Origin of the sequence: Flexivirga meconopsidis (genome assembly GCF_026162425.1) — a bacterium.
Taxonomy (GTDB): domain Bacteria; phylum Actinomycetota; class Actinomycetes; order Actinomycetales; family Dermatophilaceae; genus Flexivirga; species Flexivirga meconopsidis.
This window is the reverse complement of record NZ_JAOBQJ010000004.1, coordinates 391366-505785: the sequence shown is the minus strand read 5'-3', so window position 1 is coordinate 505785 and position 114420 is coordinate 391366. Positions and strand designations below refer to the sequence as shown.

The 114420-nt window shown below is 69.0% G+C and carries 105 protein-coding genes and 1 riboswitch (2 of these 106 cut by a window edge); of the genes, 70 read left to right on the top strand and 35 right to left on the bottom strand.

Annotated features, from left to right (window positions below; translation table 11 throughout):
• The 13 genes from N2M23_RS15915 to N2M23_RS15855 form a co-directional block, all read left to right on the top strand.
• On the top strand, positions 1-685 hold the 3' portion of the coding sequence (locus N2M23_RS15915) for an acetamidase/formamidase family protein (RefSeq protein ID WP_265446802.1). 341 nt of this gene lie to the left of the window's left edge; 685 of the gene's 1026 nt are visible here — the last part of the coding sequence; its start codon lies off the left edge, out of view; its stop codon occupies positions 683-685.
• Between the two features lie 22 nt (positions 686-707).
• A complete protein-coding gene (locus N2M23_RS15910; protein WP_265446801.1) occupies positions 708-1175 on the top strand; it encodes an SRPBCC family protein in 468 nt (155 codons plus the stop codon).
• Positions 1176-1196: 21 nt separating this feature from the next.
• Complete coding sequence (locus tag N2M23_RS15905) at positions 1197-2222, top strand: DUF695 domain-containing protein (RefSeq protein ID WP_265446799.1); 1026 nt, start codon at positions 1197-1199, stop codon at positions 2220-2222.
• A 59-nt stretch (positions 2223-2281) separates the two neighbouring features.
• Positions 2282-2881, top strand: a complete 600-nt coding sequence (locus N2M23_RS15900) for an ANTAR domain-containing response regulator (RefSeq protein ID WP_341870607.1) — start codon at positions 2282-2284, stop codon at positions 2879-2881.
• A 187-nt stretch (positions 2882-3068) separates the two neighbouring features.
• Complete coding sequence (locus N2M23_RS15895; RefSeq protein WP_265446796.1) at positions 3069-4307, top strand: branched-chain amino acid ABC transporter substrate-binding protein; 1239 nt, start codon at positions 3069-3071, stop codon at positions 4305-4307.
• Between the two features lie 101 nt (positions 4308-4408).
• Positions 4409-5410 carry a branched-chain amino acid ABC transporter permease gene (locus N2M23_RS15890; RefSeq protein ID WP_265446795.1) on the top strand — a complete coding sequence of 334 codons (1002 nt, stop codon included), beginning with the start codon at positions 4409-4411 and terminating at the stop codon, positions 5408-5410.
• Between the two features lie 42 nt (positions 5411-5452).
• The gene (locus N2M23_RS15885; RefSeq protein WP_425270249.1) at positions 5453-6649 is read left to right on the top strand and encodes a branched-chain amino acid ABC transporter permease; all 1197 of its coding nucleotides are present in this window, start codon (positions 5453-5455) and stop codon (positions 6647-6649) included.
• Positions 6646-7548, top strand: a complete 903-nt coding sequence (locus N2M23_RS15880) for an ABC transporter ATP-binding protein (RefSeq protein ID WP_265446793.1) — start codon at positions 6646-6648, stop codon at positions 7546-7548. The genes N2M23_RS15885 and N2M23_RS15880 overlap by 4 nt, the downstream gene beginning before the upstream one ends.
• Complete coding sequence (locus N2M23_RS15875; protein WP_265446791.1) at positions 7535-8245, top strand: ABC transporter ATP-binding protein; 711 nt, start codon at positions 7535-7537, stop codon at positions 8243-8245. Before N2M23_RS15880 ends, N2M23_RS15875 begins: the two co-directional genes overlap by 14 nt.
• Before the next feature lie 138 nt (positions 8246-8383).
• Complete coding sequence (locus tag N2M23_RS15870) at positions 8384-8971, top strand: GNAT family N-acetyltransferase (protein ID WP_265446790.1); 588 nt, start codon at positions 8384-8386, stop codon at positions 8969-8971.
• Between the two features lie 110 nt (positions 8972-9081).
• Entirely contained in the window at positions 9082-9579 is a 498-nt protein-coding gene (locus N2M23_RS15865) for a pyridoxamine 5'-phosphate oxidase family protein (protein ID WP_265446788.1), read from the top strand.
• Between the two features lie 20 nt (positions 9580-9599).
• Complete coding sequence (locus N2M23_RS15860) at positions 9600-10007, top strand: YciI family protein (protein WP_265446787.1); 408 nt, start codon at positions 9600-9602, stop codon at positions 10005-10007.
• Positions 10004-11170, top strand: a complete 1167-nt coding sequence (locus tag N2M23_RS15855; protein WP_265446785.1) for an RNA polymerase sigma factor — start codon at positions 10004-10006, stop codon at positions 11168-11170. The genes N2M23_RS15860 and N2M23_RS15855 overlap by 4 nt, the downstream gene beginning before the upstream one ends.
• A gap of 47 nt (positions 11171-11217) precedes the next feature.
• On the opposite strand, the gene N2M23_RS15850 is transcribed toward N2M23_RS15855, so the two are convergent.
• Positions 11218-11604: a PaaI family thioesterase gene (locus N2M23_RS15850; protein ID WP_265446995.1), complete on the bottom strand. Its 387-nt coding sequence runs from the start codon at positions 11602-11604 to the stop codon at positions 11218-11220.
• A gap of 88 nt (positions 11605-11692) precedes the next feature.
• Between N2M23_RS15850 and polA the strand changes: the two genes are divergently transcribed.
• The gene (polA, locus tag N2M23_RS15845; RefSeq protein ID WP_265446783.1) at positions 11693-14374 is read left to right on the top strand and encodes a DNA polymerase I; all 2682 of its coding nucleotides are present in this window, start codon (positions 11693-11695) and stop codon (positions 14372-14374) included.
• A gap of 33 nt (positions 14375-14407) precedes the next feature.
• Here polA and N2M23_RS15840 read toward each other — a convergent pair whose 3' ends face one another.
• Together N2M23_RS15840 and N2M23_RS15835 are read right to left on the bottom strand one after the other, a co-directional pair.
• A complete protein-coding gene (locus N2M23_RS15840) occupies positions 14408-14953 on the bottom strand; it encodes a hypothetical protein (protein ID WP_265446781.1) in 546 nt (181 codons plus the stop codon).
• A gap of 79 nt (positions 14954-15032) precedes the next feature.
• Positions 15033-16709: a hypothetical protein gene (locus N2M23_RS15835; protein ID WP_265446779.1), complete on the bottom strand. Its 1677-nt coding sequence runs from the start codon at positions 16707-16709 to the stop codon at positions 15033-15035.
• 78 nt (positions 16710-16787) lie between these two features.
• On the opposite strand from N2M23_RS15835, the gene N2M23_RS15830 reads away from it, so the two are divergent.
• The 6 genes from N2M23_RS15830 (at position 16788) to N2M23_RS15805 (ending at position 26415) form a co-directional block, all read left to right on the top strand.
• Positions 16788-17768 (top strand): nucleotidyltransferase family protein, encoded by a 981-nt coding sequence (locus tag N2M23_RS15830; protein ID WP_265446778.1) that lies wholly within the window; start codon positions 16788-16790, stop codon positions 17766-17768.
• Positions 17769-17832: 64 nt separating this feature from the next.
• Positions 17833-19788, top strand: coding sequence for an acyltransferase family protein (locus N2M23_RS15825; RefSeq protein WP_265446777.1), 1956 nt, complete (start codon positions 17833-17835; stop codon positions 19786-19788).
• A complete protein-coding gene (locus N2M23_RS15820; protein ID WP_265446775.1) occupies positions 19785-21770 on the top strand; it encodes an SGNH/GDSL hydrolase family protein in 1986 nt (661 codons plus the stop codon). The genes N2M23_RS15825 and N2M23_RS15820 overlap by 4 nt, the downstream gene beginning before the upstream one ends.
• A complete protein-coding gene (locus N2M23_RS15815; protein WP_265446773.1) occupies positions 21763-23808 on the top strand; it encodes an acyltransferase family protein in 2046 nt (681 codons plus the stop codon). Before N2M23_RS15820 ends, N2M23_RS15815 begins: the two co-directional genes overlap by 8 nt.
• 66 nt (positions 23809-23874) lie before the next feature.
• A complete protein-coding gene (locus N2M23_RS15810; protein ID WP_265446771.1) occupies positions 23875-24705 on the top strand; it encodes a class I SAM-dependent methyltransferase in 831 nt (276 codons plus the stop codon).
• A gap of 24 nt (positions 24706-24729) precedes the next feature.
• Positions 24730-26415: a hypothetical protein gene (locus tag N2M23_RS15805; RefSeq protein WP_265446769.1), complete on the top strand. Its 1686-nt coding sequence runs from the start codon at positions 24730-24732 to the stop codon at positions 26413-26415.
• 32 nt (positions 26416-26447) lie between these two features.
• Here the strand turns inward: N2M23_RS15805 and N2M23_RS15800 are convergent, their stop codons facing one another.
• A complete protein-coding gene (locus N2M23_RS15800; protein WP_265446768.1) occupies positions 26448-27686 on the bottom strand; it encodes an oligosaccharide flippase family protein in 1239 nt (412 codons plus the stop codon).
• Between the two features lie 125 nt (positions 27687-27811).
• Between N2M23_RS15800 and N2M23_RS15795 the strand changes: the two genes are divergently transcribed.
• The 5 genes from N2M23_RS15795 to N2M23_RS15775 are packed head-to-tail and all read left to right on the top strand — an operon-like array spanning position 27812 to position 36005.
• Entirely contained in the window at positions 27812-32137 is a 4326-nt protein-coding gene (locus tag N2M23_RS15795; RefSeq protein WP_265446766.1) for an alpha-(1->3)-arabinofuranosyltransferase domain-containing protein, read from the top strand.
• 1 nt (position 32138) lies between these two features.
• The gene (locus N2M23_RS15790; protein ID WP_265446994.1) at positions 32139-32960 is read left to right on the top strand and encodes a glycosyltransferase family 2 protein; all 822 of its coding nucleotides are present in this window, start codon (positions 32139-32141) and stop codon (positions 32958-32960) included.
• Positions 32957-34042: a glycosyltransferase family 4 protein gene (locus tag N2M23_RS15785; RefSeq protein ID WP_265446764.1), complete on the top strand. Its 1086-nt coding sequence runs from the start codon at positions 32957-32959 to the stop codon at positions 34040-34042. The genes N2M23_RS15790 and N2M23_RS15785 overlap by 4 nt, the downstream gene beginning before the upstream one ends.
• 50 nt (positions 34043-34092) lie before the next feature.
• The gene (locus N2M23_RS15780; protein ID WP_265446762.1) at positions 34093-35802 is read left to right on the top strand and encodes an MmpA family trehalose lipid delivery protein; all 1710 of its coding nucleotides are present in this window, start codon (positions 34093-34095) and stop codon (positions 35800-35802) included.
• Positions 35803-35849: 47 nt separating this feature from the next.
• Positions 35850-36005 (top strand): hypothetical protein, encoded by a 156-nt coding sequence (locus N2M23_RS15775; protein WP_265446761.1) that lies wholly within the window; start codon positions 35850-35852, stop codon positions 36003-36005.
• Positions 36006-36106: 101 nt separating this feature from the next.
• Here the strand turns inward: N2M23_RS15775 and N2M23_RS15770 are convergent, their stop codons facing one another.
• Complete coding sequence (locus tag N2M23_RS15770; protein ID WP_265446760.1) at positions 36107-37309, bottom strand: glycosyltransferase family 4 protein; 1203 nt, start codon at positions 37307-37309, stop codon at positions 36107-36109.
• A gap of 101 nt (positions 37310-37410) precedes the next feature.
• On the opposite strand from N2M23_RS15770, the gene N2M23_RS15765 reads away from it, so the two are divergent.
• From N2M23_RS15765 to N2M23_RS15755, 3 genes are read left to right on the top strand one after another with little or no spacing between them, the layout of a single operon-like run.
• Positions 37411-38262, top strand: coding sequence for a class I SAM-dependent methyltransferase (locus tag N2M23_RS15765; protein ID WP_265446758.1), 852 nt, complete (start codon positions 37411-37413; stop codon positions 38260-38262).
• The gene (locus N2M23_RS15760; protein ID WP_265446756.1) at positions 38262-38969 is read left to right on the top strand and encodes a class I SAM-dependent methyltransferase; all 708 of its coding nucleotides are present in this window, start codon (positions 38262-38264) and stop codon (positions 38967-38969) included. Before N2M23_RS15765 ends, N2M23_RS15760 begins: the two co-directional genes overlap by 1 nt.
• Positions 38966-42565: an alpha-(1->3)-arabinofuranosyltransferase domain-containing protein gene (locus N2M23_RS15755; RefSeq protein WP_265446754.1), complete on the top strand. Its 3600-nt coding sequence runs from the start codon at positions 38966-38968 to the stop codon at positions 42563-42565. Before N2M23_RS15760 ends, N2M23_RS15755 begins: the two co-directional genes overlap by 4 nt.
• Here the strand turns inward: N2M23_RS15755 and N2M23_RS15750 are convergent.
• Positions 42450-43601 (bottom strand): acyltransferase family protein, encoded by a 1152-nt coding sequence (locus N2M23_RS15750; RefSeq protein WP_265446753.1) that lies wholly within the window; start codon positions 43599-43601, stop codon positions 42450-42452. The genes N2M23_RS15755 and N2M23_RS15750 overlap by 116 nt on opposite strands.
• 86 nt (positions 43602-43687) lie before the next feature.
• Between N2M23_RS15750 and N2M23_RS15745 the strand changes: the two genes are divergently transcribed.
• The 5 genes from N2M23_RS15745 (at position 43688) to N2M23_RS15725 (ending at position 48101) form a co-directional block, all read left to right on the top strand.
• Entirely contained in the window at positions 43688-44773 is a 1086-nt protein-coding gene (locus N2M23_RS15745) for a GHMP family kinase ATP-binding protein (RefSeq protein ID WP_265446751.1), read from the top strand.
• A complete protein-coding gene (locus tag N2M23_RS15740) occupies positions 44773-45402 on the top strand; it encodes a D-sedoheptulose-7-phosphate isomerase (RefSeq protein ID WP_265446749.1) in 630 nt (209 codons plus the stop codon). Before N2M23_RS15745 ends, N2M23_RS15740 begins: the two co-directional genes overlap by 1 nt.
• Positions 45399-45962: a D-glycero-alpha-D-manno-heptose-1,7-bisphosphate 7-phosphatase gene (locus tag N2M23_RS15735; RefSeq protein ID WP_265446747.1), complete on the top strand. Its 564-nt coding sequence runs from the start codon at positions 45399-45401 to the stop codon at positions 45960-45962. The genes N2M23_RS15740 and N2M23_RS15735 overlap by 4 nt, the downstream gene beginning before the upstream one ends.
• A 66-nt stretch (positions 45963-46028) precedes the next feature.
• On the top strand, positions 46029-47105 hold the full coding sequence (gene pgfA, locus N2M23_RS15730) for a cell envelope lipid trafficking protein PgfA (protein ID WP_265446746.1): 1077 nt from the start codon (positions 46029-46031) through the stop codon (positions 47103-47105).
• 6 nt (positions 47106-47111) lie between these two features.
• The gene (locus N2M23_RS15725) at positions 47112-48101 is read left to right on the top strand and encodes a UDP-glucuronic acid decarboxylase family protein (RefSeq protein WP_265446745.1); all 990 of its coding nucleotides are present in this window, start codon (positions 47112-47114) and stop codon (positions 48099-48101) included.
• Here N2M23_RS15725 and N2M23_RS15720 read toward each other — a convergent pair.
• Entirely contained in the window at positions 48082-48897 is an 816-nt protein-coding gene (locus tag N2M23_RS15720) for a class I SAM-dependent methyltransferase (protein WP_265446743.1), read from the bottom strand. The two genes, N2M23_RS15725 and N2M23_RS15720, sit on opposite strands and share 20 nt — an antisense overlap.
• A gap of 137 nt (positions 48898-49034) precedes the next feature.
• Between N2M23_RS15720 and rpsA the strand changes: the two genes are divergently transcribed.
• Complete coding sequence (rpsA, locus tag N2M23_RS15715; protein WP_265446742.1) at positions 49035-50531, top strand: 30S ribosomal protein S1; 1497 nt, start codon at positions 49035-49037, stop codon at positions 50529-50531.
• A gap of 226 nt (positions 50532-50757) precedes the next feature.
• On the opposite strand, the gene N2M23_RS15710 is transcribed toward rpsA, so the two are convergent.
• Positions 50758-51306, bottom strand: a complete 549-nt coding sequence (locus tag N2M23_RS15710) for a hypothetical protein (RefSeq protein WP_265446740.1) — start codon at positions 51304-51306, stop codon at positions 50758-50760.
• Between the two features lie 68 nt (positions 51307-51374).
• Between N2M23_RS15710 and N2M23_RS15705 the strand changes: the two genes are divergently transcribed.
• The 8 genes from N2M23_RS15705 to N2M23_RS15670 all read left to right on the top strand — a co-directional run bounded on the left by N2M23_RS15705 (position 51375) and on the right by N2M23_RS15670 (position 58869).
• Positions 51375-51965 carry a TetR/AcrR family transcriptional regulator gene (locus tag N2M23_RS15705; RefSeq protein ID WP_265446738.1) on the top strand — a complete coding sequence of 197 codons (591 nt, stop codon included), beginning with the start codon at positions 51375-51377 and terminating at the stop codon, positions 51963-51965.
• A 10-nt stretch (positions 51966-51975) separates the two neighbouring features.
• Positions 51976-52611 (top strand): dephospho-CoA kinase, encoded by a 636-nt coding sequence (coaE, locus tag N2M23_RS15700; protein ID WP_265446736.1) that lies wholly within the window; start codon positions 51976-51978, stop codon positions 52609-52611.
• A gap of 68 nt (positions 52612-52679) precedes the next feature.
• Entirely contained in the window at positions 52680-53639 is a 960-nt protein-coding gene (locus N2M23_RS15695; protein ID WP_265446735.1) for a carbohydrate ABC transporter permease, read from the top strand.
• Entirely contained in the window at positions 53632-54531 is a 900-nt protein-coding gene (locus tag N2M23_RS15690; protein WP_265446733.1) for a carbohydrate ABC transporter permease, read from the top strand. The genes N2M23_RS15695 and N2M23_RS15690 overlap by 8 nt, the downstream gene beginning before the upstream one ends.
• A 27-nt stretch (positions 54532-54558) precedes the next feature.
• Complete coding sequence (locus N2M23_RS15685; protein ID WP_265446731.1) at positions 54559-55878, top strand: ABC transporter substrate-binding protein; 1320 nt, start codon at positions 54559-54561, stop codon at positions 55876-55878.
• A gap of 8 nt (positions 55879-55886) precedes the next feature.
• Positions 55887-56963, top strand: coding sequence for an ABC transporter ATP-binding protein (locus N2M23_RS15680; protein ID WP_265446729.1), 1077 nt, complete (start codon positions 55887-55889; stop codon positions 56961-56963).
• A gap of 41 nt (positions 56964-57004) precedes the next feature.
• Positions 57005-57436 (top strand): MarR family winged helix-turn-helix transcriptional regulator, encoded by a 432-nt coding sequence (locus N2M23_RS15675; protein WP_265446727.1) that lies wholly within the window; start codon positions 57005-57007, stop codon positions 57434-57436.
• Positions 57433-58869: an MFS transporter gene (locus N2M23_RS15670; RefSeq protein ID WP_265446726.1), complete on the top strand. Its 1437-nt coding sequence runs from the start codon at positions 57433-57435 to the stop codon at positions 58867-58869. Before N2M23_RS15675 ends, N2M23_RS15670 begins: the two co-directional genes overlap by 4 nt.
• Before the next feature lie 3 nt (positions 58870-58872).
• Here N2M23_RS15670 and N2M23_RS15665 read toward each other — a convergent pair whose 3' ends face one another.
• Positions 58873-59790 (bottom strand): NADP-dependent oxidoreductase, encoded by a 918-nt coding sequence (locus N2M23_RS15665; protein ID WP_265446724.1) that lies wholly within the window; start codon positions 59788-59790, stop codon positions 58873-58875.
• A gap of 124 nt (positions 59791-59914) precedes the next feature.
• Here N2M23_RS15665 and N2M23_RS15660 point away from each other — a divergent pair, with 124 nt between their 5' ends.
• The gene (locus tag N2M23_RS15660; RefSeq protein WP_265446722.1) at positions 59915-60322 is read left to right on the top strand and encodes a winged helix-turn-helix transcriptional regulator; all 408 of its coding nucleotides are present in this window, start codon (positions 59915-59917) and stop codon (positions 60320-60322) included.
• Between the two features lie 8 nt (positions 60323-60330).
• On the top strand, positions 60331-61380 hold the full coding sequence (lplAB, locus tag N2M23_RS15655; RefSeq protein ID WP_265446721.1) for a lipoate-protein ligase LplAB: 1050 nt from the start codon (positions 60331-60333) through the stop codon (positions 61378-61380).
• A 3-nt stretch (positions 61381-61383) separates the two neighbouring features.
• On the opposite strand, the gene N2M23_RS15650 is transcribed toward lplAB, so the two are convergent.
• From N2M23_RS15650 to N2M23_RS15605, 10 genes are all read right to left on the bottom strand, one after another.
• On the bottom strand, positions 61384-61845 hold the full coding sequence (locus tag N2M23_RS15650; RefSeq protein WP_265446720.1) for a MarR family winged helix-turn-helix transcriptional regulator: 462 nt from the start codon (positions 61843-61845) through the stop codon (positions 61384-61386).
• Positions 61846-61855: 10 nt separating this feature from the next.
• Positions 61856-63055, bottom strand: a complete 1200-nt coding sequence (locus N2M23_RS15645) for an MFS transporter (protein ID WP_265446718.1) — start codon at positions 63053-63055, stop codon at positions 61856-61858.
• A gap of 58 nt (positions 63056-63113) precedes the next feature.
• Complete coding sequence (thiC, locus tag N2M23_RS15640; RefSeq protein WP_265446716.1) at positions 63114-64829, bottom strand: phosphomethylpyrimidine synthase ThiC; 1716 nt, start codon at positions 64827-64829, stop codon at positions 63114-63116.
• Complete coding sequence (locus N2M23_RS15635) at positions 64826-65449, bottom strand: thiamine phosphate synthase (protein ID WP_265446715.1); 624 nt, start codon at positions 65447-65449, stop codon at positions 64826-64828. The genes thiC and N2M23_RS15635 overlap by 4 nt, the downstream gene beginning before the upstream one ends.
• Positions 65446-66219 (bottom strand): thiazole synthase, encoded by a 774-nt coding sequence (gene thiG, locus N2M23_RS15630; protein ID WP_265446713.1) that lies wholly within the window; start codon positions 66217-66219, stop codon positions 65446-65448. The genes N2M23_RS15635 and thiG overlap by 4 nt, the downstream gene beginning before the upstream one ends.
• A gap of 1 nt (position 66220) precedes the next feature.
• A complete protein-coding gene (thiS, locus tag N2M23_RS15625; protein WP_265446711.1) occupies positions 66221-66427 on the bottom strand; it encodes a sulfur carrier protein ThiS in 207 nt (68 codons plus the stop codon).
• Positions 66427-67524, bottom strand: a complete 1098-nt coding sequence (thiO, locus tag N2M23_RS15620; protein ID WP_265446709.1) for a glycine oxidase ThiO — start codon at positions 67522-67524, stop codon at positions 66427-66429. Before thiO ends, thiS begins: the two co-directional genes overlap by 1 nt.
• A 36-nt stretch (positions 67525-67560) precedes the next feature.
• A riboswitch (TPP riboswitch) is annotated at positions 67561-67672 on the bottom strand.
• 28 nt (positions 67673-67700) lie between these two features.
• The gene (locus N2M23_RS15615; protein WP_265446707.1) at positions 67701-68999 is read right to left on the bottom strand and encodes a cation:proton antiporter; all 1299 of its coding nucleotides are present in this window, start codon (positions 68997-68999) and stop codon (positions 67701-67703) included.
• Complete coding sequence (locus N2M23_RS15610; RefSeq protein ID WP_265446706.1) at positions 68992-69744, bottom strand: SDR family NAD(P)-dependent oxidoreductase; 753 nt, start codon at positions 69742-69744, stop codon at positions 68992-68994. The genes N2M23_RS15615 and N2M23_RS15610 overlap by 8 nt, the downstream gene beginning before the upstream one ends.
• A gap of 21 nt (positions 69745-69765) precedes the next feature.
• Positions 69766-71022, bottom strand: coding sequence for a threonine/serine exporter family protein (locus N2M23_RS15605; protein ID WP_265446705.1), 1257 nt, complete (start codon positions 71020-71022; stop codon positions 69766-69768).
• Between the two features lie 36 nt (positions 71023-71058).
• On the opposite strand from N2M23_RS15605, the gene iolD reads away from it, so the two are divergent.
• The 7 genes from iolD to N2M23_RS15570 are packed head-to-tail and all read left to right on the top strand — an operon-like array spanning position 71059 to position 79279.
• Positions 71059-72963 carry a 3D-(3,5/4)-trihydroxycyclohexane-1,2-dione acylhydrolase (decyclizing) gene (gene iolD, locus N2M23_RS15600; RefSeq protein ID WP_265446704.1) on the top strand — a complete coding sequence of 635 codons (1905 nt, stop codon included), beginning with the start codon at positions 71059-71061 and terminating at the stop codon, positions 72961-72963.
• Entirely contained in the window at positions 72960-73913 is a 954-nt protein-coding gene (iolC, locus tag N2M23_RS15595) for a 5-dehydro-2-deoxygluconokinase (protein ID WP_265446702.1), read from the top strand. The genes iolD and iolC overlap by 4 nt, the downstream gene beginning before the upstream one ends.
• On the top strand, positions 73910-74827 hold the full coding sequence (gene iolB, locus N2M23_RS15590; RefSeq protein WP_265446701.1) for a 5-deoxy-glucuronate isomerase: 918 nt from the start codon (positions 73910-73912) through the stop codon (positions 74825-74827). The genes iolC and iolB overlap by 4 nt, the downstream gene beginning before the upstream one ends.
• Positions 74817-75716, top strand: coding sequence for a TIM barrel protein (locus N2M23_RS15585; protein ID WP_265446699.1), 900 nt, complete (start codon positions 74817-74819; stop codon positions 75714-75716). The genes iolB and N2M23_RS15585 overlap by 11 nt, the downstream gene beginning before the upstream one ends.
• Positions 75717-75723: 7 nt before the next feature.
• The gene (locus N2M23_RS15580) at positions 75724-76692 is read left to right on the top strand and encodes a Gfo/Idh/MocA family protein (RefSeq protein ID WP_265446697.1); all 969 of its coding nucleotides are present in this window, start codon (positions 75724-75726) and stop codon (positions 76690-76692) included.
• A 58-nt stretch (positions 76693-76750) separates the two neighbouring features.
• Positions 76751-78868: an excinuclease ABC subunit UvrB gene (uvrB, locus tag N2M23_RS15575; protein ID WP_279672283.1), complete on the top strand. Its 2118-nt coding sequence runs from the start codon at positions 76751-76753 to the stop codon at positions 78866-78868.
• 54 nt (positions 78869-78922) lie between these two features.
• Positions 78923-79279: a DUF3817 domain-containing protein gene (locus tag N2M23_RS15570; protein WP_265446696.1), complete on the top strand. Its 357-nt coding sequence runs from the start codon at positions 78923-78925 to the stop codon at positions 79277-79279.
• Here the strand turns inward: N2M23_RS15570 and N2M23_RS15565 are convergent.
• Positions 79267-80220: a pyridoxal-phosphate dependent enzyme gene (locus tag N2M23_RS15565; RefSeq protein ID WP_265446694.1), complete on the bottom strand. Its 954-nt coding sequence runs from the start codon at positions 80218-80220 to the stop codon at positions 79267-79269. The two genes, N2M23_RS15570 and N2M23_RS15565, sit on opposite strands and share 13 nt — an antisense overlap.
• Positions 80213-81202: a D-2-hydroxyacid dehydrogenase gene (locus N2M23_RS15560; protein WP_265446693.1), complete on the bottom strand. Its 990-nt coding sequence runs from the start codon at positions 81200-81202 to the stop codon at positions 80213-80215. Before N2M23_RS15560 ends, N2M23_RS15565 begins: the two co-directional genes overlap by 8 nt.
• Positions 81203-81265: 63 nt before the next feature.
• On the opposite strand from N2M23_RS15560, the gene N2M23_RS15555 reads away from it, so the two are divergent.
• Genes N2M23_RS15555 through N2M23_RS15540 form a run of 4 tightly spaced genes read left to right on the top strand, consistent with a single transcriptional unit; the run spans position 81266 to position 85596 of the window.
• The gene (locus N2M23_RS15555) at positions 81266-82486 is read left to right on the top strand and encodes a M24 family metallopeptidase (RefSeq protein ID WP_265446692.1); all 1221 of its coding nucleotides are present in this window, start codon (positions 81266-81268) and stop codon (positions 82484-82486) included.
• 1 nt (position 82487) lies between these two features.
• Complete coding sequence (locus N2M23_RS15550; protein WP_265446690.1) at positions 82488-83687, top strand: aminotransferase-like domain-containing protein; 1200 nt, start codon at positions 82488-82490, stop codon at positions 83685-83687.
• Complete coding sequence (locus tag N2M23_RS15545) at positions 83684-84928, top strand: M20 family metallopeptidase (protein WP_265446689.1); 1245 nt, start codon at positions 83684-83686, stop codon at positions 84926-84928. Before N2M23_RS15550 ends, N2M23_RS15545 begins: the two co-directional genes overlap by 4 nt.
• Positions 84925-85596 (top strand): GntR family transcriptional regulator, encoded by a 672-nt coding sequence (locus N2M23_RS15540; RefSeq protein WP_265446687.1) that lies wholly within the window; start codon positions 84925-84927, stop codon positions 85594-85596. The genes N2M23_RS15545 and N2M23_RS15540 overlap by 4 nt, the downstream gene beginning before the upstream one ends.
• 152 nt (positions 85597-85748) lie before the next feature.
• Here the strand turns inward: N2M23_RS15540 and N2M23_RS15535 are convergent, their stop codons facing one another.
• On the bottom strand, positions 85749-87227 hold the full coding sequence (locus N2M23_RS15535; protein WP_265446686.1) for an NAD-dependent succinate-semialdehyde dehydrogenase: 1479 nt from the start codon (positions 87225-87227) through the stop codon (positions 85749-85751).
• Between the two features lie 58 nt (positions 87228-87285).
• Here N2M23_RS15535 and N2M23_RS15530 point away from each other — a divergent pair, with 58 nt between their 5' ends.
• Both N2M23_RS15530 and N2M23_RS15525 read left to right on the top strand, forming a co-directional pair.
• Positions 87286-88551 carry an aspartate aminotransferase family protein gene (locus tag N2M23_RS15530; protein WP_265446684.1) on the top strand — a complete coding sequence of 422 codons (1266 nt, stop codon included), beginning with the start codon at positions 87286-87288 and terminating at the stop codon, positions 88549-88551.
• Between the two features lie 33 nt (positions 88552-88584).
• Positions 88585-90033, top strand: coding sequence for an MFS transporter (locus N2M23_RS15525; protein WP_265446683.1), 1449 nt, complete (start codon positions 88585-88587; stop codon positions 90031-90033).
• 35 nt (positions 90034-90068) lie between these two features.
• Here N2M23_RS15525 and N2M23_RS15520 read toward each other — a convergent pair whose 3' ends face one another.
• The 5 genes from N2M23_RS15520 to N2M23_RS15500 are packed head-to-tail and all read right to left on the bottom strand — an operon-like array spanning position 90069 to position 95343.
• A complete protein-coding gene (locus N2M23_RS15520; RefSeq protein ID WP_265446681.1) occupies positions 90069-91124 on the bottom strand; it encodes a tartrate dehydrogenase in 1056 nt (351 codons plus the stop codon).
• Positions 91125-91146: 22 nt separating this feature from the next.
• Positions 91147-92061, bottom strand: a complete 915-nt coding sequence (locus tag N2M23_RS15515; protein WP_265446680.1) for an EamA family transporter — start codon at positions 92059-92061, stop codon at positions 91147-91149.
• A complete protein-coding gene (locus N2M23_RS15510; protein WP_265446679.1) occupies positions 92058-92813 on the bottom strand; it encodes an NlpC/P60 family protein in 756 nt (251 codons plus the stop codon). Before N2M23_RS15510 ends, N2M23_RS15515 begins: the two co-directional genes overlap by 4 nt.
• A gap of 35 nt (positions 92814-92848) precedes the next feature.
• Positions 92849-93526, bottom strand: a complete 678-nt coding sequence (locus tag N2M23_RS15505) for an MBL fold metallo-hydrolase (protein ID WP_265446677.1) — start codon at positions 93524-93526, stop codon at positions 92849-92851.
• Complete coding sequence (locus tag N2M23_RS15500) at positions 93523-95343, bottom strand: glycoside hydrolase family 15 protein (RefSeq protein WP_265446675.1); 1821 nt, start codon at positions 95341-95343, stop codon at positions 93523-93525. The genes N2M23_RS15505 and N2M23_RS15500 overlap by 4 nt, the downstream gene beginning before the upstream one ends.
• On the opposite strand from N2M23_RS15500, the gene uvrA reads away from it, so the two are divergent.
• The 11 genes from uvrA to N2M23_RS15445 all read left to right on the top strand — a co-directional run bounded on the left by uvrA (position 95324) and on the right by N2M23_RS15445 (position 107964).
• Positions 95324-98494 carry an excinuclease ABC subunit UvrA gene (gene uvrA / locus N2M23_RS15495; RefSeq protein ID WP_265446991.1) on the top strand — a complete coding sequence of 1057 codons (3171 nt, stop codon included), beginning with the start codon at positions 95324-95326 and terminating at the stop codon, positions 98492-98494. The two genes, N2M23_RS15500 and uvrA, sit on opposite strands and share 20 nt — an antisense overlap.
• Before the next feature lie 64 nt (positions 98495-98558).
• Positions 98559-99017, top strand: a complete 459-nt coding sequence (locus N2M23_RS15490) for a Rieske (2Fe-2S) protein (protein WP_265446674.1) — start codon at positions 98559-98561, stop codon at positions 99015-99017.
• 95 nt (positions 99018-99112) lie between these two features.
• On the top strand, positions 99113-101194 hold the full coding sequence (gene uvrC / locus N2M23_RS15485; protein ID WP_265446672.1) for an excinuclease ABC subunit UvrC: 2082 nt from the start codon (positions 99113-99115) through the stop codon (positions 101192-101194).
• Positions 101191-102078 (top strand): RNase adapter RapZ, encoded by an 888-nt coding sequence (rapZ, locus tag N2M23_RS15480; RefSeq protein ID WP_265446670.1) that lies wholly within the window; start codon positions 101191-101193, stop codon positions 102076-102078. Before uvrC ends, rapZ begins: the two co-directional genes overlap by 4 nt.
• 6 nt (positions 102079-102084) lie before the next feature.
• A complete protein-coding gene (locus tag N2M23_RS15475) occupies positions 102085-103029 on the top strand; it encodes a gluconeogenesis factor YvcK family protein (protein WP_265446669.1) in 945 nt (314 codons plus the stop codon).
• A 70-nt stretch (positions 103030-103099) separates the two neighbouring features.
• Positions 103100-104080: a DNA-binding protein WhiA gene (gene whiA / locus N2M23_RS15470; protein ID WP_265446667.1), complete on the top strand. Its 981-nt coding sequence runs from the start codon at positions 103100-103102 to the stop codon at positions 104078-104080.
• 142 nt (positions 104081-104222) lie between these two features.
• Positions 104223-105218 (top strand): type I glyceraldehyde-3-phosphate dehydrogenase, encoded by a 996-nt coding sequence (gene gap, locus N2M23_RS15465; RefSeq protein ID WP_265446666.1) that lies wholly within the window; start codon positions 104223-104225, stop codon positions 105216-105218.
• 5 nt (positions 105219-105223) lie between these two features.
• A complete protein-coding gene (locus N2M23_RS15460; protein WP_265446665.1) occupies positions 105224-106426 on the top strand; it encodes a phosphoglycerate kinase in 1203 nt (400 codons plus the stop codon).
• Positions 106426-107238, top strand: coding sequence for a triose-phosphate isomerase (tpiA, locus tag N2M23_RS15455; RefSeq protein ID WP_265446663.1), 813 nt, complete (start codon positions 106426-106428; stop codon positions 107236-107238). Before N2M23_RS15460 ends, tpiA begins: the two co-directional genes overlap by 1 nt.
• 92 nt (positions 107239-107330) lie before the next feature.
• Positions 107331-107573, top strand: coding sequence for a preprotein translocase subunit SecG (gene secG / locus N2M23_RS15450; protein WP_265446660.1), 243 nt, complete (start codon positions 107331-107333; stop codon positions 107571-107573).
• Positions 107574-107613: 40 nt separating this feature from the next.
• Entirely contained in the window at positions 107614-107964 is a 351-nt protein-coding gene (locus N2M23_RS15445) for an RNA polymerase-binding protein RbpA (protein ID WP_265446659.1), read from the top strand.
• Positions 107965-108013: 49 nt separating this feature from the next.
• On the opposite strand, the gene N2M23_RS15440 is transcribed toward N2M23_RS15445, so the two are convergent.
• Genes N2M23_RS15440 through N2M23_RS15430 form a run of 3 tightly spaced genes read right to left on the bottom strand, consistent with a single transcriptional unit; the run spans position 108014 to position 109313 of the window.
• The gene (locus N2M23_RS15440; RefSeq protein WP_265446658.1) at positions 108014-108466 is read right to left on the bottom strand and encodes a VOC family protein; all 453 of its coding nucleotides are present in this window, start codon (positions 108464-108466) and stop codon (positions 108014-108016) included.
• Positions 108466-108954 (bottom strand): SRPBCC family protein, encoded by a 489-nt coding sequence (locus N2M23_RS15435; RefSeq protein ID WP_265446657.1) that lies wholly within the window; start codon positions 108952-108954, stop codon positions 108466-108468. The genes N2M23_RS15440 and N2M23_RS15435 overlap by 1 nt, the downstream gene beginning before the upstream one ends.
• Positions 108951-109313: an ArsR/SmtB family transcription factor gene (locus N2M23_RS15430; protein ID WP_265446656.1), complete on the bottom strand. Its 363-nt coding sequence runs from the start codon at positions 109311-109313 to the stop codon at positions 108951-108953. Before N2M23_RS15430 ends, N2M23_RS15435 begins: the two co-directional genes overlap by 4 nt.
• A 296-nt stretch (positions 109314-109609) precedes the next feature.
• Here N2M23_RS15430 and N2M23_RS15425 point away from each other — a divergent pair, with 296 nt between their 5' ends.
• Together N2M23_RS15425 and N2M23_RS15420 are read left to right on the top strand one after the other, a co-directional pair.
• Positions 109610-110038, top strand: a complete 429-nt coding sequence (locus N2M23_RS15425) for a tRNA ligase subunit PheS family protein (protein WP_265446655.1) — start codon at positions 109610-109612, stop codon at positions 110036-110038.
• On the top strand, positions 110035-110754 hold the full coding sequence (locus N2M23_RS15420) for a tRNA ligase subunit PheS family protein (protein ID WP_265446654.1): 720 nt from the start codon (positions 110035-110037) through the stop codon (positions 110752-110754). Before N2M23_RS15425 ends, N2M23_RS15420 begins: the two co-directional genes overlap by 4 nt.
• A gap of 118 nt (positions 110755-110872) precedes the next feature.
• On the opposite strand, the gene N2M23_RS15415 is transcribed toward N2M23_RS15420, so the two are convergent.
• From N2M23_RS15415 to N2M23_RS15395, 5 genes are all read right to left on the bottom strand, one after another.
• Positions 110873-112423 carry an HNH endonuclease signature motif containing protein gene (locus N2M23_RS15415; RefSeq protein WP_265446653.1) on the bottom strand — a complete coding sequence of 517 codons (1551 nt, stop codon included), beginning with the start codon at positions 112421-112423 and terminating at the stop codon, positions 110873-110875.
• Positions 112424-112692: 269 nt separating this feature from the next.
• Entirely contained in the window at positions 112693-113064 is a 372-nt protein-coding gene (locus N2M23_RS15410; RefSeq protein ID WP_265446651.1) for a VOC family protein, read from the bottom strand.
• Positions 113061-113531 carry a GNAT family N-acetyltransferase gene (locus N2M23_RS15405; protein WP_341870606.1) on the bottom strand — a complete coding sequence of 157 codons (471 nt, stop codon included), beginning with the start codon at positions 113529-113531 and terminating at the stop codon, positions 113061-113063. Before N2M23_RS15405 ends, N2M23_RS15410 begins: the two co-directional genes overlap by 4 nt.
• A complete protein-coding gene (gene pgl, locus N2M23_RS15400; protein ID WP_265446649.1) occupies positions 113509-114246 on the bottom strand; it encodes a 6-phosphogluconolactonase in 738 nt (245 codons plus the stop codon). Before pgl ends, N2M23_RS15405 begins: the two co-directional genes overlap by 23 nt.
• Positions 114243-114420, bottom strand: partial view of a glucose-6-phosphate dehydrogenase assembly protein OpcA gene (locus N2M23_RS15395; protein ID WP_265446647.1) — the 3' end only. Its footprint extends 1013 nt past the window's final position; only the last 178 of its 1191 coding nucleotides appear in the window; its start codon lies off the right edge, out of view; it ends in the stop codon at positions 114243-114245. Before N2M23_RS15395 ends, pgl begins: the two co-directional genes overlap by 4 nt.

Sequence of the window (114420 nt, the reverse complement as noted above, 5' to 3'; positions counted from 1 at the left end):
AACACTCCAGCCGCCGCTGCCGGAGCGCGTCTGGATCTGGGACGTCGACGTCGCCGCGGGCGAGTGCACCTTCCACGCGCTGGACAGCGAGCACACGATGACCCTGCCGATGGACCCGATGCACGGCACCATCGGAGTCGCCCCGGCCAACCTGGAGGTGCGCTCGGCGCTCGTGCCGGACGCGCACGGAGGCAACCTGGACACTCCCGAAATGCGTTCTGGTGCAACGTGTTACCTCGGGGTCAACGTCGAGGGAGCGTTGCTCAGCCTGGGCGACGGGCACGCGCGACAGGGCGAGGGAGAGACCTGCGGCACCGCGATCGAGTGCGCGATGGACACGGTCGTCGCGGTCGAGCTCATCAAGGGCGTGCCGACACCGTGGCCGCGCATCGAAACCGACACCCACGTGATGTCGGCCGGCTCGGCGCGGCCGCTGGAGGACGCGTTCCGGATCGCCCAACTCGACCTGCTGCACTGGGTGAGCGCATCCACCGGAATGAGTGAGCTCGACAGTTACCAGTTGTTGTCGCAGGCGGTCGAGTCGCCGCTGGCCAATGTGTGCGACACCAACTACACGTCGGTCGCCAAGGTCGACAAACGATTCCTGCCCACCCCCGCCGACCTGTATGGCGGCAGCCACGCCCGGCTGCGCGCGACCGCTGCGGCATACCTGGCCGCCCGCTGAGCCGCGCGAGTAGCGTGCGACCATGAGTTCACCCCTGGACGTCAGTGCGTCGGTCCTTGTGCCCGCCGATCCCGAGCGGGCATTCCGCGACGTGATCGTCGCGCCGCTGCCGCAGTTGTTCGCGGGGCGCCACCTCGCCCTCCCGCCGATCAAGCAGGTGCGCGATCAGCAGGGCGTCTGGGGCACCGTCGGGCAAGCCCGCACGATCGTGCTCTCCGACGGCGGCACGATGCGCGAAGAGCTCGTCACGGTCGACTCGCCGACCGCGTTCAGCTACCACATCAGTGACATCACCGGCGCGTTGAAGCCGCTCGCCGGAGGGGTCGACGGCCGCTGGGCATTCACCGCCCGCGGCGCCGAGACGCAGGTCACCTGGTCGTGGCGGGTCTACCCGCGAATGGCGTTGAGCACCGTGGCATTGCCGGTCTTCGGCCGCATGTGGCAGGGGTATGCCGACAAGGCTCTCGCCCAGGTGCGCGCGCTGTTCTAGCCCGGGTGTTGGATGGGGCGCATGGCACTCTTCGGCAAGCGGCGTGACGACCCCGGCGCCGCCATCGACGCGTTCTGGACCTGGTGGACCGGTGGCGGGTCACGGACGATCGCGATGGACACCGCCGGTGCCGAGACCGCCATCGAGCTGAGCAAACGCGTCGCGGCCATCGAGGAAGGCCTGGCGTGGGAGTTGGCGCCGGGGCGCGAGTCCGCGCACCTGTTGGTGGTGACCGCGGCCGGCGATCCGGAGCTGCGGGCCGCCGCACGGCGCTGGCTGCGCCGTGCGCCCGAAGCGGATCTGGTCTGGTCCTACGCCGACTCGAGGCAGCCGGTCGCCGAGCTCGCCGGGCACGGGATCGAGATCGACGAGGTGCAGGTCGCGCTCGACGACGCGCGGGTCGGCGTGCGTCGCCAGGGCAGCCGCGTCGATGTCACCTTCTACCACCCCCGCCTGGCGGATCTGCGTGAGCAGCAACGACTTTCGGTGTCCTTCCTGGCGCTCGACGCCGCCCTCGGCGAGGAGGCGACCGAGACCTGGATCGGTGAGCTCGCGACCGCCACCGAGCCGCCGCTCGACGGGTTCGGCCTGGCCGGGCTGCGTGCCGTAGTGCGCGACCTGCGCGAGGAGTTCACCGGTGAGGGCGGCCAGCCGCAGTGGCTGGTGCTGCAGGGCACCGGTCCGAAGGGGCCGGTGTCCGCGGTCGCGCAGGTGCCGCTGGCAGCTGCCTGGGCTCCGCAACTGGACAGTCACATCGTGGTCGCTGCGCCATACGGCGAGAAGGACGACAACGACCTGCCGAGCAACGGGTCATTGGCCGCGCTGCGCAACCTGCAGGACCACATCACCGAGCGGCTCGAGGGCCAGGGCCGGGTGGTGGCGCGCGAGTGCAGCGGCGGCACCTGCCTGCTGCACGTGTATGCCGACAGCGCCACGCCGGCGGTGGAGCAGGTGCGGGCCGCGGTCGCCGGCTGGCCGGACGGCAAGGTCAAGGTGTCGGTGGAAGCCGACCCCGGCTGGGCCGGTGTCTCGCATCTGCGTGGCTGACGCAGCAACTGTCCGCGGCCGTAGCATTGGCGAAACATCGCTGTGATTGGCTGGCAGGCGTGAACAACGAAACGGGCCCGCTCCGCGTGATCGTCGCGGAGGACGAGGCGATCATCCGTCTCGACATCGCCGAGATGCTGCGTGACGCCGGCTACGAGGTGGTCGCCGAGGTCGGGGACGGACGCCAGGCGGTCGACCAGGCCGCGCAGCTGCACCCCGACCTGGTCGTGATGGACGTGAAGATGCCGGTGCTCGACGGGATCAGCGCCGCCGACGAGATCGGCGCGGCCGGCATCGCACCCGTGGTGATGCTGACCGCGTTCTCCGACAAGGAGCTCGTCGAGCGTGCCTCCGATGCGGGCGTGATGGCCTATGTGCTCAAGCCGTTCACCATCGAGGACCTGCGACCGGCGATCACGGTCGCCCGGTCGCGCTGGTCGGAGCGAAAGGCGCTGGAGCAGGAGGTCGCCGACCTCGGTGACCGGCTCGCGACCCGCAAGAGCCTCGACCGGGCGAAGGGCATCCTGATGAAACAGCTCGGGTTGGACGAGCCGGGCGCATTCCGGTGGATCCAGAAGACCGCCATGGACCGGCGCCTCGGGATGCGCGAGGTAGCCGACGCCGTGATCACCGGCGCCGCCGAGAACCCACCGGACTGACCGGTCGTCCAGCCCGTCGGATATGGTAATAGCACCAAGCATTTGGCCATAACTAGACGACCGTTTCATCACAAACCGGCGTCGAAAGCTCGTAAGTTGCGAGCTATCTGCGCGATTTCACTCTAATCTTCGGTTCCACGCGCGAACGCACTCGGCGAACGCGTGCCCTGTCTCAGGAGGAACCTTCGTGCGTGCAACGCAGAAACTCGCCATCCCGGCGATTGTGGCAATGATGGCCGTGGCCGGATGCGCCAACAGCAGCTCCGGTGGCGGAGGGGGCAGTGGTTCGGGTGGGGCCCTCGGCGGCGACCTGAAGAACCTGCCGGTGCAGAGCAAGATCGACGTGCCGAGCGACGCGGTGAAGCCCGCCGGTGACGGCAAGGCCAAGTGCGACCCGAACACCACGATCGGGTATGTCGGCGCGATGACCGGCGACAACGCGCAGCTCGGCATCAACATCTACAACGGCGTGCAACTCGCGGTGAACGAACACAACAAGGCGAACCCGGGCTGTCAGGTGAAGTTCACCAAGTTCGACACCGAGGGTGACCCGACCAAGGCGACCGGGCCGGCGACGAAGGCGACCTCCGACAAGAACATCATCGGCGTCATCGGCCTGCCGTTCTCGGGTGAGTCCAAGGCGACCGGCAAGATCTTCGAGAACGCCGGCCTGGCGCACATCACCCCGTCCGCCACCGACCCAGCGCTGGCGGACAACGGCTGGACGACGTTCTTCCGTGGCCTCGGTAACGACAACGTGCAGGGCCCGGCGGTATCCAAGCTGGCCGACAAGCTCGGTGCCAAGAAGGTCTACGTCGTGCAGGACGACTCGACCTACGGCATCGGCCTGGCGAACACCGCCACCAAGGGCCTCGGGGACAAGCTGGCCGGCACCGACAAGGTCACCACCAAGCAGAAGGACTTCTCCGCGACCGTCCAGAAGGTGCTGGACTCCAAGGCCGATGCGGTCTTTTATGCCGGTTACTACGCCGAGGGCGCGCCGCTGGACCAGCAGCTTTCCGATGGTGGATTCAAGGGTGTCTTCATCGGCCCGGACGGTGTGAAGGACCCGGAGTTCGTCAAGCAGGCGGGCGACGCCAGCAAGAACGCCTACTTCACCTGCCCCTGCATCCCCGGTGACCTGATCCCGGAGTTCGCCACGGCATACAAGGGCGTCTCGAACGGTCAGGCGCCGGGCACCTATTCGGTCGAGGGGTATGACGCGATGACGATCATGTTGGCCGGCATCGACAAGGGCAACACCACCCGCGCCAAGCTGAAGGACTTCATCAAGAGCTACGACGCGGCGGGCCTGTCCAAGAAGTACAAGTGGGACTCCAAGGGTGAGCTGTCCGCCCTGCCGGTCTACGGCTACAAGGTGGACGGTGGCGTCATCAAGTCCGTGGGCGTGATCAGCGAGGGCTGACCCCACCGTCGTACGTCGGCGGCCCGCCACAGCTTCAGGTGGGCCGCCGCCGTACGCGGGTGCGACCTGCCCGGACACATCACCTGCGGAGGAACTCCTCGATGCTGCACGAACTTGCCACCGCCAGTAGCGAAAGCTGGATCAGCTTCAACTGGGACTCGCTGTTCTCGAATTTTCTGCCGGCGACCCGCGACGGCATCACGTATGGCGGGATCTACGCCCTGGTCGCGGTCGGCTACACCTTGGTGTACGGCGTCCTCAACCTGATCAACTTCGCGCACTCCGAGGTGTTCATCTCGGGCGCGTACGCCGTGGTCTTCACCCTCACCGGGCTGGGCTTCGACGGCAACTCCCCGAACCTCGGCACAATCCCGCTGATCGGCGATCTGCTGGTCGCGCTGCTGGCCGGTGCGGTCACGTCGGCGGTCGTCGCGGTGCTGGTGGAGCGCATCGCCTACCGCCCGTTACGCGCCAGGGGCGCCCCGCGGCTGGCGTTCTTGATCACCGCCATCGGGGTCTCGTTCGCCATCCAGTACCTGATCTTCCTCTGGCGCGGATCGGTTGCCGAGCCGTCGGTGCGCATGGTGCCGGTCAAGGCGATCTTCCAGATCGGGGACACGCTGATCTTCCTCAACCAGATCATCATCGTCGTCGCGGCGCTCGCGATGATGATCGCGGTCGACCAGTTCGTCCGGCGGACGCGAACCGGGCGTGGGATTCGCGCGGTCGCCCAGGATCCCGACACCGCGACCCTGATGGGCGTCAGCACCGAGCGGATCATCGTGCTCACCTTCGCCATCGGCGGTCTGCTGGCCGGTGCGGCCGGCTTGTTCTACATCATGCAAGTGCCGTCCGGTGCCATCTACAACGGCGGCTTCGTGCTCGGCATCAAGGCGTTCGCGGCCGCGGTGCTCGGCGGCATCGGCAACATCCGCGGTGCCCTGCTCGGTGGCTTCCTGCTCGGCCTGATCGGCAACTACGGGCAGTACCTGCTCGGCGATGCGCAGTGGAACGACGTGGTCTGCTTCGTCGTACTGCTGCTGGTGCTCATGGTGCGGCCGGAAGGCATTCTCGGATCGAGTCTGGCGAAGGTGCGTGCGTGATATGCGGCATGAGCGACGAGCGGGCGAGGGAAGAGGCGCGGCATGAGCATGGGTAAGGATCCGCTCGGCGGAGTGCACGCCGAGCAGCAGGAGGACAACGCGCAGGCGGCGGAGGATCAACCGCGTTCTGGTGGTGTGCTCGGCGGCGTACGCCGGTGGTGGGCCGGCTTGGAACGGTGGCAGCAGTGGATCCTGCTCGCCGTATTTCTTGTGCTGGTGCTGTTGCTGCCGGTCATCAACCCGCCGATCATCAGCACGCCGGACACCGATTTCTCGATTGCCTGCTTCAACATGGCCCGGTTCGCGCTGGCCGCGCTCGGCCTCAACGTGGTGGTCGGGCAGGCGGGGCTGCTCGACCTGGGATACGTCGGGTTCTTCGCGATCGGCTGTTATGTCGCGGCGCTGTGGACCAGCCCGGACAGCAGCTACGTGCACATCCCGTATCTCTTCACGCTGCCGCTCGCGATGGTCGTCACCGCGTTCTTCGGGATCTTGCTGGGTGTGCCGACGCTGCGATTGCGCGGCGACTACCTGGCGATCGTGACGCTCGGCTTCGGCGAGATCATCCGGCTGCTTGCCAACATCGTGCCGGCGCTGAAGGGCAACACCGGCTTCCAGAACATCGGTATGCCGCCGGGCACCCGCGACGGCAAGCCATTGTTCGAGAACGGCACCGCGTGGTACATGCTGACGGTCCTGATCATCGTCGCGGTGATGCTGCTGCTGGGTAACCTCGAGCGTTCTCGTGTCGGGCGCGCGTGGATCGCCATACGAGAGGACGAGGACGCGGCCGAGACCATGGGCGTGCCGACGTTCAAGTACAAGCTGTGGGCGTTCGCGATCGGTGCGGCGATCGGTGGTCTGTCCGGTGCGTTGTTCGCCGGCCAGGTCGGCTTCATCAACAACCAACGGTTCGACGTGCCGACATCGATGCTCTTCCTGGCTGCTGTGGTGCTGGGCGGTTCGGGCAACAAGTTCGGCGCGATCATCGGCGGGGCGATCGTGTCCTACGTGCCTGACCGGTTCACCGGCATCGCCGACTACAAGTACCTGATCTTCGGAGTGGTGCTGGTCGTGCTGATGATCTTCCGGCCGCAGGGCCTGCTGCCGGCCCGCAACCACCTGCTCGCCGCCATCCGAAGACTGCGCGACTGGGTGGGCAGCGCGCCCTCCGGCACACCGAGCACGGCCGCGACCGGGGCAACGTCGGTCAGCCTGGGTAAGGAGAAGGACCGATGAGCCAGGTGCCTGAGCCGGAGGAGACCCCGACCGGCCCGGACGGCGTGCCGATCACCCAGGAGGAGATCGCCGACATCGTCGCGCCGGATCGCGAGATCGCGGTCAGCGAGGGCGAGCCGCTGGTCCAATTGGACGAGTTGACAGTGCAATTCGGTGGTTTGACCGCACTGGATCACGTGACGTTCGACATCAACCGCGGTGAGATCCTCGGCCTGATCGGACCCAACGGTGCCGGCAAGACGACCTGCTTCAACGCGATGACCGGTGTCTACAAGCCGTCCTCGGGGGACGTCACGATGGAAGGGGTGTCCCTGCTCGGCAAGAAGCGACACGCGATCACCCGCGCCGGCATCGCGCGCACCTTCCAGAACATCCGGCTGTTCGGTGAGATGACCGCCTTGGAGAACGTCGTCGTCGGCCTGGACGCCCGGCACGGCACGAGCGTCCCGGGCGCGATCTTCCGGCTGCCGCGTCACGTGCGCGAGGAGCGCGAGTCGATCGACCGCGGTATGGCGCTGCTGGAGTTCGTCGGCATCGCCGACCAGGCGATGTCGCCGTCGCGCAGCCTGCCCTACGGCTACCAGCGCAGGCTGGAGATCGCGCGGGCGCTCGCGACCGAGCCGAAGCTGCTCTGCCTGGACGAGCCGGCGGCCGGCTTCAACCCGGCCGAGAAGCAGGAGCTGATGCAGCTCATCCGGCAGATCCGCGACGACGGTTACACGGTGCTGCTCATCGAGCACGACATGAAGCTCGTGATGGGCGTGACCGACCGCATCGTGGTGCTGGAGTTCGGGCGCAAGATCGCCGACGGCGCACCGCAGCAGATTCAGCAGGATCCGGCCGTGATTGCGGCATACCTGGGCGTTGAGGAAGACGAGGACGACGATGGCGTTGCTTGAGCTGGACGACGTGAGCGTCCACTACGGGCGGATCCAGGCCATCCACGACATGTCGATCCACGTGGAAGAGGGTGAGATCGTCTCGCTGATCGGGGCCAACGGTGCCGGCAAGACCACCACGATGCGGGCCGTCGCCGGCCTGCTCGGGCTGTCGGGCGGGTCGATCACCTTCGACGGGGACGACATCTCCCGCACCAAGGCGCACCTGCGGGTGGTGCGCGGCATCTCGCTGACTCCGGAAGGGCGCGGCATCTTCCCGTCGATGACCGTCCTGGAGAACCTCGACATGGGCGCCTACGCCCGCAAGGACAAGTCGAGCATGTCGGCCGACTTCGACCGGGTCTTCGACCTGTTCCCGCGCCTGAAGGAGCGGCAGAAGCAGAGCGGCGGCACGATGTCCGGCGGCGAGCAGCAGATGCTTGCCATCGGCCGGGCGCTGATGGCGCACCCGAAGCTGCTGCTGCTCGACGAGCCGTCGATGGGGTTGGCCCCGCAGTTCATCCGGCAGATCTTCCGGATTATCAAGGAGGTCAACCAGCAGGGCACCACGGTGCTGCTGGTGGAGCAGAACGCCAACCAGGCGCTCAAGCTCGCCAACCGGGCCTACATCCTCGAGACCGGCCGGATCACCCGGGAAGGCAGCGGCGCCGAACTCGCCGCCGACGACGCGGTGAAGGCGGCCTACCTCGGCGGCTGAGCGGCGCAGGTTACCGATGAGTCGGGGTGTGACAACTGACTGTTCCAACCCTGTGTCGGGCACCCGGGTGGGAGGCGTACGCTGCCGTCTGCAGTCGTGCATTCAACTACTCATCGGTGTCTGCCACGGAGGACGTCAATGGCCAGATCGGCCGTGCAGGTCGCGCGGGTCAGCCCGGGCGACGAGGAGCGGTTCGCCGCTTTGTGGGTGGAGTCTCGAGCCGCCCAGGGTTTGTCGGCCGACCACGCCGAACGCACCATTCGCGAGGGCCGCCTGCGGGTCTCGTGTCAGCGCGAGGACGTGCGCATCTACCTCGCCACGATCGACGAGGAGCCGGTCGGCTTCACCGTCGTCATGCACGGCCCGGTCAGTGCGCTCAACGACGACATCGCGGTCTGGATCGACCTGCTCTGGGTGAAGCCGGGGCGGCGCCAGCGCGGGGTCGCCAAGGCGTTGCTGGCGATGGTTGCGTCATACGCCGAGCACCTGGGTGCCTCCGACATCGTCTCCTGCGTGCCGGCGACCAGCCGCGACGCCAACCGGTTCTTCGCCCGGCTCGGTTTTGCGTCGGTGGTCACTGAGCGCACCACGACCGCCGCCGCGCTGCGTCGCCGGTTGGCAGGCAGCCATCACCCGCCCTCGGTGTCCGAGGCAGTACGCCGCCGGCGGTCGCTGCGCGCCCGCTCCCGCACCCGGGTCGCGATGGCGTCCTCGTCGGCGGAGTAGCCGCCGCAAACTTTTCTCGCGGGGATGTCGAGAAGCTCCGGACCGCTCCGTCCCAGGGGTACGAGCCGCCCACCACGGCGGCCCGACACCTCTGGAACAGGAGCAAGACGATGGACCAACAAGACGTCACCGAGGTCCTGAACCGTCCGGGCAGCGCGGAACTACTGGCCCGCGACATTGCGCGCCTGGCGTATGTCGCGGCCGACGGCACCCCGCGGTGCATCCCGATCGCGTTCGCCTGGAACGGCTCGACGTTGGTGCTGTGCACCAGCACCAACGCGCCCAAGCTGCCCTCGCTGCGGCGCAACCCGCAGGTCGCGCTGACGATCGACACCGAGGTGCACCCACCGAAGATCCTGCTGATCCGAGGCACCGTCGAACTCGACCTCGTGGAGGGCATCCCCGAGGAGTATCTGCAGATCAACGGCAGTTACCGGATGAGCGACGAACAGCGGGTGGAGTGGGAGGCCGAGGTGCGCTCGCTCTACCCGGCGATGGTGCGGATCGTTGTGACCCCGACCTGGGCGAAGCTGATCGACTTCGAGCACACCTTGCCCAGCGCCGTCGAGGAACTGGTCCGGGCACGCGCCGCGCGGCAAGATGCCTGAGGCAGGAAGGGAAACCCACCATGGCCAAGTATCTGATGCTCAAGCACTATCGCGGCGCACCGGCCGCGCCGAACGACGTGCCGATGGACCAGTGGACACCGGACGAACTCGCCGCGCACCTGAAGTACATGGACGACTTCGCCGAGCGACTGGAGCAGTCCGGGGAGTTCGTCAGTGGTCAGGCGCTGTCGCCGCAGGGTGTGTGGGTGCGGGCCGGTGGCGAGGGGGAGCCGCCCGTGGTCGACGGGCCGTTCGCCGAGACCAAGGACCTGATCGCCGGGTGGATGATCATCGACGTCGACAGCTACGACCGCGCGGTCGAACTGGCCGGTGAGTTGTCGGACGCCCCCGGCGCCGGCGGCAAGCCGATCCGGGAATGGCTGGAACTGCGACCGTTCCTCGACGACTCGGCCGATCTGACCGAGTGAACGAGACGCAGCTGCGGAACCTGGTGCCCGCGGTCATCGGGGTGCTCGTCCGGCGCGGAGCGGACTTCGCGTCGGCCGAGGATGCCGTGCAGGAGGCGCTGCTCAAGGCGCTCGAGTCCTGGCCGGGCGACCCGCCGCGCGACCCGATGGGCTGGCTCGTCACCGTCGCGTGGCGCAAGTTCCTCGACGCGCGGCGGGCCGAATCATCGCGCACAGCAAGAGAATTCGCGGTCGACTCCGCGGCCGTGACCGGCCCGGCATACGGCATGGACGACTCGTTGTGGCTCTACTTCCTCTGCGCTCATCCGTCGCTGTCGCCCGGGTCGGCGGTCGCGCTGACGCTGCGCGCCGTCGGTGGTCTGACGACCCGCCAGATCGCTCGCGCGCACCTGGTGCCGGAGGCGACGATGGCGCAACGGATCAGCCGGGCGAAGCGCACGGTCGCGGACGTGCCGCTCGACCGGCCTGGGTCGCTCGAGACCGTGCTGCGGGTGCTCTACCTGGTGTTCAACGAGGGGTACGGCGGCGACATCGAGCTCGCGGTCGAGGCGATCCGGCTGACCCGGCAGCTGGCGTCGCTGTCGGACGACCCGGAGGTGGCCGGGTTGCTCGCGCTGATGCTGCTGCACCACTCGCGACGCGCATCGCGCACGGACGTCTCCGGCAGGCTGGTGCCGCTGGCCGAGCAGGACCGGACGCGCTGGGACACCGCCCTGATCGCCGAGGGCGTCGGGGTGCTGCGTGCTGCGCTCGAGCGGGACCGGTTGGGCCAATATCAGGCGCAGGCGGCCATCGCAGCCTTGCACGCGGACGCGGCGAGTGCTGCCGAGACGGACTGGGTGCAGATCGTCGAGTGGTACGACGAGTTGCTCGCCATCGCCGATTCCCCTGTGGTGCGGCTCAACCGGGCCGTCGCCCTGGGGGAGGCCGAGGGGCCGCTCGTCGGGCTGGCCGAGCTCGACCGGCTCGACGCGAGGCTGCCTCGCCATACGGCGGCGCGGGCGCACCTGGTCGAAGCCGCCGGCGACCTGGCCTCGGCCGCACGGTGGTACGCCGAGGCAGCCGACCTCGCGACGAGCGTGCCGGAGCGCGATCATCTGATCCGGCAGGCCGCGCGGCTGCGGCAGGAATCGGCCGGGCGCGCAACTCGTAAGCAGGAGTGACGCCAGCGTCACGGTCGCTTACGGGATGCGGGCGCCCACGAGCGGGATTACTGGGCCTTGGGTGCGGTGTCGCGCAGCAGACAGGTGATGCGCGAGGTGCAGAGACGGTTGCCGTCCTCGTCGGTGATCACCACGTCGTACGACGCGAGCGTCCGCCCGAGCGAGAGCGCGGTGGCGGTGCCGGTCACCAGGCCGGAGCGGGCACCGCGGTGATGCGTGGCGTTGATGTCGAGCCCGACCGCGATGCGGCCCTCGCCGGCGTGCAGCGCAGCGCCCACCGACCCGAGGGTCTCGGCGAGCACCACACTCGCGCCGCCGTGCAGCAGTCCGTAGGGCTGATTGTTGCCCTCGACCGGCATGGTCGCCACGATCCGCTGCGGGGTCGCTTCGACGAACTGGATGCCCATCTTCTCGCCGAGCGTGCCGGCATTCATCTCGTTGAAGAACGTCACCAGGTCGGTGCCGACGGCGGGGGTGGGGGATGTGGCTGCGTTGTCGGTCATGGCCCATAGGGTGGCACGCGTGAAACGCCTGCTGCTGCTCGACGGTCATTCCCTGGCTTACCGCGCCTTCTACGCCCTGCCGGTCGAGAACTTCTCGACCACCACCGGTCAGCCCACCAACGCGGTCTACGGCTTCACCTCGATGCTGATCAACGTGCTGCGCGACGAGGACCCGACGCACGTCGCGGTGTGCTTCGACGTCTCCCGGCAGACCTTCCGCGCGGAGGAGTACGCCGAATACAAGGCCGGCCGCGCCAAGACGCCCGACGAGTTCAAGGGCCAGGTCTCGCTGGTGCACGAGATCCTCGACGCGCTGAAGATCCGCTACGTCGAACTCGCCGGCTGGGAGGCCGACGACCTGATCGCGACCCTGTCCACGCAGGCGGAGGAGCAGGGCTTCGACGAGGTGCTGGTGGTCAGCGGCGACCGCGACGCGATGCAGCTGGTCACCGACAAGGTGACGGTGCTCTATCCGGCCAAGGGCGTCTCCGACCTCTGGCGGATGACGCCGGCCAAGGTCGAGGAGCGCTACCTGGTGCCGCCGGCCAGCTATCCCGACCTCGCCGCGCTCGTCGGTGAGAAGTCCGACAACCTGCCCGGCGTGCCGGGCGTCGGCGCCAAGACCGCCGCCAAGTGGATCAACCTGTATGGCGACCTGCCCGGCATCGTGGATCACGTCGGCGAGATCAAGGGCAAGGTCGGCGACGCGCTGCGCGAACACCTGGACGGTGTGCTGCGCAACCGGCGGCTCAACCAGCTGGTGCGCGATGTCGAGCTGCCGGTGACCGTCGACGATCTGCAACGGCAGGTGTGGGACCGCGACCAGGTGCACCAGGTCTTCGACGGCCTGGAGTTCCGGGTGCTGCGCGAGCGGTTGTTCGCCACTCTCGAGGCGGCCGGTGACGAGGCCGAGGGCAGCATCGAGGTCGACGGCCAGGTGCTCGCCCCGGACGACGTCGCCGAGTGGGTCGAGCAGGAGCTGTCGACCGAGGAGCGGGCCGGGGTGCACGTGCTCGGCCAGTGGGCACGCGGCACCGGCGACGTGCGCGCCCTCGCGATCGCCGTGGGCGGCGAGGAGGACGGCCGGGCGGCATACATCGACCTGGAGACGCTGCCGAGCGAGGGCGAGCAGGCGGTCCGCGAGTGGCTGGCCGACCCGACCCGCAGCAAGGTGCTGCACGACGCCAAGGGGCCGATGCAGGCCCTGCACGCCGCTGGGTTGCCGCTCGCCGGGCTGGTCAGCGACACCGCGCTGGCGGCCTACCTGGTGCGGCCCGATCAGCGTGCCTACGACCTGTCCGATCTGGTGATGCGGCACCTGCGCCGGGAGTTGCGGCCCGAGCAGGACGACCCGGCACAGGGCATGCTCGACCTCGACGGCCACGACTCCGCGGCGCAGGAGGCGATGGTGCAGGCCCGGGCGGTGCTCGACCTGGCCACCGCGCTCGACGAGGAGCTGGAGCGCACCGAGGGCACCAAGCTGCTGGCCGACATCGAGCTTCCGCTCATCGACGTGCTCGCGGCGATGGAGCGCTTCGGCATCTACGCAGACCCGGACGTGCTCGACGGTCTCGAACGCGACTACGCCGACTCGCTCGACAAGGCCGCCGAGGATGCTTACGAGGCGATCGACGGGGAGCGCATCAATCTGGGTTCGCCCAAGCAGCTGCAGGTGGTGCTCTTCGAGACGTTGCAGATGCCGAAGACCAAGAAGACCAAGACCGGCTACACCACCGACGCCGACGCACTCACCGAGCTCTACGCAAAGACCGAGCACCCCTTCCTGGAAGCCCTTCTGCGACACCGGGATTCGTCCCGGTTGCGGGTGACCGTCGAGGGTCTGATCAAGTCGATCGCCGACGACGCGCGCATCCACACCACCTACCAGCAGACGATCGCCGCGACCGGCCGTCTGTCGTCGACCGACCCCAACCTGCAGAACATCCCGATCCGCACCGAGGCCGGGCGCCGCATCCGCGAGGCGTTCGTCGTGGGCAACGGATACGACGCGCTGATGTCGGCCGACTACAGCCAGATCGAGATGCGCATCATGGCCCACCTGTCCGGTGACGAGGGGCTGATCGAGGCGTTCCGCACCGGCGAGGACCTGCACCGCTTCGTCGGGTCGCGGGTCTTCGCCGTCGAGCCCGAGGACGTCACCGCTGAGATGCGCGCCAAGGTCAAGGCGATGTCCTACGGCCTGGCCTACGGGCTGTCGGCATACGGGTTGTCGCGGCAGCTGGCCATCACCACCGGCGAGGCGAGCACGTTGATGGAGGAGTACTTCGCCCGGTTCGGCGGGGTGCGTGACTACCTGCGCGAGGTCGTCGACGAGGCGCGGCGCACCGGCTACACCGAGACCATGCTCGGCCGGCGGCGCTACCTGCCCGACCTGACCTCGGACAACCGGCAACGCCGGCAGATGGCCGAGCGGATGGCGCTCAACGCGCCCATCCAGGGCAGCGCCGCCGACGTGATCAAGCTGGCCATGCTGCGGGTCGATCAGGCCCTGCGTGCGGAGAAGCTTGCCTCACGGATGTTGCTGCAGGTGCACGACGAACTCGTGCTCGAGGTCGCACCCGGGGAGCGGGAAGAGCTCGAGAAGCTGGTCCGTCGTGAGATGGGCGCCGCCGTCGAGCTCGACGTGCCGCTCGACGTCAGCGTCGGGGTGGGCAACTCCTGGCACGCCGCCGCGCACTGACCTGCATCGACGTGCCGCGGGGTGCGCCGCGCGTCAGTAGCGCTTGCCGTCGGAGTCGCGTAGCTGGGCTCGGGTGGTGGCCTGCTCGTGGTCGGCTGCCGTGGCATCCGTAGCGGACCCCTCGTCGCCGCGGTCGTAGCGGGGTCGGTCGTCATCCTGATCGCGGTCACCGGTGGCGCGGGAGTCCGAACGCTCGCCGTCCCGGTCGCGATCGCCCTCGTCGTGTCGGTCATCGTGCCGGTCGACGTCGGTGCGCACCGCCCGGGTTTCCTGGCGCCGGTCGGCGCCGAACAGCAGGCCGCCGACGATCGCGGTCAGCAGCGCGAGCACGATGCAGGCGATCGCACGGTACTTGTAGACGTCGGTGATCTTGCCGCAGGCGCCCTCGGCGAACCCGCCGGTCATCGGGCTGGAGGCCGAGCCACAGCCGAAGACCGACCCGGACTGGGTGCGCACCGAGGTGACCGGGACGAAGTAGAAGTAGACGGCGGCAACCACGAACCCGAGCGCGATGAGCACGCAGATCTTGGTGCCGGTGCGCAGTGACAGGACGGTGCGGGTCTCGAACTCCTCGGCCATGGTCGGCATGTTACTCACCAGTGGGCTTCGCCGGGGTAACTTGCGCGGGGCGCGGCGCCGGCTGCTCGCCGGTGCCCGGTCAGGGGCGCAGCTGATCGGGCACGCGCACCCAGGCGCGGACCGCCGGACCACCCTTATCGGCGGGCACCAGGTCGACGACCTGGGTGCCGGCGGGCGGCGCCGGCCAACTGCCGTCGGGCCTGGCTTCGACGAGGCTTACCTGCGCGTACGAGTCCGGCGGCAGCGGGTCGGCGGCGTCCACGTGGTAGGCGTCGGTGTCCTCTGGGGTTTTTCGGGCCAGCATGTAGTAGGCGTGATAACCGCGTCGGTCCAACTGGAATCCGACCGCCGAGTTCATGGTGAGCGCCGTGAGCCCGGTGCCGCCGACCTTGACCCCCGAGCCGGGTGCCACGTGCTGGGACAGGTACGGGATCAGCCGGTCGGTCGCGGTGCGCGCCCGGTCCATCGCCGTCCAGTTCGGGGCCGTGGCACCGACGGAGGCGAACACCGCGAACAGCGCCGCGACTGCCCCCGCCGCGCGCCAGCCCCCGGGCCCGAGCCGGAACGTCCGCACGTGGGCCGGCGCCAGCTCCCAACCTCGTATGACGAGAGCCGCGATCAGGAAGACCCCGATCGCGAAGACCGGCATCGTCCAGTAGGTCACCGGGAACCCGGCCATGTAGGTCAGGCCCCAGGTCTCGGCCGCGACCGCAACAAGCGCGACACCGCAGGCGGTGCTGCCGGCGGTCCGCGGCAGCTTGCGCCCGGCGAACCCGCCGAGTGCCGCCAGCACGAGCACGACCGCTCCGAACGACGCGGCGAGCCCGCCGCGCGTCGCGGCATACCCGTCGGTGAACCGGCCGAAGCCGAGACTGCCGAGCTGACCCAGCGGGTAGGCGAACGCGCGCGACCAGGGCGTCCCGGTCGCCTTCGACTCGCTGCGATAGCGCCACAGCTGGGTCAGGTTGTTGGGGGAGTAGAGCACCAACTCGAGCAGCGACGGCAGCCACACCAGCACCAGCACCCCGCCGGCGATCGCCCACGAGCGCAGCAGCTTGCGGCGTTGCTCCGGGGACCGGTCCGGATCGTCGCGTCGGCGCAGCAGCCGGACCAGACCGACCAGCGCGAGCACCACGGTCAGCCCGACCACGAACGGGGTGAACGCCAGGTTGGCCTGCGCGACATACGAAGCGCTCACGACATACACCCAGAGCATCGCGAGGTAGCCGTCGAGGACGGCCCAGGCGCTGACCAGCACCAGCAACGCCGGCAGCGCCGCGACGTAGGTGTTGAGCGGCCGGACCAGCACCTCCGGCCCGAGCACCCACTGCAGCACGACGACCGCCGCGGTGATCGGGATGGCGGTGCGCAGCCCGCGCAGCCGCCAGGCGATCAGCACGGTGCCGGCGATCGCGAGGGCGTTGACGACGAGCACGGCGGTGAGGATGCCGAGGTTGTGGAAACCGAAGAGCAACGCGACCGGAGCGGCCAGGTAGAACTCGAGCGGACCCGGGTGGTGGCTGTCGACCTTGCCGGGCTGCAGACCGGAGGTTGAGTTCTGGCCCATCACCGGCGGATTGGTGCTGAACACCATCCGGATCCGGTCGGCGATCACGGCGTCGTCACCCTCCGGGGACCAGCCGTGCGCGACGGTGCGCAGGTAGGCCAGCACCAGCGGGATGAGCGCAATCAGCACCAGGTAGGTGACGGGGGAGCGGGCGATGGTCCGCAGCCGTCGCGCGACCGACACGGGCATGCTGCTCCTCCAGAGATCTCGGTCGCGGATGTCCCGCGCACGTTACCCGTTGGTACGGCGAATGCGCATAATGCCTGCATGAACGTGTCGGCCGTGGTGCTGGCCGGCGGCGTCGGCTCCCGGATGCGGCCACTGACCGACAACCGGCCAAAACCGTTGCTGCCGTTGGGTCGTGAGCCGCTGATCGGCTACCAGTTGCGCCGGCTCGCGGCGGTCGGGGTGCGGCGGGTCGTCATCGCCACCGGCTACCGGGCCGCCGACTTCCCGGCGGCGCTGGGCGACGGCAGCGACTACGGCGTGGCCCTGTCGTATGTCGCCGAGGACACGCCGCTCGGCACCGGTGGCGCGGCTGCCGCGGCGGCCCGGGAGCTGCCGGAGGCCGACCGGCTGATCGTGCTCAACGGCGACCTGTTGTCCAGCCACGACCTGCGCGCCCAGCTGGGCGCCGCCGACGGCCGCGCACTGTGCCTGCACGTGCGGCAGGTGCCGGATGTCGCGGCATACGGCTCGGTGCGGCTGGCGGTGGACGGCCGGGTGCTGGAATTTGCCGAGAAGACCGGCAGCGGTCCCGGCACCATCAACGCGGGCAGTTACGTGATCGACGCGGCGCTGCTGCGGGGACTCCCGGCGCGCCCGGCCTCGCTCGAACGTGATGTCTTCCCACGCCTGGTCGATAGCGGTATGCCGGTGCTCGGGCACGTCGCCGACGGCTACTTCCGGGACGTCGGCGACCCGTTCGCCTATCGCGACGCGAGCGCGGACGCGGTAACCGGCGCGCTGCCCGACGCACCGGCGGGCGACCCGCAGAGGTATGTCGCAGCCTCCGCAGACGTGGCACCTTCGGCGCAGATCGCCGACGGCAGCAGCGTGCACGCCGATGCCGTCGTGGCGCGGGACGCGCAACTACGGGGCACGGTGGTGCTGCCCGGAGCGCGCGTCGGCGCCGGCGTGGGGCTCGACCGGTGCGTGGTCGCGCCCGGCACGCGGGTGCCGGACGGCATACAGCTGGCGGACACGGTGGTCACAGATTCGCTACCCGCCGGTACGCCCACGCTGTGACCGCCGTCTCACGTGACTATGCTGACGCGACGCACCGACCTGACCCCGACGTAATAACGAGCAGATGAGCCCACGACCCACCGGCGGCGGTTACCGCCCGGCGCTCGACGGCCTGCGTGCCGTCTCGGTGCTGACGATCATGCTGTTCCACGTGCCCTACGACTGGGTAACCGGCGGCTACTGGTCGGTGAACGTCTTCTTCGTGGTGTCCGGCTACCTGATCACCGGGCTGCTGCTGAAGGAGCTGGACCGGTGGGGTTCGATCGATCTGGTCGGCTTCTACGCGCGGCGGGCCAAGCGCCTGCTGCCGGCGCTGCTGCTGATGCTCGTCGTGGTGTCACTCGCGGTGCCGCGCATCTTCGGCGACCAGACGCCGGCCACGATCAAGGGTGACGGTCTCGCCGCGCTGTTCTACGTCGCCAACTGGCGGATGATCCTCACCGGCCAGTCCTATTTTGAGCAGTTCGGCACCGCGGTCGAGTCACCGTTCAAGCACGCCTGGACGCTGGGCATCGAGGAGCAGTACTACCTGATCTTCCCGATCCTGATGATCGTGTTGTTCAAGGCCTTCGGGCGGGGCGGGCGCGGCAAGATCCTGGCGGTGATGATCGCGCTCGCCGGGCTGTCGGCCCTGGTGATGGCGCTGGTCTATGTGCCGGGCGGCGACCCGTCGCGGGTCTACTACGGCACCGACACCCGGATGCAGGACATCCTGGTCGGCGCCGCGCTCGCGGTCGCGTTGTCGATGGTGCCGCGCCAGCGGCTCGCCGCTTTCACCGCGAAGCGGCGCACCGAGATCGTCGTGCTCGGGTGGGTTGTCGCTGCGCTGACGCTCTTCTGGTTCTTCTTCATCCCGGCGAGCGGCTGGGTGTTCTACGGCGGCTATCTGCTCTTCGACTCGATGTTCGCGCTGCTGATCCTGTCGGTCGAGTTGCTGCCGGCCAGCTCGGTGGCGCGCGTCATCTCGTGGCGGCCGCTGGCCTGGATCGGGATGCTGTCCTACGGGCTGTACCTATGGCACTTCCCGCTCTTCGTGGTGATGACGCCCGAGCACCTGAACATCTCGGGCGTGCCGTTGCAGATCGCCCGGTTCGCAGCCACCTTCCTGCTGGCGACCGCTTCCTATTATCTGGTCGAGAACCCGATCCGCAAGGGTGCGCTACGGCGGCTCGGGAAGCGGATCAGCGCCGTCGTCCCGCTCGCTGCGGTCGCCGCGACCGCAGCCGTTATCGCGCTCTCGGTCAACGGTCTGCGTCTCGCGCCTGCCGCGCAGGCCGGATCCAACACCGTCGTGTCCGGGGAAGGCGACGGCAAATACTCACTGCTCATCGTCGGGGACTCGGTCGGCTTCAGCCTCGGCTACAACTTCCCCAAGCAGGTTTACCCGGACGTGAAACCCACCGCGACAGTCGATTTCGGCTGCGGCACCGCCGAGCAGAACGTCATCGTCAGCGGCAAACGGCAGCCGTCGGAGAAGGGCTGCGACAACGTCTTCATGCACTGGTCCGACGGGGTCGGCAGCACCAAACCGAAGGTCGTCGTGTGGACCCTCGGTCCGTGGGAGGTGTTCGACCACTACGTGGGCGACAAGAACCTCGCCGTCGGCAGCCCGGCCTACGCCGACTACCTGCTCGGCCGGATGGAAGAAGGCCTGCAGACCATGCAGAAGGCCGCGGGCGCGCAGAAACTACCGGTCGTCATACCCAAGGTGCCGTGCCTGGGCCAGCCGAAGTACGTCGTCAACGGCGTCAACATGGCGACCGACCGCAACGACCCGCAGCGTGCCGCGGCCGTCAACGACATCCTGGAGAAGTTCGCGGCCAAGCACCCGGACCAGGTGCACCTTGCCGACACGAGCCAACTCGTCTGTCCCACCGGCAAATTCACCGAGAAGGTGAATGGCGTGAAGCTGCGGGACGACGGGGTGCACTACACCCAGGCGGGCGCCGTCGCGTTCTGGAAATGGTTGATGCCGCAGATCGCCAAGTGGGTGCCCGGCACACCCGCAGGCAAACCGTGAGCACGCCGGGCGAGCGCCGGTCGACTGCGCCGGCGCCGCACCTGCCGGCCCTCGACGGGATCCGCGGCGTGCTGGTGATCTTCCTGTTGACCTACCACTTCGGCATCGACCGGCTGCAGGGGGCGTGGCTGACGCTCAACGTGTTCTTCGTGCTGTCGGGCTTCCTCATCGTCCGGCTGCTCGTCGCCGAACGGGTCACGACCGGCAAGCTGCGCTTCGGCGCGTTCTACGCCCGCCGGGCCCGACGACTCTTCCCGGCTCTCGGTGCGCTGCTGCTCACCGTGCTGGTCTGGGGATTCCTCTTCGCCTCCGACGCCCAGCGCGGGCCGCTGCGCTGGGACGTGCTGGCGACCATGGGCTACTTCATGAACTGGCGGCTGATCTCACAGAGCAACCAGTACTTCGTGCAGTTCACCGAGCCGTCGATGTTGCAGCACACCTGGTCGCTGTCGGTCGAGGAGCAGTTCTACCTCGTGGCACCGCTGCTCGTGCTCGGGCTGACCGCCTGGCTGCGCTCGCGGCGTGCGCTGGTCGCGGTGTTCGTCGGGCTCGCCGTGGTGTCGGCGCTCTGGATGGCGTATGTCGGTGTCGGATCCGAGGTGGCGCGCTCGCACACCTACTACGGCACCGACACCCGCGCCCAGTCGCTGCTGCTCGGCGCCGCGCTCGGCGCCTGGCTGGCGCCACGGGCCGCCGGTGACCGCACGCCGATGCCGCGCTTCGGCAAGCAGACCGTGCAGTACGTCGGCTGGACCGCTCTCGCGATCAGCGTCATCGGCTTCGTGGTCGCCGACCCGCAAACCAATCTGATGACCCGCGGCGGCATGTTCGCCCTGTCGATCGCGATGGTCGCCTGGGTGTGGGCTGCCGCCGACGACCGGATCGGCCCCCTGCAGCGGGCGCTCGCGGTCCCGCCGCTCGCGGCGCTCGGCCGGATCTCCTACGGCTGCTATCTATGGCACTGGCCGATCGGGCTCTGGCTCGCGCAGGCGATGCCCGATGATGGGGCCGCGGTCCGGGTGGTGCTCGGCTTCGCGCTGACCATCGGCATCGCGGTGCTGTCCTACCAGCGGCTGGAGCTGCCGGTCCGGCGGGAGGGGCTGCGTGCGATCGCCGGCAAGCTGCTCACCGCGCGCTCGATCGCGGCCGGCTGCATCGTCGCGCTCGCGCTTGGCGCGGTCGGGGTGGGCGCCAAGGCATCGGCCGGGGTGCCCGCGACCGATGCACCCACGCGGATCGTGCCGCTGGTCGCGGGTCAGGCGTCATACCAGAAGCCGGAGAGAGCGGTTTCGGTTGCGGTGTATGGCGATTCGGTCGCGGACCGGTTGGCCGGCGACTATCCGGAGGCGAACTTCCCTCGGCTGCGGGTGGTGGACGCGGCGGTGTCGGGGTGCGACCTGCTCGATGAGCCCTACTACAACCCGGCGACCGAGCGAATGACCGGCAACCTCGCCGACTGCCGGCGGGCCAAGGACGCCTGGCCGCAGCAACTACGCAAGGACCGGCCCGAGTTGCTGCTGATCTTCCCCTCCACCCTGCTGACCCTGCCGCACCGCATCGACGGGCAGACCCGCAGCCTGGGCCAGCCGCGGTATGCGGCAGCGGTCGAGCAGCGGCTCGATGAGGTGCGCGCCGGGGCGCAGCGGACCGGCACGAAGGTCGCGGTCGTGACAATGGCGTGCCTGGACGAGTCGACCGCGTCGCCGGAGTTTGTCGGCGCGTTCCGCAAGAACGCGCCGGCTGCCCTGTCCGAGCTGCGAAAACCGGTGCACATCAACGCGATCCTGCGGCGATGGGCAGATCGCAACGCCGCGCCGGTCATCGATCTGGGCCGCGCTGTCTGCCCGGCCGGTGCTCCGGCCCGCCCCGGGGGCGTCACCCTCTTCGCCGACGGTGTGCACTTCGACCCGGCCGGCGCGGCGGTCATCTGGGGCTGGCTGGCGCCACAACTCGTGCGGTTGACGGGCTCGCGCGATGGCTGACCCGAAACCCCGGCGGCGGGCGATCCACGAGCGGGCCGGTGACCATTACCTGCCCGCGATCGACGGCTTCCGCGGCATCGGCGTCCTCGTCGTGCTGCTCTACCACGCCGGCTGGAGCGTGCTGACCGGAGCGTTCCTGGCGATCGACATGTTCTTCGCGGTGAGCGGCTACCTGATCACCTCACTGCTGCTGCGGCAACGGGACCGGTGGGGCACGATTCCGTTGCTGACCTTCTGGTCGGGGCGCGCGCGGCGACTGCTGCCGGCGATGACCGCGGTGGTGCTGCTCGCCGCGTTCTACGCCAAGTTCCTCGCCGACGCCACGACGCTCGAGCGGTTCCGCTGGGACATGATCTCGGCGCTCACCTTCTGGTCCAACTGGCGGTTCATCGAGGACAAGCAGTCCTACTTCGAGACCGGCAGCACGGTCTCGCCACTGCTGCACACCTGGTCGCTGTCGATCGAGGAGCAGTTCTATCTCGTCTGGCCGTTGCTGCTGCTCGGCTGGCTCGCGCTGCGCAAGGGCCGACTGCGCGGGCTGCCGACCGCGCTGCTCATCGGCGCCGTGGTGTCGGCGGTCGCGATGGCGCTGCAATATCAGCCCTACGGTGACCCGTCGGCGGTCTACTACAACACCTTCACCCGCGCCCAGGCGCTGCTGCTCGGCTGTGCGCTCGCGGTGCTGCTGGCGCAACAGAGCCGCCGCAGACGCGACGCCGCCCGGCGTCCGGTGACCGTGCTGATGGGCGTGCGGTTGCACCGCGACACCCTCTCGGCGATCGCCGGATGGGCGGGGCTGGCGTGGCTGTTCGTCATACCGCTGTTCGTCGACGACCGCAGCCAATGGGTCTTCCGCGGCGGCTTCTTCGTGTCCGCACTGTTCGCCGTCGGTGTCTGCTGGCACCTGGCCACGGTCCGCCACGGACTGCTCAGCCGGCTGCTCGCGTGGGCGCCGCTCGCGGCGATCGGGCGGCGCATCTACGGGCTCTACATCTGGCACTGGCCGCTGTTCCTGATTCTCAACGAACAACGCACCGGCCTGTCCGGCCTCGCGCTCCTGGTGCTGCGGATGGCCGTCGTCTTCGTGGTCGCCTACAGCTTCGACTGGGCGGTCGAGCGGCCGATCCGGCACGGGGCGCTGCGCCGGCTGATGCCACACGGCGGGGTGATCGCCGCCGGCCTCGCGCTCGCCGTCGGCATCACCGGCGCGTTCGTCTCCACCGCCAACGCACGCGACCCGATCTTCGGCACGGCGCTGCCGGGCAACATCACCACGGTCACCGGGCCGATGCGCTCCGGGCAGGACCGGATCGCACTGTTCGGTGACTCGGTCGCGTTCACCCTCTGGAAGTACTTCCCGCAGCGGGACCACCCGGACGTCAGCCTCGGTTCCAGCACCCAGCTCGGCTGCGGCATCGCGATCCCGCAGGAGTTGCAGGTCGCGCAGTTCCGCACCCAGCCGACGTCGCAGTGCGCCGACTGGGAGCAGCGGTGGGCGGCGCTGGTCGAGCAGACCCGGCCCCGCCTGTCGGTCGTGGTGTCGGGCTCGGCCGAGCTGTTCGACCGCTGGGACGGTGGACGCCTGCTGCGGGTGGGCACGCCCGAGTGGCGCACCGCGCTCACCCGGGCCTACGGCGAGGCGGTCGACGTGGCGGGCGCCCACGGGCGCTACCCGGTCGCACTCGCGGGCATCCCTTGCTACGACCGGCGCGGCGCCACCGGTGCCGCGGCGTTGCCCGGCGTCGACCCGCGGATGGACGCGGCGTCCGCCGACGTCCAGAACGACCCACGGCGTCAGCAAGCGGTCAACGACATACTCGCCGAGGTCGCGCGCACCCACCCCAGGACGACCGTGCTCGACCTGCGCAGCTGGCTGTGCCCCGGCGGCAGCTACCAGGCGCGGATCGACGGCTCGGTGCTGCGCCCCGACGGCGTGCACTTCGACAAGGCCGGCGGCGCCGCCTGGTGGCGCCATTTCGCGCCCCAGCTGCGGAAGCTCTACGGACCCGCGGTGCCGGTCAGCTCGATCTCCCAGTGAGGCATTCCGCGACGCGACCTGACCGGTGAGTAACTTCCTGTGTGATCGCCGTTACTCTGTGCGCCCATGCAGACCTCGCGCTTCTTCGACGCCCTCGGCACGGTCTTCCCAGGAGACCCGCAGGACACCGACCCGACCGACCCGCGCTGGGCGCGGATCGCGGACGAGGTCACCGGGTTCACCAGCCCCAACGAGCTGGCGGTGCTCAACCTCGCCGCCTCGCTGCTGCCCGACGACGAGGCATACCTGGAGGTCGGCACCTTCAAGGGCCGGTCGCTGGTCGGCGCCACGCAGGACAACGCCGACAAGAGCTTCTACGCGATGGAGAACTTCCTCGAATTCGGTATGGCGGGGCAGGAGGCGCGAGCCGAGCTCGAGGCCAACCTGCGCACCCGCGCCGGCGGGGCGAAAGTGCAGCTGCTGGAAGGTGATTGCTTCAAGCTGATGGCACAGCAGGGGATGGTCGACAAGCCGGTCGGCGTCTACTTCTACGACGGCGAGCACACCGTGCTGGCGCACTACCTGGCGCTCGCGGTCGCCGAGCCGTTGCTCGCCGACGAGGCGCTGGTGCTGGTCGACGACGCCACCTGGCCGGTCGTGCAGCGGGCCCACCGGATGTTCCTGCGCAGGCACCCCGGCTGGCAGATCGCGGCCACCTGGGACGCCGCGCACGCCGACGACCCGCGGTGGGCCAACGGGCTGCACGCGCTGGTCTTTCGTCGTACCGGGGGCAAGCGGGGCCTCAGCAAGGCCGACGAGGCGCTGCGGGTCTACCAGACCACTCTGCAAAAGCATCTCAACAGCGCGGCCTGGGCGGTCGGCAGCCGTTTCCCGGGCGTGGCGGGGAAGGTCGCCGGCGTCGTGATGGGCCGATCGCGCGCGATCAATGGAGACTGATTTCATGGCTGACCCGGGGGATGTGTGAGCACGAGGATCGAGGGCGCTGCCGCACGTAAGCTGCGGCTGACACGCGCGGCATGTGTGGCTGCGGTGCTGGCGCCCATGTTGATCGCCTATGTCCGGCTGGTCGCCGGAGGCTGGACCCCGCAGGGGGACGAGGGCCTGCTGGCCGCCAAGGTGCACGACGTCTTCACCGCGCACCCGCCGACGATGGGCATGCGCTCCACGACCGGCGTCAACGACCCGTCGCTCGCCGCCCATCAACCAGGACCGATGCAGTTCTACCTGATGGCGCCCTTCAACGTGCTGGTCGGGCAGAACCCGGCCGGCATCCTGCTCGGCACCCTCGCGATCGTGGCGGCCTCGGCGCTCGCCTGCCTGTGGGTGGCACACCGCATCGGCGGGACCCCGTTGCTGGTGATCGTCACCGGCACGATCGTCTGCACGCAGGCGCTGCTCGGCATCGACGGCATCGTGCGCCCGCTCAACCCCTACCCGGCAGCCTTCCCGGTCCTGTTGATGCTGCTCAGTGCGTGGGGCCTGCTGGCGAGGCGGCGCATCCCCGCGTGGCTGTATGTCGTGGCCGCTTCGTTCGTCGCCCAGGCCAATCTGGCCAACGTGGTGCTGGTGGCCGCAATCAGCCTGGTGTTACTGGTGATCGGTGCGGTGCGGTTGCGCTCGGGCATCGAGTCCAGTCGCTTCCGCGGCAGCGTGATCGGTGGGGCCGTCGCAACCGGTGTCCTGGTGCTGGTGTGGTTGCCCAGCCTGGTCGAGCTGTGGCAGCACGACCCGAACAACCTGGAACAACTAGCGTCATACGCCACGAGCGGCGGCGGGGCGCACATCGGCAAGCTCGACATCAGCGGGGCGGTGCTCAGCGGGCTGATGCCGATCCCCGGGGTCTACGCATTCGCGCGGGCGGTGGCGATGCCGTCGCCGACCACGGCATCGCTGGCGCTGGGTGCGGTGTTCGCGCTCGCCGTCGTCGCGGTGTTGGTGCGCGAGGTGCTCCCGGTCGTCGCCGACCTGCGCGCGAAGCGGCCCGCCAGGCTCAGCCTGGTGGGCTGCGGCTGCGCCCTCTGGGTGTTTGCGGCCGCGGCGTTCTTCTTCTCGACGTGGAACATCAGGGACGGTTTCGTGCCCACCTATTGGTTCGTCGCGCTGCTCGCCATCGTCGCGTTCGGCTGGTCGGTGCTGTTGCTGGCGGCCTGGCCGCACCTGCTGGCGCTGCTGCACCGCGTCGGGTGGCTACGCGCCGATGACCTGCCCGCGGCGCTCGCGGCTGCGCTTGTCGCGGCGAGCGTGCTCGTCGGGTCGATCGGGCTCGGTTCGTACAAGTGGGACGACTCCGACCACGCGCGGGACGTCGGCGCCATGGTGGTGGGCTACCTGCGCGGGCACGTCCCGGCCGGCACACCGGTGCGAGTCGACGGCGCGGGGTTCCTGCCGTTCGCCAGCCTCACCCAGTCGATGGCCTACCAACTGCCCGCAGCCGGCTTCCCGACCTATGCGCTTACCGCATGGCCCAAGCCCGAGGACACCGACTTCCGGCAGCGTGACCGGGCGCCGAAGTCGGCGGTCCGGATCGTGCTGATCGACACCGTCGACGGCAAATCGGCGGGCAAGCCACCGCCCGGCGGCATCAGGTTGGGGCAGGTGAAGTTTCACGGCGCCCCGGACACGGTGACGACGGTCTGGGTCGCCTGACCGTCGCGGTGCTGCCCGTGCGGATCGACCGGTCAGGCCCGGTCGGCGACGGCGACCGCCGACTCCTCGGTCAACTCGATCCGGGTGCGGTGCTGCAAGGTGACCCGCAGCAACCCGCCGAGCGCGATCACCAGCGCCCCGATCAGGCAGACGATCGCGATCTGCGCGGGGGAGTCGTGCCACCACAGCGCCAGGGCCACGCACTCGGCCACGATGACGGCCCAGGTGAGCGCACCGAGCGCGCCGGTGTTCGTGCTCATCTCGCTGAACAGCCAGACCTGCGCGACCGCCCACGCGATGCCGAGCAACACGCAGAGCAGGGCGAGCCCGCCGAACTCGCGGTAATCGGCGCCGCCGGCGATGGTGATCCACCCGGTGGGTGAGATCGCGACGACGCCGAGCCCGACGACGCCGATGCCGAACACCACCGCGCTCGCCCGCAGCAGGGCCCGCGTCGCCCCGTGCCGTTGCATCCGCGGCACGACCAGCAGCGCCACGAACTGGGTGCCCCAGCAGACCGCCCGGCCGAACGTCGAGGCGAGCGCGTATCCGCCGGAATCGTGCGGGCTGAGGAAGTGCCGGGCGAAGAGCACGTCGACGTTCGTCAGGGCGATGTATGCCGCGAGCGTGCTGTTCGACCGGATCATCTCGGCGGCCAGGTCGTGCCCGGTGCGGGGGAGTGAGCGCAGGTCGACGCGGCACAGCCACGCGCCGAAGAGCGCCGACACGACCCCGGCGGTCAGCATCGCGGCAAACACCTGGGTGACGCCGAAACCGCTTGCCGCACAGACGATTGCGGCCGCTACACGGGTGATCGCGGTGACCAGGTAGAGCGCGGAGAGCGCGCGCAGCCGGTGCCGCCCCAGCAGCATCCCCTGGAAACAGCCGGTCACCATCATCGGCACGAGCATCGCCCCGAGCAGCACCGGCGCCACCGGCGACGGCAGATGGAACAGCCGACTCAGCAGCGGTGAGATCGCGGCGGTGACCACGAAGCAGCCAGCGCCGACGAGCAGTGCCGGCCCGATCCCGGAGGTCGCGGCGGACGCTGCCCCAGCCCGCCCGTCGTGTCCGGACAGTCGGCGTGCGACCACCACCTGGAAGACACCGGCCGGGATCGAGAGCAACACGCCATACGTCGACAAGGCCGTGTAACCGCCGAACTCGGCCGGCCCGAGCGGGCGGGAGAGCAGCATGACGACCAGGTAGCCGAGCACGTTGGACATGCCCATCGCGACACCGAGCAGGACGCCGAGTGCCGTCTTGGGCACGGCAGGTCTGCGGCGGGGGCGATCGGACACGAGTGGACGGGGCCTGACGTTCGACGGGTTGGGCTCTCGTTGGGTGAGCCATGACGTGACTCAGGTTACTCAGCAGTTATATTGATCGTCACTTTGTGGCTCAGCCCACCGCCCGCCCGCCGCCGACCATCGTTTGGGAGCCGAACGTTTTGCGCTTCACGGCCTACCGCCTGACGGTTGCCGGGTTGACCGTCCTGTTGGCCCTGATCGTCGGTCTCAACGGACTCGGTTCGTTCCACACCGACATCAAGCCGGAGGTCTATCTGGCGCCGGGGCGGATGATCGGCCAGTACCTCGCGGCGTGGACGTCGTCGCCATACCTCGGCTCGCCCAACTTCAACGTCGGTCTGGTGCCGGTGCTGCTGGTGACGGCGGCGTTGCGCGGCATCGGGCTGTCCCCGGAGTGGACCTTCAAGATCTTCCACTTCGCGCTGTGGCTGGCGACCGCGTGGGGTACGGCGCGCTTCACCCGCCGCCTGGTGCCGAAGGCGGGCAAGTGGGGCGGGCTGGCCGCGGGCGTGCTCATCCTGGCCAACCCCTACACGATCCAGGCCGGCACCACACTGGCGATCGCGCTGCCGATGGCGCTGCTGCCGTGGAATCTGCTCGCTTTCGTGCGGGCCGTGCAGCGGCCGGCGACCGGCCGTTGGTGGAGCCCGGCCAACTGGACCTGGCCGGCGGTCTTCGGGCTGACCTTCTTCGCGATGAGCGGGATGAACGTCGCGATCGTGCCGCTCTTCGGGCTGCTCGCGCTGCTGCCGCTCTGCGTGGCCGCGGTGCGGGTATGGCGCACCCCGTGGCGGCATCTGCTGGCGGTGCTCGGCCGCTGCGCGCTCTTCGTGGTCGGGGTCTCGATCTACTGGCTGGTGCCGGGCGCGGGCGCGATCTCGACCGGCAATCAGATCGTCGGTGAGTCCGAGACGCTCACCGGCATCGCGAAGGTTTCGTCATACCCCGAAGTGCTGCGCGGGCTCGGCCTGTGGTCGCTCTACGGGCAGGACAACCACGGCGCGTGGGTGCCGCAGGACGCGGTCTACCTGACCAGTCCGGTGGTGATGGTGCTGACCATTCTCTGGCCGGCGCTGGCGCTGCTGTCGATGCACTGGCTGCGCGGTGCGGCCCGGATCTTCGCCGCGCTCAGCGTTGCCCTCGCGGCGGTGCTGATGGTCGGGGTGTTCCCGTCCTCGCAGCACCCGGCCTCGCCGTTCGGCTACGTCTACAAGTGGTTCCTCGAGCTGCCGGCGATGGGCGCCTTCCGCACGACGAACAAGGTGGGTGCGGTGCTCGCGCTCGGCTTCGCGGTCGCGATCGCCGCCGGCGTGGTCGCGGTCGCGCCCCGGCTGCTACGCCGTGACGGGGTGGGCCCGATCGCCGGAGCGCTGGTCGCGCTGCTGCTGTTCGCCTGGACCCTGCCCGCGCTCACCAATCGGCTCTACACCTCGCCGATGGACATTCCGGCGTACTGGAAGAACGCCGCCGCCTCGATCGACAAGGGCGACCCGAACGCCGCCGTGCTCTTCCTGCCCGGCCAGACCCGACCCACCTACCGGTGGACCGTCGACCGCCCGGACGACGTGGCGAACTCGTTGTTCAGCCGGCAGGTGGTGATCCCCGAGACGACCCCCAACGCGTCCGCGCCCGGTGGCAACTTCCTGCAGTCGCTGGACGGCTCGGTGCAGAACGCCGTGGTGCCGCCCGGCACGATGTCGACCTACGCGCGATACCTCGGCGCCGACACCGTGCTGATGCGCCACGACACCGTCTGGGAGGACTCCGGTGGTCTGCGCCCGGCGCAGCTGGCCGGCCTGACCGACCAGGACAAGGGCCTGACCGGGGTGCGCAACTTCGGTTATGAGGGCGAGTTCGTCTTCGCGAACAACACCGACGCGATTGCCGCCGGTGAGCAACTCTTGCCGCCGCTCCAGCAGTATGCCGTCAACGACCCGCGCACCTCGCTGCGCGTCGAGCCCACCGACAACTCCCTCGTCGTCGCCGGCGACGGCTGGTCGGTGCCGGCCATGGTCGCCGGCGGACTGCTCAAGGACACCCCGTCGTTCCGCTACGCCCAGGACCTGTCGCCGGGGCAGCTGGCCACCTCACTCGGTCGGGACCACACCCTCGTGCTCACCGACACCAACGCCAGGCGCAACGCGATCACCAATCGCCTCGCCAACAACCAGGGTCCGCTGCTGTCTGCCGACCAGCCGCTCGGTCTGACCCGAACGCTCGGGGACAACCCGGCCGACCAGACCGTGCTGCAGCGCAGCGGGGCACTGGTGAGCGCCACCGCGCAAGGCGGAGCCTTCTTCGACCTGCCGTATGCCGTGCCGGAGAACGCCCTTGACGGTGACCCGGCCACCGCGTGGCTCTTCGGCGACTTCGAGCGCGCCGCCGGCAATCGACTGACGATCACCCAGCCCTCGGCGCAGAAGCTGGACACCATCCGCATCCAGCAGGCCGACATCGGCACCTCCAAGATCGACAAGGTGACCGTGCGAGCAGGTGGCAAGGCCGTCACCAAGCGCCTGCCCGACCTCGGATACGCCTCCTTCGACCTCGGTGGCGTGTCAGCCAAAACCGTTACGGTTACCGTTGATTCGACCCGCGGCAGCGGCTACAACCTGGTCGGGATCAGCGACATCCAGATGCCCGGGCAACTCGCCCAGCGGGCCGCCCGCACCCCGCTGACCTACGACGCGCTCTACGCGAAGCTGACCCCGGCCCAGCGCGCGGAGTTCGACCGCACGCCGATGCAGGTGCTGCTGACCCGGCAACAGGGCAGTTCCTCGACCAGCGACGACGCCGAGACCGCGCTCCGACGCGTGATCAGCCTGCCCGACGACCGCACCTTCGAGGCCAAGGCCGCGGTCCGTGTCAGCGGGTCGTACGACGCGGTCTACGACCAGCTCGCCGGCTACCCCTCGACGCTGAGCGCGCGGTCCTCCGGGTTCTACTTCAGCAACCCGGACGTGCGGGCCTCCGCCGCTGCCGACGCCGACGGCGCGACCGCCTGGCAGCCGGGCAGCAACCTCGCCGATGCCTGGTGGCAGATCGGCGGCCCGGAGCGCGAGATCAGCTCGGTGCGGATCACCCAGCGGCCCGCCAACGGCGACCCGAACGGCACGGACAACGCCTACGCCCGCCGCGTGACGATCTCGGTCGACGGCAAGAACGTCGCCACCGGCACGCTCGACCGCGACGGCACGACCGACATCGCGATGCCCGAGGTCGACGGCAAGCCGCTGCGCGGCAGCACGGTGCGGATGACCATCGACAGCACCGATGGCAAGCAGGACGGCATCCCGCCGAAGTTCCCCACGATCGACACCGGTCTGACGATGCGCCCGGCGAAGTCTGCGGGCCCGATCGACCAGGCCGGCGCGGACGACCCGCGGTGCGTGCAGGTGGCGACCGTAGACGGCAATCCGCTGCGGATGCGCCCCGCCGCACAGTTGCAGGGCGAGAGCACCCAGGGTGGGGAATGGGTCGGCTGCGGCGATGTCGAGCTGTCCAAGGGCCAGCACAGAATCGAGCCGGTCGACGGCTTCACCCTCGACTCTCTCGGCCTCGGCGATGGATCCGGCGGAACCGCAACCACACCGAAGCAACCCGCGACGACCATCGAGGACGACTCGTCCACGCGCAAGAAACTCACCGTGACCACCAGCGGGCCGGCGACGGTCGTGCTCGGTCAGAGTCTCGCCGACGGCTGGCGAGCGACCGCCAACGGCAAGGACCTCGGGCCGGCGCAGTTGGTCGACGGCTACTCGGCGGGCTGGGCGCTGCCGAAGGCCGGCACGTACACCATCGACATCCGCTACACCCCGCAGCTGGTCGCCAATGTTGCGCTCGGCGTGAGCATCGTGGTCGTGCTGGGCGCGGTTGCGCTCGCGGTGTTCCCGTTCTTCCGGCGCAAGTGGGGTGGCGCGGACCCTGCGCCCGACCCGGAGCCGGACGAGCTGGAACCGGCCGGCGATCTCGCCGAGGACGACGACGTGCGCGCCGAGGACGGAGACATGCCCGCCGAGGCGACCGGCCGGGCCGGGGTGCTCCGCCGGCTGCGACGGCTGCCGCGCCCGGCGGTCGAGGTCGCGCTGGTGCTGCTCGGCGGCTTCTTCGTCGGCTGGGCGGGGCTGGTCGCCGGTGTCGCCGTCGTGGTGCTGCTCCGGCGGCGGCCGGTGCCGTCCTGGTGGTTGCAGGTCGCCGGCGCGGTGCTGCTGCTGGCGGCGATGGCGGTCTACCTGATCGCGCTCGGCGACCTGCGCGGCCAGATCAGCGCCGACGGCGTGACCAAGAGCCTCCTGCCGCACTACCTGGCCGGCGCCGGACTGGTGATCGGCTTGTCCGGCGCGCTGCGCGAGCGCGCGACCCCGCACGTCATACCGGACGGCGTTGACCAGGAGGATGACGACCGTGAGTGACATGCCGCTGGTGACGGTCGTCGTGCCCACCCGCAACAACGAACGCACCATCGCCGAGTGTCTGAGCTCGGTGCGCGCCCAGACCTACCCACAGCTCGAGCTCATCGTCGTGGACAACCACAGCACCGACGAAACGCCTTCAATAGCAAGCAAGTTCGCCGATGAGACGGTGACCGGTGGTCCGGAGCGTTCGGCCCAGCGCAATCTCGGCATCGAGCTCGCCGACGGGGTGTGGGTGCTCTGGCTGGACAGCGACATGGTGCTCCCGCCGCGCAGCGTCGAGATCGCCGTCGACACCGCGCTGCGGACCGGGGCCACGGGCGTCGCGCTGCCGGAACGCACTATCGGCAGCGGGTTCTGGACCGCGTGCCGGGCGCTGGAACGCGAGTGCTACCTCGACCAGCCCTGGCTGCACAACCCGCGGCTGGTACGCCGCGACTACCTGCTCGGCGACGGCGGCTTCCACCTGGCGATGTCCGGCCCCGAGGACGCCGACCTGCGGCTGCGGATGCGCTCGGAGGGCCGGCGGATCGAGCTGGCGCCGATCATCGTCGATCATGACGAGGGCAAGCTCACCGTCGGCGACGTGCTGAGCAAGCGCTACTACTACGGCCGCAGCATCCCCGCGTTCGCCGGTCAGCACGACGGAGCCGTCGGCAAGCAGGGCCGGGCGGTGCTGAAGGCGTATGCAGCCAACTGGCGGCGTCTTGCCGCCGATCCGGCACACGCCGGCGGCATGGTGGTGCTGCGCAGCCTCGAAGTCGTTGGCTACGCGCTCGGCGCCCGGCGCGGTCGCCGGGACCGGGCGAAGGCGGCCCGATGAACTCCCGCCGGCTGCTCTGGGTCTCGCTGCCCGATCAGCGTCCGCGCCGCGAGCTCTACTGGATGAGCCGGATGCCCGGCACATCGGTCACCGCGCTGGCCGCGCAGGAGCCGGTCGGTGACATCACCTGGGTGCCGAGCACCTATCGGCGCCCGGTGAAGCGTTTCATCGAGGCCGGCGCGCTCGCCTGGGTCAACGGGCTCGACGAGCAGGAGCCTGCGGCATACGACTGGGTGACGACGCTCGAAATCTGCTCACTGGTCACGGGGCAGGCGAGCAAGTGGCGTCGGGGCCGGCGGCCGCTGCAGGCGGTGATCACCTGGGAGAACCTGCCCGACCAGCCGCTCTACAAGGTGCCGCCCTACAACCGTGCGGTCACGGCGTCGCGCGGCGCCGACCTCTTCCTGTGCATGGTCGACGCGGCACGAGAACACCTGCTGGACAACGGTTTTCCCGATCACAAGATTCGTGTGGTCAAGCCCGGCGTCGACACCTCGATCTTCGCGCCGGCCGATCACCCGCCGGGGACCCCGACGGTGGCGTTCGTGTCGCCGCTCGCTCCGAACAAGGGCATCGACCGGGTGCTGGACGCCATGAAGCTGGTGCGCCGGCAGCTGCCCGAGGCACGGCTGGTCGTGGCCGGCAACGGCCCGTTGCGCGATCGGGTCGCCGCGGCCGCCGCCGACCCGACCGCGGGCGTCAGCCTGGCCGGACAACTCGACGCGCACGGCGTGGCCGACCTGCTGCGCAACGCCGCCGTGTTCTGCACCGCACCCCGGCCGACCTGGAAGTGGACCGAACAGCTGGGCCTGGCCTACCTGGAGGCCCAGGCCTGCGGGTTGCCGGTGGTCACCACGCGGTGCGGCACCAACGACGAGGCGGTGCACCCGCCGAACCTGCTCCTGGACGATTCGGTCGAGGCACTCGCCGACGGGTTGCTGGCCTTCCTCACCGACGCCGACCGCCGGCTCCAGGCCGGCGTCGCGAACCGCAACCGAATGGTGGCCGACCACGACCTGGCCACCCAGTGCGCGCGCATGGGTGAGGCGTTCGCCGACATCGAGACCCACACCGCGCGATGATGAGGCCGGCCCGGGCAGGAGTGCGCCTCGGCCGGCGATCGATCGGCGCCTTGACGGGCCTGGCGTGCGGGCTGCTCGCGCTCGGTCCGGGGCTGCGTCCCGGCTACCTGCTGTTCTACGACCTGGTGTTCGTGCCGAAGCTGCCACTCGGTGACCGCACGCTCGGTGTCGACGGCTCGGTGCCGCGCGCCGTACCCAACGACTTCGTCGCGGCGCTGCTCTCGCAGCTGATGCCCGGGTGGCTGGCCCAAAAGCTCCTGTTGATGGCGGTTTTCGTCGTTGTGGGCGCTGGCGTCGGGGCACTGTCCAGGACCCGTCTCGGTGCCGCGTCGGGTGCGCTGGTCGCGGCCTGGAACCCGTATGTCGCCGAGCGGCTGGCGATCGGGCACTGGGGTTACCTGCTCGGCTATGCCTGCCTGCCATTCCTGGCCGCCGCGGCGGCGGCCTGCCGGGACGGGAGGCCGCGGGCGCGGACCCGGCTCGGCGTCTGGCTGCTGCTGTCGGCGTGCACCGGCTCGACCGGGGCGGTGCTCGGGCTGATCGTCGTGCTCTGCGTCCTCGCAGTGCCGGGCCCGGCCCAGCCGGCGCGGCGACGGCTGCGCGATCTCGGCTGGGCACTGCTGATCTTCCTGCTGGCGGGCGCGACCTGGTGGTACGCCTACCTGGTGCTCGCCCCGTCCCAGGACAGCAGCAGCATCGGGGTCGAGGCGTTCATGTCCCGCGCGGACACCCCGTGGGGCGTCGTCGGCTCCCTGCTGACCGGCGGCGGCATCTGGAACTCCGGGGTGTGGTTTGCCGGCCGCGACTCAGTGGTCACCTCCGGACTGGCATTGCTGGTGGTGGTCACCTGCGTCGTGCTCGCCGTCCGGGACCGAGTATGGCGGCTCGGTCCCGCCCTCACCGGCCTCGCAATCGCCGGGCTGGCCGGGCTGCTGCTCGCCGCGGCCAGTGCCGTCCCCGGACTGCGCGACGTGATGACAGCCGCGGTGACCAGCCTGCCGGGCGGCGGGCTGCTGCGGGACGCGCAGAAGTTCGTCGGGCTGTGGGTCGTCCTGGTCGCGGTGCTGGCCGGGCGCCTGGTCGAGCGGGTCCGCGAGATCGGCGAGCGAGCCGGCAGCGGCCGTGCGATGGCGCTCGGCGTGGCGGCGATCGTCGCGCTCTGGCCGCTGATCACCCTGACCGGGCTGGCGTGGGGCGCCGGGGGCAAGTGGCGCGCGGTGAGCTATCCCGCGTCATACATCTCCATGCAGGAACGCATCGACGCCCTGCCGCCGGGCGATGTCGCGGTGTTCCCGTGGAATCTCTACCGGCGCTATCCGTGGGACCACGACCTGGTCGTGCTCGACCCGTGGCAACGGCTGCTCGACCGCCGGGTGCTGGTCAACGACAGCCTGCCGCTCGCGGGCGGTCGCGACGTGCCGGGGGAGGACCCCGATGCTGCCGCGGTGAGCCGAGCCCTGGCCGAGCGGGGCGACGTGCCGCAGGTGTTGCGCGCGGGCGGCGTCCGCTACGTGCTGGTGCAGACCGATCAGCCGGCCCGGGCCGGGATGCCGGACCTGAACGGAGTCCGGCAGATCGCCGACGACGGCAGCCTGCGGCTCTACGACCTCGGCACGGTGCGCCCGGGAGCGCAGGACGCGCGCGGCCTCGACCGTTACGCCGGGTGGCTGCTGGCCGCCGCCGCCGTCGTGATCGTTGCGGCCCGCGCCATCCTTGATAGTCTGGGTGTGTCTGGTTCCAGAAGACTGACTCGCGGGTAACTTCCCGCTATATTGGGTCCTAACGTCAGACGAGAGAGGTCAGGTCGATGGGCGAGGGAAACAAGAAGGTCGCGTTCAACGTCGGTGGCGCGATTGTCGGTGCGCTGCTCGCGGCAGTGGCGATCTTCGGTCTGATCGCCCAGCAGGGTTCGATCACCCAGCCGCAGAAGTTCTCGCAGAACATCGACTACAACCAGCAGTGATCGACTGACGATCAGCTTCACGCCACGCGAAGGCGGCCGCCCGAAGAGGCGGCCGCCTTTCGTCATACCGCCCCGCGACCTAGCCGGCGGGGCGGAAGGTGTCAGGCCGCGCCGCGGCTGCCCTCCCGGTGGTCGGCGGCGATCTCGTGGACCGACCGGAGCCGGCGCGGGCGTCCGGCCGGCTGCTCCGGGCGCGGGGCGTGACCGAGCACCGAGTGCAAGGTTGCCGCGAGTGCCCGGCCGCTGCGCTCCCAGTCGAAGCTGAGCGCGTGCCGTCGAGCCGCCTGACCGAGCGCGGTGCGCAGCGGTGCGTCCCGCAACAACACACCCACCTGCTCGGCCATCTCGCGCGGATCGTGCGCGAGCAGACCGGTCTCGCCGTGCAGGATCGACTCGGTGGGGCCACCGGCGTGCGCGAATGCGACGGCCGGCGTCTCGTGCAGACCTGCCTCGACGATCGTCAGGCCCCAGCCCTCCTTGTGCGACGGCATGAGCAGCAGCCAGGACCGGCCGAGCAGCCGATGCTTGGTGTCGTCGTCGACGAAGCCGTGGAAGTCGATCTGCTCGGCGACGCCGCGCTGCTGTGCATAACGCACGAGCGACTCGTGCCAGTAACCGGCACCGACGACGTCGAGCCGCAACTCGGGATGCTCGGGCAGCAGCGCAGCGACGATGTCGATCGCGATCTCGACCTGCTTGTGCGGCACCAGCCGGCCGAGGACGGTTAGCACCGGGGTCTGGCTGCGGTCGTGCATCGGTGACTCGTCGAGTTCGGCGGGCCGGTCGTTGCCGGAGTAGACGATGTCGATCCGGTCGGCGTCGACGCCCAACTCCACCAGGTCGTCGCGGCTGGCCTGGGACACGGTGACGTAGCGGGAGTTGCGGTAGACCAGCGGCGCGACCCGGGACTCCAGGAACCAGCCGAACCTCGCCAGGCGTGGTCCGAAGATCACGCTCCACTGGTCGCGGTGCACGTGGTGGGTGATGTTGACGACCGGGAGCCGGGCCAGCAGCGGCGCCCAGAACGGCACGCCGTTCTGCACGTCGAGCACGATGTCGAAGTCACGCCGGTGCCGGGCGGCATACAGCAGACCGAGTGGGTAGCAGGTGAAGCGGCCACCGCGCCGGACGATGTCGACGCGACCGTGCCGGTCGGCTGCGCGCGCGCCGGGGAAGCGGGCGGTGAAGATGGTGACCTGGTCCCCGAGCTCGGTCAGCACTTCGGCGGTGCGCTCGGTGAAGGTCTCGGCGCCGCCGGCTTCGGGGTTGTCTCGATCGCGCCACGATAGGTAGAGCACCCGCATCGGGTGCTCCTGGCCTGGGCGGTCAGCACACAAGGTCTTAATCTCCTCCGGTCGGCGGTTAGAGTATCGCCGATTCCTACTGGAAGGTAACCCAGGTCACAATGAGTGTCGCGAGGTGCGAGATCTGCGGCGGTATGACGACGCCGGTCCCGCTGCGTGGCGGCGGCACGCTGGCCGGGTGCTCGATCTGCGGTCACCTGGTCCGGGACCTCGTGACGGCACCGGCCGACCACCGGGATCACGCCTACGGTGGCGAACCGACCCTGGACCGGTGGCGGCTTGCGCTCACCTACCGGCTGCTGCGCTCGGACCCGCCGCCCCGGTCGGTCTTCGAGATCGGCTACGGCACCGGCAGCATGTTGCGCCGGTTTCTGGACGCGGGCGCCACCGTCGCGGGGGCCGACCCCGACCAGCTCGAGCTTGCGGTCGACCCGGAGGTGCGCCGCCGCGGCGATCTGCACCCGGCCGGCGTCGAACAGGTCGACACCGGCCGCGTGTCGGCGGAGCTGGTCTACGGCATCCACGTGCTGGAACACGTCACCGATCCGCTGCGCACCCTGCAGGTGGCCGCCGACCTGCTCGAGCCCGGCGGCACGGCGCAGTTCCTCACCCCGGCCGGAGACAGTGACGGGCTCCGGCTCTACGGGCAGGCGTGGTGGATGCTCGAGGACCCGACACACGTGCGCTTCTTCACCGCCGAGAGCCTGCGCCGAGCCGCGACCTCCGTAGGGTTGGTCGATGTGCGCGTCACCCGTCCGGCCCTCGACAGCCTGACCACCGACGTCGGCAGCCTGACCCGGATGCTGCGGCCCCGCCCGCGACCGCACGGCGTGCTCGGCGAACGACCCGTCCTTCTCGCCGGTATGACGAGCGCCCCGATCGTGCTGGCCGCCCGCGCCGCCCGGCCCGCGCTGCGCCCGACCCTGCACCTGACCGCCCGGAAGCCCGCCTGATGGATCGTGGCATCGGACGCTCGGTGCGGCTCTTTCGCGCCTTCACCCTCGAGCAGACGCAGCCTGAGGTGTTCTACCAAGCGCTGGCCCGGGACTCCCGCGAGTTGCTCGGCGAGTGGACCGACCTCACGGGCGCGACGATGCTCGACGTCGGTGCCGGACCCGCCGAGTTCGCACACGAATTCCGTTCCGCCGGAGTGCGTTACGTGCCGATCGACCACGACCGCACCGTGTCGTCGGTGCGCGACGGGGGAGTCGTCGGCACCGCCGAGGCGCTGCCGTTCGCGGACGCGAGCGTCGACCTGGTGTTCAGCTCCAACCTCTGGGAGCACGTCCGCCGCCCAGAGCACGCGGCCGACGAGATGGTGCGCGTGGTGCGGCCCGGCGGGCTGGTGTTCTTGTCCTACACCAACTGGCTCTCGCCCTGGGGCGGCCACGAGACGTCGCCGTGGCACTGGCTCGGCGGACAGCGCGCCGCCCGACGCTACGAGCGGCGGCACGGCCACCCGCCGAAGAACACCATCGACCGCACCCTCTTCCGGGTCAGCATCGCGCAGGGTCTGCGCTGGGCCGCCGGGCAGCCGGACGTCGAGGTGCTGGTCGCCCGACCGCGCTACCTGCCGGACGCGGCCCGGCACATCCTGCGCGTGCCCGGCCTGCGGGAGATCGTCACCTGGAACCTGCTGCTGATCCTGCGCCGCCGATGACGGACGAACGCACCGTCATACACCGGGTGCAGTGGGTGCAGTGGGGGCTCGCGGCGATCGCGATCGGTCTGCTGCCGTGGCTCGTCTCGCCCGGGCGCACCGAACCCGACACCAAGATCGACCTGACGATCTCGCCGTGGCGCTACCTCGGGCGCGCGCTGGACGCCTGGAACACCCACGCCGGCCTCGGCGAATTGCAGAACCAGGCGTACGGCTACCTGTTCCCGATGGGCCCGGTGTTCGGGATCGCCCGATCGCTTGCGATACCGGCCTGGGCGACCCAGCGCATCTGGTGGACGCTGCTGCTGGTCGTCGCGTTTGCCGGGACCGGCCGGCTGATCCGGCGCCTCGGCGTGGCCGGGCCGCTGCCGGCGCTGGTGGCGGCCGCGGCATACGCGCTGTCACCGCGGATGCTCACTGTGCTGCCGGTCATCTCGGTGGAGGCGTGGCCGATGGCGGTCGCGCCGTGGCTGGTGCTGGCGGTGCTGCCGCTGACCGAGCGCGACCTGCCGCGCGCGGTGCTGATCCGTCAGGCGGCGCTCGCCGGAGCGCTGACCGCAGCGCTCGGCGGCGTCAACGCAACCGCCTCGGGGATCGTGCTCGCGCTGCCGTTCGCCTACCTGGTCACCGACCCGGTCGGCCGGCGGCGGCTGCTCTGGTGGCTGCCCGCGGTGCTGCTCGGAGCACTCTGGTGGCTGCTTCCGCTGCTGGTGCTCGGCCGCTACGCCTACCCCTTCCTGGACTACATCGAGACCGCGTCGATCACCACCGCGGTCACCTCGGTGCCCAACGTGCTGCGCGGCGCCAACGACTGGATCGCCTACATCCTGGACAGCGCGGATCACCCTGTCTGGCAAGGCGGTTGGGTGCTGGCTCAGTCGATCACCGCGATCCTCGCGACCTGTGTGCTCGCCGGCATCGGCGGCTGGGGGCTGCTGCGCCAGCGGGGTCACCTGGCCCGGTGGACGCTCGGCTGCCTGGTCGGCGCGACGCTCTTCATGGCGCTCGGGCACGGCGGCTCGGTCGGCAGCCCGCTGTCGGCGGACATGCGCGGTCTGCTCGACGGTGCGCTGGCGCCCCTGCGCAACGTGCACAAGGCCGACCCGATGCTGCGACTCCCGCTCGCGATCGGCTTCGCGGCGGTCCTGCAACGGGTCACCGTCTCCCGGCGGATGCGCGACCGCTTCCTGCCGGCCGCGCTCGCGCTGCTCGTCGCGGTCGCCGCCACCCCGATCTGGCAGGGCCGGGTCGGGTCGATCGACGCCTACGCCGCTGTGCCGCGGCAATGGACCCAGGTGGCGCACGAAATCGACGCAGCGGCAGCCGAATCCGGCGGCTCGACGATGCTCCTGCCCAACTCGCGCACCTCCACTTACACCTGGGGTGCGACCACCGACGAGCCGCTGTCCGCGCTCGCCACCTCCCCGGTGGTCACCCGCGCGGCGGCGCCCCTCGGCATACCGGCGTCGACCCGGATCCTCGACACCGTCGACCGGCTCGCGGCGTCCGGCGTGCCGCAACCGAGCCTTGCCGACGGTCTCGCCCGGCTCGGGATCAGCCGCCTCGTGCTGCGCCGCGATCTGGCGACCAGTGTGCAGGCGCTGCCGTGGCAACAGGTGGAAAAGACGCTGCGCAGCTCGCCCGGCATCCGGGTCTCGGCAACCTACGGCTCCGGCACCTCCGCCCTCACCGTGTATGACGTGACGCCCGCAACCGGCGCCCGCGCGACGTCGTACGCCGCCGAGCCGCTGCGTGTGGCCGGTGGCCCCGAGGCGAGCTTCGCACTTGCCGCGACCGGTCTGCTCGCACCCGACGAGTGGTTGCAACTCGACTCCGCCGACGAGCGGCCGGACGTCGTCACCGACACGATGCGGTGGCGGGCCTACAACAACGGGGTGCCGACCGCGCGCGCCTACAGCCCGACGCTCACCCGGGGCGATCACCGGCCCGACCGGATCGGCGCCCGTGACCTGCCGCCGGCGACCGACCCGTCGGTGCAGCCCGCGCGCGTATGGACCGGCTGGAGCGGGGTGCACGAATCCTCTTCGGGCGCAGACCCGTTCGCGCGCGCCTACGTCGGGCCGCAGGCCGGCGCCTACGCCGCGGTCGACGGGGATCCGCAGACCGCATGGCTGACCGGCGACCACGAGACGACGGCCGTCATCGGCGGTGACCTCGGCCGCCGGCGGGTGTCCCAGGTGCAGATCTCGTTGGCCGGGCCCGCGCAAGGTGCGGTGTTGCCGCGCGAGGTGCAGGTGCAGGTCGGTGACCGCACCCGGTCGGTGCCGGTGAACGGCCGCGACGAGGTCACCGTGCCGGTCGATGCCGCGGACGGCGGCGCGTTGGAGGTCAGGCTGATCGCACCGTCCGGTGTCGACGATCCGGTGATGGGGATCCGGGAACTGCACATCCCCGGTGTCGACCTCGGCTCGGTGATCGACATCCCGCAGCCGGTCGACCCCAGTCGTCAGGCCCTGCTGCTCACCCATGACACCGAGGACGGCGCGACGTTGTCCCGACGGGTCGACCTGTCGGCGCCGGGCGACCTGCCGAGCACCGTGTGGCTGCGCCCAGCGGCCGGCGCGACGCTGTCGGGGGAGTGCGGCGCGGCCGGGACGATCACCGTCCAGCAGGGCGGCAAGACCGTCCGCATCCCGTTGCAGGCGGGCGCAACCCGCGAGCAAGTGCAACAACGGCAACTGATCCCGGCGCGTGCCTGCGGACCGGCCACACTTCCCGCTGCGGGACAGACCACGCTCACCGTCAAGGGTGCGAAGGGCCTGCAGCCCGAGCTGGCGCTGCTCGGTCACGCGCCGCCCGCAGTCGAGGCCGGTGCACGGAAAGTCACTGCGGCCACTGGGGATTCGGGCCGTCGCACGGTCACCGTCAGCGCCGGCCCGGAGAGCGTGGTCGCGCTCAATGAAGGCTTCAACGCCGGCTGGGAGGCCATCGACAGCTCCGGGCGTGCCCTCCAACCAGTGCAGGTCGACGGCTGGCGACAGGGCTTCCGGCTGCCGGCGGGCGCGGCCGAGCAGGTGCGGCTCACCTTCACCCCGACCACTCCGCAGCGCGCCGGACTGCTGGTCGGCGGGGTGGCCGCCATCGCGCTGCTCGGAACCTACCTCGCGGCCGCCTGGCTTTGCCGCCGGCGCGGGCGGGTGACCGGTGCTGGTGCTGGTCTCGATACGGCCTCCGCTAGCGCTCCGGCCTACTCGACCAGCGCTGCTCCCGGCTGCTCGACCAGCACTGCACCGGGCCGCTGGACCAGAATCATCGGTGGCGCGGTCGCAGTGCTACTCGGCGGGCTGGTCGCCGGCCCGGCCGGGCTGCTCGCGGGGCTCGCCGCGGCAGCCGTGCCGCATCGGTGGCTGCGTCATACGGCCTTGGGAGCGTTGGTGCTGGCGGGACTGTCGCTCGCCTTCTTCGGGGTGGTGGACGCCAAATCGGCCGGCGCGATCGCCGGTCAGCTGCTCGGCACGGTCACGCTCGGCGCGCTGGCTCGCGGTCTGGTCGAGCACGGGACGTCGAACGGTGCGCCCAGCGCAGGATCGGCAACTCGACCAACGCCGCAGACGCCCACGCGATCAGCACGCTGAAGATCAGCGTCGCAAACACCACCGCGGCGAACGAGCCGGTGAAGATCGGTTGGTCACCGATGACGTAGATCAACTGGATCACCGGCAGATGCCAGAGGAACACGCCGTAGGAGATGTCACCGGCGAACCGGGTCGCCGGTGACGCCGCGACCGCCCGCCAGCGGTCGTCCGACGGTCCACGGGCCGCGCCCAGCACCAGCAAACCGCCGATCGCCGCGTAGAGCGCTTCCTTGGCGAGTGCCTGCGGCACCGAGGGTGCGCGCAGATCCCAGGGACCGGCGACCCCGGTTGCCGCGAACAGCAGCAGCACGGCCGCCGCGCTCCACCAGGTGCCGATCCCGACCGCCTGCAACCGCGCAAGATCCCCGGTTTCCAGCGCGACCGCGACCGCGGCACCGGCCGCGAACCAGGCGGCATGGCCGACGACGCTCATCCCGAGGGCGCCCGCGTGCGCGGTCGGGTTCGCCGCGGTCCACGCCGCCGTGATGCCCTGGGCTGCTACGCCGGCCAGCGCGATCGCCGCCAGCCAGGTGTAGGCGCCGCGCTTGGACCGCCGCACCGAGCGGCCGAGCGCGCCGCCCAGCCACGGCACCAGCACGTAGAAGGCGACCTCGGTGGTCAGGCTCCAGGTCTGGCTGAAGCCCTGGTAGGTGTTGCCGGTGTAGGCCTGCAGCAGGAAGGCGTTCTGCAGCACCTTCGCCGCGCCGCCGATGCCGCCGGTCGCCGGCCAGATCGTCGCGATCAGCAGCACCCCCACGAACGCCAGCCAGTATGCCGGGGCGATGCGCGCCACCCGGCGCACGGCGTACACCCCGACCTCCGGGCGAGGCCCGCCGGTCGCGGCGGCGCGCAGCCACGGCCGGAGCAGCAGGAAGGCACTGATCGCGAAGAAGATCGCGACACCCGCGTCGCCGCGCGCGAGGACGGCGCCGACGACGTCGAGGTTCGAGGTCCCGGTCCAGAACGCGACGTGCGCGGTCAGCACCAGGAGCGCGGCAAGGGCGCGCAACCCGTCGATCAGCCGGTACCGATGCACGACGCCTACTCTGCAGTAGATTTGTATGACGAGCGCCACGTTCGGCGCCGCACCCGACGTTATCCGCTACGAGGACGGCCACCCACATGACCGCGACCGACGACCGGTTGCTGCCGGACCGCGACGCAGTCGACCGCAGCCGCCCGGTGCTGCGCGCCCGCGCCCCGTTGCGCATCTCGTTCGCCGGCGGCGGCACCGACGTCACGCCGTTCCCGCAACGCGAGGGCGGTGCGGTGCTGTCCGCGACCATCTCCAGCTTCGCGTTCAGCACGCTGCGCCCCCGCGCCGACGGCGTGATCACCGTGCAGTCGCTGGATTACGGCGTCTCGATCGGTTTCGGCGTCGACGAGCCGGTCGAGTTCAACGGCAAGCTCGACCTACCCAAGGCGGCGATCGACCGGATTCGCGGCATCGACGGCGCACGACCCTCCGGCGGGTTCGACCTGTTCCTGCACACCCAGGCACCGCCCGGCTCCGGCCTCGGCTCGTCCAGTGCGGTGATGGTGTCGGTGATCGGGCTGGTCGCCCAGCACTGCGGACTCGACCTCACCCCGTATGACGTCGCCGAGCTCGCCTACCGGCTGGAGCGGGAGGACCTCGGCATCCCCGGCGGCTCGCAGGACCAGTACGCCGCGGCCTTCGGCGGCTTCAACTACATCGAGTTCAAACCCGACGAGGTCATCGTCAACCCGCTGCGGGTGCGCGACGACACCGTCCACGAGCTCGAGCACAACATGCTGCTGGCGTTCACCGGCAACACCAGGGTCAGCGACCACATCATCGAAGACCAGCGCAGCCGCTACGAGGGCGGCAACAGCGACGCACTTGAGGGGCTGCGCGCACAGAAGGTGCTCGCCGAGCGGATGAAGGTCGCGCTCGTGCGCGGCGAGGTCGACCGGTTCGGCCAGCTGCTCGGCGAGGCGTGGGCGCAGAAACGCAAGATGTCCGACCGGATCAGCACCCCGCTGATCGACGAGGCAGTCACCACCGCGCTCGATGCCGGCGCACTCGGGGGCAAGGTCACTGGCGCGGGCGGCGGCGGCCACCTGATCTTCGTCTGCGAGTTCGAGCGCCGGCATCTGGTGGCACAGGAGTTGCTGCGTCTCGGGCTGACGCTGTCGGAGATCACCTTCAGCCAGCACGGAGTGACCACCTGGAGAGGACAGCACTGATGCCGACCGGACACGCGCTGCACGACGTCGGCCCGGAGCGGCGGGGGCCGGCGATCGCCATACAGCATCAGCAGGGACTGGCCTCCTGGGCGAAGCTGGTCGAGGAGCTGACCGACGACCGGCTCGTCGCGCGGGTCGACGCGGCCGGCACCGCACTGCTGGACTCGCTCGTCGAGGGGCACACGCTGCTGGTCGCCGGCAACGGCGGCAGCGCCGCGATCGCCAGCCACGTCGCCGCCGAGTTCATCGGCAAGTGCATCCACGACCGGGCGCCCCTGCCCGCGGTCAACCTCGCCGAGTCGCTCAGCTCGATCACCGCGGTCGGCAACGACTACGGCTACGAGGAGACGTTCGCCCGTGGGGTGTCGGCGCTCGGCCGGCCCGGCGACGTGCTGCTCGCGATGAGCACCAGCGGCCGCAGCCCGAACATCCTGCGCGCGCTCCAGGTCGCCCGCGACACCGGACTGCGCACGATCGCGCTCACCGGTGCCCGCGGGACCGACCTGGAAGGCGCCGCCGACCATGTGCTGGTCGTCCCGAGCGACGACACACCCCGCATTCAGGAGGTGCACATGCTGTGGACCCACACCTGGTGCGAGGCCGTGGACGTCGTATGCCGGGACGCATGACCGACGCCGAACTGCTCGGCGAGGCGGCGACGCCCATCGAGCGGCCGGCCGCCGGCGCACCCTTCGACATCGTCTTCCTGGACCGCGACGGCACGCTCAACGTGCACCGGCCCGGCTACATCGCCGACCCGGCCGAGCTGGTGCTGCTGCCGGGCGCGGCCGGCGCGGTGCGGCGCTGCAACGAGGCGGGGTGCGTCGTCGTGCTGGTCACCAACCAGCGCGGTATGGCGACGGGGGAGCTGTCACGGGAGCAGTTGCTCGCCGTCCACCGCCGGCTGGTCGAGGAACTGGCTGCCGCCGGTGCGCACCTGGATGCGATCCAGGTCTGCCCGCACCAGGCGGACAGTTGCGACTGCCGCAAGCCGCGGCCCGGCCTGCTGCTGCGCGCGCTGGACCGGGCCGGGTGGGCGGACCCGGCGCGTTGCGTGCTGGTGGGGGACCAGCCCAGCGATCTGCAGGCCGCGGCGGCGGCGGGCGTGCCGTCATACCGGGTGGGGCGGGAGCGGTCGGTGCTGGAGGTCGTGACCGAACTGGTTTCCGGCACGCATGCTTCGGTGTGACACAAGTCGCACGGTTCCTGCTACTGTCCGGTAAGTTCCAGTTCACACTCCGGAGGGTTCGGCACAGTGCGGAAGTCCGCGATAGTCATCGGGTTCGGTGCGTTCTTCCTGACCATGGCGTTACTGCTGAAGTTCTACGCCTACGACAAGCTCGCCGTGATCCCGATGGATCAGAACACCGGCCAGGTTGCGGTCGACAAGAACGCCTATCTTTTCGACGCCGGCACGCTGAAGTTCCAGCGCACCACGCTGACCACGCAGATCACCGCCGTGGTCGACAAGAAGGCCAGCGAGGATTACGGGAAGAACGCGGTCATCTTCAACAAGAACCAGTTCTCCACGATCCCGCAGACCAAGACTCCGCAGCAGGCGGTCACCGAGCACTTCGCGGTCGACCGGCACACCGCCAAGACACTCAACTGCTGCAACGACTCGCAGAACGGCAAGCCGGTCAACCACGAGGGATACACGGTCAAGTTCCCGTTCAGCGTGGACAAGAACTCGACCTACCCCTACTGGGACGCGTCGATCCAGAAGCCGATGGACATGAAGTACGCCGGCACGGACAAGATCAAGGGCCTGACCGTCTACCGGTTCGAGGGCTCGGTGCCGCGGCAGACCCTGGTCTCCACGCCGAAGAAGGAAGCTCCGGGCTTCCTGTTCGGCGGGGCGCAGGACAGCCCCGGGGTGAACGCCGACTGGACCTACGCGGTGGACCGGACCATCTGGGTGGAGCCGCAGACCGGCGCCTTCATCAAGGTCGGTGAGGCGCAGAAGCAGTGGCTGACCGATCCGAAGTCCAACAAGTCGGTGCAGGTGCTGACCACCAATTCGATCTTCGACGACGCCACCGTGCAGAAGAACGTCGACGACTACAAAACCAAGGCGATGCAGCTCAAGGCGCTGAAGCTGGCGCCGTGGATCCTCGGCATCCTGGGCATCCTGCTGCTGATCGGCGGCGTGATTCTGGCAGCCCTGGTCGGACGCAACCGGGCGCAGGGCCGGCACGGTGCCGACGACGACTACGCCGGGGAGTACGACGACGGTGAGTATGACGACACCGTCGCCTACGACCCCGACGAGACACAGGGCGGGGACACCGGCCTCCGGTCGTCGCGTCGCGCCGCCCGCGACGACGGTTAGGCGCGCATGCGGGTCGTGGTGACCGGCGGTGCGGGCTTCCTCGGCTCGCACCTGTCGCAGACCCTCGTCGCCCGGGGCGATGAGGTCGTCGCGGTCGACAACTTCTGCACCGGCAACCCGGCGAACGTCGCGCAGTTGCACGACTCCGGTCGCTTCACCCTGCTGGAGCAGGACCTGACCGCTGGTCTGCGCATCGACGGTCCGGTCGACCTGGTGCTGCACTTCGCCAGCCCGGCGTCGCCGGTGGACTACCTTCGGATGCCGATCGAGACCCTGCAGGTGGGTTCGGTGGGCACCGGACATGCGCTGGAGCTCGCCCGGGAGAAGGGTGCCCGCTTCGTGCTCGCCTCGACGTCCGAGGTCTACGGGGACCCGCAGGTGCATCCGCAGCGCGAGGACTACTGGGGGCACGTCAACCCGGTCGGCCCGCGCGGGGTGTACGACGAGGCCAAGCGGTACGCCGAGGCGCTGACCCTGGCCTACCGCGGCAGCCGCGGCGTCGACACCGGCATCGTGCGGATCTTCAACACGTTCGGGCCGCGGATGCGACCCAACGACGGTCGCGCCATTCCCAATTTCGTGCGGCAGGCGCTGGCCGGTGAGCCGGTGACCGTCGCCGGCGACGGCTTGCAGACCCGCTCGATCTGCTACGTCGACGACCTGGTCGCCGGCATCCTCGCGATGGCGGCGACCGACCATCCGGGCCCGGTCAACATCGGCAACCCGCACGAGATCGCGATGATCGATCTCGCGGGATGGATTGTGAAGCTTGCCGATTCGGGGTCGCCGGTCACCCACATCGAGCGCCCGGTCGACGACCCGACGGTGCGGCGCCCCGACACCACCCTGGCCCGGGAGCTGCTCGGCTGGGAGCCGGAGGTCGACATCGAGGATGGCCTGCAGCGCACGATCGACTGGTTCCGTGCGCACGGTGTCGCGGAGCCGGTGCTCTCGCCCGAAGCGACCACCGAGATCCTCACCCGTCACGAGCGCTGAGCGGTTTGACCGCGACGAAGATCGCGGTGCCGGGAATGATCCGGCCACGGGTGGGTGACCAGCCGCCCCACTCGGCGGTGTTGGCCTCGGGCCATTCCGGCTCGACCAGGTCGACCAACAGCAGCCCGGCGTCGGCGATCTCGCGCACCCGGTCGCCGAGCGTGCGGTGGTGCTCGACATAGGTGGCACGGCCGGTGTCGTCCTGCTCGACGTACGGCGTGCGGTCGAAGTAGGAGCGGTCGGCGACCAGCCCGGCCGGTCCCGGGACGTCCGGGAAGGCCCATCGGATCGGGTGGGTGGTGGAGAAGACGAGCCGCCCACCCGGGCGCAGCACCCGCGCGGCCTGCGCCATCACGGCCGCGCTGTCGGCGACGAACGGGATCGCGCCGTATGCGGTGAAGACCAGGTCGAAGGACGCGTCCGCGAAGGGCAGTGCCATGGCGTCGCACTGGGCCAGCGGCAGCGGACGGCGGGCGCCCCGGTCGATGGCGGCGGCCTGCCGCAGCATCCCGGCGGACAGATCGGTCGCCACCACGCGGGCACCCTGCCCCTGTGCGTACCGGCCGCCCTGCGCGGCGCCGCCGCCGATCTCCAGCACGTCGCGGCCGGCGAGCGGCTCGAGCAGGCGAAGCTGCGCCTCGGTCAGTCCCTCCGGTCCCCACACCAGGTCGGAATCACCGAGGAACTCGCCGTGTTCGGCGTAGTAGGGGACGGCCTCGTCGTCCCACCAGCTGCGGTTGGCCGACCGGGTCTCGTCCCGTCCGGCGCCGCGGCGACCGACCCCGAAGCTGTCCATGCGTGCGTCATACCTCCTGATCGGCCTGACTTTGACCGGGCTGTGGACGGGTCGGTAGGGTAGAGCAGCGCACGCTTGTGCGCATTTTGCCTGACCAACTGTCCATTCCAACTAGCCCACCTAAGGTTTCCTACTACATGACTGCCACCACCACCTCGCCGATCGCTGTCAACGACATCGGGTCGGAGGAGGAGCTGCTCGCCGCCATCGACGCGACGATCAAGCACTTCAATGACGGAGACATCGTCGAGGGTGTCATCGTCAAGGTCGACCGGGACGAGGTCCTGCTCGACATCGGCTACAAGACCGAGGGCGTCATCCCCTCGCGTGAGCTGTCCATCAAGCACGACGTCGACCCCAATGAGGTCGTCGCCGTCGGCGACGACGTCGAGGCCCTGGTTCTCCAGAAGGAGGACAAGGAAGGCCGGCTGATCCTGTCCAAGAAGCGCGCGCAGTACGAGCGCGCCTGGGGCACCATCGAGCAGATCAAGGAAGACGACGGCGTCGTCACCGGCACCGTCATCGAGGTCGTCAAGGGTGGCCTCATCCTCGACATCGGCCTGCGCGGCTTCCTGCCCGCGTCGCTGGTCGAGATGCGCCGGGTTCGTGACCTCCAGCCGTACGTCGGCAAGGAGATCGAGGCCAAGATCATCGAGCTGGACAAGAACCGCAACAACGTGGTGCTCTCGCGCCGCGCCTGGCTGGAGCAGACCCAGAGCGAGGTCCGCACGACCTTCCTCAAGGAGCTGCAGAAGGGCCAGGTCCGCACCGGTGTCGTCAGCAGCATCGTCAACTTCGGTGCGTTCGTCGACCTTGGTGGCGTCGACGGTCTGGTGCACGTCTCGGAGCTGTCCTGGAAGCACATCGACCACCCGAGCGAGGTTGTCGAGGTCGGCGACGAGGTCACCGTCGAGGTGCTGGACGTCGACATGGACCGCGAGCGTGTCTCGCTGTCGCTGAAGGCGACCCAGGAAGACCCGTGGCAGCACTTCGCCCGCACCCACGCCATCGGCCAGGTCGTGCCGGGCAAGGTCACCAAGCTGGTGCCGTTCGGTGCGTTTGTCCGCGTCGAGGACGGCATCGAGGGTCTGGTCCACATCTCCGAGCTGGCCGAGCGCCACGTGGAGCTGCCGGAGCAGGTCGTGCAGGTGGGCCAGGAGATCTTCGTCAAGGTCATCGACATCGACCTCGAGCGTCGTCGCATCTCGCTGAGCCTCAAGCAGGCCAACGACGCCGCCGCCGGTCAGGTCGAGTTCGACCCGACCCTCTACGGCATGGCCGCGGAGTACGACGAGCAGGGCAACTACAAGTACCCCGAGGGCTTCGACCCGGAGTCGGGCGAGTGGCTCGAGGGCTTCGAGGCGCAGCGCGAGAAGTGGGAGAAGCAGTACGCCGACGCGCACGCCCGCTACGAGGCGCACCAGGCGCAGATCGAGCAGGCCCGCAAGGACGACGCCGAGGCCGTGGCCAACGCAGCGTCCGGTGCGACGTCCTACTCCTCGGAGAGCAGCGACTCCGGCTCGGGCAGCTCCAGCAGCAGCTCGTCGTCGCCGGCCCCGCAGGCTCCGGCCGAGGGCACGCTGGCTTCGGACGAGGCGCTTGCCGCGCTGCGTGAGAAGCTGACCGGCGCCTGATCGGGACAGTTTGACGCGAAAGCCCCTGGAAGCCATCGGCTTCCAGGGGCTTTCGCGTTGCTGCTGGGGGTCGGGAGGCGCGGGGCGCGGCGGGGCCACGAGGCGCGGGGCCGGGCCCGGGCCCGCGCTCGGTGGTCTCGTAAGCGACCGTGACGTCAGCCGCACTTCCGCTTACGAGATGCGCGGCGGCGTGCAGAAGTCGAAACGGTTGCGGGTTGTGCGCGCGTCACGTCCCGCGCGGAGCCGCCTTCGGCCGGACGGTGTAGCTCCACGAGATGATGCCGTCGATCACGAGCACGAGCGTCCACAGCCGGGCGGTGTTGAGCAGCACCTCGGTGCGACTCGCGTCGCCGATCGCCACGATCGCCAGGCCGAGCAGGCCGCAGCCGACGGCCCAGGCGCGCAGGTGCGCGAACCACGCGGAGCGTTCGGCGGCGGCGTGGGCTGCGCCGTACTTGGGCTTGGGCGTCGGCGGTGGGCCGCCGGCAAACCGGTGGGCGAACCGCTCGTCGGCCCAGCGCAGCATCCGGTGACCGAAGCCGACGGAGACCCCGAGGTAGACCGCCGCCAACGCGTGCGGCGTGCTCGCGACGCCGCCACCCCGCAGGTCGAGCACGGTCGCGACGAGCAGCACCAGATCAACGGTCGGCGCGAGGGCGAGCAGCACGCCGGACAACCGCTTGCGGCGCAACAGGTAGCGGGCGCTGAGACCGGCGAGCAGGAAGACCCAGAACCCGATCTCGCACGCGATGATGACCCCGATCAGCATCGGCACGTTCCCTTCGTTGGCAATACGGATGTGCTATATCCCTAAAGTAGCACGTGTGTGATAAAAAAAGTCTCATGCCGAAAGTCGTGGATCACGAGGAGCGCCGTGCCGAGGTCGCCGACGCGGTGTGGCGGGTGATCCGTCGCGACGGCTATGGCGCGCTCTCGGTGCGCACCGTCGCCGCCGAGACCGGCCGCTCGGTAGGTGCGGTGCGGCATTACTTCGACAGTCAGGACGCGCTGGTCGCCTTCGCGATGCAGACGCTCGCCGATCGAGTCGCCGAGCGCGTGCAACGGCTCGGCGCGGAGGCCACGGACCTGCTCGGCCTGGAGCGGCTGCTGCAGACCGTGCTGCCGCTGGACCCGGCCCGTCGCGCGGAGTCGGAGGTATGGCTGGCATTGACGATGGCCGCCCGCACCGACGAGCGTCTCGGTGCCGTATGGCGGGACGTGCACACCCGGCTGCGGGGACTGATGGAGTCGTGCGTGCTGATGGTGCAGCAGGTCTACGGCGTCGACCTGGACGTGGCGACCGAGACGACCCGGCTGCACGCGCTCACCGACGGGCTGGCGTTGCACGGCACGTTCGAGCCTCGGTTGCGACCGCGGCAGATCCGGGCCGCATTGGCGGCACACCTGCAGGATCTCGCCGGGGTTGCCGACTAGAGTCACCGGCGTGCTCTTCGTGGGACTCACCGGCGGCATCGGCTCCGGCAAATCGACCGTGTCGTCCAGACTGACCGAGCTCGGCGCGGTTGTCATTGACGCCGACCGGCTCGCGCGCGAGGTGGTGGAGCCCGGCGCGCCCGGACTCGCCCAGATCGCAAAGCGATTCGGCGATGAAGTGCTGCAGGCGGACGGGACGCTCGACCGACCCGCTCTGGGTGCGATCGTCTTCGCCGACCCCGAGGCTCGTCGTGACCTGGAGCGGATCACCCACCCGCGGATCGCCGAGCTCACCGCGCAGGCCCGCGCGGCGGCACCCCGTGAGGCGATCGTCGTGCACGACATGCCGCTGCTGGTCGAGACCGGCCTCGCCGCCAACTACGACCTGGTGCTGATCGTCGATGCGTCCGAGCAGGTGCGGCTCGATCGGCTGGTGCGCGATCGCGGCATGGCTGTTGAGGATGCGCGTGCTCGCATCGCCGCGCAGGCGACCGACGAGCAGCGCCGCGCGGTGGCCGACGTGGTGCTGGACAACAACGGCACTCGTGAGCAGTTGCTCGCTCAGGTGGATGCCGTATGGCGTGAGCGGCTTGCGCCATACAACGCCGAACTCGTGGCCAAAGCAGGGGAAGCATCCGGAAGTTAACCCCACGTCAGCTGGCGGACCACTATCGTTCAGCGGGTGCCCACCCGCGACCGTGAAACTTTCCCCTCGTGACCGCGACGCCGCAATCCTCGTCAGTGGCACCGCGGTCCGGCCCTCCGGAGCCGGTCGGCGCACCGCCAAAGCGCAGCGGTAGGCCGTACGGCGAGTGGCTGCTGGCGGCGCTCTTGCTGCTGCCCAACCTCGCTCTGCTGGTGATCTTCACCTACCGGCCGTTGGCCGACAACATCCGGTTGTCGTTCACCGACTGGAACATCTCGGCGCCGGTCGCGCACTACATCGGGTTCGACAACTACAAGACCTGGTGGCACGACCCGAACGCGCACGAGGTGCTGAAGAACACCCTCATTTTCACCGTCGCGACGGTGGGCATTTCGATGGCGCTCGGCCTCGCGCTGGCGATCCTGCTCGACCAGCAGCTGCGCGGACGAAACCTGGTGCGCTCGGCGATCTTCGCGCCGTTCGTCATCTCCGGAGCCGCCGTCGGCATCGCCTTCCAGTTCGTGTTCGACCCCAACTTCGGGATGATCCGCGACCTGTTCGACCGGGTCGGCATCACCGTGCCGGACTTCTATCAGCGGCCCGGGTGGGCGCTGTTCATGGTGACCGCGACCTACATCTGGAAGAACCTCGGCTACACGTTCGTGATCTACCTCGCGGCCCTGCAGGGACGGCGTGCCGACCTCGACGAGGCGGCCGAGATCGACGGCGCCTCCGCCTGGCGCCGGTTCACCAAAGTCCTTCTGCCGCAACTACGCCCGACGACGTTCTTCCTGTCGATCACCGTCCTGCTCAACTCCGTCCAGGTCTTCGACATCATCAACGTGATGACTCGCGGTGGCCCGCAGGGCTACGGCACGACGACCCTGGTCTACCAGGTCTATCGGGAGACGTTCGTCAATAGCCGGGCCGGGTATGGCGCGACGATCGCCACGATCATGTTCCTGATCCTGCTGGTGATCACGGTCGTCCAGGTGCGAGTGATGGATCGGGGGATGCGCCGTGACTGATAACGCCATAACCGGGTTCGACCCGAATGAGAAGCCGGCCGGAGCGCATCAGGCCGAGGCCGCGAGCTTCGGCGGAGTCGGCATGAAGATCGCCGGATATGCCGGCATGGTCGCGATCTTCCTGCTGGTGGCCCTGCCGCTCTTCTGGATCGTGGTCACCTCGTTCAAGGAGAAGCCGGACATCTACACCCAGCCGGCGCAGTGGTGGCCGGCGAACCCGACGACCGAGGGCTACAAGTCGGCCACCACCGAGATCGACTTCTGGGCCTTCTTCCGCAACTCGGTGATCATCACGGTGCTGCTGTCGATCGCCAAGATCGTGCTCGGGGTGATTTCGGCATACGCGTTGTCGCTGTTGCGTTTTCCCGGTCGCAACCTGGTCTTCCTCGTGGTGATCGCGGCGCTGATGGTGCCCAACCAGATCACCGTGATCTCCAACTATGCGCTGGTCAGCCAGCTCGGCTGGCGCAACACCTATCAGGGCATCATCATCCCGCTCGCCGGCGTGGCCTTCGGCACCTTCCTGATGCGCAACCAATTCCTCTCGGTCCCTGGCGAGATCATCGAGGCCGCCCGGTTGGACGGCGCCGGACCGCTCAAGCTGCTCTGGCGCGTCGTGCTGCCGATGTCGTGGCCGACGCTGATCGCCTTCTCGATCATCACCGTCGTCAACGAGTGGAACGAATACCTCTGGCCGTTCCTCATGTCCGACGACAGCCGGGTCGGCACCTTGCCGATCGGCCTGACCCAGCTGCAGAACAACGACGGCATCACCAACTGGGGACCAGTGATGGCGGCGACCGTGCTGGCGATGCTGCCGGTGCTGATTGTCTTCCTCGCCTTGCAACGACACATGATCAAGGGCCTCACCGCCGGTGCGGTGAAGGGCTGAAAACCGGTAATTCTAAGGAGAACTCGAATGTCCGACCTCACTCGCCGCGGCTTCCTGGGAGTTGCCGGTGGTGCGGCCCTTGCGACCGGTCTGGCCGCCTGCGCCGGCACCGGATCCGAGGGTGGCAGCTCCGGCAGTGCCAAGGCCGGTGGCTCGTCCAACACGATCGACTTCTGGAGCAACCACCCGGGTAAGTCCAAAGAGGCCGAGCAGAAGATCATCGCCGACTTCGAAAAGGCCAACCCCGGTCTGAAGGTGAAGCTCACCGACGCGGGCAAGGACTACGAGGAGGTCGCGCAGAAGTTCAACGCGGCACTGGCCGGCGGCAGCCTGCCGGACGTCGTGGTCGCCTCGGACGTCACCTGGTTCAACTTCGCGCTGAACAACCGATTTGCCGACGTCGGAGCGCTTTTCGAGCAAAACGGCTTGTCGACGAGCGACTACGTGGACGGGCTGTACGCCGACTACCTCTACGAGAACAAGCACTACGCGATTCCCTACGCCCGTTCGACGGTCGTCTTCTACTACAACAAGGACGTCTTCAAGAAGGCCGGCCTGCCCGACCGTTCGCCGGAGTCCTGGGACGAGTTCACCCAGTGGGCGCCCAAGCTGCAGAGCGCGATCGGTGGCGGCAAGAGTGCGCTGATCCTGGACGACGGCGCGAACTACCTGGACTGGACCTTCCAGGCGATCGCCTGGTCGTATGGCGGGGGCTACTCCAAGGAGTGGACCCCGACCTTCACCGATGCCGGCACGCTCAAGGCCGGTCAGGTGCTGCAGGACTGGGCGAAGAAGAAGTACGTCAAGACCTCGGCCGACTCGGCCAGCGACTTCAGCGCCGGACTCGGCGCGGTGCTGCTCGAATCCACCGGCAACCTGGGCGGATTCAAGGATGTGAAGTTCGACCTCGGTGTCGGCTTCGTGCCTGCGCCCAACGGGGTCAAGTGCTGCCCGACCGGTGGCGCCGGTGTCGCCATCCCCTCGGGCATCTCTGCCGAGCGCCAGAAGAACGCGGCGAAATTCGTGGAGTTCCTGACCAACGCCAAGAACACCGCGACCTTCACTCAGGCAACCGGCTACATGCCGGTGCGCAAGTCCGCGCTGCAGGAGCCTTCGGAGGCCGCCTACCTGAAGCAGAACCCGAACTTCAAGGTCGCCGTCGACCAGCTGCCGAAGACCCGTCCGCAGGATTACGCCCGGGTGTTCGTCCCGGGAGGTGGTGCCGACATCGGTCAGGCGCTGGACAAGATCGTCGCGGGTTCGGACGTCAAGTCGACCTTCAGCGACCTCGGCGGCACGATCACCGCGGCATACAACAGCCAGGTGAAGCCGAAGCTGAAGTCCTAGAGGTAGCAATGGCATCGGTCTATTTCGACGGGGCGACCCGGGTGCACAAGGGGAACAGCCGTCCCTCGGTGGCGGGTGTCACGCTGGACATCGAGGACGGCGAATTCCTGGTGCTGGTGGGGCCGTCCGGTTGCGGCAAGTCCACGACGCTGCGGATGCTCGCCGGCCTGGAGCCGGTCGATGGCGGCCGCGTGCTGATCGACGGACATGATCAGAAGGGCGTCCGGCCGCGGGACCGGGATGTGGCGATGGTCTTCCAGAGCTACGCGCTCTACCCCAACATGACCGCCGAGGAGAACATGGCGTTCGCCCTGCGCAACGCCGGAGTGAGCAAGGCGGAGGCGCACGAGCGGGTGCTCGAGGCGGCGAAGATCCTGGAGCTGGAGCCGCTGCTCGGGCGCAAGCCGGGCCAGTTGTCCGGCGGTCAGCGGCAGCGGGTCGCCATGGGGCGCGCCATCGTGCGCAACCCCAAGGTGTTCTGCATGGACGAGCCGTTGTCCAATCTCGACGCCAAACTACGGGTCTCGACTCGCGCCCAGATCGCAGCACTGCAAAGGCGATTGGGTGTCACAACCGTTTACGTCACACACGACCAGGTCGAAGCGATGACGATGGGTCACCGGGTTGCCGTCCTCAAGGAGGGCGTCCTGCAACAGGTGGACACCCCGGAGGCGCTCTACGACCGGCCGGTGAACACCTTCGTGGCCGGCTTCATCGGGTCGCCGGCGATCAACCTGCTCGACGCCACGGTGCGCGACGGCAGGGCCGAGTTGCTCGGCACGAGCGTGCCGGTGGAGCGCGACCTCGTCGGTGACGCCGACCGGGTGACACTGGGCATCCGGCCGGAGTCGTGGACGATCGGCTCGGAGCTGGACAAGGACGGCATACCGCTGCGGGTGGAGCTGGTGGAGTCACTCGGTGCGGAGGTGTTCGTCTACGGGCGTCACGACGGTGATCCGGACGGCCCGCGGATCACCGTGCGGCTGGCGAAGAGTCAGCGACCGGACACCGGTGACCTGATCCGCATCACGCCGGTGGCGGGGGAGTTGCACGTCTTCGACGCCGAAACCGGCGACCGGAGGTAGCCCCGTCATACCCATTTTAGTTGTATGCGTACAATGATTGTATGCGTACAACTAAAAGCGCGCCGGTTGCCGTCTGGCTCGGGTTGATGGCGCTCGTGATGGACCACAAGAATCTCGCGCAGGCGCTGTTGCAGGACGAGATGGGTATGCCGTGGAGCCGTTTCCGGCTGCTGCGGCGGATCGAGGACCACTCGCGCACCCAGCGCGAACTGGCGCAGATGATGCATGTCGACGCGCCGGCGGTCTCGGTGATCGTCGGTGACCTGGTCGAGCGTGGTTACGCCGAACGTGCGGCGAGCGAAACCGACGGCCGGGTCCGCCTGGTGCACATCACCGATGCCGGCCGCGCGCTGTTGGAACGGTTGCGTGACCTCCCCGGGGTGGTGCCGGCACCGATCGCGGCGCTGTCCGCCGCGGAGCGACGCGAGCTGGCTCGGATGATCGACAAGATGCGCGCGGCGGTCGATCAGTGAGCGCCCCCTCTGCGGGCGAGGGGCTCACCCGGCGCCGTCGCCTCGGCATCCTGGCAATCTGCTGTCTCAGCCTCTTCATCGTCGGCGTCGACACGACGGCGGTGAATCTCGCGCTGCCGTCGATCGGGCGTGACCTCGGCGCGACCTCCAGTCAGCTGCAGTGGGTTATCGACGCCTACACCCTGGTGCTCGCCAGTCTGCTGATGCTCTCGGGGTCCACCGCGGACCGGCTCGGACGGCGGAAGGTGTTCCAGGTCGGTCTGCTGATCTTCGGCGTCGGTTCGTTGCTGTGTTCACTGGCTCAGGACCCGGCTGTGCTGATCGGGTCCCGCATGCTGCAGGCAGTCGGCGGGTCGATGCTCAACCCGGTGGCAATGTCGATCATTACCAACACTTTTCGTGACCCGCGGGAGCGTGCACAGGCCATCGGCATGTGGGGTGGTGTCGTCGGCCTCAGTATGGCGCTCGGTCCGGTCATCGGCGGTGCACTCGTCGACGCGGTCGGGTGGCGGGCGATCTTCTGGCTCAACCTGCCGGTGGTGGTCGCCGCGATCGCGCTGACGACGCTCTTCGTGCCGGAGTCGCGGGCCGATCGGGTGCGTCGACTCGACCCGGTGGGGCAGCTGCTGGTGATCGTGGCCCTCGCGACCGTGACCTACGCGATCATCGAGGGCCGGGCGCTGGGGTGGACGTCGGTGACGGTGCTGGGCTGCTTCGCGGTCGCGTCCGTCGCCGGAGCCGTGCTTGCGTCATACGAAATGCGACGCAAGGAGCCGCTGCTCGACCCGCGGTTCTTCCGGAGCGTGCCCTTCAGCGGTGCGGTGCTCAGCGCGGTGATCGGGATGTGCGCGTTCGCGGGCTTCCTCTTCTTGAACACCCTCTATTTGCAGGATGTTCGGGGCATGTCGCCGCTGCAGGCCGGTCTGATGACACTGCCGATGGCGGTTGCGATGGCGATCTTTTCGCCGGTGTCGGGTCAGCTCGTCGGCTCTCGCGGTCCGAGGGTGCCGATGGCGCTGGCCGGTGCCGGGGTCGGCGCGAGTGGGTTGCTCCTGCTCCGGACCAACGACGGCACCTCGCTGTGGTTTCTCGGGGTTGCCTACGTGCTGTTCGGCATCGGCATCGGCTTCATCAACGCGCCGATCACCAACGCCGCGGTCTCGGGCATGCCCAGGTCTCAGGCCGGTGTCGCCGCCGGCATCGCCTCGACCAGCCGTCAGGTCGGCACCTCGCTCGGGGTTGCCGTACTCCCGGCGATAGCGTTGGGCAGCCTGCAGGGCGACCTCGCCTCCGGTCTCGCCGAGGCGTCGCACGGTGCCTGGGTGGTGGTCGTGGCGTGCGGGGTTGCGCTGGTGGCAATTGCCTTCGCGGTCACCAGCGCTCCCGCTCTGCGCACGCGCGACCGGGTGGCTGCCGAGCTCGGCGCCGCCTGACGTTTACGGCAGCAGCACAAGCTTGCCGAACGTGTGGCCTTTCTCCAGTTCGTCGTATGCCGCACGCACTTGGTCAAGCGGGTAACGGCCGGATATCGGCGCCTCGAGTCGTCCGTCGACGATGCGGCCGGCGAGCTCTCGCAGCACCTCGGTGGACGCGCCTTCGGCATTGCCTTCGGTCTTCGCGCCGATGCGTGCGGCCTCGGCGAAGGCGATCACACTGTTGACCCGGTGTGGGCTGACGCCGAGATCAACTGCCAGCCGGACGTATTCGGGACCGTGGAGATCGATCACCGCGTCCACGCCGTTCGGTGCGGCACGGCGCACCCGCTGCGCCAGGTCCGGTCCGTACGCGATCTGCTCGACGCCATGTCGGGCGAGCCAGTCGCGGTGCCGGTCCGACGCGACGGCCAGCACGTGCACCTTCGTCGTGGCGAGCAGTTGGACGGTGAGCGTCCCGACGCCTCCGGCTGCGGCGCTGACCAGCACCGTCTCCCCGGGCTGCGGATCGATCGCGTGGCTCGCCGCCCACGCCGTCGACCCGGCCACGAACAGCGACCCGGCCACCTCCCAGGAAAGCGCCGGTGGTTTGCGCACCAGTTGGCCGGCGGGCACCACGACCTCCTCGGCGTGGCTGGCTCGCGCGTCGGTCCAGCCGAACACCTCGTCACCGGCGTTCCACTCGGTGACCGCCGCGCCGACCTCCAGGACCACGCCGGCCAGATCGCTGCCCTCACCGGATGGGAACGTCGCCGGAAACTGGTCGTGCAGTGCGCCACTGCGGATCTTGGCCTCACCCGGGTTGATGCCCGCGGCGCGGACTGCGACGGCGACATCGTGGTCGCCGAGGGCGGGGCGCTCCACGTCGACGATCTCGAGCACGGAGCTGTCGCCATACTCGTTGAACCGAACTGCCTTCATCCTGTTGCTCCTTCGGGGGAGAGGTCGATGTGTCGGCAGTAGCCTGACCGAGGTACTCTCTATCGGGAAGTAGGTACCCAGAAGTGCGTACCGCACCTTGGATGAGGCAGAAGGTGGAGTGACCGTGGCGACTGCGACCGCAGCACGACGACGAGCCCAGGCGAAGACGGAGTACAACGCGTTCCTGCAAGTCTGTCCCAGCCGACAGGTGCTGGCGAGGCTCAGCGACAAGTGGGTCACGCTCGTGCTCTGTGCGGTAGCCGAGCGCCCGATGCGCTATGGCGAAATCACCCGCGCCGTGGCCGGCGTCAGCCAAAAGATGCTCACCCAGACGCTGCGTGGGCTCGAGCGGGACGGGCTGCTGTCGCGCGAGGTGACCCCGACCGTGCCCGTGACGGTGACCTACTCGATGACACCCTTGGGGGAGTCCCTGCACACCGTCGTGGAGGGCATCAAGGACTGGGCGGAGACACACATGGATCAGATCAACGATGCCCGCGAGGCGTATGACTCCCGCGTCGGGACCGAGTAGGAGTAGGCATGCGTGGTGAGTACAAGGTGCCCGGGGGCAAGTTGGTCGCGGTCGACGTGGAAGTCGAATCGCGCCGATTGGCAAGGGTTTCGGTGTCCGGTGACTTCTTCCTCGAGCCGGACGATGCGCTGGAGGACATCGATGCCGCGTTGACCGGCATGCCGGCTGATGCCTCGGTCGATCAGCTGTCTGCCGCCATTACCGGGGCGCTTGACCCCGGAGTGCAGCTCATCGGCTTCAACGCCGATGCGGTCGGCGTCGCGGTGCGGCGGGCGCTCGGCAAGGCGACCGGCTGGTCCGACCATGTCTTCGACGTCATACCGGCGACAGTTCTGCCGCCGGTGGAGCACGTCGCCCTCGACGAGGTCATCGCCCATGAGGTCGCCGCCGGCACGAGGCGACCGACTCTTCGCTTCTGGGACTGGGACGCACCGCTTGTGGTCATCGGGTCGTTCCAGAGCTATCGCAACGAGATCGACGCCGATGGCGCCGCGAAGTACGGAATCGACGTGGTGCGAAGGATTTCTGGCGGCGGCGCGATGTTCATGGAGCCGGGCAACACGATCACCTACTCGCTCGTGGTGCCGTCCTCGATGGTCGAGGGGCTGAGCTTCGAGCGGTCCTACGCTTTTCTTGACGAGTGGGTCATGACGGCTCTTGCCGAGGTGGGGATCAATGCCCATTACGTGCCGTTGAACGACATCGCGTCGGACAAGGGGAAGATCGGCGGCGCCGCGCAGAAGCGGTTTGCCGATGGTGCCGTGCTGCACCACGTGACGATGGCCTACGACATCGACGCCGACAAGATGCTCGAGGTGCTGCGCATCGGCCGGGAGAAGATGTCGGACAAGGGCACCAAGAGCGCCAACAAGCGGGTTGACCCGATGCGTTCGCAGACCGGCATGGCACGGGACGCGATCATCGACAGCTTCAGAAGATCGTTCCTCGCGCACTATGCGAGTGCCGAGTCGTCATACACCGAAGGCGAACTCGCCAGTGCTCGCGCCCTCGTCGAGGAGAAGTTTGGCACGCGGGAGTGGACCCACCGGGTGCCGTGAGGATCACTCGATCCGGCGCATCCAGGTCGCCAGGTCCTTCTGCTGCCGGTCCGAGAGATGGGTCAGGAATGTCGCCTCGATCGCGGCCGAGTAGGACGGCAGCAACCGGTCGATGAGATCGCGCCCCTCCGCGGTGAGTTCCGCATAGGTCTCGCGGCCGTCGTCGGCGGACTTGCTGCGTCGTAACAGCCCCTTGCGCTCCAGCCGGGTGGCCCGATGCGACAGGTGGCTGGGTGACATCAGGACGTGTCCCGCCAGATCTGACATCCGGGCGCGGTCGTCGATCTCCGCAAGGCCGATCAAAACGCCGAATTCACCTGTGCTGACCGGCTCTTCGTGCAACAGCGAGCTGAGGTGATCGTCCATGAGTCGCGAAACGCGCAGGAACTCGCGCCAGGCATCGCGCGCGTTGCCCTGCAGACCGATGGCCACCATCCGGATCGTGCGCTCCTTCGCGTCGACCATTGCTGCCGCCTCAGAGCAGGCGACGACGTCCGGAGAGCATACCCAGGCCCAGCGTGCCCACTCCGACAAGCACCAGGAACCAGGGCGCGAGCCGCCAGTCGCCGGTCCACTGGTGCAGCAGGCCCATGATCACCGGGCCGAGCGCCGCCACTCCGTATCCGACGCACTGTGCCATCCCGGCGAGGTCGCCGGCCGAGTGCCCGTCCCTGGTGCGCAGTCCGAAGAAGGCGAACCCCAACGGCATACCGGCGCCCAGGCCAAGGCCGGTGACCAGGACCGCGACGACGAGTGACGGGCCGGACAGCAGGACGATGCCGATGGCGCCGGCGATCTGCACGGCACCGATGCCCGCGGCGACGACCACCTGATGTGCGGCACGGGAGGCGAGCGGTGGCACCGTCATCGCTGGGAGCAGGCCGATGAGGGTGAAGACGCTGAGGACGGTAGCGGCCGACGACGTGGTCATGCCCTTGCTGACCAAGATCGGCACCAACCAGGCGACCGCCGAGTAGAAGAGCAAGGACTGCATGCCGAAGAACAGCGAAACCTGCCAGCCGAGTGCACTCCGCCAGCTGCGGCCGGTCGGCTGGTCGTCGCGTGTCGGCTGGTGGTGCTCCCGTTCGAACGGAGCCCACGCGAGCATGGCGATCAGCGCGACGATCCCGATGCCGGCCAGGCCGACGTGCCATCCCCAAAGGTGGGTCAGTGGCAGCGCGGTCCAGGATCCGAGCGCGCCGCCGACGGTCATCATGGAGGTGTAGACCGCGGTCATCGTGCCGATGGACCCGGGGAAGTCTCGCCGAATCACCATGGGCAGCAAGACATTCGGCAGGCATAGACCGGCCGCGAGCAGCACCGTGCCGAGGTACAGCGCCCACACCGCGGGGAAAGTGCGCAGGGCTACGCCAATGACGGAGGTCGCGAATCCCGCGACCACCGCCACCTCGATGCCCCACTTGCGCCCGAGGGTCGTCGAAAACGGCGAGCACACCATGAAGACGACCATGGTGACGGTTGTCAGCGCGCCGATGGCCGTCGGTGACAGGCCGTAGGCCTGCCCGATGCGGTCGCCCAGCGGTCCGACCGCGGTGATCGGCGAACGGGCAGCGAGGCCGGCGACGACGACCGCGGCTATCAGGACCGGGATGCGCCACGGGTGCGCCCGGCCGATGCGAAGGGGTGGGGTGTTCCGCTCGACAGCAGTGGTCATCGACAGCCTCTCGTTTGTTGACGGTGTCAACCATAGAGGGGGTATTTGTCAGTGTCAATTAAGTCTGGGATGCCTCCCTCGGGTCGACGTAGACCGAGGAGCCGAGCTCGACGAAGGTGCGGGACATCTGCGCCATACCCTGCTCACGTGCGTGCTGATCGCGAATGTCTTGGCTGATCCGCATCGAGCAGAACTTCGGGCCGCACATCGAGCAGAAGTGCGCGGTCTTCGCCGCCTCGGCGGGCAGCGACTCGTCGTGGAACGCGCGCGCGGTGTCCGGGTCGAGCGAGAGGTTGAACTGATCCTCCCAGCGAAATTCGAAACGCGCCTTCGACAGGGCGTCGTCCCAGTCCCGGGCACTCGGGTGTCCCTTGGCGACATCGGCCGCGTGTGCGGACAGCTTGTAGGTGATCACGCCGGTCTTCACGTCGTCCCGGTTGGGCAGCCCGAGATGCTCCTTCGGCGTGACGTAACAGAGCATTGCGGTGCCATGTGCGGCAATCGTGGCCGCTCCGATCGCGGACGTGATGTGGTCGTATCCCGGTGCGATGTCCGTGGTGAGCGGGCCGAGCGTGTAGAACGGTGCGCCGTGGCACCAATCCTGCTGCAACTCAACGTTTTCCGGCACCAGGTTGAGCGGGACGTGACCTGGTCCTTCGACCATCACCTGCACGTCGTGCGCCCAGGCGCGCTCGGTGAGCTCGGCGAGGGTTCGCAGTTCGCTCAGCTGTGCCTCGTCGTTGGCGTCCGCGGTGCATCCCGGTCGCAGGCCGTCGCCGAGGCTGAAGGCGACGTCATACTGCGCGAAGATGTCGCAGAGTTCGTCGAAATGGGTGTAGAGGAAGTTCTCCCGGTGCCCCGCGAGACACCAGCCGGCAAGGATCGACCCGCCCCGGGAGACGATGCCGGTGACCCGCTCGGCGGTCAACGGCACGTAACGCAGCAGCACGCCGGCGTGGATCGTCATGTAGTCCACTCCTTGCTCGCACTGCTCGATGACGGTGTCGCGGAAGATCTCCCAGGTCAACGCCTCGGCGCGGCCGTCGACCTTCTCCAACGCCTGGTAGATCGGCACGGTCCCGATCGGCACGGGGGAGTTGCGGATGATCCACTCGCGGGTGGTGTGGATGTCGTCCCCGGTGGACAGGTCCATCACGGTGTCGGCGCCCCATTTCGTTGCCCACGTGAGCTTTTCGACCTCCTCGGCGATTGAGCTCGTGACCGCGGAGTTGCCGATGTTCGCGTTCACCTTCACCAGGAAGGCGCGGCCGATGATCATCGGCTCGCTCTCGGGGTGGTTGACGTTCGCCGGGATGATCGCCCGGCCCGCGGCCACCTCGCTGCGGACGAGTTCGACATCGCAACCCTCCCGGGCTGCGACGAACCGCATCTCCGGGGTGATCTCCCCGCGGCGCGCGTAGTGCAGTTGGGTGACGGTGCCACCCTCGATCGCACGGCGCGGCGGGCGGAGGGCGCCTTGCCACTCCTCACTCGCGCCGCCGCGACGCAGGGCCGCGCGTCCGTCGTCGGCGAGCGAACGGCCGCGCGCAGCATACGTTTCGGTGTCACCGCGTTGAGCGATCCATTGCTCGCGCAGTCCGGGCAATCCCAGCCGAGGGTCACTGCCCGGGCCGGAGGTGTCGTAGAGGCGGAACGGCGGATTCACCTCACCGGTCGACGGTGTTGGGTCGAGCGTGACCTCGGTGAACGGCACCCGCAAGCCGGGTTCGACCTCGTGGTGGACCTTGCGTCGCGCGGACTGGGACGTGCTCATGCGATCTCCTCGTTCTGTGGTTTCTGGGCGAAAGCTGTTGCCGCATAGGCGTATTCAGCCGCAAGCGTGCTTGGATCCGCGGCACGCATCAGTGGACCCATTACGGCCATGCCATGCGCGCCCGATGCCGCAAGGGTCGGTGCATCGGCCGGCAGCACGCCCCCGATGGCGACCACCGGGGGCGCGCATCCGGTCCGGACGAGTGCTTCGATGCCGCGGGGGCCGAGAGCCGGGCCGTATCCCGGCTTGGACTTCGATCCGGCGTACGGGCCGGCGAGCACATAGTCGACCCCTTCGACAGCTGCTCGGCGCAGTTCCCCGGGACCGTGGACGGACCGGCCGACGATCTCCGGCCGAGGGGCCGGCAGGGGCATCGACGCACTGAGATGGCAGCCGCGGACCCCAGCCGAAGGCGAGCGAGCCAACACCGTTGCGCGATCGCCGATCCGGTCCAGCACGGCGCCCAGCAGGTCCTGGTAGGCGGGTTCGGGCAAGTCTCGCTCACGAAGCAGGATGTGCCGGATGCCGCCGTGCGCGCAGGCAGCGAGCACATCGACCAACGGTCGGCCGCCGGTCTGCGTCCGGTCGGTCACGAGCAACAGGGTCGGCACCGACGTCATGTGCCGACCAGCCCGGTCGTCGGTGAGGATGCCCTGGCGAGTGTGCTTTTCGGGATCCGGCCGGCCAGCAGCGCGGCGTGGCCGGCGGCCACCGCGTCCCGCATGGCGGCCGCCATGAGAGCCGGTTGCTCGGCGCGAGTCACCGCGGTCGCAAGGAGCACCGCCGAGCAGCCCAGCTCCATCGCGAGCGCCGCGTCCGACGCAGTGCCCAAGCCGGCGTCGAGCACGACCGGGACATCGATCTCGTCGCAGATCAACTCGATTGCGTGCGGATTGCGGATGCCCAGCCCGGACCCGATCGGCGAGCCCAGTGGCATGACCGCCGCACAGCCGAGATCCTGCAAGCGGCGCGCAACCACGAGGTCGTCGGTGGTGTAGGGAAGCACCCGGAACCCGTCGTCGACGAGTTGCTCGGCGGCATCGATGAGCTCGAGCACGTCCGGCAACAGGGTGCGGTCGTCGGCGACCACCTCGAGCTTCACCCAGTCGGTCTGCAGCGCCTCCCTGGCCAGCTGCGCGGTCAACACCGCCTCGCGGGCAGTGCGGCAGCCGGCGGTGTTCGGCAGGACCTCCACTCCAGATTCTTGTATGGCGGGAAGTAGTCCGCTGGTGGCGCTAGCGCCGGCACGACGCATGGACACGGTGACCACGCCGGTGCCGCTCTGCTCGATGCACTCGGACAGGACGGCTGCGGACGATACGCCGCCCGACCCGAGAAGCAGTCGACTCGTGAGGCTGCGACCCGCGAGTTCCCAGGTTTGCCAGCCCATCTCAGCCTCCTTGAGCGGGTCGGACGATCTCGACCTCGGCCCCGGGTTGCACCGCGGTCTTGGCCCATGCGCTGGAAGGCACCACCGCGCCGTCGAGGGCGACCGCGAACCATGCGCCGTCGAAGCCCTCCTGCTCCAACATCGTGCTGACCGTGGTGTCGGGTCGCAGCGGTCGGGCGTCGCCATTGAGGCGAAAGGTGTCGGCCATCATGAATCTCCTTCGGTGAGTGCTGCCCTGACGCTGTCGGCGACCACGTCCGAGGTCAGCGGGGCGAGCAGGAAGCCGTGCCGGTAGTGGCCGGTGGCGAGGGTGAGACCAGGCATCGGCGATATGCCGATGGCGGGGAGGTTGTCCGAACTTGCCGGTCGCAGTCCTACACGGTGTTCGGTGATGCGCGCGTCGCGTAGCTCGGGCACGAGAGTCGTTGCGGCACTGAGTAGTTCGAGCGCTGCTCGGACGGTGGGCGCGAGGTCCGCGCCGACGTCGACACTGGTGGCCCCGACCGTCAGGTGGGTGTCATCGTGCGGCACCAGGTAGACCGGCACCCGATCGACCACCGCCCGCACCGTGCTCGTCACAGCCGGAGCGGCGAGCTCCAGGTCGAGCAGCTCACCCTTGACCGGACGGAGTCCGGACATGGGTGCGCCTGCGCGTTCCGCTACTGGGTCATCGAGCGCGTGCGGGCTGCGCCATCCGGCGCACAGGACGACGTGATCGGCGTCGACTGATAGGTCCGGAAGCGTGATGCCGGTCGCCCGGCCGTCCTGCATGCGCACACGGCCCTGCGCGCGGATCGTCCGTACGCCGGCGGAGGCGATCGCCGACCGCAGAGCGTCGAGGACCAGGCTACGGTCGACGCAGAAGTCGTCGGGCAGCCACGCGGCGCCGCGCACGGTCCGGGCAAGAGCCGGCTCCTTGCGGAGCAACTCGCGACGTTCGAGGCGCTGCGCGCCAACACCCGCGTCGGCCAGCAGTTTCAACCGACGATCGAGCCGCACCTGCTCGTCCTGGTCGGTCGCGACCAGCAGGGTCCCGGTCGGTCGCAGTCCGACTGGCCGGCCGCTCGCCTGCGCCAGCTCGGCGGCGAACTCGGGCCACTGGGCCTGGGAGCGGGACGTCACCTGCCACAACTCGGTCTCGCCGTAGTCGAGTTCGGCGGCGGCGGAGATCATGCCCGCCGCGACGGGTGAGCTTGCGCCGGGCAGCGGCAGATCGACGAGGACGACCTCAGTGCCGCGTCGGGCCAGCCCCCACGCGACCGACAGGCCGATGACTCCGCCACCGAGGACGGCGACACGGCTCACCGTGGAACAGCTGAGATCCGAAGGTACGGAAGGGGATTGATCGCCATAGCTTCTCCTTGCGCCGGCATTACCCGGATCAAGTTGGTGACGGTCGGGGCTGCGTCAGCCCCCTCTCAGCCCGGTGCACCGGACTCCCGCGAAGGACGTGGCGACGGTAACACACCGTCCGCCGTGCGTCAGGTGACGGCCGCACCTCGCATCCTGTCCAGCCGTCCGACGATCGGGCTTGCGGCGACTCCGTGCACGACGACCGACAATGCGATCGTGAACGCCGCGATCGACCAGAGGCGGTCGCTGCCGGGGAAGTCGTGGTGTGCCGTCGCATAGGCCAGGTAGTAGATCGTGCCGATGCCGCGCACCCCGAAGAACGCAACGGCGAACCGCTCGCGAGGACCGAGGCGCCCGGGGCCGGAGAAGTCTCGGGTCTTGCGTTGCCACAACGAGATCCACGCCACCACGGGCCGTATGACGAAGACCAGCAGCACGCCGATAGCGGCGCCGGCAAGGGTCAGGTCGCCGAGCAGGCCGTTGGTCAACGACGCGCCGATCAGCAGCAGCATGATGAGGGTGAACAGCCGCTCGAGGCGCTCGATCACGCCGTGCATGGCCTCGTGGTACTCGTGGGTCGGATCCGCCGACCGCATGGTCACCGCACACACGAAGACCGACAGGAACGCCCAGCCTTGCGCGATCTCGCCGGCGCCGTAGGAGATGAAGGGAGCGGCGACCACCAGCAGCGGGTCGCCCAGCCGCGAGACGCGCAGGTTCTTCGGCGCGCGGAATGCGATGCGCGCCAACGCCATACCGACGATCCAGCCCACGACGACGCCGATCACGGTCCGGGCGATGAGGTCCCAGGCGACCCACTGCGGCGCCCACGACCAGATCGAACCGCCGCCCAGCACCGCGATCGCGGCATAGAGGAAGGGGAAGGCGGCGCCGTCATTGAGGCCCGCCTCGGAGGTGAGCGCGAAGCGGACCTCGTCCTCCTCGTCGAGTTCGTCCGGGTGCAGGTCGGTCGTGGGTCCTTCCACCTGCACATCGGCGGCGAGCACCGGATCGGTCGGGGCGAGGGCGGCGGCGAGCAACAACGCGGTCGCCGGCGCGAGCCCGGCCACCCACCAGCCGAGCCACGCGGTGGCCGCGATGGTCAAGGGCATGGCAAGGAAGATCAGCCGCCAGGTCGTCGACCACCCTCGCCAGGTGGACCTCGCCCACGTGAGTGGGCGGTCCAGTGCGAGGCCCACGCCGGTGAGCGCGATCAGCACGGTGATCTCGGAGATGTGCTGAGTGATCTCGGGGTGGTCGAGCGGAGAGAGCGACAGTCCGTCCGGGAAAGGCAACAGGCCGATCAGGCAGCCGAAGGCGACCAGCACCAGCGGGGCCGAGATTGCCCGCCCCGCCACGAGATTGGGCAGCACGACACCGAGCAGCAAGCCGATGCCGAGGAGCAGGAAGGTCAGCCCCTCAACCACGGCCGAGCAGTGTGCCGCCGTTGACCTGGACGATCTGTCCGGTCGTCCATCCGGCGTCCGGCGAGGCGAGGTAGGCCACGGCCTCCGCGACCTCGTCCGGCGTGCCGGCCCGGCCCATCGGGATGGTCCCTACCCGGGACGCGGCCAGGTCCGGGTCGGCGGCGAGCCGCTCCGCCCAGAACTCGGTGTCCGGGACGAATCCCGGCGCCACCGCGTTGGCCGTAATACCTTCGGGGGCCAGCGAATTCGCCAGGTCGAGCACCCAGGCGTTCACCGCGGCCTTGGCCGCGCCGTAGGACCCCGATCCGCGCAGGGCGGCGATCGAGCTCATCGCCACGATCCGCCCGCCGGGCCGCGTGAAGTGCGGCAGCAGGGCGTGGGTGAGCAGCACCGCGGACAGGACGTTGCCGTCGAAGTCGGCGCGCCAGGCATCGGCAATCGCAGAGAGGTCACCAGCTGCGCCTACCCCGTAGTTGCCTCCGGCATTCGCCACCAGGACGTCGATCTGCGGACCACCCGCCAGGTCGTCGGCGAGCTGCTGCACTGCTGCGGGGTCGGTCAGGTCGCAGCTCCGGGTGCTGACCGTGGCCAACTCGTCGACCGCCCGCAGCTCGTCGGCTGCGGATTGCAGGACTTCCGCGCGCCGGCCGACGAGCACGAGTTCGGGTTCTTCCACGAGCAGGCGGTGGGCGACTGCGCGACCGATGCCGGTGCCGCCGCCGGTGATGATGATGCGTCGCGTCATACGTCCCAATCTATAGACGTGTCAATGACGGTCGACATCGGCGACATCCACCGGCTCGGGAAGCTCCGGCGGTGCCGGATCGAGTTTGCGGTCGAGGGCGCGCCCGGCCGCGCTCCCGATCAGGGTGCCGGCGGCAACTGCCACTACCGCGCTGACCGCGGTGGATACGGCCGCCAGACCGTCGTGACCGGCGGCGAGTTCGGCGGTGCTGAGCAGGCCGAGGCTGCCCGGCACCAGCAGCCAGAACGCAGGCAGGAAGACCACCAGCCGCAGTGGGCGTCCGCTGAAGCGGTGCACGAGTGCGGCGCCGAGCGATGCGACGATCGCGCCGGCCAGTCCGCCGAGCGTGACCCCACCGAGCCACTGGACCGTCGACTGCACCGCGAAAGTCAGGGCGAGGACCGCGAAGATCCACGGGATCGCGCTGCGTGACGCGGCGACGTTGAGCACGATCCCGAGGCCCACCAGCGCGACTCCGAGGTATGGCGCAAGCGGCCCCAGCTCCTGCGCACGCACGTTGGTCAACGCATCCAGGCTGTCGCCGCTGACCGACACCGCGGCGAACAGGCCGACCGCGAAGAGCATGAGTTGCACCATCCCGGAGACCAGCCGGGAGGTCCCGGCGACGGCGGCTCCGGACGCGATCTCGGACATGCCGGTCACGATGACCGATCCGGGCAGCAGCACCGCGACCGCGCTGACCATGGTGCGCAGGGTGCCGTCGAGGTGCCACATCCGGTCGGCCTGCAACACCAGCAGCCCGACCGCGAACGACGCGAGTAGAGGCAACAAGGTGCCGATCAAGGTGCTCCGGCGGCTCAACCAGACCAGCGCGACCACGAGCAGCGATGCCAACGCCGCCACCGCGAGGGCTCGCCAGGTGGGCTGCAGGATGCAGCAGATGCCGACGCCGATCAGCACCACGGCCAGGTCGCACAGGAAGGGCCGGCGGGTGGACGGCATCGCCTCGATGTCGTCGAGTTCGCGGAGTGCGTCGGCGGCGCGCATCCGGCGACTCATCAGTCGGTCGACGACGTCCTGGACGCGGGACATCTGCTCGAAGCGCAGCGAGCCGTGCACCGTCTGCAACCCCATGTCGTGCTGGGCGTTGACGCTGACGAAGACCGCGGTCGGCGTGGCCGCAACCCGGACGTCCGGCGTGCCGAGGCGGTGGCCGAGCGTGACGAGTTGCGCTTCGACGTCGGGGACCGGTGCCGAGCCGGCGAGGAGTGCCGCGCCGATTCGCAGCAACACCTCACGGGTCGGGTCCAGCGTCATACGCACATGATGACGGAGGTATGACCACAATGAGACATGGCAACCGGTGACGAGACGGTGCGGTTGACCGTCGCGCAGGCGCTCGTGCGATTTCTCGCCGTGCAGTTCTCCGAGCGGGATGGCACGCGGCATCGGCTGATCCCGGCGATGTTCGGGATCTTCGGACACGGCAACGTCGCCGGTGTGGGGCAGGCTCTGCTCGAAGCCGACCTGCGGGCAACCGCGCCGGACCGCAACGAAATGCCCTACCTCCTCGCTCGTAACGAGCAAGGGGCGGTGCACGCTGCTGCCGGTTTCGCCAAGACGACCAACCGGTTGCAGACCCTGGCCGTCACCGCGTCGATCGGGCCGGGCTCGACGAACATGGTCACCGGTGCCGCGCTGGCCACCACCAACCGTCTCCCGGTGCTGCTGCTGCCCTCCGACGGCTTCGCGTCGCGTCGGGCGGACCCGGTGCTGCAACAGCTGGAAGACCCTCGCACCGGGGACATTTCGGTCAACGACGCGTTCAAGCCGGTGTCCCGGTTCTGGGACCGGATCAACCGCCCGGAGCAGCTGATCCCGGCTCTGCTCGCTGCAATGCGCGTGCTCACCGACCCGGCCGAGACCGGCGCCGTCACCATCTGCCTGCCACAGGACGTCCAGGCTGAGGCGCACGACTGGCCGGTCGCCATCTTCGCCGAACGCACCTGGCACGTCGCACGACCAGTGCCGGAACCGATCGCGCTCGACCGCGCCGTGCGGGCGATCCGCGCATCGCGTCGTCCGCTGCTCGTCACCGGCGGAGGCACGGTGTATGCCGGGGCGTCCGAAGCGCTCCGCGAATTCGCCACCGCCACAGGCATTCCCGTGGCCGACACTCAGGCTGGGAAGGGGGCGATCAACTGGGACCACCCCTGCGCGGTCGGCGGTGTCGGCGCGACGGGGAGCCGCGCGGCCAACGACCTCGCGGCCCGGGCCGATCTGGTCATCGGGGTGGGCACCCGCTACAGCGACTTCACCACCGCCAGCCGCACGGCCTTCGCCGACCCAGCCGTCCGCTTCGTCAACCTCAACGTGCTGGCATTCGACGCGGCGAAGAACTGCGCCGCGTCCGTTGTTGCGGACGCCCGGGAAGGGCTGAGGGCGCTACGGGCCGCCCTCGAGGGCTTCTGCGTCGACGACGCCTACCGCGACGAGGTCCGGCAGCGCAACGGCGCATGGCAAGAAGTCGTCGATCGCTGTTACTCGCTCGGTCAGACGCCGCTGCCCGCCCAGACCGAGGTGTTCGGGGCGCTCAACGACCTGCTCGAGCCGACCGACGTGATCGTCAATGCGGCCGGCTCGATGCCGGGTGACCTGCAGTGCCTGTGGCGTGCGTCGACGCCTGAGCAGTACCACCTCGAATATGCCTACTCCTGTATGGGATACGAGATCCCGGCAGCGATGGGAGTGCGCATGGCCAAGGGTGACACCGGCCAGGTAGTGGCCGTCGTCGGGGACGGGTCGTACCAGATGCTGCCGATGGAGCTGGGCACGATCGTCACCGAGCAGTTGAAGGTGATCGTCGTGCTGTTGCAGAACCACGGGTTCGCGTCGATCGGTGCACTGAGCGAGTCCGTCGGCAGCCACCGGTTCGGGACGCGCTACCGGATGCGCAGCCGGCAGACCGGCCGCCTCGACGGGCCGGACGTGCCGTTCGACCTCGCCGCGAACGCGGCAAGCTGGGGAGTGACAACGTTGCGGTGCAACGGGATCGACGAATTCCGGGCCAACTACGCAAAGGCAGTCGAGATCGACGGGCCGGTCGTGCTCTACATCGAGACCGAGCTCAACGGACCGCATCCGCCGAGTAGCGGCTGGTGGGACGTGCCGGTCGCCGAGGTCAGTGAGCTCGACAGCACGCGATCGGCCCGTGCCGACTACGAGTCCGCACAGTCCAAGCAGCGGTTCCACCTGTGATCGACGTGCTGACGATCGGCCGGGTCGGCGTGGACATCTACCCGCGGCAGATCGGCACCAGACTGGAGGACGTCGACGTCTTCGGGAAGTTCCTCGGCGGCAGCCCCACCAACGTCGCGGTCGCGGCCGCCCGGCTGGGCAAGCGCGCCGCGGTAATCACGCGCACCGGCGATGACCCCTTCGGCCGCTTCGTGCACCGGGCGCTGCGTGACTTCGGGGTCGACGACGCGTGGGTGACCCAGGTGCGCGATCTGCCCACCCCGGTGACGTTCTGCGAGATCTTCCCTCCGGACGAATTTCCTTTGTATTTCTACCGATTGCCGATCGCACCGGATCTGTGCATCGAGCCGCACGAGATCCCCGAGGGCGCCGTGCGCGATGCGCCGATCTACTGGTCGACGCTGACCGGCCTGTCCAGGCAGCCGAGCCGGGACGCCCACCGACACGCGTGGGAGTTGCGAGGGCGAGCCGAGCACACGGTGATCGACCTCGACTACCGCCCGATGTTCTGGGACCAGGTCCGAGAGGCGCGGGAGGCTGCTGCGATGGCCTTGTCACGGTGCACTGTCGCAATCGGCAATCGCGAGGAGTGCGAGGTGGCGGTGGGGGAGGCCGACCCCGACAAGGCCGCCGATGCCCTGCTGGACCGCGGGGTCCGCATCGCGGTCGTGAAGCAAGGCCCGAACGGCGTGCTCGTCCGCACCGAAGCCGAATCTCACGTCATACCACCCTTTTCGGTCAAGGCCGTCAACGGACTGGGAGCCGGCGACGCGTTCGGGGGTGCTTTCTGTGCCGGGCTGCTCGATGGCCTGCCGATTGCCGAGACAGTGCGTCGGGCAAACGCGGCCGGGGCGATCGTGGCGGGTCGACTGGAGTGCAGCTCCGCGATGCCGACCGCGGACGAGATCGACCGGCTGCTGTCGCAGGGACAGGGAGAGGTAGACCCATGAGCACGGACGAGCAGACCTGGTTCCGGCCGCGCGTTGCCACCCAGGAATCCGCGTATGACGTCGCCGTCCGACCCGACGGAAACACCTGGAAACACACTGGATTGCTGGTCGCTGATCTGACCGACGGCGAGACCCGGAGCATCGACACGGCCGCGGACGAGTACATCCTGTTGCCGCTGTCCGGCGGTGGCTCGGTCGAGCTCGAAGGCGACGACGTCCGGGAGGTGCTCGCCGGCCGCGAGTCGGTCTTCCACGGCGCCGCGGACTGTGCCTACCTGCCGCGTGGTTCGGCCTACCGCCTGCGCGCTGCCGGCGACGTGAAGGTCGCGCTGTGCTTCGCTCGGGCGAAGGCAGACCTGCCCTTCGCAGTCGTTCGCGCGGGCGACGTCCCGGTCGAATTGCGCGGCGCCGGCAGGTCTTCACGCCAGGTTCGGAATTTCGGCACCCCCGAGGTGCTGGAGGCCAGCTCGATCATCGCCTGCGAGGTCATCACCCCCGCCGGCAACTGGAGTTCGTACCCGCCGCACAAGCACGACGAGCACCGGCCGGGGGAAGAGTCGGAACTGGAGGAGATCTACTACTTCGATCTGCGCTCCGAGGCCGGCGCAGCCGACGAGTCGGATGCCGTGGGCTACTGCTGCATCTCGGGGACGGGGGACCGTCCGATCGACGTGCGGGCAGCAGTGCGCAGCGGCGACGTGCTTCTCGTGCCGCACGGTTGGCACGGCCCAGCGATGGCTCCGCCCGGCTATCACCTCTATTACCTCAATGTGATGGCCGGCCCGGGTGACGAGCGCGTCTGGCTGATCCGGGACCACCCGTCCCACGCATGGGTTCGGCGCACCTGGGAGGCCGAATCCATAGATCCGCGACTGCCTTTCGACGTCCGGCAAGGAGCGACCGATGGCGGCTGAGTTGACCATCGGGGTGTGTCCCGACCAGTGGGGGGTGTGGTTCCCCGATGACCCGCATCAGATCCCGTGGCAGCGCGCGCTGGACGAGATGGCGCAGGCGGGCTTCTCGGTGATCGAGACCGGCCCGTTCGGCTACTTCCCGACCGACCCGGTGCGTCTCAAGACGGAGATGGACGCCCGCGGGATGCGGGTCGTCGCCGGCACCGGGTGGGGTGTGCTGCACCGGGAAGAGGCTTGGCCGGAGACAGAGCGCACTTTCCGGGCCATCGCCGCGACGCACGCTGCGGTCGGCGCGGAGTACATCGTGCATCTGCCGCCGATGTTCCGTGACGAGCACACCGGTGAATTCATCGACGACAGAACGCTTTCCGGTGCGGCATGGGACCGCTATATCACCAACGCCAATCAGCTCGGACGCATCATGAAGGACGACTACGGTCTGCGGATGGTGCTGCACCCGCACGGGGACTCACACATCGAGACCCGTGCGGACATCGACCGGGTCTTCGGCGCGACCGATCCGGCATACGTCGGCTTCTGCCTCGACACCGGTCACATCGTGTATGGCGGGGGCGACAACATCGACCTGATCCGTAGCTACCCCGACCGCATCTCCTACGTGCACATCAAGGCGATGGACCCCGCGGTAGTGCGCCGGGCGCACGAGGAGGACTGGAGCTTCGCGAAGGCCGTCGCGCACAAGGCTTCCGTGGCGCCACCGGCCGGTGAGCCCGACCTCCCGGCGGTCATCGCGGCCCTCGACCAGCTCGACAAACCGCTCTACTGCATCTGTGAAGAGGACATGTACCCGTGCGATCCGTCATACCCGTTGCCGAACGCGGTCCGGACCCGCGAGTTCCTTGCCGCCCACGGACTCGGGCAGCGCTGAATCCCGTATGACGCTCCGCATCGGGATGATCGGCCCTGGCGCGATGGGCCGGTCTCACCTCGCCCGGCTGCGGTCGGACGTGCCGGGAGCCGCGGTCGTCGCGGTGAGCGATCTGGACCTCGCCCGCGCTGCGCGGGTCGCGGACGAGTCCGGTGCAGTCGCCTGCGTGGACTCCACGTCATTGATCACCTCGCCGCAGGTCGACGCGGTGATGATCTGCAGCGCGGGCTCGGCGCACTCGACCGATGTGATCACCGCGATCGAGGCGGGCAAGCCGGTGTTCTGCGAGAAGCCGTTGGCGCCGACCGCGCAGGAGTGTGTCGAGATCGTCCACGCGGAACGCGAGCGGGGCCAGCGATTGGTGACGGTGGGCTTCATGCGACGGTTCGACGCGTCGTACCAACAGTTGAGGCGGGCGCTGCGGTCGGGCGCGGCCGGTGCCCCGCTCATCGTGCACAGCCGGCACCACAACCCGAGCGTGCCGCAGCATTACACCCGCACCATGTCGATCACCGACACTGCCATCCACGACATCGACATCACCCGCTGGCTGCTCGGCGAGGAGATCCGCCTCGTCCGGGTGGATCGCCCGCGCACCACCCGTCACCGGGCGGCGCACCTGCAGGATCCGATGCTGCTGGTGCTGACCGCAGCATCGGGAGCCTGGGTCGGGGTGGAGATCTTCGTCAACAATCAGCACTCCTACGAGGTCGGTTGCGAGGTGATCGCCGAGCACGCCACTGTTCGCCTCGCCGACGACCAGCCGTCAGGGCTGGACCACAACACGCGCTTCGGACCGGCCTTCGTCAGCGAACTGCGGCAGTGGGTCCGCGCGGTCACCGCAGGCGTTCAGGACGGACCCACCGCGTGGGACGGGTATGCCGCAGCCGCCGTCTGCGACGCGGGCGTCCGGGCGCTGGCGGCCGACGAGACCGTCCCGGTCGAGCTGATGGAGCGACCGGCGCTCTACGACTGACCGCACGACGGGCGGCAGCGGGAATCGCGCTGTCGGTGGTGACGTTTAGATTGTCGTTATGCGCCCAACCACCGATCTGCAGCGCCGGGTTGCGCCGTTCGAAGTCGTCTCCGAGTATTCCCCGAGCGGTGACCAGCCCACCGCGATCGCCGACCTCGCCGAGCGGGTCAAGTCCGGCAAGCAGGACACCGTGCTGCTCGGCGCCACCGGCACCGGCAAGTCCGCGACCACCGCGTGGCTGATCGAGCAGGTGCAGCGCCCGACACTGGTGATGGCGCCCAACAAGACGCTGGCTGCGCAGCTGGCCAACGAGTTCCGCGAGCTGTTGCCCCACAACGCGGTCGAGTACTTCGTCTCCTACTACGACTACTACCAGCCCGAGGCGTACATCCCGCAGACCGATACCTACATCGAGAAGGATTCATCGATCAACGACGAGGTGGAGCGGCTGCGGCACAGCGCGACCAACTCGCTGCTCACTCGCCGCGACGTCATCGTGGTCGCCTCGGTGTCGTGCATCTACGGCCTCGGCACGCCACAGGAGTACGTCGACCGCATGCAGGCGCTCAAGGTCGGGTCCCAGATCGACCGCGACGACCTGCTGCGCAAATTCGTCCAGATGCAGTACACCCGCAACGATCTGGCTTTCACCCGCGGCACCTTCCGGGTGCGCGGCGACACCGTCGAGATCATCCCGGTCTACGAGGAGCTGGCGATCCGCATCGAGTTCTTCGGTGACGAGATCGAGCGGATCTACACCCTGCACCCGCTGACCGGCGAGGTGGTGCGCGAGGAGCAGGAGATGTATGTCTTCCCCGCCTCGCACTACGTCGCCGGCCCGCAGCGGATGGAGCGCGCGATCAGCTCGATCGAGGCCGAGCTGGAGGACCGCCTCAAGTCGCTGGAGAAGCAGAACAAGCTGCTGGAGGCCCAGCGGTTGCGGATGCGCACGACCTACGACATCGAGATGATGCGCCAGGTGGGCTCGTGCTCCGGCATCGAGAACTACTCTCGGCACATCGACGGACGCGGCCCGGGCAGCGCGCCCAACTGCCTGCTCGACTACTTCCCCGAGGACTTCCTGCTCGTCATCGATGAGTCGCACCAGACCGTCCCGCAGATCGGCGCGATGTACGAGGGCGACATGTCCCGCAAGCGGCAGCTGGTCGACCACGGCTTCCGGCTGCCGAGCGCGATGGACAACCGGCCGCTGCGCTGGGAGGAGTTCCTGGAGCGCATCGGCCAGACCGTCTACCTGTCGGCGACCCCGGGTGACTACGAGCTGGCGAAGGCCGGCGGTGAGTATGTCGAGCAGGTCATCCGCCCGACCGGTCTCGTCGACCCGGAGATCGTGCTCAAGCCGACGAAGGGCCAGATCGACGACCTGCTGCACGAGATCAACGAGCGCACCGCCAAGGACGAGCGGGTCCTGGTGACCACGCTGACCAAGAAGATGGCCGAGGACCTGACCGACTACCTGCTGGAGAAGGGCGTGCGCGTGCGCTACCTGCACTCCGAGGTCGACACGCTGCGCCGTGTCGAGTTGCTGCGCGAGCTGCGGCTCGGCGAGTTCGACGTGCTGGTCGGTATCAACCTGCTGCGCGAGGGTCTGGACCTGCCTGAGGTGTCCCTTGTCAGCATCCTCGACGCCGACAAGGAGGGCTTCCTGCGCTCGGCGCGGTCGCTCATCCAGACCATCGGCCGCGCGGCCCGCAACGTCAGCGGCCAGGTGCACATGTATGCCGACACGATCACCCCCTCCATGCAGGAGGCGATCGACGAGACCGGCCGACGCCGGGAGAAGCAGCTGGCCTACAACAAGGAGGCTGGTGTCGACCCGCAGCCGCTGCGCAAGAAGATTGCCGACATCACCGACATGCTGCAGCGGGAGGACGCCGATACCGACAGCCTGATCGGCAGCGGCCGGGTGCAGTCCCGCGGCAAGGCGCCCAAGCGCGGACAGGGCCGCGGTGCGGCGGCGGCCGACACCGATGTGGCGAGCGGCGCGCGAGTGTCGGGGCTGCCGGCATCGGACCTGTCCGGGTTGATCCAGGAGCTGACCGAGCAGATGCACCAGGCGGCGGCCGACCTGCACTTCGAGCTCGCCGCCCGGCTGCGTGACGAGCTCGGCGACCTCAAGAAGGAGCTGCGGCAGATGACCGAGGCGACGAAATAGCCGCCCGGTCGACCGATGCGCGGGCTCATCTACTACACCACGTAGGATGTCGCCATGACCGCGACAGCTGACGACCAAGACACGCGCCCGCGCGCCGCCGCCAGCAAGGCGGCGCTGGCCTTCAAGATCACCGCCTTCGCCGAGGCGGTGTCCTGGATCGGGCTGCTGATCGGGATGTTCTTCAAGTGGATCGTGCAGTCCGGCGAGCTCGGGGTGCGCATTTTCGGACCGATCCACGGCACGATCTTCATCCTCTACGTGCTGAGCCTGATCTGGGTTTCCACCAGCCACAAGTGGCGCGGCAAGGACACGCTGCTGGGTCTGGTCAGCAGCATCCCGCCGCTGATGACGATCTGGTTCGAGCGCCGCGCCGAGCGCAGGGGCCTGCTCACCGGTCGTCAGATCGGCTGAGCCACCGCATTCCCGGTGACGAGCGCTGCCAGCTGCCGCCCCCGCCACCGATCCCCGGCCGCCCACAGCGCCGCCGTCGTTGCCGCGGCGGCGCCCTCGACGACCAGGCCGTCCTCGGAGTGCAGCCGTTGCATGGCGCGAGCCAGCTCCTCCTCGCTGACCGTGACGATCTCGTCGACAACCTGCTGCGCAGCGCGGAAGGTGTAGTGGTTGTCCGTTCCGAGGTCGCCGAGCAGTGAAGTGGCGATGGTGTCGACCTCCGGCACCGGCACGGGGTAGCCGGCAGCGAGGGACCGGCGCATCGCGTCGGCGCGCTCCGCGCACACTCCGACGATCTGCGTCCGCGGCGCAATTGCCTTGAGTGCCAGTCCGATGCCGGCGATGAGGCCACCGCCGGACACCGGCACCAACACCGCGTCGAGATCGGGCAGGTCGGCACCGAGCTCGAGCCCGATGGTGCCCTGGCCGCTGATGACGTCCGGGTGATCGAACGGCGGCACGAACTCGTAACCGCGCTCGTCGGCCAACTCGGCCGCGGCCGTGATGGCCGCTGCTTGGTCGGGGCTCGACCGGTCGACGACCGCCCCGAGTTGCTCCAACGCGCGGGCTCGGTCGTCCGGGATGCCACCGGCGAGGAAGGCGACCACCGGCACACCGAGCCGCGCGCCGAGGTAGCTGACGGCGCGGGCGTGGTTGCCGGTCGACGCGGTCGCGAGTCCGGGCACAGCCCGGCGATCCATCGCCGCGCGGATGGTGTTGGCCGCACCCCGCACCTTGAAACTGCCGGTCGGCTGCTCGATCTCCAACTTCAGCCGCACGTCCGCGCCGGTGCGGCTCGACAGGTGCTCGCTCGCCACCAGCCCGGTGCGGCGCACGTCGGGTGCGATCCGGGCAGCCGCCCGCCGGATCGCCTCCAGGTCGGGAAGCGGTGCCTCAGCCATGGCTGCTTCGGGTGGTGACAAAACCGAGTTGCTTGTCGACCTGGTCCGGCAAATCGGCGCCGTCCAGCCAACGGCCGGCGAGTTCGACGAACTGGGCGGCCAGGTCGTCCCGCCAGCCGACGACATCGCCGGACAGGTGCGGCGAGATGACCACGCCCGGCGTGCCCCACAGCGGCGAGGCGGCAGGCAGCGGTTCGTGCTCGAAGACGTCCAGCGCTGCACCCGCCGGCGATCCCGACCGCAACGCCTCGACCAGGTCCGTTTCGACCACGCTCGCTCCCCGCCCGACATTGACGAAGTATGCCGATGGTCGCATCGCGTCGAACACCGCCCGGTCGAACAGCCCGCGGGTCTGCTGAGTCAACGGCGTCACGTTGATGACATGGTCGAATTCGCCTACGTACGAGGGCAATTGGTCACTCGGCAGGATCCTTCGAAAGTCGTCGTCCCCCGGGCGGCCGACCCGGCCCGCGCCGGTCACCGCGACGCCGACCGCCCCGAGCAGCCGGGCGATGCCGCGGCCGATGCCGCCCGTGCCGACCACCAGAGCACTGCTGCCGTGCAGGGGGAGCGGCTCGCGGTGGCGCCATACGCGCTCTTGCTGGAGATCGCGACTCTCGTGCAGGAGCTTGGTGTGTGCGAGCAGGGACGCCAGCACGAACTCGGCGATCGGCCGGTCGAAGACCCCGTGGGCGTTGGTTACCACCACGTCCGACTCCTGCAGGGCCGGGAAGAGCAACCGGTCGACGCCGGCGGCCGCAACGTGGATCCAGCGCAGCCGATCGCTGTGCTGCCAGGCGGCTTCGACCGCGGGGGAGAAGAAGTCCCACAGCAGCAGGGCATCGGCGCCTGCGATCGCGTCCGGGAGACCGGCTGCGTCGGTGTAGCGGATCGTCGCGCGCTCGGCCAGCGGTGCGATGCCGGTGGGTGCGCCCAGCTCGTCGGTGGTCAGCACGAGGATGGTGGGGCGCGGCGAAGTCACCCGCCCACTCAAAAGGTGCCGTGTCTGATTGTCAACAATCATTTCGAGATGCACCATGATCGGGTGAGCCAGACACCCACTGCCGCATCCGGCGGCCTCCGATCCCGTCCGTTCCCCGAGCAGGAATATCTCACCCGGTTGCGTGCCGTGCAGGATCGGATGGCGGAGCGCTCGCTGAGCTCGCTCATCGTGGCCGACCCGGCGAACCTGTATTACCTGACCGGTTACAACGCCTGGTCGTTCTACATGCCGCAGTGCCTGATCGTGCCGGCCGAGGGGGACTGCCACCTGTTCACCCGGACGATGGACGCGGCCGGTGCGCACTACACGGCATTCCTGCCACGCGATCGGATCCACGGCTACCCCGACCAGCTGGTCAACCGGGCCGACGCGCATCCCTTCGACTGGGTCGTCGACCGGGCGCTGGAGCTCGGCGTGCTGGTCGACGAGCCGACGGCGTATGTCGCGGCGGAACTCGACGCCCACTTCTTCTCGGTGCGCAGCTATCTGGCGATCCGGTCCGGACTCAAGCGATCCGCTCTGGTCGACAGCACCGAACTCGTCAACTGGGTGCGGGTCCGGAAGTCGCCGTTGGAGCGCGAAAAGCTATACAAGGCAGGCAAAATCGCGCAGTGCGTGATGGAGACGGCGTTGCGTGAGCTCGAGCCCGGGCGCCGTCAGTGCGATGTCGTGGCCGAGATTCAGCACGCCCAGGCGCTGGGTGCGCGCAAGCTCGGCGGTGACTATCCGGCGATCGTGCCAATGCTGCCGACCGGCGAGACCGCAGGCACCCCGCACCTGACCTGGAGCGACCTGGAGTTGCAGCGCGGCGAGGCGACCACCATCGAACTCGCCGGCGTCTATCACCGCTACCACGCCCCGCTCGCGCGCACCGTCGTACTCGGCAAGGCGCCCCAGCAACTCGTGGACTGCGCCGAGGCGACCAACGAAGGCATGCTCGCGCTGCTGGAGCAGATGCGTCCCGGGATGCGCACCTGCGATGTGCACCGAGCCTTCACCGAGACCATCGGGACGTATGGACTGACCAAGGAGTCGCGCATCGGCTACTCGATCGGCATCGGCTACCCGCCCGATTGGGGTGAGCGCACGATGAGCGTGCGCGCAGAGGACGAGACGGTGATCGAGGAGGACATGGCCTTCCACGTGATCCTCGGCATGTGGATGGACGGCTGGGGCTACGAGACTTCCGAGTCGATGCTGATCGGGCCGCACGGCCCGCAGCTGCTGACCGACGTCCCGCGTGGACTGACCGCGAAGGAGTGACATGAGCAACCTCCCACTGGCAAGCCGCACGACCGATCTGGTGGGGTCGGTGATCGACTCGAGCACCTCCTTGCTGGCCAAGCAGCGGCACGACATCGTGCGCTTCGCCATGGGCAGTCCGGCGCCCGAGGCCATCCCGGCGCAGCTCCTGCACGGCATCGCCGACGAGCAACTTGCCCGATCCGACGCGTTCGACTACGCCGCCACAGAGGGCGACCCGGCCTTGCGCGAGGCGCTGCTCGGCATACTCGCCGAGACGGGTGAGCGCACCACCCCGGAGCGGCTGCTCATCACCGCCGGCGGGATGCAGGGACTCGACCTCGCGTGCAAACTGTTCGTCGACCCGGGTGATCTCGTTGTTGTCGAATCACCCACGTACACCAACGGATCCGCGACCGCGCTGTCCTATCAGGCAGAGTTGCTGGAGGCTCCGGTGGACGATGACGGGATGCAGGTCGATCGGCTTGTCGAACTCGTCGAGCGGGCCGGCCGGGTGCCGAAGGCGATCTACGCGATCTCCACCTTCCAGAACCCCTCGGGCGCGTCGATGTCGCTCGCTCGACGCGAGCAGCTGCTGGAGCTGACCCGACGGTGGGGCAGTGTGCTGATCGACGACGACCCCTACGGCATGCTGCGGTTCGCGGGCGCGGACACTCCGTCGCTGCTGGCCCTCGCGGACGGTGACCCGTTGGTCTTCGGGGTGCGGACCTTCTCCAAGATCATCGCGCCCGGCCTTCGCGTCGGATGGGTCGACGCCGATCCGTCGCTGCAGCAACTGCTGATCAACGCCAAGCAGGCGATGGATACCTGCACCAACCTGCCGATGCAACGGCTGATCGCCGGATTCCTCGCCGGCGGTCACCTGGGTGAGCACCTGACCGTGCAGCGAGCGGCGTACGGCGAGCGGAAACGCGCCATGCAGGACGCGCTCACCGAGCACTTCGGCGACACCGCGCGCTGGACCGACCCGGAGGGTGGCTTCTTCCTCTGGGTGACGTTCGGTGCGCAGATCGACACCGAGGCGCTCTTCGAGGTGGCCCTGGCCGAAGGAGTCGCGTTCATCCCCGGCAACGCCTTCTCGCCCAGCAAACTCTTCCCCAACGCGCTGCGCCTGTGCTTCGCCTCCAGCACGCCGGAACGCATCCGGGAAGGTGTGGCACGCCTGCGGCGAGCTGTCGACCGGCTGACAGGTCCGTCATGAATGACACTGCAGCAGAACACGTTTCGCAGTTGGAGGAGTCGGCACTCGCGCTGCTCGACGAGGACGGCCTGGTCGCCCTGACGCAGACGCTGGTGCGCTGCCCGGGGCAGAACCCGCCCGGCCAGGAGGCCGCCCGGGTGGCTGCACTGGTCGCGGCCTGTGCCGACCGCGGACTGTCGGTGCAGACCGACCCTGCCGCACCCGGCCGGGACAACGTGCTGGCCGCGACCGCCGGAGGGGAAGGCCCGCGCCTGTTGTTGCTCGGGCACACCGACGTCGTCCCGGTCGGCGACGGCTGGACCGTTGACGCCTTCGGCGGTGAGATCCGGGACGGCCGCGTCTTCGGCCGCGGCACGAGCGACATGCTCGGCGGACTGGCCGCGTGTGTGATCGCGATGGACTCGGTGCAGCGGGCAACCCGGGAGTGCGGCGGATCCCTGTCCGGCCGGGTGGAGCTCGCGGCGACCGTGGACGAGGAAGAGGGCGGTCTCGGCATCCGGCGCTTCATGTCGGCGCGGGAGCACCCGCCATACCTCGGTTGCGTGACCGCGGAACCCACCGACCTGCAGACCATCGTCGCGGCGCGTGGGGACTGCTACCTCGACATCACGGTGCACGGCAGGGCGGCACACGCCGGCCGCCCCTCGGACGGCCGAAACGCCGTCTACGGGGCAGCGCGGGTGATCGAGTCGTTGCGTGCCTGGAACGACGAACTCGCAGCAACCCCACACCCGCTCGCGGGTCCGGCGACCTGGAGCGTCGGCATCGTGAGTGGGGGACAGGGCACCGCGATCGTCCCTGCGAGCTGTCGCATCCAGGCGGACCGGCGACTGCTGCCGGGGGAGGACCCGGACAGCGTGCTCGCTCAGGTGGTCGACCGGATCGACAGTCTCGGGCTGGAGCGTGACGAGCTGACGACGCAGGTGGCGCTGCCGATGAGCATGCCCGGCTTCGAGACGGCGGTCGACAGCCGGTTCGTCCAGGTAGTCGACGAGTCGCTCGCGCACTCCGGCGGTCCCGGGTCGCCGCCCGGCGGGTGGACCGCCGCGTGCGACGGCGGGTTCGTCAGCCGCGACCTCGGGGTGCCGACGGTGGTGCTCGGCCCGGGATCGGTGAACGACCAGGCCCACCGGCCGGACGAATCGGTGCCGATCACCGAGCTGGTGGTCGCGGCGCGCACGTATGCTCGGGTCGCCATACGCCTGTTAGCCGATCCCGTCGGAGAGAGACCAGGAAGATGACCAGCGCGGAGGCCGAAAGACGCCCACTGGAGCCGGTGTTCCGGCAGTCGACGGCGGCACTGGTCGCCGACCGGGTGCGGGACGCCATCGAGCGCGGCGACCTGCCACCCGGCAGCCAACTCGGTGAGGCCGAGCTGGCGCGCCAACTCGGCGTCAGCCGTGGGCCGCTCCGGGAGGGGCTGCAACGCCTCACCCAGGAGGGTCTGCTGCTGTCGATCCGCAACCGAGGGTTGTTCGTGATCGAGATGACGCCCGACCGGGTGCGGGATATGTATGTCGCCCGGCAGGCGGTCGAGCGCGCCGCTGCCGAGCAAATCCACCTCGACGACGCCCCGCGCGCCGGTGCCGCACTGATGGAGATCACCGACACCATGCGGGTCACCGCGGCGGCGGACGATCCGAGCGGTGTCGGCGCCGCCGACATCGAGTTCCACGACCTGCTCGTGCGGCTGGCCGGCAGCCCGCGGCTGTCGCGGATGCACCGGACCCTGCTCACCGAGACCCGGATGGGCATCCATGCGCTCGACCCGACCTACGAGGGCGACGACGTGCGAGTCGCCGAACACCGGGCCATCGCGCAGTCGTTCCTCGATGAGGACCCTGCGGAGACCGACCGGCTGCTGCAGCTGCACATGGCCGACGCGGTGGAGCGCCTGACCGCCCGGTAGTACCGCCGGGGTGCGCGCGGCGCCATACGCGAAAGTCACCGCCATACGCGAAAGTCACCGAAAAGGTGGCCGGCGCGCCGCAAAACCGGTCAGTCGCGGCGTGTCGGGCACCTTTTCGGTGAGCTTGGCGCCACGCCCGGTGGCGGCAGGTCTCAGACGCTGATCCCGATGTACTTCACCTCGAGGAACTCGTCGATGCCCACAGCACCGCCCTCCCGGCCGAGCCCGGACTCCTTGATGCCGCCGAACGGCGCGGCCGGGTTGGACACCACACCCTGGTTGAGGCCCACCATGCCGGACTCCAACGCCTCCGCGACTCGCAGCGCACGCCGCAGGCCGCCGGTGAACACGTAGGACACCAGGCCGTACGCCGTGTCGTTCGCGGCTGCCACCACTTCGTCCTCGGTGTCGAACGGGATGATCGACGCGACCGGCCCGAAGATCTCCTCGCGCGCCATTCGGGAGTCACCTGGCACATCAACCAAAACGGTTGGAGGATAAAAGAATCCGGCACCGTCAGGTGCCGTGCCGCCGGTCAGCACCCGAGCCCCTCGGTCGGTTGCATCCGCGACCAGCTGGACGACCTTTGCCCGTCCGGCCGCATCGATGAGTGGACCGACCTGCACGCCGTCCTCGGTGCCCGGCCCGACCCGCAAGGCGCCCATCGCCTCGGCGAGGCGGCGGGAGAATTCCTCCGCGACCGGTCGCTGCACGTAGATCCGGTTGGCCGCGGTGCACGCCTCGCCCATGTTGCGCATCTTGGCCGCCATCGCGCCGGCGACCGCCTCGTCCAGGTCGGCGTCGTCGAACACGATGAACGGGGCATTGCCACCGAGCTCCATCGAGGTCCGCAGCACCTTGTCGGCGCACTGCTCGAGCAGGACCTTCCCGACCGCGGTCGACCCGGTGAACGACAGCTTGCGAGCCAGCCCCGACCGGATCAGCGGTTCCATCACGTCGCCGGCGGCGGTGCAGGTCACGATGTTGACCACGCCCCTCGGCACGCCCGCGTCGAGGAGTATGGCGCCCAGCGCGAGCATCGACAGCGGTGTCTGATGGGCCGGCTTGACCACGCTGGTGCAACCGGCCGCGATCGCCGGCCCGATCTTGCGGGTGCCCATCGCCATCGGGAAGTTCCACGGGGTGATGAGCAGGCACGGCCCGACCGGTTGCTTGGCGATCAGGAAGCGCGCGTTGCCGGCGGGCGCCTGCTGGTAGCCACCGTCGATCCGCAGCGCCTCACTCGCGAAGTGCCGGAAAAACTCTGCGGCGTAAGCGATTTCGCCGCGCGACTCGCCGAGAGGCTTGCCCATCTCCAGCGTCATGAGCAGCGCCAGGTCGTCGATCCGCTCGAGCAGCAGCTCGTACGAACGCATCAGCATGTCGTATCGCTCCCGCGGAGCCGTCGCCGCGAACGCGTGCTGCGCGCCAACCGCGGCGTCCAGAGCGCGGCGGCCATCGGCCGGGGAGGCGTCCGCGACGAGCGCGAGTTGCTGCCCGGTCGCCGGATCGCTCACCGGGAACGTTGCCCCGGATGCCGCCGGGCTCCAGGCGCCGTCGATCAACAGCTCGGTCGGCGCGTGCGCGAGTGTCCGGGCGGGGTCGGTTCCGTCGGTGCTTCGCAAATCCATGTGATGGCTCCCCAGGTGCACTAGTCTGATTGTCGACAATCTACCAAGAGGCGGATTCATGGCTGCACTGTCAGAGGCACTGAAACAGGCCACGCCGGTCCTCGCGGATCACGGCGAGGGCGTCAACCTGTATGACGAGACCGGCCGCCGATACCTCGACTTCACCGCGGGGATCGGCGTCACCAGCACCGGCCACTGCCACCCGCGGGTGGTGGCTGCCGCCCAGGAACAGGTCGGCAAGCTGATCCACGCGCAATACACCACCGTGATGCACCGGCCGCTGCTCACCCTGACCGAGCGGCTCGGCGAGGTGCTGCCGGACGGCCTGGACCGGTTGTTCTTCACCAACTCCGGGTCGGAGGCGATCGAGGCCGCACTGCGGCTCGCCCGGCAGGCGACCGGTCGCCCGAACATCATGGTCTTCCACGGCGGTTTTCACGGCCGCACGGTCGCGACTGCGACCATGACGACCTCGAACACCCGCTACAGTGCAGGGTTTTCGCCGCTGATGGGTGGCGTGCACGTGGCGCCGTTCCCGAACCCGACGCACTACGGGTGGAGTGTCGAACAGGCGACGGAGTTCGCGCTCAGGGAGCTCGACTTCGCGCTGCAGACCTTGACCCAGCCCGGGGAGACCGCGGCCTTCCTGGTCGAGCCGGTGCTCGGCGAAGGCGGTTATGTGCCGGGCAACGCCGAGTTCTTCGCCGGTCTGCGCGAGCGTGCCGACCGGCACGGGATCCTGCTGATCCTCGACGAGGTGCAGACCGGTTGGGGGCGCACCGGGAAGTTCTGGGCGGAGGAGCATTTCGGCGTGACGCCGGACATTCTGGTCACCGCCAAGGGCATCGGGTCGGGCTTCCCGCTCTCCGGCATCGCTGCGTCGGCGCAGCTGATGGACAAGGTCTGGCCCGGGTCGCAGGGCGGCACCTACGGCGCCAACGCCGTCGCGTGCGCCGCGGCGATCGCGACGCTCGACGTCATCGAGGACGAGAAGCTGGTGCCCAACGCCGCCGAGCGCGGCGAGCAGCTGATCGAACGCCTGCGCCGGACCGCGAGCGGGTATGACGCGATCAGCGACGTGCGCGGGCTCGGCCTGATGATTGGCAATGAATTCCGCTCTGCCAGTGGCGAACCCGACGGTGCGACCGCGGCCGCGGTGCAGCGGGAAGCCGCTCGACGCGGGTTGTTGCTGCTCACCTGCGGACCGTTCGGCGAGGTCGTCCGATTCATCCCTGCGCTCGTGGTGACCAAGGAGGAGGTGGACGAGGCCGCCGCGCTGTGGTCGGAGTCGGTCGACTCCGTGCTGAACGGCGGCACCGACTGATCTTCCCGCCCGCGGATGCTCAAGGAGGAGCACATGTCAGCACAAGGAACCGTGTCGGACCAGCCGGGCACCCCGGAGCAACCGGTCGACACCAAAACCCTGCGCCGCGCGGTCGGCGCGTCGATGATCGGCAACGCGACCGAGTGGTACGACTACGGCGTCTATGCCTATCTGGTCGCCGAGTTGACGACCAACTTTTTCCCCGGTCGCTACGGGCAACTCGCCACCCTGCTCGTCTACGCGGTGTCGTTCGTGCTGCGCCCGCTCGGCGGCATCTTCTGGGGGCCGATCGGCGACCGCATCGGCCGCAACCGGGTGATGGCGCTGACCATCATCCTGATGGCGGTCGGCACGTTCCTGGTCGGCTGCATCCCGAGCTACGACAGCATCGGGATCTGGGCGCCGATCGCGCTGATCGTGCTGCGGGTGATCCAGGGTTTCTCCACCGGCGGGGAGTATGGCGGGGCCGCGACCTTCATGGCCGAGTACGCCCCGGACAAGCGGCGCGGTTTCTGGGGGTCGTTCCTGGAGTTCGGCACGCTGCTCGGCTTCAGCGGCGGCATCGTGATCACGCTGATCCTGCGGGCCACCCTCGACGAGTCGGCAATGAACTCCTGGGGCTGGCGCATTCCGTTCATCATCGGGCTGCCGCTCGGTCTGGTCGGTCTCTACCTGCGCTCCCGGATGGAGGACACCCCGGTCTTCCGTGAGCTCGAGGACAAGCAACAGACCGAGCAGGCCGCCACCGGCGCGCTGCGTGACCTGCTGCAGCAGTACTGGCAGCCGATCCTGAAACTCTTCGGCCTGGTGATCGCGCTCAACATCGCCGACTACACGCTGCTGACCTACATGCCGACCTATATGAGTTCCTCGCTCGGCATCTCCAGCACCCAGTCCGACATCGTGGTGCTGATCGGCCAGCTGGTGATGATGGCGCTGATCTGGATCGCCGGTGCAACGTCGGACAAGGTCGGCCGGAAACCGATGTGGTGGTTCTCACTGACCGCGATCTTCGTGCTGGCGGTCCCGTGCTTCTGGCTGATGGGTCAGGGACTGGTCGGCGCGATCGCCGGGTTCACCATCCTCGGACTGGTCTTCCTCCCGCAGCTGGGCACGATCTCCGCGACCTTCCCGGCGATGTTTCCGGCCCACGTGCGATACGCCGGGATGGCGATCGGCTACAACGTCGCGACGGCCGCGTTCGGTGGCACCGTCGCGTCGGTCGACGACGCACTGGTCAGCTGGACCGGTAATCGCTACATGCCGGCCTTCTACATGATGCTGGCGATGGTCGTCGGCATGATCGCTCTGGTCAAGGTGCCCGAAACCGCCGGTGCGTCGTTACGGGGCCGGTCGATCCCGTGCCAGGAGCCGGAGCCCGCGACCGTGGACGGCGAACCCGACCGCGCGGGCATCCATAACGTGTCCGGAATCCGTGACGTCTCAAGGGAACTCGGCGCCCGTGGGCGGCGTCGAGTCTGAGCTGCCCTGCATGGAGCTGAGGTGGGCTGCGACGGTCAGCCGCGCAACTCGGTGAGCACCGCCCGGGTGAACTCGTCGGTGCCGGCCGAGCCGCCCAGGTCACGGGTGCGAGTGCCCTTCTCGAGCACCGACCCGAAGGCCGACTCCACCTCGTCGGCCGCCCCCGGCTGACCGAGATGGCGCAGCATCATCGCGCCCGCCCAGATTGCGGCGACCGGGTTGGCCAACCCCTTGCCGGCGATGTCCGGTGCGCTGCCGTGCACCGGCTCGAACAGCGACGGATGCGCGCGCTCGGGGTTGAGATTGGCGCTCGGTGCGATGCCGAGCGACCCGGCGACGGCGGCGGCCAGATCGGAGAGGATGTCGCCGAACAGGTTGGACGCGACGATGACGTCCAGGCTCTCCGGCGCCGACACCACCCGCGCGGCAAGGGCGTCGATGAGCACCTTGTCGACGGTCACCCCGGGGACCTCGGCCGCGGTTTGCCGGACCACCTCGTCCCAGAAGGGCATGGTGTGGATGATGCCGTTGGACTTGGTGGCCGACACCAGCCGGCCGGTGCGCGCGGCGGCCAGCTCCGCGGCGAATCGGGTCACCCGGGTGATGCCCTTACGGGTGAAAATGGCTTCCTGGAGGGCGAATTCGTCGGGTTGGCCGCGGCGGAAGCGGCCACCGATCTCGGAGTACTCACCCTCGACGTTCTCCCGCACGACGAGCACGTCGAGCTTCCGGTCGCCGGTCAGCGGGGACGGGACGCCCGCCAGGGTGCGGTTGGGCCGCAGGTTGATGTACTGCTCGAACTCCCGCCGGATGGGGATCAGCAGACCCCAGAGGGTGACGTCGTCGGGAATGTCGACGTCACCTACCGCGCCGAGGAACACCGCGTCGCCGGTCGCCAACTGCTCCAGGCCGTCGGTCGGCAGCATGCGGCCGGTGGATCTGTAGAAAGCAGAACCCCATTCGCGATCTCGCCAGGTGAGGCTGAACCCGTGCCGTTCGGCGACAACGTCCAAACACGCGGTCGCCGCCGGGATGACCTCCTGGCCGATGCCGTCGCCGGGGATGACGTCAATGGTGTAGCTGTCGGTCATCTGCCGATCGTACGGCGCGCCGTCATACGTCCCGAAGAGCCGTCTCGGCGTGCTCGCCCGGCCCGGGACGGCGGGCCCCGAGGATGATCACGCTTGCACCGACCACCAGAGCAAGCCCGAGCAGCTTGTCGGGGGAGAGCCGTTGGCCGAGCACCAGCAGGCCGGCGAGCGCGGCGACCGCCGGCTCCAGCGAGAGCAGTATCCCGAAGACGTTCGCCGGCAGCCGGCGCAGGGCAATCATCTCCAGCGAGTAGGGCAACACCGAGGACAGCACCGCAATGCCGGCACCCTTCAACAACGCCTCACCACTGAATACCGCTGTGCCCGCTTCGAATACGCCGAGCGGCAGCACGACCGCCCCGGACAGCACCATCGCAATCGCCAGCCCGTCGAGGCCGGGGAACCGTTGCCCGGTGCGCCCCGAGGTGATGATGTATGCCGCCCAGCACGCGCCGGCAGCGAGGCCGAGTCCGATGCCGACCAGGTCGAGTGAGGCGAGGTCGGTCCCCAGCGCGCCGGACACCAGCACCACACCGATCGCGGCGCAGCAGACCGCAGCCAGGTCGCGACGCTGCTTGGACAGCACCGCCGACAATACGAGCGGCCCGACGAACTCGATGGTGACCGCGACGCCGATGGGCAGCCGGGACAGCGCACCGTAGAAGCAGAGGTTCATCGCGCCGAGCACTGCGGCATACGCGCCGACCGTGAGCCAGTCGGTCCGGCTCCGGCCGCGGAACGACGGACGAGCCCACGCGAGGAGCACGACCGCGCCCAGCACGAGTCGCAGCGCCACCGAACCGGTCACCCCGACGAGCGGCAACAAGGTGGCGGCCAGGGCACCGCCGAACTGCACCGACACCACGCCACCCAGCACGAGTAGCGGCGCGGGGACCAACGTCCCCGCGCCGCTGCTCGACGGCCGTTCGGTGGTCACCGAAGGGCGCGGATCCTGCCTGCCGCGACCAGCGTGTCGCGCCTGGCCTTCGGCATGTCTTCCTCCACGACGAGTTGGCCGGTGGACGGCGCATGCAGCAGCCGGCCGCCCCCGGTGGCGATGCCCACGTGGTGGATTGGCTTGTCCGGGTAGGCGAAGAAATAGAGGTCGCCCGGCTCGGCGGCGTCGATCGGGAGGTCCTCGCAGGAGCGGTACTGGTCGCCCGCGTCGCGCGGCACCCGCAGCCCGATCGACCGGCAGGCGTAGTGCACCAGGCCCGAGCAGTCGAGCCCGGCAGGGGAGATGCCGCCCCACAGATAGGCCAGGCCGATGTGCCGGCGCGCCTGCGCGAGCAGCGCCGCACGGGTCGGTGCGCCGGTCGCCGACGGCACCTCGGCCGGCGCGTCACCGGTCTCGCGCAGGTGCGCGGTGCGCACGTAGCCGGGGTATCCGGTGCTGTCCTTGTGGCTGGGCTGCCACGGACAGATCACCTTGCTCCAGCCGTCCGGGCCATGCTCGGCGACCAGCACCGGCTCGCCCCGCAGCAGCTCCGACTCGTAGCGGCCGAACAGGCCGTAGCGGCTGTCCTCCCGCTCCGGCGCGGCATCGAGGGTGTGCAGCCAGCGGTCGTGGTCGGGAGCGTCCGCGGTGAGCGGCGCGTCGACCGACCGCGGGGCATTCGGTCCGGACCAGAGCCCGGTGACGCCCACGTCAACAATTGCCGTCGTCGCGCCGGCGAGGTCATCAATCACCAAACCATCAAACACCGTCATCCCCCTTCACGCACTCACCACCCCCGTGCGCGCCACTGCGGCAACTGTGCGCGTTCGGTGCCGAGGGTGGTGTCGTTGCCGTGCCCAGGATAGATCCAGGTGCTGTCGTCATACCGGCCGAAGAGCCGCTGCTCGACGTCGTCGATCAATTGCGGGAAGGACTGGTAGTCGTAGTGATCGGTCGCGCCGACACCACCCGGGAAGAGCGAGTCGCCGGTGAGGACATGCGCCCGGCCGTCGGCATCGGTGAGCGCGAGCGCGATCGAACCGGGCGTGTGTCCGCGCAGGTGTATGACGTCGAGCCGCACCTGCCCGACCTGCACCCGGTCACCGTCGGCGAGCGGCACGTCGACCGGGACCGGGAGGTGGTCGGCGTCGTCGGCACCGGCCAGCGTGCGCGCCCCGGTCGCCGTCACGGCGTCGGCCAGTGCCCCGGTGTGGTCGGCATGCCGGTGGGTGGTGGCGATCTGGGTGACTTTCCCGCCGTCCGCGTCGATCATCGCGGCGATCTGCGGCCAGTCGTTCGCCGCGTCGACGAGCAGCGCCTGCCCGGTCGCGGCGTCGGTCAGCAGGTAGACGTTGTTGTGCATTCCGGAGACGCTGAGCTTGCTCAACCGGGCGACGCCGAGGTCCCGGGTCGCCGGGGCGTCGCCCGGGGTGACGTTGCCGTCATACGGCTTGGTGTTGCTCATGATTCGGCCTTTCCGTGCGTCTGCTGTGCCTTCGTCTCCGCCTCGGCGATCGCCACCGCCGCGCCGACCAGAGTGAGGTGGCTGAACGCCTGCGGGAAGTTGCCGACCATCCGCTGCTCGGTCGGGTCGTACTCCTCCGAGAGCAGCCCGACGTCGTTGGCCAGGCCGAGCAGTCTGCCCATCAACTCGTGTGCGTCGTCGAGGCGGCCGGCCGCGGCATACGCCGAGACCAGCCAGAAACTGCACGCGAGGAACGGGTGCTCGGTGCCGGGCAGCCCGTCGACACCGGCCTCGGTGCGGTAGCGCAGCAACAGCCCGTCGTGCATCAGGTCGCGCTCGATGCGCTCGATGGTGCCGAGCATGCGCGGGTCGTCGCCCGGCAGGAAACCGACCAGGGGTATGACGAGCAGGCTCGCGTCCACCTCGGTGGTCTCGTAATGCTGGGTGAAGGTCTGCTCCGCGCTGTTGAAGCCCTTGGTGAGCACTTCGTCGCGGACCTGGTCACGCAGCCTGCGCCACTTGTCGACCGGTCCCTCCTGGCCGTGCTCCTCGACGGCGCGCACCGCCCGGTCGAACGCCGCCCACACCATCACCCGGGAATGGGTGAAATGCCGCAGCGGGCCGCGGATCTCCCAGATGCCGTTGTCCGGGTCGTCCCAGTGCTCGGCGAGCTCCTCGACCATGGCGCGCTGCACCCGCCAGGCGTGCTCCGACTCGGGCATGCCGAGGTCGCGCGCCATCTGCAACGCGATCATCACCTCACCGAGGACGTCGGTCTGCTTCTGGTCGACCGCGCCGTTGCCGATCCGGACCGGGCGGGAATCGGCGTAACCGGGCAGGTGGGTCAGCTCCCGCTCCGGCAGGTTCCGGCCGCCGTCGACGGCATACATGATCTGCATGTCCTCGGGGTCACCGGCGATGGCCCGCACCAGCCAGTCCCGCCAGAGCGCGGTCGCCTCGAGGAAGCCGACCTTGAGCAGCGCCTCCAGGGTCAGCGACGCGTCACGCAACCAGCAGAACCGGTAGTCCCAGTTGCGCACGCCGCCGAAGTCCTCCGGCAGGCTCGTGGTCGGGGCGGCGACGATGCCGCCGCGGCGGGTGTCGGTGAGCAGCCGCAGGATCAGCAACGAGCGGACGACGGCGTCGGCATACGGGCCTTCGTAGGTCGACTGTGACGCCCACTTCTGCGAGGTCTCGATGGTGCGGGTGACCCGCGAGGGGATGTCCAGCGGCGGCGGGATCTGCTTCCAGGAGCTGAACCACGACAGGTCGAACTGCAAGCGCTCGCCGGCATGCACGGTGAACAGGTCCTGGTGGTGACCGTCGACCGCGTGCGGCAGCCGGCTGCCGCGCAGCAGCAGCATGTCCGGGCCGGCGATCGCCACGAGCACGTCGTGGTCCTCCTCATGGCCCGCCTCGTGTGACATCCACGGACGGATCCGGCCGTAGTCGAACCGCACCACGAAGTCGTGCCGCATGTCGACCTCGCCGTCGAGCCCCTCGACGATGCGCACGATGTCCGCGCGGTCCGGCCCGAGCGGCATCAGATCGGTGACCTTGACGATGCCGGTTGCCGTCTCGTGCACCGTCTCCAGCACCGAGGACCGGCCGATGTAGCGGCGGTGGCTGTCCGCGGGACCGTCCGGCCCGAGGAACCACCGCCCGTGCTCGGGACCGCCGAGCAGCGCGGTGAAGCACGAGGCGCTGTCGAACCGGGGCAGGCACAGCCAGTCGATGGATCCCTGACGGCTGACGAGGGCGGCGGTCTCGGTGTCGCCGATGATCGCGTATTCCTCGATGGGTGTGGGCGCGTTCATCCCGGCAGCGTATGCCTCGGGAGGAGGGTTGTCGGTGGCCGCACCTAGCATTGATCTCGTGCCTTCGCCGACTTCTTCTACTCTGCCTGTCTCCGGCAGAGGCCATGACCATTTGCGCGTCCGCGGCGCGCGTGAGCACAACCTTCGTGACATCTCGGTCGACCTGCCGCGCAACGCCCTCGTCGTCTTCACCGGCCTGTCCGGGTCCGGCAAGTCGTCGCTCGCCTTCGACACGATCTTCGCCGAGGGACAGCGGCGGTATGTCGAGTCGCTCTCGGCATACGCCCGGCAGTTCCTGGGCCAGATGGACAAGCCCGACGTCGACTTCATCGAGGGCCTGTCGCCGGCGGTGTCGATCGACCAGAAGTCGACCAACCGCAACCCGCGGTCGACGGTCGGCACGATCACCGAGGTCTACGACTACCTGCGACTGCTCTTCGCCCGCGCCGGCCGCCCGCACTGCCCGATCTGCGGCGAGCCGGTGCAGCGGCAGACCCCGCAGCAGATCGTCGACCGGCTGCTCGACCTGCCCGACCGCACCCGCTTCCAGGTGCTCGCGCCGGTGGTCCGCGCCCGCAAGGGGGAGTACCTCGAGCTGTTCGCCGAGTTGCAGGGCAAGGGCTACTCCCGGGCCCGGGTCGACGGTGAGGTGGTGTCGCTCGCCGACCCGCCGAAACTCGCCAAGCAGAAAAAACACTCGATCGACGTCGTCGTCGACCGACTCGTCTCGCGGGCCGGGGACAACTCCGGCAAGCAGCGACTCACCGACTCGGTGGAGACCGCGCTCGGGCTCGCAGGCGGCGTGATGATCGCCGAGATGGTCGACTTCGAGGTCGACGACCCGATGCGCGAGCGGCGCTTCTCCGAGAAGATGGCCTGCCCCAATGACCACCCGCTGGGCATGGACGAGATCGAGCCGCGCTCGTTCTCCTTCAACTCGCCGTTCGGCGCCTGCCCCGCATGCACCGGTCTCGGCACCGAGCTCGAGGTGGATGTGTCGCTGATCGTCCCCGACGAGGACAAGTCGATCCGGGAGGGCGCGATCCTACCGTGGGCGCAGGGCTCGCAGTCGTCGGACTACTTCCTGCGCGTCATCGGCGCACTCGCCGACGACCTCAAGTTTGACCTCGACACGCCGTGGCACGCGCTGCCGGAGCGGGCCAAGGAGGCGCTGCTGTACGGGCAGAACCACAAGGTGCACGTGAAGTACCGCAACCGCTATGGCCGGGAGCGCAGCTACTCCACCGGTTTCGAGGGCGTCATCCCGTTCGTGAAGCGGCGGCATGCCGAGACCGAGTCCGACTGGAGCCGGGACCGTTACGAGGGCTACATGCGGGAGGTGCCCTGCCCGGTCTGTCACGGCGCCCGGCTCAAGCCGGAGTCGCTCGCGGTGACGATCGGCGGACGGTCGATCGCCGACGTGTGCGCGCTGCCGATCTCGCAGTCGGCCGGCTTCCTCGACGGCGTCGACTTCACCGCCCGGGAGCGGCAGATCGCCGAGCGGGTGATCCGGGAGATCGACGCGCGGCTGGGCTTCCTGCTCGACGTCGGCCTGGACTATCTCTCGCTCGATCGTCCGGCCGGCACTCTGTCCGGTGGTGAGGCGCAGCGCATCCGGCTGGCGACCCAGATCGGCTCCGGCCTGGTCGGCGTGCTCTACGTGCTCGACGAGCCGTCGATCGGCCTGCACCAGCGGGACAACCACCGGCTGATCGAGACCCTCACCCGGCTGCGCGACCTCGGCAACACGCTGATCGTGGTCGAGCACGACGAGGACACCATCGCCACCGCCGACTGGGTGGTCGACATCGGCCCCGGTGCCGGCGAGCACGGTGGTGAGGTGGTGCACTCCGGACCGGTGCGGGAGCTACTCGACAACCCCGAGTCGATCACCGGTGCTTACCTCGCGGGGCGCCGGGAGATCGCGACCCCCGCCATACGGCGTCCGCATGATGGGCGGGAGATCACCGTCCGGGGTGCGCGCGAGCACAACCTGCAGAACATCGACGTCAGCATCCCACTCGGCAATCTCGTTGCAGTAACTGGCGTTTCGGGTTCCGGCAAGTCGACCCTGGTCAACGAGATCCTTTACAACGTGCTGGCCAACCAGCTCAACGGCGCGCGTCACGTGCCGGGCCGGCACCGCACCGTCGAGGGCCTGGACCAACTCGACAAGGTCGTGCACGTCGACCAGAGCCCGATCGGCCGCACCCCGCGCAGCAACCCGGCAACCTACACCGGCGTGTTCGACCACGTCCGCCGGCTGTTCGCCGAGACGACCGAGGCCAAGGTCCGCGGCTATCAGCCCGGGCGGTTCTCCTTCAACGTCAAGGGCGGTCGCTGCGAGAACTGCCAGGGCGACGGCACCATCAAGATCGAGATGAACTTCCTGCCGGACGTCTACGTCCCGTGCGAGGTCTGCCACGGCGCGCGCTACAACCGCGAGACGCTCGAGGTGCACTTCAAGGGCAAGACGATCTCCGACGTGCTGGACATGCCGATCGAGGAGGCCAACGAGTTCTTCGCGGCGGTGCCGGCGATCTCCCGGCACATGAAGACGCTGGTCGACGTCGGTCTGGGTTACGTGCGGCTCGGTCAGCCGGCGCCGACGCTGTCCGGTGGTGAGGCGCAGCGGGTGAAGCTCGCCGCCGAGCTGCAGAAGCGGTCGACCGGCCGGACCATCTACGTGCTCGACGAGCCGACGACCGGGTTGCACTTCGAGGACATCCGTAAGCTGCTCGGGGTGCTCCAGGGGCTGGTCGACAAGGGCAACACGGTGGTGGTGATCGAGCACAACCTCGACGTGATCAAGTCCGCCGACTGGATCGTCGACATGGGACCCGAGGGCGGCTTCCGCGGCGGCACGGTCGTGGCCACCGGCACGCCCGAGGAGGTCGCGCAGGTGCCGGAGAGCTACACCGGCCAGTTCCTCGCGCCGTTGCTGGCCAAGGGGTCCGCCGAGCGTCCGTCGCAGAGCCGCGCGACCGGGGCCAAGGCGGCCGCGAAACCGGCGAAGCAGGCGGCCCGGAAAACGGCTGCGACCAAGCGCACTGCGGCGGCGGAGTCGCGCAGCACCAAGCGGACTGCAACGCGCACCACGAAGAAGCCGGCCACCAAGAAGGCGGCGAAGAAGACCACGGCCAAGAAGTAGTCGGTCCGCAAACACTCGAGCCGTCGAGCACCCGATCGACAGCTCGAGAAGTCATCATGGGGGCATGACTGGACACGCCGAACCCGCTCCACCCTCGTCGCGGCCGAACCAGACCGTCAATGCGACGCCCGCACCCGAGCGGCGGCTGGTCCTGCGCACCGCGGGGCTCGCCGGCGGGCTGGTCGGTGCGGCGTTGTTGACCGGCTGCGGATCGTCCGGCTCGTCGGCTCCCGCCAAGAGCGGCGGCCTCGAGAAGGCGAAGGTGCCGGTCGGTGGCGGGACCGTCGATGCCGACTTGAAGGCAGTCGTCACCCAGCCGACTGCGGGGCAGTTCAAGGCGTTCAGCTCCACCTGCACCCACCAGGGCTGTCAGGTCACCCAGGTGCAGGACGGCAAGATCCTGTGTCCGTGCCACGGCAGCGCATTCAGCATCAAGGACGGCTCCGTGCTGCAAGGCCCGGCCACCAAGGCCCTGCCCGCGCGCACCGTCACCGTCGAGGGCGGCACCATCACCGTTTCCTGATCGATGCGCCCTCGGCCGTGGATAACCCGCGACCGTCGCGCCGTGTGCACGCCCCGGAAGCGTCAGCTGTCGGCGCCGGTTCATAAGCTAGGTGGGTGGCAGACCCGTCGACCTACCGCCCGAAGCCGGGGGAGATCCCGGTCGACCCCGGTGTCTACCGGTTCCGCGACAAGGATGGGCGGGTCATCTATGTCGGCAAGGCCAAGTCATTGCGCAGCCGGCTGTCGTCATACTTCCAGGACATCTCGGCGCTGCACCCGCGCACCCGCACCATGGTGCTCACCGGCGCGAGCGTCGAGTGGACCGTCGTACGCAACGAGGTCGAGGCGTTGCAACTGGAGTACTCCTGGATCAAGGAGTACGACCCGCGGTTCAACGTCAAGTACCGCGACGACAAGTCATACCCCTATCTCGCAGTCACGATGGGGGAGGAGTTTCCACGCGCGCAGGTGATGCGCGGCGCAAAACGTAAGGGCACCAGGTATTTCGGGCCCTACGCGCATGCCTGGGCGATCCGCGAGACCCTCGATCAGTTGCTGCGCGTCTTCCCGGTGCGCACCTGCAGCAGCGGTGTCTTCAAGCGCGCCGGTCAGGTCGGCCGGCCGTGCCTGCTCGGCTACATCGACAAGTGCTCGGCGCCGTGTGTCGGCCGGGTGACGCCGGAGGAGCACCGCGAGATCGCAGCGGACTTCTGCGAATTCATGGCCGGTAACACCAGCAGGTTCGTCAAGCGCCTCGAACGCGAAATGCGTGCTGCCAGTGCGGAACTCGACTTCGAGACGGCCGCCCGTCGGCGCGACGACCTGCAGGCGTTGGAGAAGGCGCTGGAGCGATCCGCCGTCGTGCTCGGCGACGCCACGGACGCCGACGTCTTCGGCATCGATGACGATGAGCTGGAGGCCGCGGTGCAGGTCTTCCACGTCCGGGGCGGTCGAGTGCGCGGACAGCGCGGTTGGGTCGTGGACAAGCAGAGCGAGGGGGACCTGGGCCTGGCCGAGGTCGTCGAACGCCTCCTGCTGCAGGTGTATGGCGGGGAGTCCCCCGAGGGTGTGCCGCGCGAGGTGCTGGTGCCGGTGCTGCCACCGGATGCCGACGCAATGCAGGAATGGTTGGCCGGTCTGCGGCGGGCTCGGGTCGAGTTGCGCGTCCCGCAGCGCGGCGACAAGCGCACGCTGATGGAGACGGTCCAACGCAACGCGACCCAGGCCCTCGCCCGGCACAAGGTGGCCCGCGCCGGTGATCTGACCGCCCGCAGCCAGGCGCTGCAGGACCTGCAGGAGGCACTCTCGCTCGACCAGGCGCCGTTGCGGATCGAATGCTTCGACGTCAGTCACGTGCAGGGCACCAACGTGGTCGCCTCGATGGTGGTCTTCGAGGACGGCTTGCCCCGCAAGGGCGAATACCGGCGCTTCATCGTGCGCGGCACCCCGCAGCCGGACGGCTCGGTGCGACTCGACGACACCGCAGCGATGGACGAGGTGCTCACGCGGCGCTTCCGGCGCTACCTCGACGAGCGCGACGATGCCGGTGACATCGAGCTCGACGACGCGAGCGACAACGAGACCGACGCCGTCGCCGACGTCACGGTGGTCGAGCAAGGACCCTCCGGCGCCAGCGGCCCGATCGACGAAACCACCGGCAAACCAAAGCGATTCGCCTACCCGCCGCAATTGGTCGTGGTGGACGGCGGCAAGCCTCAGGTCGACGCGGCGTCCCGCGCGCTGGACGCACTCGGCATCGATGACGTCGCCGTGGTCGGCCTCGCCAAGCGTCTGGAGGAGGTGTGGCTGCCGGACGACGACTTCCCGGTCATCCTGCCCCGCACCAGCGACGGCCTCTACCTGCTGCAGCGGGTCCGCGACGAGGCGCACCGCTTCGCGATCACCTTCCACCGGCAGCGCCGGTCGAAGGCGATGACCCGTTCGGCGCTGGACGGGATACCCGGTCTCGGCGAGGTGCGCCGCAAGGCGTTGCTGCGTGAGTTCGGCTCGGTGAAGCGGCTCCGGGCAGCCGACGTCGAGCAGATCGCGGCCGTCAAGGGGATTGGTCCGACGCTTGCCGCGACGCTGCACGCCCACCTGCGAGAGGATGACGGCGCCGCACCCGCGGTCAACCTCACCACGGGCGAGGTGCTGGACGATGACTCCGACCACGAGAACGAGGAGACCACTGGATGACCGAGCTCGACGAGTCGCCGTCCCGTTCGGCCGAACTCATCGTGGTCACCGGCATGAGCGGCGCCGGCCGGACGACCGCCGCCAACGTGCTGGAGGACGGCGGCTGGTACGTCATCGATAACCTGCCGCCGCAGTTGCTCGTCTCGATGGCCGACCTCATCTCCCGCGACAACGAGGAGATGCCCCAGCTGGCCGCCGTTGTGGATGTGCGGTCGCGGGCGTTCTTCACCGACTTCCGCGAGGGCCTGGACCACCTGCGGGACAAGGGATGGCGGCCGACGGTCATCTTCATGGACGCGACCGACGAGGCGCTGGTCCGCCGTTTCGAGTCGGTCCGCCGGCCGCACCCGCTGCAGGGCGAGGGCCGACTGCTCGACGGCATCCAAGAGGAGCGCGAGACGTTGCGCGACCTGCGCGCGACTGCCGACATACTCATCGACACCAGTGGACTCAACGTCCACCAGCTCAGCGCCAAGGTGCGCGAGTTCGTCGGCGGCGACGACGGACCGGCGCTGCGCATCGCGGTCATGTCGTTCGGATTCAAGTACGGCATCCCGCTCGACGCCGACCTGGTCTTCGACATGCGCTTCCTGCCCAACCCGTTCTGGAACCCGCAGTTGCGCCCGCACACCGGTCAGGAGGCGGTGGTGGCCGACTACGTGCTGGCCCAGCCCGGCGCGCAGGAGTTTCTCGACCGCACCCTTGCCCTGCTCGAGCCGATGACCGCGGGTTACCTTCGGGAAGGCCGCAGCTACGTCACGCTCGCGGTGGGTTGCACCGGCGGCAAACACCGTTCGGTCGCGATGGCGGAGGCGCTGGCCTCCCGGCTGGACTCCGACGCGGTGAAGTCGCTGGTGGTGCACCGCGACCTCGGACGGGAGTAGGACCGGATGAGCCCCCGACCAGCCGTCGCCGCGCTCGGTGGCGGACACGGCCTGTTCGCCTCGTTGCAGGCACTGCAACTGGTGACCGACAAGATCACCGCCATCGTCACCGTCGCCGACGACGGCGGCTCGAGCGGACGCCTGCGCGAGGAGTTCGACATCCTCCCACCCGGTGACCTGCGTATGGCGCTGGCCGCGCTCTGCGACAACTCCGAGTGGGGGCTGCAGTGGCGCGACGCACTGCAGCACCGGTTCGCCGGCGAGGGACCGCTCGGCGGGCACGCACTCGGCAACCTGATCATCGCCTCGCTGTGGGATCTGCTCGGTGATCCCATCGCGGGCCTCGACTTCGTCGGCCGACTGCTCGGTGCGCGCGGACGGGTGCTGCCGATGGCGGCCGAGCCGCTCCGGATCGAGGCCAGTGTGCTCGGCGCCGATCCGGCTGCGCCCGACGACGTCACCGATGTGGTCGGACAGGTGGAGGTCGCCACCACCCGCGGCCGGGTGCTCGGCATCCGGCTGCACCCCGACCCGCCGTTGGCCTGCCAGGAAGCGGTCGAGGCGGTCTACGAAGCCGATTGGGTGATCCTCGGCCCGGGTTCGTGGTTCACCTCGGTGATGCCGCACCTGCTGGTGCCGGATCTGCGTGACGCGCTGGTGCACACCACGGCCAAGCGGCTGCTCACGCTCAACATGGTCATGAACACCGGAGAGACCGTCGGATTCAGCGCCTCCGACCATCTCGAGGTGCTCGCCGCACACGCGCCCGACCTGCACCTCGACCTCGTGCTTGCCGACCCGACGGTGGTTACTGACCATGGCGACCAACTGCGCAGCACCGCCGAATCCCTAGGTGCGGAAGTGGTTTTCGCCGATGTGGCCGACTCGGACATCCCCGGTGCCCACGACAGCCTCCGATTGGCGGCGGCCTATCGAGATGTGGTGGAGTGAGCGGTCCACTATTTCGCCGATTGGCCGTACGATGACGGCACCGCCTGCTATAGCGAGGATTTGAATTCGTATGTCGATGACCGCAGCCGTCAAGGACGAACTCAGTCGGTATGCCGTCACCAAGACCTGTTGTCGCAAGGCAGAGGTCTCCGCAATGCTCCGCTTCGCCGGCGGTCTGCACATCATCGGTGGGCGCATCGTGATCGAGGCCGAACTCGACACGGCCGCCGCCGCGCGACGGCTGCGCCAGGCGATCGCCGACCTTTACGGGCAAACACCCGAGGTTTTGATGATGAGTAGCGGTGGGCTGCGCAAGGGCAGCCGCTACATCGTGCGGGTGGTGCAGGACGGCGAAGCACTCGCGCGGCAGACCGGTCTCATCGACCACCGCGGCCGGCCGGTGCGCGGGCTTCCCCCGCGCGTCGTCAACGGTGCGGTCTGTGACGCCGAGGCCGCCTGGCGCGGCGCGTTCCTGGCGCACGGTTCGCTCACCGAGCCCGGTCGGTCCTCGTCGATGGAGATCACCTGCCCCGGCCAGGAGGCCGCCCTCGCACTCGTCGGGGCGGCCCGCCGCCTCGGTGTGCAGTCGAAGGCGCGCGACGTGCGCGGAGTCGACCGGGTCGTCATCCGGGACGGTGACGCGATCGGCGCGATGCTGACCCGGCTCGGCGCGACCGATGCGTTCCTGGCATGGGAGGAACGCCGGATGCGGCGGGAGGTGCGTGCCACCGCCAACCGCCTGGCCAATTTCGACGACGCCAACCTGCGGCGCTCGGTGCAGGCTGCGGTCGCGGCCGGCTCCCGTGTCGAGCGGGCCCTGGAGATCCTCGGCGACGAGGTGCCCGATCACCTCGCCGAAGCCGGTCGGCTCCGGCTGGAGCACAAGGAGTCCAGCCTCGAGGAACTGGGTCAGAAGGCCGAGCCGCCGATGACCAAGGACGCCGTGGCCGGCCGCATCCGGCGGCTGCTGGCGATGGCCGACAAGCGCGCGAGTGAGCTCGGCATACCCGGCACCGACGCCAACCTGACCCAGGAGATGCTGGAGGGCTGAGACCCGCTGTCCGGCCCTCGGACGCCGGCTCGGGCTGGTTCCGGTTACCGACAAGTCATCCTCTAGGGTCGAGGCGTCGATCCACTCACCGCTCAGCACCGCTCAAGCGAGCCAAGTTCAACAGAAAGGGATGGGTCCTGGAATGACCATCCGCGTGGGAATCAACGGCTTCGGCCGCATCGGCCGTAACTTCTTCCGGGCCGTGGTCGCCTCCGGCGCCGACATCGAGATCGTCGGTGTGAACGACCTGACCGACAACGAGTCGCTCGCCATGCTGCTCAAGTACGACTCGATCCTGGGCCGTTTCCCGGGCGAGGTCAGCGCGACCGAGACCGAGATCACCGCCGGCGACCGGACGTTCAAGGCGTTCGCCGAGCGCGACCCGAGCAAGCTGCCGTGGGGCGAGCTGGGCGCCGACATCGTGGTGGAGTCGACCGGCATCTTCACCGACGCGGAGAAGGCCAAGGTGCACCTGGACCAGGGCGCCAAGAAGGTCATCATCTCGGCGCCGGCCAAGAACGAGGACATCACGATCGTGATGGGCGTCAACGATGGCGCCTACGACCCGGCCAAGCACAACATCATCTCCAACGCGTCCTGCACCACCAACTGTCTCGGCCCGATGGCCAAGGCGCTCAACGACGAGTTCGGCATCGTCAAGGGCCTGATGACCACCGTGCACGCCTACACCCAGGACCAGAACCTGCAGGACGGCCCGCACAAGGACCCGCGCCGCGCCCGCGCCGCCGCGCTCAACATCGTGCCGACCTCGACCGGTGCGGCGAGGGCCATCGGCCTGGTGCTGCCCGAGCTGAAGGGCAAGCTCGACGGTTTCGCCCTGCGGGTGCCGACTCCGACCGGCTCGGCCACCGACCTGACCTTCGAAGCCGGCCGCGAGACCACGGTCGAAGAAGTCAACGCCGCGATGAAGAAGGCCGCGGACGGCAAGATCCTGCGCTACACCGAGGACCCGATCGTCTCCACCGACATCGTCACCGACCCGGCCTCCTGCATCTTCGACTCCGGCCTGACCAAGGTGATCGGCAACCAGGTCAAGGTCGTCGGCTGGTACGACAACGAGTGGGGCTACTCCAACCGCCTCGCCGACCTTGTCGGACTCGTCGGCAAGGACCTCTGAGGCTGATGCGCACCATCGACGACCTGGGCAAGCTCCATGGCAAGACCGTGCTGCTGCGCAGCGACCTCAATGTGCCGTTGGACGACGCGGGCACGATCACCGACGACGGTCGGGTGCGTGCGTCGGTCCCGACGATCCAGCGGTTGCGCGACGCCGGCGCCCGGGTCGTCGTGTGCGCGCATCTGGGCCGCCCGAAGGGCGTGCCGGAGGAGAAGTACTCGCTGCGCCCGGTCGCTGACCGGCTGGCCGAATTGCTCGGCACGCCAGTGCTTTTCGCCACCGACACGGTGGGGGAGTCGGCCAACGAGACCGTCGACCGGCTGAACGACGGAGACGTCGCGGTGCTGGAGAACCTCCGCTTCAACCCGGGGGAGACCAGCAAGGACGACGCCGAGCGCGGCGCCTTCGCCGACCAGCTCTCGCACCTCGCCGACGTCTACGTGTCCGACGGTTTCGGCGTCGTGCACCGCAAGCAGGCCAGCGTCTACGACATCGCCGAGCGGCTGCCGCAGGCCGCCGGTGGCCTGGTCGAGACCGAGGTCGGCGTGCTGCGGCAGCTCACCGAGAAGCCGCAGCGGCCGTATGCCGTCGTGCTCGGCGGCGCCAAGGTCAGCGACAAGCTCGGCGTCATCGAGGCACTGCTCACCAAGGCCGACCTCCTCCTGATCGGCGGCGGGATGGTCTTCACCTTCCTCGCCGCTCAGGGGCACGAGGTCGGCAAGAGCCTGCTCGAGGAGGATCAGGTCGCCCGCGTGCGCGGCTACCTCGCCGACGCAGAGAACCGCGGCGTGCAGATCGTGCTGCCGACCGACGTCGTCGCGGCGACCGGGTTCTCGGCCGACGCCGACCACGAGGTCGTCGCCGCCGACGCGATCCCCGCCGACCGGATGGGGCTCGATATCGGCCCCGAGTCGGCGGCCGCCTTCGCGCAGGCGATCGGCTCGGCCAAGACGGTCTTCTGGAACGGCCCGATGGGCGCCTTCGAGATGCAGCCGTATGCCGCGGGGACCCAGGCCGTCGCGCAGGCCCTCGCCGACGTGACCGCGAAGGGCGCGACCACCGTCGTCGGCGGCGGCGACTCGGCGGCCGCCGTGCGGCAACTCGGCTTCTCCGACGACGCGTTCAGCCACATCTCGACCGGTGGCGGCGCCAGCCTGGAGTTCCTCGAGGGCAAGACCCTCCCCGGCCTGGAGGTGCTGGAGTCCTGATGGCGCAGGAGACCAAGACCGTCCGCACCCCGCTGATCGCCGGCAACTGGAAGATGAACCTGGACCACCAGCAGGCCACGGTGCTGGTGCAGAAGCTCGACTGGACGCTGCGGGACAAGAAGCACGACCACGACGAGACCGAGGTGGCGGTGCTCCCGCCATACACCGACATCCGGTCGGTGCAGACGCTGATCGACGGCGACCGGCTCAAGCTGAAATTCGGTGCGCAGGACCTGTCGCCGCACGATTCCGGTGCCTACACCGGTGACATCTCCGGAGCGTTCCTAACCAAGCTGGGCTGCACCTACGTGGTGGTCGGGCACAGCGAGCGGCGCACCATCCACGGCGAGACCGACGAGACGGTGAACGCCAAGGTCAAGGCCGCGTTCCGGCACGACCTGGTGCCGATTCTCTGCGTCGGCGAGCCGCTGGAGGTGCGCCAGGCGGGGGAGCAGATCCCTTACATCGTCGGTCAGTTGACCGCCGACCTGGCCGGGGTGCCGGCGAAGGACGTCGCGAAGCTGGTCGTCGCCTACGAGCCGATCTGGGCTATCGGCACCGGTGAGGTCGCCACCCCGGACGATGCACAGGAGGCTTGCGCCGCGCTGCGCGACCGGGTGGCCGAGCTCTATTCCGGTGACGTGGCCGATCAGGTGCGATTCCTCTACGGCGGGTCGGTGAAATCCGGCAATGTCGCCTCGATCATGGCCAAGGACGACGTCGACGGGGCTCTGGTCGGTGGCGCCTCGCTGGATCCGACCGAGTTTGCGAGCATCTGTCGCTACAAGGCGCACCAAGGCGTTGTTGGCTGAGGTTGTCCGGATCGCGGCATGACGCCGTGTAATCTTGCCCGAGGCGCAGTTTGCGCCATACGGATGTAATCAACCGAAGGTGAGTCTTCAGCGTGGACGTGCTGCGCATCGCTCTGCAGGCACTGGTCGTCCTCAGCGGCCTGTTCCTGGTGCTGCTGATCCTGATGCACAAGGGGAAGGGCGGCGGCCTGTCGGACATGTTCGGCGGGGGTGTCAGCAGCAACCTCGGCGGGTCATCGATCGCCGAGCGCAACCTCAACCGGTTGACGATCATCGCGAGCCTGGTCTGGTTCGCCGCCATCGTGGGTCTCGGGCTGGTCGCGCGATTCGCGTGACCGCCGCATACTCGACAACTCGACGCGTTTAGGAGCAATCGTGGCCGGAGGCAATGCAATTCGCGGGAGCCGGGTGGGTGCCGGACCCATGGGTGAGGCCGAGCGCGGCGACGCTGCGCCCCGCGTCGTGGTCTCCTACTGGTGCTCGAACGGGCACGAGACCCGACCCAGCTTTGCGCAGGAGTCGGGCCTCTCGGTGCCGGAGACGTGGGACTGCCCGCGGTGCGGGTTCCCCGCCGGCCAGGACCAGGAGAACCCGCCCGCGCCGCCGAAGGCAGAGCCCTACAAGACGCACCTGGCGTATGTGAAGGAGCGGCGCAGCGACGAAGAGGGCGCGGTCATTCTCGACGAGGCGCTCGACACGCTGCGCCAGCGTGGACTGATCAAGTAGCCACCACGTAGCCATCGAGCAGCGGGTTCCCGCTCTCTTGCGTGATCGCTCAGGCGGTTGCGTCCGCCGCCGTCTCCAGCGCCGCCACGTCGATCTTGCGCATCTGATACATCGCCTGGAGTGCGCGCTCTGCGCGCGCCGGGTCGGGGTCGGCCAGCAGTTCCGGCAGCCGGGTCGGGATGACCTGCCACCAGACACCGTAGCGGTCCTGCACCCAGGCGCAGTTGCTCTCGGTGCCGCCGTCGCCGAGCGCGGCCCACAACCGGTCGACCTCCTGCTGGTCGGCGCAGGGGACCTGGAATGAGATCGACTCGTTGAATTTCCGGGCGTGCATCGGGCCACCGTTGAGCCCGAGGAACGGCTGGCCCATCACCGTGAATTCGACTGTCATCGGTGATGATTGGCCGATATTCGAGTTGGGGAACAGGCCGGTGTAGAACTCGGCTGCTGCCTGCGCGTCATCGTCGAACCACAGGCAGGTGGTGAGGGTGTTGGCGTCCATCAGATGGCTCCTTGGGTGAGTAGGTTGTCGAGTTTCGCGTATCCGTCGTTGATGCCGACCTCCATGCCGCTGGCCAGCCACCCGTCGCGTGCTTCGAACGAGTCGACCAGTGACTGGGCGTGGAGGCGAGTGCGGCCGTTGCCCAGCTCCTCGAAGGTGAGCGTCTCCAGCGAGACGCCTTCCGGCATACCTTCCCAGGTGAAGGTCTGCACGATGCGGTCGTCGCCGACCTCATGGAAGCTGCCGTGGAAGGCGAACTCCTCGCCGCCGCGCAGGTTGACAAAGCGCCAGCTCCCGCCGGTGCGCGCATCCCAGTAGTCGATCTTGGTGGTCATGTCGTTCGGGCCGACCCACCGGGCGTAGAGGTCGGGGTCGGTGTGTGCGCGCAGCAGCTGTGCGGGGGTGGCGTTGAAATCACGAGTGATTCGGATGATCGGCAGTTTCGGATCTGCCTCGATGACTGCCTCGGTGGCGTCTGTGGTGCTCATGATGCTCGTCCTTTCCGGTTGTTGCCGGTGCGGTTGTTGTCTGCTGCGTTGAGTTCGTCCAGCACCGCATCCAGGCGCTGGTAGCGCTGCTCCGCGCGTTGTTGGTATCGCTCGATCCACTTGGTCATCAGGTCGAAGACCTCGGCTTCCAGATGAACGGGCCGCCGTTGGGCATCGCGGGTGCGGGTGACCAAGCCGGCGTCCTCAAGCACCTTCAGGTGCTTGGAGACCGCCTGGATGCTCACGTCGTACGGCACGGCGAGTTCGCTCACGGTCGCGTCCGCCTCGGTCAGGCGGGCGACCATGTCCCGCCGCGTCGGGTCGGCCAGTGCCGCGAACACCCGGGACAGTTCGTCCATCGGTGGCTCCCTCGGTATTCAATCGATTGGTTGAATACCGGAACTGTAGTACGCGGTTCACGTTTATTCAACCCATGGGTTGATGAAGTGGGCGGCGGCCGGCGAAAAGCGGTCGACGGGTATCCGGCCGCCCGGCTAGCGTGCGACTCGACCTAGGAGAAACGCATGGCACTCACGCGGCGATTTCGTTGCCCTCGGCCGGTTCCCGGCCGCGGGCTCGTCGCGTCGCGCGGCTGAGGCCGGGGCGGCCGGCCGAGGGAGATCGTTCATTCCCCTCACTGCCGGAAGGATCTGCCATGCCCACCCATCTCAGCACGCCCCAGTTGATCGACGCGCTCCTGATCCGCGACCTGACCGACGCCGAGCAGGGGCTGCACGCGATGCAGCCACTACTCGGTGCGCTCATCGAGAGCGTGCGCGACGTGGCGCGATGCCCCGTCATACAGCTGCGGCAGAGTGCGCTCGTCTCAACCGCCGCAAACTATGACGCGCTCGGTTACGAGCAGTCGGATATCACTCGTAGTGAACGATATTCGCGTTATGTGAGCTCGTCGGTGATGCTCCGTAGTCACACCAGCGCGATGCTGCCGCCGGCGCTTGCCCGGCACGTGGAGCGTGGTGGTCCGGCGGATGCGCTGTATGCCGCGGCCGGTCTTGCCTACCGGCGGGATGCGATCGACCGCACGCACACCGGGGAGCCGCACCAACTCGACCTGCACCGGTGACGCGGTCACCGGTGCACCGGGAGGACCTGGTCGCGGCGCTCGGTGCCGTGGCCGGCGCCGCGTTGCCGGGTTGCGAGTGGCGCGTGGTCGATTCACCACACAGTTACACCGAAGGTGGGCTGCAGCTCGACGTTCGGTGCACGGATGCCTCGGGTGGGCAGCGAGGCACAGGTCAGAGGGGGTGGCTGGAACTTGCGGAGGGTGGTCTGATCGCGCCCTGGTTGCTTCGGCGCGCGGGACTGTCGCCCGGCGAGTGGGCCGGTGTCGCGGTCGGGATCGGACTCGATCGGGCATTGATGCTGCGCAAGTCGATCGACGACATCCGGTTGTTGCGCGCCACCGATCCGCGGATCGCGAGGCAGATGCTGGATCTGTCCACGTATCAACCGGTTTCGACGATGCCCGCGGTTCGTCGTGATCTGTCCCTGGTGGTGTCGAGCGGGTCGGACGAGGAACTGCTCGGGGACCGGGTGCGTGCTGCACTCGGTGACCGTGCGCCTGAGCTCGAGTCGGTGCAGTTGCTATCGAGGACTGCTTATGCGGACCTGCCGGAGCCGGCGCGGGCGCGGCTCGGCCTCCGGCCGGACCAGGTGAATGCATTGGTGCGCCTGGTCATCCGTCCGCTCGACAGGACGCTGACCGGCGCCGAGGCGAACGCGCTCCGGAACGACGTCTACCGTGCCCTGCACGAGGGTGAGGTGGTGGAACTCGCCTGACGCCCGACGCTGATCGAGCACGCCGACCTGCTTGCGTGATCGAGTTGGCCGAGCCATTTCCACGCTGATCGAGTAGGCCGAGCCGCTAGGCGAGGCCGTATCGAGATCAGCGGTCCCTTTAGTCGGCGGGGTGGGTGAGGTAGGTGTGTCCGACGGGGCTGGTCCAGGTGCAGACACCGTCGGGGGTCATGGTGACGGTCCAGCCGGCTTCGTGTTTGGCGCGGTGGTGGTGTCGGCAGAGGCATTGCAGGTTGTGGGCTGCGGTGGGTCCGTTCGGGTAGGGGGTGATGTGGTCGAGGTCGGTGAGTGTTGCGGGTCGGGTGCAGCCGGGGAATCGGCAGTGTTGGTCGCGGGCGCGGACGAATCGCGCCAACCGCGCACCGGGCGTGTAGGTCTGGTTGGCGGTTTCGGCCACCGTCCCGGTGTCGGCGTTGACCAGGGCGCGGGTGAACGTGGTACCGAGCAGGTCGGTGAGTTCGCGGATCACGGTGGCGGGGATGACCCCGACACCGGAGACGTGGACGTCACCGAGGCGGTACGCCACTTGCCGTCGCCGTGGTGGTGGTGGATGGGTGCTGGTCTGCCGGGTGGGGTGAACGTGTTGCCGGTCGAGGTTTTGTTGGTTGAGGTTTTGTTGGTTGAGGTGTTGCCGGAGTTGGTGTTCGGCCCTGCTGCTTGCATGGGCAGGTGTGCAGCCGAGTCGGGCTCGGTCGATCGCGAAGGCGTAGTGCTGGTGGGCGGGTAGTTCCACCGCGCCTGTGACGATTGCCAGGTCGACCGGGTCCGTGGCGTCGGGATGGAACGGCACCTGCAGCACCAGCTCGGTGGCTACCTGTGCGTTCGACAACAGCAGGTCCGTCAGGGCGTCGACCCGGCATTCGCCGAGGCTCTTACCGGTCGTGGTCGAGCCGTGCAGCACTCTCGCGTGGGTGTTGATTGCGGTGATGAGTTTCGCCGCGTCCAGGGAGGGCAGGACGGCGGTGAGGGTGGACATGCCTGGCTCCCAGTGGGGTGCGACGGTCACGTCGGTGGACTCTCGTCGTCGTGCCGCCGCAGCGTGGTCGGCTGCGACGGGTGCGTGCTGGGTTAGTAGGCGCCCGGTGCGGCGGCGCAGTTTCGTCGATGTCGAGCTCTCCGGGGCGCTGGCCAGGATCTCGGCTTCGATGGTTGCGGCGAGGTCGACCGGACAATCAGCTGCCTCGGGTGTTTCGGGTGTGCCGGTTGCCGGTATTGCGTCGGCGAGGGTGTCGCTGACCGCGATCACTTTGCGTCCCTCCAACTCCCCGGTGCCGGCGTGGTCGACCAAGCGGGGCGTGTAGCGGACGCTCTCCGTGGCTTGGGTGAGTCGCAGACTGGTTTGCCGGTCGGTCCATCCCAGGCGGGCACCGACTTCCAACGGTGTCCAGGTGTCGGGGTGGTGCGGGTGTTTGTCGTATTCGCGTTGCGCGAGTTGGTCCAGGCGCAGGGTTTGGGTGGCCCAGGCGGAGTTTTGCACCTGTTGGGTGGCGAGCACCTGATCGAGCAACTCGTCATCCGAGAGACCCGTGCCGTCGGGCTCGTGGGCCTTCTCGAACGCGGCGCGGAGCAGCGTGTGTGCGGCCTGCAGGAGTTCGCTCGTGGTGGCAGCGGTGATCACCTGGTTGGTGAGTGCCTGCTGCAGCTGGGACATACCCAAATCATACACGTGTTCGATGTGGTTGGGAAGGGTGCACAAGGCCGAATGGTGAGTGTTTCCAGTGTGATTCGTGGGATCACGAACGGGTTGTCGGTGGCGGGTGGGATGGTGTTGCGTGGCGGAATGTGCCCTCCCCGAGCGCGCTCGTCGCGGGCCAGCACCCGGCAATGGCCGACGATGCGTCAGCGGCGAACGCGCAAACCAGCCTGGGCCGCGCGGCGACAGGCTGTTGCCCGCGTCACCCGAGAGGCGTGGGCGTGCGGTTATCCAGCTGCACGGGTGCTGGGCGGGTGGATCTCCTCGATGTACTCAAACACCGAGCCGTCCGGGTGGCGCGCGATCAACCGTCGCCCGTTCGGGCCCGGCGTCGGGCCTTCGACTACCGCACCATCGTAGGTAGCGAGGTCTCGGATCACCGGCTCAAGCGAGCGGACGAGAACGGTGGCGGTGCGGTCGCCATACGCCGAGGCGTCGCCGGCAAGCAGCAGGAAATCGCCGACCCTTGCCAGCTCGACATCCCGGAACGAAAACCGTTGTGCCGCACCACCGGTGATCGAGGTATAGAAGTCGACCGCGCTGTCCAGGTCCTCGACGAACACGCGAGCGAGCACGCCGACCACGTTGCCGGTGGTCATCGGCCGGGCACCAGGTCGAGCGTCATGAATGTGCTGTGCACGTCCTCGATGTATGACGCAAACGGCTCGCACTCGGCGAACCCGCGCCGGCGATACAGCGCCCGGGCCGGTGCGAAGTAGTCCGCGCTGCCGGTCTCCAGGGAGATCCTGGCCACGCCGCGCGAGCGGGCGTCGTCCAGAGCGTGATCGAGCAGCCGTGCACCGATCCCTCGACCGCGCTGATCCGGATCGGTGCGCATGCTCTTCAGCTCCTCGTGCCCGGCATCGACCGGGGCGAGAGCCGCTGTGCCGACGAGGGATTCGCCGTCATACGCCGTCCAGAGCCGCACGCCGGGGGCGCGCAACGCGTCGAGCTCCAAGGCGTGCCGACTCTCCGGAGGGGAGGTCGGTTCGAGATCGACGAGGTGCGCCGTGAGAAACGCCTCGAGTTGCGGATCGGCGAAGTCAGCTCGTCGTATCGTCAGCATCATCCAGTTTCGACGCGGCATCCGAATCAACCCACCAGATGGTCGAATCCGTGCCGTGCACACCGCTCGCCGGCACGTCCCACCGGTCCGCGCCGGGCGCCAGGGCAGCGGCCACGGCTTCGGCCTTCTCGGCCCCGGCAACCATCAACCACACCTGGCGGCTGCGGCCCAGCGCCTCGAAGGTGAGCGACACTCGATCCGGCGGCGGCTTGGGGGAGTCGTGCACCGCGACCGCGATGGCGCCCTCGGTCCGCTGTGCCGGGTGATGCGGGAAGAGCGACGCAATGTGCCCATCCGGCCCGACGCCGAGCATCACGACATCGAACATCCCGTCACCCTCGGTGCCCCGGATCGTCTCGGCGTATTCGCGCGCACTGCTCTCCGCGTCCGGCACCTGATCGGAGGAAGCCACCCGGTGAACGTTCTCAGGGGGGACCGGCAACGCGTCGAGGGCGGCCTTGTCCGCCTCGACATCGTTGCGGTCGGCCGAGCCCGATGGCACGAATCGCTCGTCGCCCCAATAGAAGTGGACCCTCGACCAGTCGATGCCGTCTGCGGACGGCAGGTCCTGCAACGACAGGCCACCCATCGACCCACCGGTGAGCACGACGTGCGCAACGCCGCGATCACGTTGTGCCGCAACGATTTCGCCGACGAGGGTCGACGAGATCGCCTTCCCGAGCTCGTCCTTGGTCGCGCGCCGCTCGATGCTCATCGCGTCGACTTCTTCGCGGTGGCCTTCTTGCCCGCAGACTTCTTCGCCGGTGCCTTCTTGGCGGCAGCCTTGCGGGTCGCCGCAGCCTTCGCAGCCGCCTTCTTCGCCTTCCGGCGATGCGACTCTGCCGGGGCACCCTTGGGCAGCGGCATCTCCTCGAGTTGCTTCACCGTC

What these genes read in the sequence shown, in the direction of transcription:
- N2M23_RS15910 (WP_265446801.1), top strand. Translation starts at nt 708, where the DNA reads ATGAGTTCACCCCTGGACGTCAGTGCGTCGGTCCTTGTGCCCGCCGAT.
- N2M23_RS15905 (WP_265446799.1), top strand. Translation starts at nt 1,197, where the DNA reads ATGGCACTCTTCGGCAAGCGGCGTGACGACCCCGGCGCCGCCATCGAC.
- N2M23_RS15890 (WP_265446795.1), top strand. Translation starts at nt 4,409, where the DNA reads ATGCTGCACGAACTTGCCACCGCCAGTAGCGAAAGCTGGATCAGCTTC.
- N2M23_RS15885 (WP_425270249.1), top strand. Translation starts at nt 5,453, where the DNA reads ATGAGCATGGGTAAGGATCCGCTCGGCGGAGTGCACGCCGAGCAGCAG.
- N2M23_RS15880 (WP_265446793.1), top strand. Translation starts at nt 6,646, where the DNA reads ATGAGCCAGGTGCCTGAGCCGGAGGAGACCCCGACCGGCCCGGACGGC.
- N2M23_RS15875 (WP_265446791.1), top strand. Translation starts at nt 7,535, where the DNA reads ATGGCGTTGCTTGAGCTGGACGACGTGAGCGTCCACTACGGGCGGATC.
- N2M23_RS15870 (WP_265446790.1), top strand. Translation starts at nt 8,384, where the DNA reads ATGGCCAGATCGGCCGTGCAGGTCGCGCGGGTCAGCCCGGGCGACGAG.
- N2M23_RS15865 (WP_265446788.1), top strand. Translation starts at nt 9,082, where the DNA reads ATGGACCAACAAGACGTCACCGAGGTCCTGAACCGTCCGGGCAGCGCG.
- N2M23_RS15860 (WP_265446787.1), top strand. Translation starts at nt 9,600, where the DNA reads ATGGCCAAGTATCTGATGCTCAAGCACTATCGCGGCGCACCGGCCGCG.
- N2M23_RS15850 (WP_265446995.1), bottom strand. Translation starts at nt 11,604, where the DNA reads ATGAATGCCGGCACGCTCGGCGAGAAGATGGGCATCCAGTTCGTCGAA.
- N2M23_RS15840 (WP_265446781.1), bottom strand. Translation starts at nt 14,953, where the DNA reads ATGGCCGAGGAGTTCGAGACCCGCACCGTCCTGTCACTGCGCACCGGC.
- N2M23_RS15835 (WP_265446779.1), bottom strand. Translation starts at nt 16,709, where the DNA reads ATGCCCGTGTCGGTCGCGCGACGGCTGCGGACCATCGCCCGCTCCCCC.
- N2M23_RS15830 (WP_265446778.1), top strand. Translation starts at nt 16,788, where the DNA reads ATGAACGTGTCGGCCGTGGTGCTGGCCGGCGGCGTCGGCTCCCGGATG.
- N2M23_RS15825 (WP_265446777.1), top strand. Translation starts at nt 17,833, where the DNA reads ATGAGCCCACGACCCACCGGCGGCGGTTACCGCCCGGCGCTCGACGGC.
- N2M23_RS15815 (WP_265446773.1), top strand. Translation starts at nt 21,763, where the DNA reads ATGGCTGACCCGAAACCCCGGCGGCGGGCGATCCACGAGCGGGCCGGT.
- N2M23_RS15810 (WP_265446771.1), top strand. Translation starts at nt 23,875, where the DNA reads ATGCAGACCTCGCGCTTCTTCGACGCCCTCGGCACGGTCTTCCCAGGA.
- N2M23_RS15790 (WP_265446994.1), top strand. Translation starts at nt 32,139, where the DNA reads ATGCCGCTGGTGACGGTCGTCGTGCCCACCCGCAACAACGAACGCACC.
- N2M23_RS15785 (WP_265446764.1), top strand. Translation starts at nt 32,957, where the DNA reads ATGAACTCCCGCCGGCTGCTCTGGGTCTCGCTGCCCGATCAGCGTCCG.
- N2M23_RS15775 (WP_265446761.1), top strand. Translation starts at nt 35,850, where the DNA reads ATGGGCGAGGGAAACAAGAAGGTCGCGTTCAACGTCGGTGGCGCGATT.
- N2M23_RS15770 (WP_265446760.1), bottom strand. Translation starts at nt 37,309, where the DNA reads ATGCGGGTGCTCTACCTATCGTGGCGCGATCGAGACAACCCCGAAGCC.
- N2M23_RS15765 (WP_265446758.1), top strand. Translation starts at nt 37,411, where the DNA reads ATGAGTGTCGCGAGGTGCGAGATCTGCGGCGGTATGACGACGCCGGTC.
- N2M23_RS15760 (WP_265446756.1), top strand. Translation starts at nt 38,262, where the DNA reads ATGGATCGTGGCATCGGACGCTCGGTGCGGCTCTTTCGCGCCTTCACC.
- N2M23_RS15755 (WP_265446754.1), top strand. Translation starts at nt 38,966, where the DNA reads ATGACGGACGAACGCACCGTCATACACCGGGTGCAGTGGGTGCAGTGG.
- N2M23_RS15745 (WP_265446751.1), top strand. Translation starts at nt 43,688, where the DNA reads ATGACCGCGACCGACGACCGGTTGCTGCCGGACCGCGACGCAGTCGAC.
- N2M23_RS15740 (WP_265446749.1), top strand. Translation starts at nt 44,773, where the DNA reads ATGCCGACCGGACACGCGCTGCACGACGTCGGCCCGGAGCGGCGGGGG.
- N2M23_RS15735 (WP_265446747.1), top strand. Translation starts at nt 45,399, where the DNA reads ATGACCGACGCCGAACTGCTCGGCGAGGCGGCGACGCCCATCGAGCGG.
- N2M23_RS15725 (WP_265446745.1), top strand. Translation starts at nt 47,112, where the DNA reads ATGCGGGTCGTGGTGACCGGCGGTGCGGGCTTCCTCGGCTCGCACCTG.
- N2M23_RS15720 (WP_265446743.1), bottom strand. Translation starts at nt 48,897, where the DNA reads ATGGACAGCTTCGGGGTCGGTCGCCGCGGCGCCGGACGGGACGAGACC.
- rpsA (WP_265446742.1), top strand. Translation starts at nt 49,035, where the DNA reads ATGACTGCCACCACCACCTCGCCGATCGCTGTCAACGACATCGGGTCG.
- N2M23_RS15705 (WP_265446738.1), top strand. Translation starts at nt 51,375, where the DNA reads ATGCCGAAAGTCGTGGATCACGAGGAGCGCCGTGCCGAGGTCGCCGAC.
- N2M23_RS15685 (WP_265446731.1), top strand. Translation starts at nt 54,559, where the DNA reads ATGTCCGACCTCACTCGCCGCGGCTTCCTGGGAGTTGCCGGTGGTGCG.
- N2M23_RS15680 (WP_265446729.1), top strand. Translation starts at nt 55,887, where the DNA reads ATGGCATCGGTCTATTTCGACGGGGCGACCCGGGTGCACAAGGGGAAC.
- N2M23_RS15675 (WP_265446727.1), top strand. Translation starts at nt 57,005, where the DNA reads ATGCGTACAACTAAAAGCGCGCCGGTTGCCGTCTGGCTCGGGTTGATG.
- N2M23_RS15665 (WP_265446724.1), bottom strand. Translation starts at nt 59,790, where the DNA reads ATGAAGGCAGTTCGGTTCAACGAGTATGGCGACAGCTCCGTGCTCGAG.
- lplAB (WP_265446721.1), top strand. Translation starts at nt 60,331, where the DNA reads ATGCGTGGTGAGTACAAGGTGCCCGGGGGCAAGTTGGTCGCGGTCGAC.
- N2M23_RS15650 (WP_265446720.1), bottom strand. Translation starts at nt 61,845, where the DNA reads ATGGTCGACGCGAAGGAGCGCACGATCCGGATGGTGGCCATCGGTCTG.
- N2M23_RS15645 (WP_265446718.1), bottom strand. Translation starts at nt 63,055, where the DNA reads ATGACCACTGCTGTCGAGCGGAACACCCCACCCCTTCGCATCGGCCGG.
- thiC (WP_265446716.1), bottom strand. Translation starts at nt 64,829, where the DNA reads ATGAGCACGTCCCAGTCCGCGCGACGCAAGGTCCACCACGAGGTCGAA.
- N2M23_RS15635 (WP_265446715.1), bottom strand. Translation starts at nt 65,449, where the DNA reads ATGACGTCGGTGCCGACCCTGTTGCTCGTGACCGACCGGACGCAGACC.
- thiG (WP_265446713.1), bottom strand. Translation starts at nt 66,219, where the DNA reads ATGGGCTGGCAAACCTGGGAACTCGCGGGTCGCAGCCTCACGAGTCGA.
- thiS (WP_265446711.1), bottom strand. Translation starts at nt 66,427, where the DNA reads ATGGCCGACACCTTTCGCCTCAATGGCGACGCCCGACCGCTGCGACCC.
- N2M23_RS15610 (WP_265446706.1), bottom strand. Translation starts at nt 69,744, where the DNA reads ATGACGCGACGCATCATCATCACCGGCGGCGGCACCGGCATCGGTCGC.
- N2M23_RS15605 (WP_265446705.1), bottom strand. Translation starts at nt 71,022, where the DNA reads ATGACGCTGGACCCGACCCGTGAGGTGTTGCTGCGAATCGGCGCGGCA.
- iolD (WP_265446704.1), top strand. Translation starts at nt 71,059, where the DNA reads ATGGCAACCGGTGACGAGACGGTGCGGTTGACCGTCGCGCAGGCGCTC.
- iolB (WP_265446701.1), top strand. Translation starts at nt 73,910, where the DNA reads ATGAGCACGGACGAGCAGACCTGGTTCCGGCCGCGCGTTGCCACCCAG.
- N2M23_RS15585 (WP_265446699.1), top strand. Translation starts at nt 74,817, where the DNA reads ATGGCGGCTGAGTTGACCATCGGGGTGTGTCCCGACCAGTGGGGGGTG.
- N2M23_RS15580 (WP_265446697.1), top strand. Translation starts at nt 75,724, where the DNA reads ATGACGCTCCGCATCGGGATGATCGGCCCTGGCGCGATGGGCCGGTCT.
- uvrB (WP_279672283.1), top strand. Translation starts at nt 76,751, where the DNA reads ATGCGCCCAACCACCGATCTGCAGCGCCGGGTTGCGCCGTTCGAAGTC.
- N2M23_RS15570 (WP_265446696.1), top strand. Translation starts at nt 78,923, where the DNA reads ATGACCGCGACAGCTGACGACCAAGACACGCGCCCGCGCGCCGCCGCC.
- N2M23_RS15565 (WP_265446694.1), bottom strand. Translation starts at nt 80,220, where the DNA reads ATGGCTGAGGCACCGCTTCCCGACCTGGAGGCGATCCGGCGGGCGGCT.
- N2M23_RS15550 (WP_265446690.1), top strand. Translation starts at nt 82,488, where the DNA reads ATGAGCAACCTCCCACTGGCAAGCCGCACGACCGATCTGGTGGGGTCG.
- N2M23_RS15545 (WP_265446689.1), top strand. Translation starts at nt 83,684, where the DNA reads ATGAATGACACTGCAGCAGAACACGTTTCGCAGTTGGAGGAGTCGGCA.
- N2M23_RS15540 (WP_265446687.1), top strand. Translation starts at nt 84,925, where the DNA reads ATGACCAGCGCGGAGGCCGAAAGACGCCCACTGGAGCCGGTGTTCCGG.
- N2M23_RS15535 (WP_265446686.1), bottom strand. Translation starts at nt 87,227, where the DNA reads ATGGATTTGCGAAGCACCGACGGAACCGACCCCGCCCGGACACTCGCG.
- N2M23_RS15530 (WP_265446684.1), top strand. Translation starts at nt 87,286, where the DNA reads ATGGCTGCACTGTCAGAGGCACTGAAACAGGCCACGCCGGTCCTCGCG.
- N2M23_RS15525 (WP_265446683.1), top strand. Translation starts at nt 88,585, where the DNA reads ATGTCAGCACAAGGAACCGTGTCGGACCAGCCGGGCACCCCGGAGCAA.
- N2M23_RS15520 (WP_265446681.1), bottom strand. Translation starts at nt 91,124, where the DNA reads ATGACCGACAGCTACACCATTGACGTCATCCCCGGCGACGGCATCGGC.
- N2M23_RS15505 (WP_265446677.1), bottom strand. Translation starts at nt 93,526, where the DNA reads ATGAGCAACACCAAGCCGTATGACGGCAACGTCACCCCGGGCGACGCC.
- uvrA (WP_265446991.1), top strand. Translation starts at nt 95,324, where the DNA reads ATGGGTGTGGGCGCGTTCATCCCGGCAGCGTATGCCTCGGGAGGAGGG.
- N2M23_RS15500 (WP_265446675.1), bottom strand. Translation starts at nt 95,343, where the DNA reads ATGAACGCGCCCACACCCATCGAGGAATACGCGATCATCGGCGACACC.
- N2M23_RS15490 (WP_265446674.1), top strand. Translation starts at nt 98,559, where the DNA reads ATGACTGGACACGCCGAACCCGCTCCACCCTCGTCGCGGCCGAACCAG.
- rapZ (WP_265446670.1), top strand. Translation starts at nt 101,191, where the DNA reads ATGACCGAGCTCGACGAGTCGCCGTCCCGTTCGGCCGAACTCATCGTG.
- N2M23_RS15475 (WP_265446669.1), top strand. Translation starts at nt 102,085, where the DNA reads ATGAGCCCCCGACCAGCCGTCGCCGCGCTCGGTGGCGGACACGGCCTG.
- whiA (WP_265446667.1), top strand. Translation starts at nt 103,100, where the DNA reads ATGTCGATGACCGCAGCCGTCAAGGACGAACTCAGTCGGTATGCCGTC.
- gap (WP_265446666.1), top strand. Translation starts at nt 104,223, where the DNA reads ATGACCATCCGCGTGGGAATCAACGGCTTCGGCCGCATCGGCCGTAAC.
- N2M23_RS15460 (WP_265446665.1), top strand. Translation starts at nt 105,224, where the DNA reads ATGCGCACCATCGACGACCTGGGCAAGCTCCATGGCAAGACCGTGCTG.
- tpiA (WP_265446663.1), top strand. Translation starts at nt 106,426, where the DNA reads ATGGCGCAGGAGACCAAGACCGTCCGCACCCCGCTGATCGCCGGCAAC.
- N2M23_RS15440 (WP_265446658.1), bottom strand. Translation starts at nt 108,466, where the DNA reads ATGGACGCCAACACCCTCACCACCTGCCTGTGGTTCGACGATGACGCG.
- N2M23_RS15435 (WP_265446657.1), bottom strand. Translation starts at nt 108,954, where the DNA reads ATGAGCACCACAGACGCCACCGAGGCAGTCATCGAGGCAGATCCGAAA.
- N2M23_RS15430 (WP_265446656.1), bottom strand. Translation starts at nt 109,313, where the DNA reads ATGGACGAACTGTCCCGGGTGTTCGCGGCACTGGCCGACCCGACGCGG.
- N2M23_RS15425 (WP_265446655.1), top strand. Translation starts at nt 109,610, where the DNA reads ATGCCCACCCATCTCAGCACGCCCCAGTTGATCGACGCGCTCCTGATC.
- N2M23_RS15415 (WP_265446653.1), bottom strand. Translation starts at nt 112,423, where the DNA reads ATGTCCCAGCTGCAGCAGGCACTCACCAACCAGGTGATCACCGCTGCC.
- N2M23_RS15410 (WP_265446651.1), bottom strand. Translation starts at nt 113,064, where the DNA reads ATGACCACCGGCAACGTGGTCGGCGTGCTCGCTCGCGTGTTCGTCGAG.
- N2M23_RS15405 (WP_341870606.1), bottom strand. Translation starts at nt 113,531, where the DNA reads ATGCTGACGATACGACGAGCTGACTTCGCCGATCCGCAACTCGAGGCG.
- pgl (WP_265446649.1), bottom strand. Translation starts at nt 114,246, where the DNA reads ATGAGCATCGAGCGGCGCGCGACCAAGGACGAGCTCGGGAAGGCGATC.